We start from the raw sequence: 113859 nt of genomic DNA on the forward strand, positions 1-113859 counted from the left end.
CCACCGAACCGAAATTGGCATCTTCCTCAAGGTGCGCCGACAGCAGGCGGATCAGGCTGGGCAACCGCTCATGCAAGCCGATCAGGCAGGCACGGATGAGAAGTCCGACAGCATGATTGGCGGAACGGGCATGGCCACGGTCGGCCAGCAAGGTTTCCTCGCGCCGCAGCCTGGCCAGCGCCACATCGGCCAGGGTCGCCCCTTCGGAGGACAGCTCGATCAAGCGGGCTTCCACCAGTGGCGTCCATGCGTTGCGCCACTCCTCGATCATCAGATCGAGACGACTATTGCCCAGGAAATCCGGGCCGGACTGACACTTGGCAAGTCCGGTATCCAAGTAGGTCATCAGGTGGAAGAAACGGCTGCGTTCGCGGTGCGAAGGCTTGCGGTACAAATCGAGGTGGGACGTGCGCGGCTCGCTGTCATCCAGCCGCACGCCATTGCGGCTTGCCATACGCCGCGCGTCTTCCAGCAGGGGCGGCGAACCAGCCGATGGAGGGATGTTTCCGATGCGGGATCCGCCCAGCAGGCGCCGCAGATCGCTGGTCAGTCCCTGCGTGCCATCATGGATGGCGCCCTTGATGAAGCATGAACGCACGGCGTCGAGCAGATCCTGCCGGCCGGGACCGGCGTGGCCGCGCAGCTCGGCAAGCCGGACTGCCTGGATCACTGCAGACTGCACGTTGGCAGACGATATCTGATCGACAAGGCCACGTGCGCGGCTTTGCTGGGCGAAGCTGGTCAGGCAGTCGATCGTCACCTGCAGCAGGTGGTCTTGCCGCTCCCGCAGCTGGGCTTGCAGGCCTTGCTGACCTTGCTGACCTTCGGACATCCCGGCCTGCAATTTCTCCCAGACCCACTGGTAATAGGCCGGCGAAGGCATGCCGGCGCCATAGCCGTTGAGCGCATCAAGCTGGTCGAAGCTGTAGCGGATCAACCAGCTGTTCCCGTCGCCGTCGCTTGCGCCCGAAAGCGAATTCCGTTTGGTGCCCTTGCCCTTTGCCGGTGCCGGGTTCTGTTCGCGCCAAAGCCCTGTCAGCGCCAGCGTATGAAAGCCGCCGGTGACAACGACAATCGGGCCATCGAGCTGACGCCGCCACTGCGCGATGTGCGCTGCCATATGCCGTTCGCGGGGAAGGCTGCCTTCCGCCTCCAGCACTTCCGGCTCGTAGTCCGCCCTCGCCATGGCGCAATAGGAAAACACATCGGAGAACAGTTCACGCCAGTTCGCCATTTCCGTCACAGAACGCAACTCGAACAGGTGGTCCCACAATTCATCGTGGTCGCGGCAACCGGTACGTGCAGCAAGCGCATTCAGATAAGCGCTGTGCGCCAGATAGCGCTCGGCCATGAGACTTTGCGCCTCGGTGGATGCGTCATCGGCACGCTGCCTTGCCGAATTCCATGGCCGGTCAATGAATGCCAGCTGCGCGCCTAGCGCGGCGCCCTCGTGCAGCGCAACCCATTCCGGGCTGTAATCACAGAAAGGAAAAAACGCAGTGCCGCTACGGGGTTCTTCTTCGGCACTGTCCGCGTCCTCTTCCTTTGTTCTTTTCGCAGCGTGTGGCTGAATCTGGCACAGCACGGCAACCGGCGGTTTCGTCTTGTCGTCGAGCAGCAAGGGAATCAGCTTGCCGAACGTGTCGGGCCCTTCAATCAGCACCGCTGCGGGCCGCAGCTCGCGAATCATCGCCTGCAGAGCATAGGCGCAGGCGGGGCTGTGATGCCGCACCGGCGCGAAATACACCCCATCCGCAAACAGACGGTCCAGTCCGGCCCTGACCTCGTCCGGTAATGTGCCGGGATTGATTGCGCTTACGCCCACAGTTTGCGCGCTGCGTCGTGGAACGTTTTCCAGTGATCGTCGCGGCGCGCCCTTTCCCGCACAACGGTGTCGAAATAGTGGCGCACGCGCTTGAGGTCCTCTGCATTGTCCTTGAAGACGACACCCTGCAACTGGCTTGCGAGCTCCTGTGCGGTCAACCGCCCCTCGCCGAAGTATCGTGCCTCCAGCGCGGCCGCATACACCACGTTGACGGCCTCGGCAGTGGACATGACCGCATCGGGGGTCTTGATGGCCGTGCCTTCCCTGGTTTGCCCGGCGCGCAGTTCCTGGAAGGTCGTGACCAGCAGGGACACCACATCCCGCGGGACGATGACGTTGGCACCGACTGCTTCCAGCTCACGTTGCAGCTGTTGCAGGACAAGCTCCACCTCGAAGGCATGATCGCGGATCGGGCGCACGGTTTCGAAATTGAAGCGCCGCTTCAGCGCCGAGGACATTTCATGCACGCCGCGGTCGCGCAGGTTGGCGGTGGCGATGATATTGAAGCCGCGCCGCGCATGGACGCGCGCGTCATCACCGAGCTCGGGAATCATCATCTGCTTGTCCGACATGAGCGAGATCATCACGTCCTGGATCTCCGGCGGACAGCGCGTGATTTCTTCGAAGCGGACCAGCTTCCCGGATTGCATCGCCTGGTAGAGCGGGGACGGCACGAGCGCGCGCTTGCTTGGTCCCTCGGCCAGCAGCAGGGCATAGTTCCATGAATACTTGATGTGGTCTTCGGTCGTCCCCGCCGAGCCCTGGATCGTCAGGCCGGAGTCGCCGCTGATGGCGGCCGCCAGCAGCTCGGACAACAGCGACTTTGCGGTGCCGGGTTCGCCGACCAGCATCAATCCCTGATGCCCCATCAGTGTCACGATGGCACGGTCCACCAAGGGGTCGTCGCCATAAAACTTGCGGCTGACTTGCAGTGTTTCGTCACCCAGGATGAAACGCCGTACCGATCGTGGCGACAACTGCCAGCCCTCGGGACGCGGGCCTGAATCTGCGGCACGCAGCCGGTCGAGTTCGTCACGGTAGCGCGACTCGGGGCTTGCGCGGACAACCGTGTCCGACGTGGAGGCCAAAGCCGGATCATCTCTTTTCTGCATGGTCATGGATTCACTCACCAAGGTATTTTCTTTTCCCATCCGGCGTCATAGCCGGCACAGGCATCTGCTATCGCGTGATAGTCGGCGTAGGCTTCCGCCAGCAGCACCGGCGGCACATCCTTCAGTGCCATCGAACGCTCGCGGTAGCCACGCACTTTCAGGTTCTCGAACCCCACGGTCTTGAGTGCGGCCGGGACGTTCTCTTCCGGGAGGGTATTGCCAGAAAACTCGATGACAACGCGTACGCCGGCGCTAGTGAAGTCCTTGGTGTACAGGTAGAAGAAACCTCCGTCTTCCGCCTGCGCACGCTGGTAGCCGAGCTTGCTGAATGCGCCACGCAAGGTGAAGGTATCGCTGAACCAGCCGAGGCGATCCGCAATCGTGTTCCTTGCATCGCCGGCATGCGCCGAGGTCAATGCCCCCTTCTGCAGTGCGGCAAGGTCCGGGAGCAGGCGCGCCATCTGCGGGAAGAGCGGCGTCACCTTGTAGTCCTTGAAGTGCGCATGCCATGCCTTGGCTTCGTCGCTGCCGACAAGCGAGCCGTGTGCGAGTCGAAGCCGGCTGCCGGCTGCCGGCTCCACCTCGTTGTCTTCCACATCGATCAGGCTGCCGTCTTCGGTGGGACGCAGCAAGCGCAGGATCTGTCCATCTCCGGGCACTTCCTGCCATACAAGCCGTTGCACGAGACGGCCGACGATCGGATGCCGGTACAGATACTGATGCCACTCCTCTGCCGGCCACAGGCGGCCGGCGCACATCGCCTCATAAAGACGGGCGGTCTGCATCTCGATCACCTGCTTGAGCTCCTTCTTGCAGGTGGCAAACAGCGACTTGGCTTCCTTGATGCTTTCGGGTGCATCGTTCTGCCGCGCCTCGGGCAGCGCCTTGACGACCTTCCCTTCCGGGTTGTGCAGGACCGGCTTCATCGCCTCATCGAGCGTGACGTAAAACAGTCGTTCGCCGTATTGCAGGTCAAGGCGTCCGCTCTCATCGAAGCCGGCAGTGGGGATGGTGCGGTCTGCCAACTGGTCTTGCGTCCAGCCGTTGCGGTTCGCGATATCGGCAACCAGCGCGCGCGCCTTCTCCTGGACGGAGGCGGTGCGATAGCGACGCGACAGGCCGAGCAGCATCTGGATCACCACCGGGTCGTTGGCGACGGCTGCCGCCTCGATCATTGCCTCGATCTGTGCGCGCCGCTGGTAGTGGTCGCGCATGTAGCCTTGCAACAGGCTGACGATCTCATGGCCGGGCGTGCCATGGATCAGGGCGAGAATGCCTTTCTCGCCGATCGCACTGCCCAGGTATTCGCTCATCTTTTCCCGCTTGACCTGTTCGAATACCTGCTCCGGCGTCATCTTGCCCTGGGCTTCGTAGTATTCAGGCCATTTGCGCGCCCACTCCTGATACTGCTGGTAACGCTGCTGCGCGTTTGCCTGCGCATGCGCGATGCCCTCTTCCAGGCTCGGATGCAGGGTGTCACGCGTGATGAACTGGCGCAGGACGACACTGCCCAACGCTGCCCTGCTGCGCTCGTCCAGCAGTTGCAGATAGCGCTCCAGCAAGGCATTTCCTCCCGGCTCCTTGAGCTTGCAGGCAAGGATGACCCACCAGCGGATGATTTCCGGCTCCACCGCGCCGCCGTTCTGCCACGAACAGGCGGGCAAGCCATCGAACAGGAACCAGGCAAGGCCCGCCGGTGTCTTGGCTTTCAGCCCCTTCTGCGCTTCGGCGCGCAGCACCTCGGGAGCCAGCCGTGGAGAAATATCTTCGCCGAGGCGTTCCAGCGCCGTCAGCATCGCCGCGCGTGCCGTTTCACGCGATTCCTTGTCCAGCGCCTTGTATAGCGCCGGCACCGCATCGCGATAATCGAGGTCGGCGAGCCAGCGCGCTGCTTCGATACGAATTTCCTGCTTGCTGGACGCGAGCGACTCGATCACGCGCCGTCCGATATCCGGCAATCGTCCCAACACTTTCTGGGCCGCACCGCGATGCATTTTCCCCTCGCCCAGCGCAATTTCCATCAACCGGGGCAACCACCTCGCCGGGATGACGGGGAACGTCGCGAGGACGTCAAGCGTCTGTCCGAGCTCGAGATTGTCGTACTGCCCGCGCTGGGCAGCACGCAGGCCGAGCCCCTCATCGATGAATTCCGGATGCTCCGCAAAGAAGGGCCACACCCGTTCTGCCGGCAATGCATCCATGGGACGCATACTGTCGGTCCACCAGGCGCGCAGGCAAGCCAGGGCGATGCTGTCGACCGTATAGCCAGAGCGAGAAAGAAGGTCCGAGAGCATGCGCAAGTCGATGGCACTGGTATCCTGCCGCTGCAGCCACTTCTGAAAACGCTGGTCGTACCAGAAAAAACCGCCGCGGCGGTTGGTATTGCTGAGCCAGCGGATCAAATGAGCGATGCCGAATTCCGGCAGTGTTTCCAGCTTGTTGCCAAAGCCGATCGTTTCGTTGATGCCGTTGTGCTCGAAGACCTTGGTGTTGCCGCCCTTGCCGTTCAATACCTCGACGGCCTTTCTCAAATCGCCATCGGTGAGCTTGGCATAGTCCTTGTAGTGCTTCTGTCGCCAGGTGTACTTGTACTGGGCGGTCTTGTTCTGCTCGCTTTCTTCCTCGGCGGCCTTGCGATGCCGCTCCAGCAGCTCGATCCGGTTGGCCATCAACAGCTGTACTGCATCCTCTCCCAGCTGTTTTTCCTCCAGCTTCTGCCATGCCGGCGGCTCGGGGAGGTCCAGCGTGCTGGCATCGTCGGCTGCCTGCAATCGGGAAAGCGCCGCCCGGATCGCCTGCTGCACCGGCTTGCTGGTTTCTTCAGCGAGCGCCTTTTCCAGCAAGGAGGCGCTTTGCCCGCCTTGCGTGCGCGCCAGCAGTTCTGCCGCATGGGTGCGCGCCTCGGTCTCTCCCTTGGCCAGCATGTCGGCGAGTATGTCCGTGCACTGCTGCACCGGGACTTTCTCGAGATGCGCTGCCGCGACGGCGCGTACGGTCTTGCCGCTGTCAACAGCAAGACGCACGAGCAAGCGCGCAAACGGTGCAGTCAATCCTCTTCCGTTGCCGATCCTGCCGGCCAGCACGCATCGCCCGCTTGCGGAGAGCTGCCCGGTCAGCGACTCGACTGCATCACGGTGGGCAAGCATGTAATCGTCCAGGCCGTCAGCGGCCAACAATCGCGCAAATACTCGGTCCTGGTAATAGGCATCGATGCCCTTGCGCTCGAAGATCAACTGCAGCGCATGCGTGCCAGGCAGCCCTTCTGCCGCAAGCAGATCGTGAATGAGGTTGACGTTCCAGATCGGACGATTCTTCTCGGTAACGGTGGGATTGTAGGTATCAAACGACGCGCAGAGCGCATCGTTTGCAAGATACTGCAGCCAGTCAGGAACCTGGGCGCCGGTGCGCACAAGCGAACTGCCCTGATCGGCCGCTTCCAGTGCCTTCCCAAGGCGAACCAGGAGTTCGATATGCTCCGGATCGCGCTTGATCCCCTCATAGAAGAGATTCCTGCTTCTCAGGCTGCCTTCGATGGCACTGATCTCGGCCTTGTTGGGGGAATGAAAATAGAAACCTCCGCTTACCCGTCCCGGATTGCCCAACAGTCTCCCGGCATTGGGAGCAGCCCTGCGCAGGTCGAGCAATACATCCTCCCCTTCGCCGCTGACAATGAACTCGCCAGCGCGCTCCGGCAATGCCTTGTCGATGAAAGCGAGCCCTTGCAGGCCCTTCTTCAACAGAGAAGCATCGGATGAAAACGTGTGACGCGCCGCGTGCAGTACGTCCTTGAGCTTGTTGAGCATGAGATGATCCGTCCCCGAATTTATTGTGCTTGTCGAGTCCGTGAAGGCCACGCAGCGGGCTTTCACAGGCATGTGCTTCAATGCTGCCATCGGGAAACGATTTTACAAGCGGCTTATTGCTGCAACTGTATCTTTTTTGACAAAAGGTGTGCCACTTGCAACGTGGAAGCCCCCCATGAACATGGGATGCACGCGCTCTTGCACCGATCCGTATTCGGTCAGCATCGCGTGTGGCACCCTGCCGGGCATCGCCGCCTTGCACAAGCGCGCTTTCATCCTGACCGGATCAGGCGAGGATGGGGAAGGAAACGGGAAAGTGTGATGCCGGCGAATGGCCCGGGATTTCTCCCGTCGCCACCAGCCGGCGAGCAGGTCGGGTGCCGAACGGCACCCGGGGAGCACTGCGTTCCTGCACGGCAGGAACGCATGATCAGTCCATCAGTCGCGCGAGAACGACTTGCCGCTGAAATCGTAAGTGATCAGGTTGCCGTCGAGCTTGCCCATGCCGGGCGAGTTCATCGGCATGCCGGGCGCGGCCACACCTTTCACATTCGGGCGCGCGATCAGCTTGTTGATCGCTGCGGCGGGCACGTGGCCTTCGATCACCTGGCCGGTCTTGTCGACGACGGCGGTGTGGCAGGAGCCCATGGACTCCGGCACGTTGAATTTCTTCTTGATGGCGGACATGTCGTCGTGGTTGATGGCCTTGACCTTGAAGCCGGACTCGCGCAGGTGATCGACCCAGCCTTCGCAGCAGCCGCAGTTCTTGTCCTTGTAGACGGTGATCGTCTCGCCGGCGGCGTAAGTGACGCTGCAGGCAGCGGCAAGCAGGGTGGCGACAATTGACTTCTTCATCATGACGTTCCTTCACTTCGTATTTGATAACGCTCGACTCTCTCGCATCCGGGAATGGTGTTCCCAGTCGCAGGGCTGTCAGGGCAATGTGAGCTTGACCGACTTCTCGATCGGCGGGTAGCAGACGCCCAGTTTTTCATGGCAGCCCTGATAGGACGCCACAAGGGTGACGTTGTTCGCTTTGCCGGTGCGATTCAACGTGATCTCAGCCGGCGTGGCCTTGCGATAGACCTCTGTCTTGCCGAAGGTCTGGTCGACCTTCACCTCGCCCGCCGGCAGCCTGACCGCGCTGATCGTCACGCCGTTCGCATCTTTCAGCGAGAAGCGCATTCTTTCCCGGTAGGCGTAATAGCCTTTGGCAGGGGTGACGTTGGCGACGATGGTATTGGGTCCCTTCACCCTCACGTCCAGCTTGAAGGCGAGATCGGGCTCGATCAGTTCGTCTTCGCTGGGCGAGGAAAACAGGTTGCTCAAGGCACCCTTGGCGCCGCCCGGCGAACTCGATTGCTGTGCGGTGGCGGGTGCGACCTGCGCGAACGCCAGCAAGGCGAGAATGATTATCCCGACGCGATTCTTCATTTTGAGAACTCCGATCCTGGTTCCGACTTCACTACAAGAATAAGCAAGTTGCGTACCTCATGACAGGCTTGCAAGCGGCACGCGATGCCCGGCTTGCCCGCCCGTCTCCGCTGCGCAGCACGCGGCGGAGTGAGCGCATATAGCGAGGCTTGCTTCGCCGTTTACTTCGCTGCTTCAATCCTGGTAACGGTCAGCGCACCGTTGACCTTTTCCGCCGCAAAGCGGATCTTGTCGCCCGGCTTGACCTGATCGAGCATGGCCGGATCCTTGACGCGGAAGACCATGGTCATGTTGGACATGCCGAGGTTTTCGATCGGGCCGTGCTTGATAGTCATCTTGCCGGCGTCCTTGTCGACCTTTTTCACCTCGCCATCAGCCATAGCGGCTGCAGCGGCGGAGGTTTTCATCACCGTGCCGTGCCCATGGTGCGCATGCTGCGCGATCGCAAATGCCGGTGCGGAGAGTGCGGCGACCAGTGCGAGTGCGAGGGTGGTTTGCTTCTTCATGCTGCTTCCTTTCCTTGATTCCCAACGAAGTACGAAAAATCAGTTATCCCCATGCGGGGCGTGCTTATGAGCGGACGACGACCTTGATCTTGCCGATCATGCCGGCGTCGAAATGCCCCGGGATCAGGCAGGCGAAGTGAAAATCGCCGGGGCGGTTGAAGGTCCAGACGAGTTCCTGGCGCGTACCCGGCTTCACATGCGACATGTGCGGCTCGTCATGCTCCATTTCCGGAAACTTCTTCATCATCCTGTCATGTTCCTTCAAGTCTTCCATGGTGCCGATGACCATCTCGTGCATCATCCTGCCGCGATTGGCCACGACGAATTTTACTGTTTCGCCCTGCCTGACCGTGATGTTATCCGGTACGAAGCGCATGTTGTCAGTCATGGCGACCTTGATGGTGCGCGTCGCCTTTTGCGGATCGCCGGCAATGCCGAAGACCTTCTGTTCCGCGCTGGCAGGATCGAAAGCGGGCTTCGCGTGCTGCTTGTTGCCATGCGCGAGTGCCGGCGCCATTGTCATGCCACACGATAGCAGGACGAGCGTAGCGCCCAGCATGGCCTTGGCAGTGGAGGTGTATTTCATGTGCATCTTCTTTCGTGTTGCGTGATTCAAATGCCGGCGCCATGCGAACGGTTTAATGGTGTCCCTCATGGCCGTTCGGCTTGCGTGCCTTCATCTCCATATTGGCCGGTTTGTTTGCAGGCGGCATGGATTGACCGCCCGGTGATTTGCTGCGTGCGGGTTCCGGCAGCGCGCCCTGCCATTCATAGGCGACAGTGCCGGCCGGATGCCTGTACCAGCCTGGATCGCTGTAATCACCCGGCTTCTGGTCCTTGCGCACCTTCACGATAGTGAACATGCCGCCCATCTCGACGCTGCCGAACGGTCCCTGCCCGGTCATCATTGGCAGCGTATTTTCCGGCAGCGGCATTTCCATTTCGGCCATGTCCGCCATGCCGCGCTCACCCATCACCATATAGTCGGGCACCAGCTTGTTGATCTTCTGCGCGATGCCGCGATGGTCCACGCCGATCATGGTCGGCACATTGTGGCCCATCGCATTCATCGTATGGTGCGACTTGTGACAGTGAAAGGCCCAGTCGCCCGGGTCCGTCGCATCGAACTCGATGGCGCGCATCTGGCCGACACCGACATCGGTCGTGACTTCCGGCCAGCGCGCGGACGGCGGCACCCATCCGCCATCGGTGCCGGCCACCACGAATTCATGCCCGTGCAGGTGGATCGGATGGTTCGTCATCGTCAGGTTGCCGACGCGGATGCGCACGCGATCGCCCTGGCGCACGACCATCGGATCGATGCCGGGGAATACGCGGCTGTTGAAGGTGAACAGATTAAAGTCCAGCATCGTATTGACGCGCGGCGTGAAGCTGCCCGGGTCGATGTCGAAACTGCTCGTCAGGAACACGAAATCGCGGTCGACTTTCTGGAACCTCGGATCCTTCGGATGCGTGACCCAGAACCCCATCATGCCCATTGCCATCTGCGTCATCTCGTCCGCATGCGGGTGGTACATGAATGTGCCTGGGCGCTTCGCAATGAACTCGTACACAAACGTCTTCCCGGGCGGGATGCCGGGTTGCGTGAGGCCGGTGACGCCGTCCATGCCGTTCGGCAGCCGCTGCCCGTGCCAGTGGATGCTGGTGTGCTCCGGCAGCTTGTTGGTGACGAAGATGCGCACGCGGTCGCCTTCCACCACTTCAATCGTCGGGCCCGGCGACTGGCCGTTGTAGCCCCACAGGTTGGCCTTCATGCCCGGGGCGATTTCGCGCACGACCGGCTCGGCCACGAGGTGGAATTCCTTGACGCTGTTGTTCATGCGCCATGGCAGCGACCAGCCATTGAGCGTGACCACCGGGTTGTACGGGCGGCCGTTTGGCGGCGTCAGCGGCGGCTGCGTCGCGGCATTGGCCATCAGCTGCGCTTCCGGCAGTGATGCGGCACCGACGCGGCTGACCAGGCCGGCGCCGATCGCGACTGCGCCCGCCCCCATGAAAAAATCCCTGCGTGAAACCATTGTTGTTCCTCTCTTAATGCCCTTGTGCGGCAGCAGGTGCCGCAGACTGCACACGCAACGCCGTCGCCCCACCGCCACTGCCGTTGATCGCCATCTGCAGGTCGGTCTCGGTCAGCCAGTAATCGCGCTGCGCCTCGATCGCGGCATTGACGCTGCCGATCTGGTCGCGCGCATCGGCGAGCAGTTCGAACACGCCGATCAGCATGCCGTTGTAGCGCAGCAGCATTTCATCCGAGATTTTCTTCCGCAACGGCACGATCTCGTCACGGTAATGCCGCGCCAGATCGTAGGCGGTGCGATAGGCGGAATACGCCTCCCGTACTTCGGAGCGTGCGCGAATCGCGGTATCTGCGGTGCGCTGCACCGACTGCATGTAGATCGCTTCGGCCTTGGCCGTGCGCGCGCGGCCCCAGTCGAAGATCGGCAGTTCCAGCTCGATCTCGTAGCCGTTGGCGCGCGGCGCATCGGTCTCGCTCTTGTTCGCGTAGCCGGCATGCAGCACGTTGATGAAACCGGTCGCCTTCGTCAGGCCGAGCGCGCTTGCGGTCATTTCGGCATCGCGCTTTGCCATTTGCACATCCAGCCTTTGCCGCATGGCTTGGGACTCGATGTCGGCGACGGCTTTTGGTTCTTTCGGCAAAGCGGGCAGGCGCTCCGGCAACTTGATCGCCGCAACCTGCTCGCCCCAAACGCCCGTCAGGCGCGCCAACTGCTCGCGCGCCGCAGTGGCGTTGTGCCTTGCGCGCGCAACCTGCGCAGTGGCCTCGGCATAGAAAGCCTGCTCGCGTGCTTGGTCGAGCTTGCTCCAGTTGCCGACTCTGGCCATCTGCTGCGCCAGCTGTGCGCCGGCCTCGGCCGCACTGGCGACCTGTTCCATGTACTGCGCGGTCTGCCGCGCGGCGACGGCATGGAAATAGGCCTTGCGCGTGTCGGCTGCCAGCCGCACCGCCTGCGCTGCGGCCTGCAGCTTGGCCTGCTCGAAGCGTCGGGCTTCGATATTGCTGCGCATCGGAATGGTCAGCAGGCCGACCAGGTCGAACATGATGCTGCGCTCGATTTCCACATCGTCGCCGCCGCGCATGCGGGAAAAGGAAAAGCCGGGGTTGCGCATGCGGCCCGCCTGCACCAGGTCGGCCTCGGCAATGCCGAGTTCCGCAAACGATGCCTGCAAGCCTTTATTGTTCAGCAAGGCAAGCTGCACTGCGGTGTCCGGCGTGAGCGGCGTGCCCAGCAGCTGCCGCACCGGGCCGTCGACGTCGCTGGCAGACCTGGAGACCTGCACGGCCTGCCCGGTGCGCTCTTGCGCCATGCCGGAGACAGCATTCATTCCCCCGTCCTGCGAGAACGTCGCGCACCCCGCAAGGACGAGGGCAATTGCTGCCGCGACGGCTGGTTTCAGACGCAGTGATAAACGTCGGATATTCATTGTTGCAATCCCTCTTCCTGATGGTCCGCGTGGCCCACACCATGCCCCTCGCGCACCGGCATCGGGGAAGCCGCTTCAGTTGCCTCGGCCGGTGCAGCGGCGCCGTCGCTCTCGCCCGATGCGATATGCCCGGAATGACCGCCGAGCTTTCCGACCGTAGCGTTGGCCGACCGCCAGGTTTTATCGGGCGACTCCTGCTCCTCGAGTGCTGCCCGATAGGACTTGAAGACGGATTCGTAGGTAATGGGCGTTCCCGACGCACGCGCGTCCACCGGATCGGACAGTGTCTGTTGCCCGGCAATGGCGCCCGGCGGCAATGCGCTCAGCATCGCCACGGCGGCCCAATGGAAAAATGACATGATGACCTCTGCTTCGCTCGACTTGATGGCGCGGCGCGCAATTGCGCCGTTTCGTGAAAGCCGGGACGCGCGACAACGCGCGGCCACGGCGCTCGATTCAATCAAGCAGCGAAGCGAGGCGGACGTTCAGGCGCGGACGGAACATGGCCCGCGAGCAGGGAGGCAGGAGAAAGGATGATGGCTTTCGAAGCCGTCGGCTCCGGAGTCGGCAACGTGGCCGATGGTGGCGCAACCGCGCCAAAACAGCAGGCGGCACAAGCGGCGCAATACGCGCTGGCACTATCACTAGTCGGCGCGGCATCGCCGGCATCGTGGCTTGCAACGGTCGCTTCCGCGTGATGATGGCCGGCCATGTCGTGTTGATCGAAAGCACCCTCGTGCACATCGACATGCGCGTGCGCATGCTGCCCCGCCATCATGGCTGCCGACGACAGCGCATGGTGCGCGGGACCGCAAGCGGCCTTGGTTACCGCCGCCAGCCCCTGCAGGGGCAGCGCGGCGATCACTAGCCAGAGCAACAATGTCTTGAGGGCGCGGTGCATTCAAACAGTCTAGCAGAAGGTGCGGCAATACTTTGCCGCAGGATTGGACGGTACTTTAAACCTTCCCATCGCAGCAAGGTCAAGTGCTTTTCAATGGAAAAAACATGGGCAAGCTTGACGATGAACGCGACGCTGCCTGCACATCGGAGTCTTCAGCAAAACAGATATTGCCGAGCTACAAATCGTGGTGGCTTCACGCATAGCTTTTCGGACTGCGACTATTTGACAGCCACTTTTGATAGTCGCTTTTGACAGGCAATTGCGCGGGAAGTGCAGCGTCCATGCCTGTGCTTTTTGTGCGTGCAAAAATGAAAACGGCCCGCAAAGCGAGCCGTTGGAATTTGACCCTGTCGCACAGTGCCAGCACCCCAAGAACCCTGGGTCCATGGGGGTCGGAAGTGGCATGGCTTCGGGTTCATCGCATCGCGACAATCTCTCCCACCATGACGCATTTCCAACCAATGCGCGTCGATCGTCCAAAGGATGTTTGGGCACGTATTAGCGCGACAGGTGAAGCTCATACTACGCTCTTGTCCGTTTCTGTCAAGGCCGTTCGGACACCGATGCGCGATTATTTTTGCGGACCGTTTTTCGAGGTTTAGTGTGTGCCGGGCAAGAGCTTGAAAAGAAGTTAACGAATCATCCTGAACCTATTGCAACAACGAAGCGGATGGCTGCGACGAAATGCGATAACAACGCGTTCCTACAGCACGTAGAACAGAATGGCGAAATAATGAACCGCACTCCCGGCGATCACGAACAAGTGCCATATTCCATGCGCATGCCGCAAGCGTACGTCCAGTGCATAGAACACGATACCCAGCGTGTACACGAGCCCGCCGGCGGCTACCCATGCGAAGCCGGTCGCGCCTAGTGCTGCCTTCAACGGGACAAGCGCTGCCAGCGCTGCCCATCCCATCACAACATAGATCAGCATCGAGAGAATCCGCGCACCATTCCTCGGCCGCAGTTCCTGCAACATGCCCAGCAGTGCCAGCCCCCATACCGTGCCAAACAAGGACCAGCCCCATGTTCCGCGTAACGAGACGAGGCAGAACGGCGTGTAGCTTCCTGCGATGAGCAGGTAAATGCTGTGATGATCGAACTTGCGCAACAACGTTTTTGCTCGCCCTTTGACGCTGTGGTAGAGCGTGGATGCGCTGTAAAGAATGATCAGCGTGGCACCGTAGATCGATACGCTCACCACCTTCCATGGGTCGCCATCAAGTGACGCCATCACGATGATCAGCACTGTGCCGACAAGAGCCAGAACAGCGCCGACGAGATGCGTCCATGCATTGAGTTTTTCGCCGTAGTACATCGCTCCGCCCCCGTGATTTAGCCGCAACGGCATCGACTATGCCCCAGATGCCAGTCTGATGCAGCAATTTGCGCCCTGACGCCATGCTCCGCACCTTCGCATTGGCATCGTCTGCGCACTCAGCCGCATGGCGTTCTGTTACATTACCGGCAACTATTTCAAGGAAACAACATGGCGAGAATCAATAAAAAAGCCTTGGCAATACTTCTGGTCGCATCGATCGGCACCGTAGCGGCCGGTGCATGGTGGATGAAAAGCCAGCGCTCCATGCTCTCCGCAGGCGGCGATGCAGTATTATCCGACGTAAATACACCGTTTGCGGTCAGCAGTTGCCTCGCCCGGCTGCATGACGACAAGCCGGCCCTCGCCGTGGTGCTTTCCAATAGCGTCGCTAGCGACCAGGCACTGGACAAGCTGATCGAGGTCAGCGATCTGGGCGAGGCGAGGACAGCGGAAGCAAACACATCAACGCAAGGCAGCGTGGTGAAAGGCGGCTGGATCGTTGCCGACAACCCGCATGTGTTGCTTTTTCCCTTCGTAAAGCCAGGGCATCAGTACCGCGTCAACATGAGCGCGGCGCTGGCCGCATCCTCCGGTCGTCAACTCGATCAGGCGCATAGCTGTGTCATTCGCAGCGACGAGATGGCGCCATCCTACTTTTTCGCCAGCAAAGGCACGGTCCTGCCAGCCGGCCTGAATGGCGGCCTGCCCGTGGTCACCGTGAACATTCCTGAAGTGGATGTGGAGTTCCTGCGGGTGTCGCCGGAAAAGCTCCCGGCATTCATCGACATGGTCGTTGGCAAGCGGCGCGGTGATGACAGCACAGAAGACGAGGAAAGCAACGAGGGTTATGACGACCACTGGGCAACCCGCAACAAGCTGAAAGGCCAGACCTCCGGATGGCAATTGAATGCGCTGCAGGGCATCGCCGAGAGCGTCTACAGCAATCGCTTCATCACCACCGACGCGCCGAATACGCGCAAGGTCAGTTTCCTCCCGGTTGAGAAGATCACCGAACTCAAGGAGCCCGGCATCTATGTTGCGGTGATGCGACGTCCCGGCTTCTTCGACAATGATTACCAGGTCACGTATTTCTACGTCAGCGACATCGGCCTGCACGTGCGTCGCCAGGTCAAGCAAACCGACGTGTTTACCACATCGCTCTTGAGCGGCAAGGCGCAGGGCAGCGTCGAACTGGAAGTACTGGGCGAATCAGGCAAAGTGCTGTTGCGCGGCGCCACCGACAGCAATGGCCATGGTGTATTGCCGGGCTTGCCTGATGGCGCACGCCTGCTGCTGGCAAAACGCGGCAAGGAAACATCGATCATCGCGCTGCAGGAGCCGGGGCTTGATCTGGCGGAATTCGATATCGGCGGACATTTGCCGCGCGACGTCAAATTGTTCGCCTGGTCGGGCCGCGACCTGTATCGCCCCGGTGAAAAATTCACGGTATCGCTGATGGCGCGCAGCGCCGACGGCACTGCCCTGCCGCCAATGCCAGTCAAGGTAGAACTGAAAAAGCCGAGTGGCGACGTGGTCAACGCCAATATGTGGCAGCCCGACTCGAAGACGCCGGGTTACATGCAACACAACATCGACCTGCCCGCCGATGCCGCCACCGGAAAATGGACACTGGAATTCCGCGCCGATCCCTCGGCCAGGCGCGCCGATGCGATCTACGGTTTCCAGGTCGAGGAATTCCTGCCCGAGCGGATGAAGCTCACGCTCAAGAGCGATACCACGCCATTGTCCGCTGGCGACGACTTCCGTGTCGACGTACAGGGTGACTACCTGTACGGCGCCCCGGCAGCCGGCAATCGCTTGCTAGGCAGCGTGTCGCAGGAACGCGCGCGCGCTCCCTTCCCCAAAGAGTGGCCAGGATTTCTGTTTGGCGACGTCGGCGACGACAAGACGAAGAACCGTGCGGAATTGCCGGAAACCTCGCTGGACGACACCGGCAAGGCAACGCTGGACGTACCGTTCGACACCATGGCGACATCACCGATGCGCGTGCGTGCATCGCTGAGCCTGCTGGAATCCGGCGGACGTCCGGTGGTGCGTTCCATCGAGCGGTTGTGGTGGCCTGCTGATGCCATGATTGCGGTCCGCCCTGCGTTCGAAAGCGATGTTGCGCGCGAAGGCAGCATGGCCGAGTTCGAGCTGATTCGCACCACGCCCACCGGCAAGTTCGCGCCGCTGAAACAGGCACAGTTCCGCCTTGTGCGCGAAGACCGCCAATACTACTGGCGTTACGACGCCGGCCGCGGCTGGCATTCCGGCTATTCCGAAGCAGAAGAAACCATCTACGCCGGCGCGCTGGACTTGCAGAAGCGCGCAAAGCTGACCGTGCCGGTGAACTGGGGCACTTATCGCCTCGAAGTCACCGACCCCGAAACGAAAATGATCCTGCGCTACCGCTTCTATGCGGGCTGGAATGCGCAGGATGCAGAGAGCGTCGGCAACCGTCCCGACCGCGTGCGACTGCAACTGGAAGGCGCGCCTGCCAAGCCGGGAAGCGACGTGAAACTGAAGATCGTGCCTCCGCACGATGGCGAGGCGCTCGTCCTGGTCGAAGCCGACAAGGTGTTGTGGAGCACCCGTGTGGCAGTGCGCACGAGCGGCACCACCGTGACGATCCCGGTCGACAAGAGCTGGAACCGCTCGGACATGTATGTGTCGACGGTAGTCTTCCGCCCGGGCAGCCAGGGTGATCGCGTGACGCCCGCTCGCGCCGTCGGCATGACGTGGCTGCCGCTGGTACGAGAGTCGCGCAAGCTCAATGTGAAAGTGACCGCGCCCGCGCAGGTCGAACCGGAAAAGCGCATGGTCGCCAAGGTGAAGGTCGACGGCGCTGCCGGCAAGCAGGCGATGGTGACGGTATCGGCGGTGGACGTCGGCATCCTGAACATCACCAATTTCAAGACGCCGGATCCGTTTGACTTCTTCTTTGGCAAGCACCGCTTCGGCGCCGAGCTGACCGACATCTACGGCAAGCTGATCGAACGCATGGACGGCACGCCGGGCAAGATCAAGTGGGGCGGCGATGCCGGCAAGCGCGACACCAAGAGCATGCCGAAGAAGGTCAAGCTCGTCGACATCTTCTCGGGTCCGGTGCAACTCAATGCGCAGGGCGAAGCCGATGTGCCCCTGAACATTCCCGACTTCAACGGTACCCTGCGTTTAATGGTCGTGGCGTCGACGGCCGACGCATACGGCAATGCCGACCGCGAGGTGGTCGTGTCGGCGCCCATCGTGGCGGAGATCGCCATGCCGCGCTTCATCGGGCCTGGCGACAATTCCACGCTGGCGCTGGATGTGACCAACATGATGCAGGGCGAGCAAGACATCCAGATCAGGCTTAGCGCCGACAAACTGCTGCGCGTGACGGATGGTGAGCGCAACGTCAAGCTGGCGCCGCGCCAGCGCAACATCCTGCGCTTCAACGTGGAGCCGACCGAGGCGTTCGGTTTGTCGCGCGTGATGCTGGATGTGAAAACCGGCGGCGCGAAACCGGTGACGATCCACCGGGAATTCGCGCTGCAGATCCAGCCGCCAGTGCCGCGCGAGCAGGATGCACGGCGACTGCGTGTCGAGCCGGGCAGCAGCCAGCGGCTGGACGCGAATATGGTCGAGCGCTTCTTTCGCGGTTCGGCGACCCTCAGCGTCGCCATCGCCAGCCGGCCACCGCTGAATGTGCGCAGCATCGTCAAGGGACTGCTGGATTATCCCTACGGCTGCGTGGAGCAAACCACCAGCGCAGCCTATCCGCATGTGTTCATTGATGAAGAGAGTGCGAAAGCGGTCGGGCTGGAACCGCGCACACGCGAGCAGCGCGCAAAGTTTATCGAAGGCGCCATCGGCCGCATTGCTGGCATGCAGGGTGCAACCGGCGGCTTCCGCCTGTGGAACGGCGATACCGGCCCCTACGAAGGCTGGCTCACGCCGTATGTCACCAGCTTCCTGATGGATGCGCGCGACGCCGGCTTCAATGTGCCGGAAGACGTCACCAGGCGCGCGCAACAGTGGATGACAGAACGGCTCAACGGCGCAGCCAACCAGTTCTCGCCCCTGCCTGCATCGGTGAAGCCGGATGCAAACGATCGCTACCACTGGCGTGACTACGACCTGATCCGCAACAGCCATCAACGTTTTGCGGAGCTGGCGCACATCGGCTACATGCTGGCGCGCGAACAGAAGGCGTCCCTCGCGTCCTTGCGCCTGCTGCATGACCAGTACCGTGACCGTGCGCGCTCCCCACTGCCGCTAGTGCACCTGGGCATCGCCCTGCAGTTGATGGGGGACAGCAAGCGCAGCGAAGCCGCGATTGCCGAGGCGATGACCAGGCCCTATGGCATACATACAGACATGGGCTGGGACTGGCTGGGAGATTACGGAACCGACGTACGCGATCAGGCAATGTCCTATGCACTCCTGCTGCGTCACAAGGTCAATCATCCGCAGCGCGAAACCCTGCTGCTCAATCTGGCCGACCGGCTCGGCAAGCCGCGTGGTTATTTTTCCACGCAAGAGCGCATCGCGCTGTTCCTGGCGGCGAGAGCAGCTGGCGGCAGCACAGCCGATCCATGGGAAGCCGTGCTCAAGACGGCCGACGGCAGCATGACGTTGACGTCGAAGGACAGTGAAGTGCGCAGCTTCGACCCGGCGCTGGCGCTCAAGAGCATCTCCATCGAGAACAAAGGCAGCCATCCGCTGTGGATCGAGGTCGAGGCAAGCGGCTTCCCGCTGAAACTGCCGGTGCCGAGCACGGAGAAAATGTCGCTGGAGCGGAAGTGGTTCACCACCGACGGCAAGCCGTGGAAAGGCGGCAACCTGACAGTCGGCGACATGCTGCTGGTCCGCGTCACCGCAAAATCCAGGCAGGTGATCGAGGATGCGCTCATTGTCGACCATATCCCTGCCGGGCTGGAAGTGGAGAATCTCAACTTGTCGCAAGGGCCACAGGCCGGCGAATTCATGATCGATGGTGTGAACCTGGCGACCGCGATGAGCGATCCCCGCATCAAGCACAAGGAGTATCGCGACGACCGCTTTGTCGCCGCGCTCAGGCTTGATGGCAATCAGGCAAACCTGTTCTACATGCTGCGCGTTGTCACTCCCGGCCGCTTCCATGTACCCGGTCCGTACGCGGAAGACATGTATCGTCCCGACATCCGAGCATACGGGCCGTCGTCGGAACCGGTGACCGTGGTCGATCCACGCAACGGGACGAAGTAGAATCCATCGCCGTTTCCGCCAGTGCAGACAGCAGCATGCGGAAACGGCGGTGGTTCTGAACACTCACCATGAAACTTCATCCTGCGGCGACCGTCACTGCGCCCCTCGCTACGATCATCCGTGCGATCCGTGCATGGTTGCGCGGGCATCCCTACCGCGCCTGCCTGGCGGTGCTGCTGACTTGCCTGTTGTTGGCCGACCAGGTTTTCCCGCCGCCCATCCCGCGTGATACCGGCGGCCTGGTCGTGGTTGCACGTGACGGTTCCCCCCTGCGCGGCTGGCCGGATCGAGATGGCGTGTGGCGCTTTCCTGTGGCGCCCGACCAGGTCTCGCCACGTTACCTGGACGCGTTGCTGGCATATGAAGACCGATGGTTCTACTGGCATCCCGGCGTGAATCCGGTCGCGATGCTGCGCGCCGGCTGGCAATGGCTTACGCACGGGCGCATCGTCTCCGGCGGATCGACCCTGAGCATGCAAGTAGCACGCACGCTGGAGCCGGTACCACGCAGCATACCGGGCAAGTTGCGCCAGATCGCGCGTGCGTTGCAACTCGAACTGCGCCTGTCCAAACGCGACATCCTCACGCTCTATCTGAACCATGCGCCGATGGGCGGCATTATCGAGGGCGTCGAAATGGCGAGCCGCAGCTATCTCGGGAAAAGCGCGGTCCAGCTCTCATCCGCAGAAGCCGCCTTGCTGGTGGTGCTGCCGCAAGCACCGTCGCGCCTGCGCCCTGACCGCCATCCCGATCGCGCGCAGCAAGCGCGTGACAAGGTGCTGCGCCGCATGGCCGAGCTGGGCCATTGGCCGCAGGCGGAAGTCGACGATGCCATCATCGAAAGAGTCGGCGCCAATCCACCGCGCATGACCTGGCTGGCACCGCTCGCCGCCGAGCGCCTGCATCAGGCGGCCCAGCTGGATGGCCGGCACAACGGCGGCAGCCATGCCACCATCATCCGCTCGACATTGGACCGCGACATGCAGGTCACGCTGGAGCGCATGCTGGCGGACCGCGTTGCCCAGCTGCCGCGCTTTGTGTCGATGGCAGCCCTGGTGATGGACAGCCAGACGCTGGAGGTTCTTGCCTATGCCGGCTCGGCGGATTTTTCCGATCCTCGTCGCTTCAGCCACGTCGACATGGTGCGCGGCATCCGTTCGCCGGGTTCCACGCTCAAGCCGTTCCTGTACGCGATGGCATTGGACGACGGCATCATCCATTCGGAAAGCCTGCTCGCGGATACGCCGCAATCCTTTGGCGGTTACGATCCCGGCAATTTTCAAGCGAGTTTTTCCGGTCCTGTCAGTATGTCCGAGGCTTTGCAACGCTCGCTCAATGTGCCGGCAGTCGACCTGCTGGATCGCATCGCCCCCCCCCGCTTTGCCGCCCGCCTCTCCGGCGCAGGGTTGCGGCTACGCTTGCCACAGGATGCGCCACCGAACCTGAGCATCATCCTCGGCGGTGCCAGCACCAGCTTGGAAGAATTGGTCGGCGCCTATCGCTCGCTCGCTGCAGGCGGCATGGCAGGCACGCCGCGCATCACGCCGGATGCCCCGGTGCGCGAGGCGCGCATGATGAGCGCCGGTGCCGCCTTCATCATCCGCAGCATCCTGGACGGCGGCGGCCATCCCGACCAGCCCTTTATCGAGAACAATGCCAGCGGCGTGCGCCTGGCTTGGAAAACCGGCACCAGCTACGGTTTTCGCGATGCATGGGCGGTCGGTGTCAGCGGCCGCTATACCTTGGGTGTGTGGATCGGGCGTCCTGACGGCACGCCCAATCCCGGCTTCTTCGGCGCCAATATTGCGGCTCCGCTGTTGCAGCAGATTGCACTCGCCTTGCCGCGCAGCGACATGCCGGCACCGGCGCGTCCCAGGGAAGTATCGAGTGCACAAGTGTGCTGGCCCGTAGGGACCGCCGCCAGCACGACGCCTCCCGAGCATTGCCATGTCAAGCGCACTGCATGGGTCCTGAACGACACGATTCCGCCAACCTTGCCAGACCGGTTGCGTGCGCGGAGTTTGATCGAGAACATCTGGCTCGATCCGCAGACGAAGTTGCACACGACGCCCGCATGCCAGCCCGGAGCACAACGACGCGAAGTTGCGCGCTGGCCCGCCTTGCTGGAAGCCTGGCTTTCTCCCGCGCAACGGCAGCAGCTCGGCCTCGTCGCCTGGTCCCCGGATTGCCAGCAAGCGAATATCGTCGGCAGCGTCCGTCTCATGGGCCTGCGCAATGGCAGCCGGTTGCGCCCGGCACCCGGTGAAGACAAGGTGGCGTTGAACCTTGCTGCGGTCGGTGGCACCGGCCTGCATTACTGGTTGCTAGATGGGAGGCAGGTCGCCGACGCCAGCACGAGGAAAACGCGGACCTTCGTCCTCCGCGAGGCGGGCCGGCACAGCATCGTCGTCATGGACATGGCGGGGCATTACGACAGCCTGGAGTTTGAGGTGGATGGTTTGTGAGCCGGTCGCGGAAAGCTGGGGGATGCTGAGGAAGCCGAGCAAGGCTGATGGCAAAGGCGGCTCATCGGCAAAAGCACACGCCGGCATGCACTGGAGACCACCGATTACATTGAAGTCACCGGATACTGCGCCGTCTGCGGCGTGCCAGGGGCCGGGAAGCGCCTTCCACGATCTCAACCGCAGCTAGGCAGAGGGAATGTCCGTGCGAAGAGGCGGACGACTGCGCATCCAGCTCCCCGGCGCGCCGGAATACTTCCGCCAGCCTCCCCTTCGAAAGCTTCGCAACTTTTGTAGCGACAGCATCCTCGCCAAACGCAACAAGTTCAGCGCAGAGATCCTCACGGGTGGCGGCTACATAAAGCTGATTGGCCGGTGTTTTCGCAGCGATCTCTTGAAAGAACGCGCTTAGCACCTCCTTCAGCCCATCCTGATTTTTTCGCCTGGTCATGACCTTGCCCCGTTCCGTGAAAATGTGCGCATGACCAGATCCCTGTTTGTGGACGGGTCAGACATGGTCGCGCCATCGATGAAATCGGTGTCGCACTGTTTACTCATTGGGGGATTTAAAAAGATCATCGAGCTGCTGCGGCCGTCCCTTGGACCGGACGGTGCCGCGGCGCCCGGCAAACTCTTCCTCGATATTGTCGCGGTAGTAGCTCCATGCCGCACCGGACGTGGACAGCCGGCGCCACACCTCTTCGCCGACGCCTGAATAATCGATGGCGCTTCGGTCCTCGAATTCGACACGCAGGATGCGTTCCCGCGCGTCGTAGCCGATGGCGCGCAAGTTTTCCGGCATTGATCTTTTTCATTTCCATCATTCGCTCCGATATGTTGATGACGACCGATACCGCGACTCTTCATGCCGATTGCGGAGAGCCGGGCGCCGGCAGGTTGCCGCCTGCGCCTCCATGAGGGTTTTACCTGCGCCCCCGGGCTTTTCGCTCCTGCTTGCGCCAGTACTGAAACTCTTCTTCCTGTACTTCGATGTCAATCTCCGCCACGCGCTCCTGCAGCCGCGCCTGCGCGTCGGTGACGCCCTTGTTGTAGATCGTGGGACCGATCTCTTCGAGAAAGAAACCGAGGAGCCCTTCCGCACCAATATTACCAATCGGCTCATCCATATTCTCGCGGAAATATTTCTGAATCGAAGCTATCGCCTCGGCGCGCGCCTCTTTCGTCAGTTCGATTGTCATGCAAGCCCCCCCCCCTTTCGGCCGCGCTACGGATCATGGAAAGATGGACGATTCTAGTCGCATCCTGGCGGGCGAAGCGAGGCATCTGACCAACCATGGCGACTTGGAATTCCAGACGGCAATTTGCGTGATGCAAATCAAATGTGGTCAAAATATTGACTTGTTCAGACAAGCCAGCCAGCCTTTTCGGGGAACGAATCGCTTTATCATGTCGGCTCTTTTTTCGAGCCATAAGCTTCCCGATTACGCACTCAAACATGCTCCGTCTCAGGCGCAATGCGGTGATCGACCCGCTTTAGGATTGCGCTAACGTTCCCACAAACCTGTTTTCTTATGCTGACCCCTTGCAGTAATACGGCCGCGAACAAGAGCGGCGAAGTACGGATCATCACCCACGCCAGTTTCGATCTATCTTTCGTCGAGCACGGCAACTATATTCACGTTCAATGGAAAGGGAGCCAGACGCTGGCGACCATCCAGGAGGGATGCCAAGAGTTGTGCAATCTTCTGCGTGAGTCCGGGGCGGACAAGGTGCTCAACGACGGGCGTCGTGCAGTCGGATGCTGGATCAGCTCGGTGCCGTGGATTGTCTACTGCTTTCTCCCGCAGGCGCGACGGGCCGGCATGCGTGTCGCCGCCCATGTCCTGGCGAAGGAGCGCAAGAGCAGGATGTCGGCACACGCCTTCCGGCTCTTTTCGGATTTCTGCGAATGGAATCTCGCGTTCTTCCAGACGATAGAGGAAGCGCAGGACTGGCTGGCGTCCGAACGGCTCGCCATTGCCGCCTGACTCGCGGCCTCAGCCCGCCCGCCTCGTGTGCATGCGCGTACTGCCGCCCCGGGTCGACCACCACGACACCAGCGACCCGATCGTCACCATGGCCACGCCCATCCAGAATGCATAACCTGGCTTGACGCCCAGCCAAACGCTGGCAAGGAAGGCAGAGAGCACCGGTGTGAAGTACGACAATGCGGCGAGCAAACCGATGCTGCCGCGCTGTACGCCAAAATTCCATGCGCTGTAGGCAGTTGCAGTAAAGCTTCCCATCACCAGCACTTCCCCGATGACCCGCGGTGTGACCACCATCACTGGCTGCGCATTCCAGGAGTACTTCACCCACAACACACCTGCCGTGGCGAGCAGGAATAGTCCGACGCCGTTCTTCCCGTTGCCGAAGCGGCGTGACAGCACCGAGTACGCCGCCCACAGGAAGGCAGCGATGAATGCAAGGGAATAGGCAACCGGATTGGTGCGGAAATTCTCCGCCAGCTGGTTGAACGAAAAGTGCGACTCGCCCTTCATCACCCAGACGATGCCCACAAACGACAGGGCAATCCCCGGCACGAGTAGGATGGCCGACGCGCGTTGCTGGCGTGCGAGCACCGCAAACAGCATCGTCAGGCTCGGCCAGAGGTAGTTGATCATGCCCACCTCCATCGCCTGTCCCCGGTTGTGCGCATACCCGATGGCAAGCGCAAGGCAGATCTCATACGCGACAAACAGCGCGCCGGTGAGCAGCAGATACGTGCGGTTGAGTTGCCCCAGGCGGGGAATGCCGGTGAAGGCAACCACTAGCAAGCCGCTCACGGTAAAGATCATTGCGGGGCCGCCGACCGGGCCAAGCGATTCGCCGATGCTGCGGAACAGGCCGACCGTGGCGCTCCAGAGAAGAATCGCGAGAACGCCGGCAAGATTACCCATGCCGGCCTGGGGATGTGTGGTCAATGTTGTCACTGCGAGGAATGGTGTTGCATGTCGATGAAGGATGCGAGTGGCCGCATGTCGGGCGGACAGGGGCAACTGTGCGAGCGTCGGATCATACGCCGGACGGAAGCTTCCCTCAAATGATTCAGGTCACTACTGACCACGAGGCTCCTTCCGAGACCGGCAGCAACGCCACCGCATGGTATGAGGTGTCACGGCAAGGGTGTCAGGTCACGAGGCGCGACGGGATCACGCGGCCCGAAGGGACGAGCCACTGAGCCTGGTCCCGCAGGAGGGCTACCTCCTCCTGCGAACTCGCTCAGTCCTTGAAGCTCGGCACCTTCTTGGCCATGTTGGCCGTCATGGCCTCGGTGAGGTCCTGGCTCATGAGCATGGCGGCATTCCAGGTGGCGATGTAGTTGAGGCTGTCGGCCACCGAGTGGTCGCGGGCGTAGGTGATCATTTCCTTGGTGCCACGGATCGACAACGGTGACTTGGCGGCGATGGTGGCGGCGATTTCCTGCACGCCCGCATACAGCGCCTCGCGGCTCTCGAACACGCGGTTCACCAGGCCGATGTCTTTGGCCTCCTGCGCATCGAACTTGCGGCCGGTGTAGGCCAGCTCGCGGACGATGCCCTCGCCCACCAGCTTGGGCAGGCGCTGCAGCGTGCCGACGTCGGCGGTCATGCCAATGTCGATCTCCTTGATGGTGAAGTAGGCATCGGCGCTGCAGTAGCGCATGTCGGCGCAGGTGATGAGGTCGATGCCGCCACCAATGCAGCCGCCATGGATGGCCGCGAGCACGGGCTTGCGGCAGCGCTCCAGGCTGGTCAGCGTGTCCTGCAGGTCGAGGATGACACGGCGCAGCGCCTCGCGTGTGCGGCCGTCGCACTCGTTGCGGATCTGCGGACCCAGGCCCATCATCATTTGCAGGTCGATGCCGGCGGTGAAGTACTTGCCCTCGCCTTGCAGCACGGCGACGCGGGCTTCGGGCGTGGTGTCCACCCACTGGAAGGCCTGGCGGATTTCCTGCCACATGGTGGCGCTCATGGCGTTGGCCTTTTCCGGGCGGTTCAGGCGCACGGTGGCGATGTGGTTCTCCAGCGAGACGGACAGGGTTTCATACTGCATGGGTGACTCCTTTGAATGTTTTGGGGCTGCAGCGCCCGAGGGCCAAGCGCCGGCCGCTACAAATTAAATCAGGCCTTCACGCCCTTCATGGCGGCAAGGTACGGCGCCAGGCGCTTGCCCATCTCGTCGCCCAGCGCCTGCAGGCCGCTCATGGGGCGCACCATGACCTCGAAATCGACGATCTTGCCCTCGTCATCAAAACGCACCATGTCGATGCCCTTGAGCTCCTTGCCGTTGACCTTGGCCGAGAACTCCAGCACCACGCTGTGGCCATCGGCATCTGCGAACTGGCGATGGTAGGTGAAGTCCTCAAACACCTTGACCACCGTGCCCAGGATGAGCGCCACGGCCTGCGCGCTGGGGTACGGCGTGTGCGCCATGGGTGAGCGGAACACGGCCTTGGGGTGCAGGATGGAGGGCAGCTCGGCCAGGTTGGCCTCGGCCACCATGGCGTGCCATTTCTCCAGGCTCTCGGCCACGGCCGGAGCAAGGCGCGGACCCGTTGTGGCCACTTCTTCCTTGCGCGCCGTGGTGTCCAGCTTCAGTGCCAGTTCGGTGCCCTGCTTGATGGCGCGCTTGGCATCCAGTTCGACTGCCTTGTCGGCGCCGCCGATCAGGTGCACGCTGCAGCCCGCGGCCAGCAGCTCGGCCTGCAGTTCGCGTTGCGGATCCTGGCCGGCGCAGAGGATGACGTTGTCCACGGCGAGCACCATGTCCTTGCCATCCACGGTGATGTGCAGGCCGGCGTCGTCCACCTTGCGGTACTGCACGCCGGGGATCATCTCCACGTTGCGGTTCTTCAGCGAGGTGCGGTGGATCCAGCCGGTGGTCTTGCCCAAGCCTTCGCCGACCTTGCTGGTCTTGCGCTGCAACAGGTACACCTTGCGCGGGATGGCCCCGATGTGTGCCGGCCTGAGGCCGCCGCGCGCGCTGCCCGTGGTATCCACGCCCCATTCGGCGAAGAACTTGGCGGCATCCAGGCTGGGGCTGGTGCCCTCGTGCAGCAGGTATTCGGACACATCGAAGCCGATGCCGCCGGCGCCGATCACCGCCACGGTCTGGCCCACCGGCTTTTTGTCGCGCAGCACGTCGAGGTAGCCCAGCACCTTGGGATGGTGAACACCCTCGATCTCGGGCGTGCGCGGCACGATGCCGGTGGCCAGCACGACGTGCCGGTAGCCCTCTTTCACCAGATCCTGCGCGCTGACCTTGCGGCCCAGTTGCAGCTTCACGCCAGTGAGTTCGATCTGCTTGCCGAAGTAGCGCAGCGTCTCGGTGAACTCTTCCTTGCCCGGCACCTGCTTGGCGACGTTGAACTGGCCGCCGATTTCCTGGGCGGCATCGATCAGCGTGACGTCGAAGCCGCGCCGGGCCGCCGTGGTGGCAAAGGCCAGCCCTGCCGGCCCGGCGCCGACCACCGCGACGCGCTCCTTGCTGGCGGCAGGTTTCTCAATGAGGATGGTTTCGTGGCAGGCGCGCGGGTTGACCAGGCAGGAGGTGATCTTGCCGCCGAAGGTATGGTCCAGGCAGGCCTGGTTGCAGCCGATGCAGGTGTTGATCTGGTCGGCCAGGCCGGCGGCGGCCTTGTTCACAAAGTCGGGATCGGCCAGGAAGGGGCGCGCCATGCTCACCATGTCGGCGCAGCCCTCGGCCAGCACCTGCTCGGCCACCTCGGGCGTGTTGATGCGGTTGGTGGCCACCAACGGAATGCCCACCTTGCCCTTGAGCTGCCTGGTCACCCAGGCAAAGGCCGCGCGCGGCACCTTGGTGGCAATGGTGGGAATGCGCGCCTCGTGCCAGCCGATGCCGGTGTTGAGGATGGTGACGCCGGCCTTCTCCAGCGCCTGCGCGAGCTCGATCACTTCCTCGGTGGTGGAGCCACCTTCCACGAGGTCGAGCATGGACAGGCGGAAGATGATGATGAAGTTCGGCCCCACGCGCTCACGCGTGCGTCGCACGATCTCCAGCGGAAAGCGGATGCGGTTGGCGTAGGAGCCACCCCATTCGTCGTCGCGGTGGTTGGTGTGCGCGGCAATGAATTCGTTGATGAGATAGCCCTCGGAGCCCATGATCTCCACGCCGTCGTACCCGGCACTCTGCGCCAGGGCTGCGGCGTTGGCATAGTCCTCCACGGTCTGCGCCACTTCTTCGGTGGTCAGCGCATGCGGGCGGAACGGGCTGATCGGCGCCTTGATGGCGCTGGGCGCCACCAGCTCGGGGTGGTAGGCATAGCGGCCGAAGTGCAGGATCTGCATGCAGATCTTGCCGCCCGCCTCGTGCACGGCCTGGGTGACGACCTTGTGCTTGTCCGCCTCCGCCTGCGTGGTCATGGCGGCCCCGCCGGGCATGGGGCGCGCGCGGTCGTTGGGGGCAATGCCGCCGGTCACGATCAGGCCGACCCCGCCACGGGCGCGCTCGGCATAAAAGGCGGCCATGCGCTGGAAACCGTCCTTGGCCTCCTCCAGCCCCACATGCATGGAGCCCATGAGCACGCGGTTCTTGAGGGTGGTAAAGCCCAGATCGAGCGGGGCCAGCATGTGGGGGTAAGCGTTCATGGCGGGATCCTTGTATGAATGTGCGTAGGGGCAAGCGAACAAACTATGCAATTGGTTGCATAGTCTAGAACGCGGTTGAGATTTATGCAACCAGTTGCATAAATATTCGCGGACGCCTAGACTGGCGACCCATGTCGCTCGCCCACGCTGTTCTCACCTCTCTGCTCGAAAAAGCCACGTCGGGCTACGACCTGGCTCGTCGCTTCGACAAGTCCATCGGCTATTTCTGGCACGCCACTCACCAGCAGATTTACCGCGAGCTGGCGCGCATGGAGGCCGCAGGCTGGATCGAATCGAGTTCAGCGCCAGATGCCGGAAAGACCCGCAAGCGGGAATACCGTGTGCTTCCCGCAGGCCGCGCAGAACTGATCCGGTGGGCGAACGAACCCTCGCCGCCGATGGATTTGCGGGATGAATTCATGGTCAAGCTGCGAGCCGATGCCGCAATGAGTGAAGTTGATCTGCGCCCCGAAATCCGGCGCCAGATTGAACAGCACCAGGAGAAGCTGGCGCACTACCGGGCGATCGAAGAGCGGGATTTCCTGCATGGCGGCGCCCTCACGCGCGAAGCGCGCATCCAGCACATGATCCTCAAGAAAGGCATCCTGTACGAAGAGGCTTCCATCGCATGGTCACAGGAGATGCTGGACGTTCTGGCATAGAAATCTGCCTGATCCACGTACCAGAACAAGCGCCCTCAAGCCGAAGTGGCCAACTCTCGAGAGCGGCCACTCAAACCCGTTAGATTCCTCACTGATTCGGCACACTTCCCCTGATCACTTGGCTACGCGCCGTCGATGTCCTTGCGGAAGACGCGGGAGTTTAGTCGGGACAGCTATTCCGCGCGTCGTACGTATGTTTCGTAAGCGTCCGGTGATGTACGTCGTGACGGTCGAGTCGAGATGTGATTTTTAACGTCCGGCTTAGCCGTCACGCCGCAAGCAAATAGGTCTTGGTTTGCGCAGCCTTGGTGCTCTTGGGGACGCTTCCAGCGCTGCGAACTACGCTCAGAAAGGATTTGCCAGCTTCTTCTTGGAAGTGGAGTAGCGCGCGTCATAGAACGTTTGACCCGTGCCATGACACCAGCCGAAGGGGTACGACTTCCCCGGTGCCACACCATAGGTCGCTCTGCAGTCCCACTTCCCGGACTTTGTCGTCATGCACACCCTGACGTCCACGGGCCGGCCGCAAGTGTTGGTGACAGTGGCGGTGAGTTCACCCTTGCACATAGTGCCTTCACCCGGTGTCGGCTGGCCCACGCACAGCATTGCATCGTCGTCCGATGTGGTAGCCACCTCGCGAACTTTGTGTCCGTCGGCGCTAGTCTTCATCTCCGAGGTAGAGCTGCTTTTCCCCTCGCTCCCGGCTCTCTGGCCCGTCGCCACACGAACCGGAGTTGGGCTCGTCACAGCAGGCGTCTGGATCCCCGGGGACGCACCCTGTGTGCTCGCGGGACGTGGCGATGAGGCGGTCGAAGATTTGTTGAAGGCTCTGTCAAGGCGCTCGTTGCGGGCGCGAACATCAGCTTGGCTCGCCTGATACTCCCGAGATGTCTGCGCCGCGGCCTGCGCCAATCCACTAGCGGCTGCGTTCATGTTCTCCCAGAACTGGCGGTCCTTTGCTCGTTGCTTCGCTTTGTCCTCCGCAATGCGCTGATCCACGCGGGCATTAATCTCCGCCCAGATCTGTTTATCCTGGATGTCCATCTGCCGTTCCGCCGCCGCGAGTTCGTCACCCTTCACCTCGGTGAACATCTTGGCGGAGTCGGGCTCGCCCCAAAACCTCAACTTCGGAGGTGCAGCGTCCATCCTCCCGACGGCAGACTGATGCTCGTAGACGCCGGACGGATACAGGCGAACGGCCTCCAGCTTCCCCCATCCGCCGACGTTAGAGAGGTCAGAGGTTGCAGACATTCCATCGGGCGACAGGTGATAGAGCACTTTGGTCTGATTCCAGATTGCATAAGGCGAATCTGGCCGATACATGTCCCGGCACGCAGACAGCACCCCAGGCACCGAGGTAGGCCGGAACTCCGTGAAAGCGCCATCTTCGCGCGTCTTCGAGAATGTCTTACTGAACTCGGTAAACCGAATTGCCCGCTGGCCGTCGATCCATTCGTAGTAGTGGATAGCGGACACCCGCTTGTCGCCCACCCTCCATTGGCGGCCAGCGAGTTCTCCGAGCAAACCAAATTCCTGCTTCGGTGGCACGGGAGAGTTCATGTCAGTCACATCGCAAGGCACCGGGGGCGGATCAGGCATTGTTGCACACCCCGCGAGGGACAGAGCAGCAAGAAGAAAGGTCAAGGCGCGCATAGGGTTCAAGTTCATTGGAACATCATCTTTCAAAAGTTTGCACTACGCCGGAAGCAACAACTTGCGAATGCTAGTCGTCGACGTTCATCGCCAGGAGAATGGACTGCCCCTGGTACGGTAGACAAACTCAGGCTTCACAACGAGGCGCGTTCAAACGCCTCGGGACTCACGTGGCACAAATGGCTGTGGCGTCGGGTTCGATTGTAAAAGACTTCGATGTCATCGAACACATCCCGCCTGGCTTCTTCTCTGCTGCCATAGATCTTTCGCCGGATGCGCTGCTGTTTGTTCGGCGGACCAACTGATCTGCCCGGAGTTTATCGATGTCTCATGAAGGCACCGAGAGCGTGAAAATCCCACGCGATCTGCTACTGCTCCTCACACAAGCGCTCAGCTACGCGACGGTAGCGTTGAATATTGCCCGGCTCAGAACTTTCAAAGCTGCTACTGCTCTACCTTGCTCATTGATCGACTTACCGAGGACAAGCATGAACATACTCATGGTGTTGACTTCGCATGACCAGCTGGGCGATACCGGCAAGAAAACCGGCTTCTGGCTGGAGGAATTCGCGGCTCCTTACTACGTATTCAAGGATGCGGGCGCCAAGATCACGGTGGCCACGCCCAAGGGTGGCCAGCCGCCGCTCGACCCCAAGAGCGATGCGCCCGACGCGCAGACCTCGTCCACCGATCGATTCAAGAAGGACCAGGAAGCACAGCGCTTGCTCGGCGACACCGTGCTGCTGTCGAGCGTGTCGCATGAAGAATTCGACGCTGTGTTTTACCCCGGCGGGCATGGCCCCTTGTGGGATCTGGCAGCGGATCAGGATTCGCTCACGATGATCCAAAGCATGCATGCCGCCAACAAGCCGGTCGCTGCGGTCTGCCATGCGCCAGGCGTGCTGCGCGATGCCAAGCTGCCCAATGGCCGTCCGCTGGTCGAAGGCAAGCATGTGACCGGTTTTACCAATACCGAGGAAGAAGCGGTGCAGTTGACCAAGATCGTGCCTTTCCTCGTCGAGGATGCGTTAAAGAAAGCCGGGGGCATGTATTCCAAGGGACCGGACTGGGCGTCGTATGTGCAGATCGACGGCATGCTGGTCACTGGCCAGAATCCGGCGTCATCGGAAGAAGCCGCGAAAGCGGTATTGAAGCTGCTCGCCGAACGCCACTAAAGCCTGCGTGGTGGGCAAACTTGCTCACGGCATGGCAATCGGCCGGATGCCGACAATGGCCGTCAATGCCGCGCGGATATTGCACAGGGTTGCATAAGGAAAACCACTGCAGGCTGGCTTTTCCCTGTTCTTCCTCGTAACGCGACAGCACTTCCGTGATGAATTGATTGGTTTTTGATTACCATGGCACATCGAATTCACGGTGTCCTATGCACTTATTTCAAAGTACGGCTTCGCGGCAACCTTCGGAATCCTTTTTTGCGATCTTCTGGACTTTCCTGAAACTTGGCCTGTCCGCCTTCGGCGGGCCAATTGCTCACCTCGGCTATTTCCGAGATGAATTCGTGATACGCCGGCGCTGGCTAAGCGAGGAGAGCTATGGCGACCTGGTCTCGCTGTGCCAATTCATGCCGGGACCAGCGTCGAGCCAAGTCGGATTCTCACTAGGGGTGTTGCGCGGCAACGGCTTTATTGGCGGCTTCGCTGCCTGGCTGGGTTTTACCATGCCGTCCGCGCTTATTCTGTTTGCATTCGCTTTAGGCGCCGCAGCATTTACCGGCCCCTTAGCGGAAGGCTTCTTGCACGGGCTTAAGCTTGTTGCAGTCGCTGTCGTCGCTCAGGCTATCTGGGGCATGGCCCGCAACCTGACGCCTGATAGGCAACGTGCTGCCATTGCCTTGGGTGCCATCATGATGGTGGTCTTCGTCGGCGGCTCCATTGGTCAAATGGCTGCGATTGCGCTCGGTGCGCTGGCTGGCGTTTGGCTCTGTCGCGGCCAGCAGGCCGTTGTCCACGGGCACCTGACGTTCCCGATCACCCGCCGTGCTGGCATTGCCGCATTGGCCTTGTTCACCGTTCTGCTTCTTGGCATTCCAATGCTCGTTACGATCACGGGCAGCAAGCAACTGGCCCTCTTCGATTCCTTCTATCGGTCTGGCTCCCTCGTCTTTGGTGGAGGGCATGTTGTCCTGCCGCTGCTGCGGGCAGAAATGGTCGTGCCTGGATGGGTGACGAATGCGTCCTTCCTTGCCGGATACGGGCTGGCACAGGCGATTCCTGGTCCGCTGTTCACCTTTGCCGCCTATCTTGGTGCGGATGCCAGCTTAGGCGCCGATCCGGTTAGCGGTGCTGCTATTGCGCTGATCGCCATTTTCATTCCCGGTCTGCTGCTGGTATATGGCATGCTACCGTTCTGGGACCAATTTCGTACGCGACCGACTGCTCAGTACGCCATGCGCGGTGCCAATGCAGCGGTAGTTGGCATTCTTGGATCCGCACTATACGACCCGGTCTGGACCAGTGCCGTGCACGATGCGAGTGACTTCACGGTCGCGCTGACCGGCTTCTTGCTGCTGACAGTCTGGAAGACACCACCCTGGGTAGTAGTCGCTCTGCTCGCAATCGCCGGAATCTTGCTGAAAACGTTGTAGGTTCTTCCAAAGAGAAGTGCTGCTGTATGTCTCCTTTTGTCCGAACAAAGAGCGTCGTTCGGCGACTCCCACTGCCCGCTCTTCCGGCGCGGATCAACAGCTTTCCGGTGAAAGCCGAAGCGTGAAGCTGTCGAAGTCCCAGGCCGTCACCTGATACCGGAAGACGAAATCCACCGGAACCTGGTTTGACGGGAACAGCCCGCCCTTGTTCCCTTGACCGCAATACGAGTTCAGCATCGATGTTTTCATCCCCTCGATCATGCCGTCACCGATGATCAATCCCTTGCCCTGGATCGTGGCGTTATAACGCAGGACGTTATCGGCATATTCGACCTTGTCGAGACTCAGCGCGGAACCGAGCATGATGGGCGTTTGCGCGTCCATCTGCTCGGCATAGTTGCGCATGAAAGCTTCAGTCTGTCCGCCATGTTCATCATCATCCGATGCTCCTGCCGAGGCGCGCGAGAGAAGCTTCGCCGTGTATTTGTCGGACTGTTTCATTCCTACGATGCCCATTGCAGACATCCCAAGGAACAGCGCGGCCCCGATAATGACCCATTCGGTATTGGGGGCGGGCGGCGCTCCGTACTCGTTATCGTCTTCCGATCCAGGCCAGACCATCAAGAGGATCGACAAGATCCAGTACACCCCCGACGCCATCAGCACCAGCCGCGGCGATCCTGCCGCGCCGGCGGCCGCGCCCAGCAGTATTGGCAGCAGCACCCACTTTCCGGTTCTGTTCAGATCGTGCAGGCGCAGAACTGCAACGCGCAGGGACATCCAAAGCACGACGACTGCGAACAGAATGATCAACGCAACGGTGCCAAAGCCGGTTTTCCCACCCGCCATGGAAGGAAGGATCACCGCCGCGGCAATTCCTGCGGCGATCATCAGGCCTATGGCGGGCCAGAAATAGGCCATGTAGCGCAGCCGGCCTATCCTGCCCTGCGTCGACAAGCCGAACACCGGAACATCGGCATACACCGGTTCGCGCCCGTAGGTATCACCGGAGGCCACGGTCGTATTCTGTCTTCTTGTGCCCGAAGAGCTTACCTGCAGCGACTGGCCTGCGCCTACCGCTTGCTCGGCTCTCGCAGACGAAGCCGCTATGTGCGCAGTGTCTTCGCCGGGTTTCGACCAACCCGGCGCCAGGGACAATTCCTGTGGTGCTTGCTGATCCTGCCTGATTGCCGGCGTCACCGGCGTGGGGGCCGGAGTGGTGATTGGCTCGGACAGGACAGGGAAGGATGACTGCACGACCGGAGCCGTCGAACGTGCCACCGCACCGACCTTGTGGAGCGCCTGAATATAGCGATCGACATCACCGGGCGGAGCACTTCGCTTAATCAATGTTTCCCGTCCGCTCAGTAGCGCCGCAGCCTTGTGTTCGTCGATCTTGAGCAGGCGGGCAAGAGCAGGAATGACGTCCTCTTTTATGAACCCGGGAAGTACTTCGCCAGTGAGGAAAATGGATGCGGATTCAGACATGAGTTGTTTTCCCCCTGTAGTGAAGCGACTGCGATTGCTGCATGTCGAAATAAATGATGACCGTTTGTCAACGCGTAATCACATCCTATCTCGGCAAGTTGCGCCATCACATGAATATGGGAGGTCAACTCGGCGTACGGCTCGTCTAGTAGTCGGAAACGCAGGCGTTCTCGTCGAGGTCACACGCGGTAGAACGCGCACATCTTTGCTGCCCAAGATTAGCCGTTCGCCTTTGCGACATGACTGCAGCGCCTTGTTTGCTCTAATCGCTGCTCCCCCCTGCAAGCAGATTGCGCCTCGACCTGCCTCGAAGCCAAATCACAATCAGGAGCGACATCACCAGAATTAGAGGGCCGCCACCAAAAATCAGTGCTTTTTCGATCATGTCTTTCTGCGGTGTGAAGGGCGTGGGCGGCTTAAATCTCCGGCTTACTGTGGGCGAAACGAACAATAGGGCGGAGCCGACACCCAGTGTGAGCCCCACCCAAATTCGTGGCGGGATCTCGCCGATGTCGATCGAGCGAAGTCGAATAACAAGCCACCAAAGAGCAAACAGGCCAAATCCCGGCACCAGAAGCAGGCCGGCCAAGATCAAGAACGCTGGCGTCAGCCCCTCATTCGCTCCGAAGAACCCGAGGATCAGGATGAGCATGCCTGCCAAATAGAAAGGCGTTGTCGGAACAAGCAAGACAACAACCTGCAGCACAATAGCGACCAAGCCCAGCCTACGCGAAAGCTGCTTCAAGGTTGCACGAGCATCCTTCGAAAGGGTTAACGACATAAATAACCAGGGCCAAAGCCCTCACTGTTGATTGCAGCGCGCGGGTTTAGTTGACGAAGGAGGTTCAACCTACCGTGCTTACGCTCGAAGCATTCCAAGTGCATAAACCGCTCCTAGCCCAAACAAAAGCGAAGCTGCAAAAAATACGATGCCTCCCAGTGCAGTATGCTGTTTAAGCACCACGGTGCGCCAAGCGGTCCCCAATGCAACGGCTGCAACTAATACGAATGCACCCTCGATACCAGAGCCGAGCACTTCAGATGAAAAACCACCCCATAAGGCCCCGATAAAGGAAAGCCCCAAAAATGTGACTGGCTTTGAGATCGGCGGGGACGGGACTGAAGCCAAAAGCGGGATTCCACTCAGCCAACGGCCTTGCCAAATACATCCGAACCCCACGCCGAATAGCGCGAGCGAAAAACCGGCAACCGGCCCTAGCACATGGCCAACTGGAATGGCGATTGCAACCGCCGCGCTGAGACTGGCCAGAAACCGCCAGCCCCAAAGGGCTCCAATGATCGATAGAAGGATATCCATGTGCCTCGTAACTAAATTCATTCGTCACGATCCGACTGATGCACCGGATCTTTGATTGGTAAAACACTTCGCTGATTCTCGGCCGAAACCTGCTCCTTTTGGCTTGCGCAGGGCCTAATCTGTCGATATAGCCCGTAGGTTGAGTTGACGAAGGAAGCACAACATTTCCCGTACATTTTTTAACGAGGCGAGCCAGTGCAATTACAGTATCGTTGGATCATCAGGCCCCGAAGGCGTCGCTCGGCTAGCCACTACAAAGAACAAGGCCGAAAGAAACAAAAAACCACTTGGCACACCAATGTTTGAGTAAGTGCCCGTAAGTAGAATTTTTACCAGCAGTACAGCGGCTCCAATCAAAGAAAGTATCCCGAGCGCTTTCCATACAATGGGAGGCATGATGGAAGCGGTTCGATCCTTTCGAAGAAACATTAATCGCAAGCCGGCTACTATGCAAAATAGCGCGATTGACGAAAAAACAGTCACGTAAATGAACGGTTCACGGGGCAGCCTTCCATAAAAAACCAACTGCTTATACACAATCGCTGCAGATAACATGGTGAGCCCTGTACCGCCAACAAACGAAACCAGCCCTAAGATCGGTACCGACGCACGCAGCAGCCTCCGCCGAAAATCGCCAATTATCGGTATCTGCGATTGCATAAAATTCTCCGTTCGCTAATAGATCTACACACCCCAAATGAAAAACCGGATCTCTGCTTGATAAACACTTCGCTGATTCTCCGCGAGATCCATCAGGTCAGGGCGATAGCAAGATCCTGTTTTTTCATGCGGTGCGAATCAAGCGTGAAAGGCGTTACATCCGGTCTTGCTTCACCGAGGTAGCCAGTACGGTCAACCAGTTGGAGCGTTGCCTTCTCGCCAAGCACTATAACTCAAGGACCAAGCTCATCGTTGCTTGTTGGACAAGTCGGCTGATCCGCCCTCGTCTTCGCACCGTCCCACAGAAGTGGGAACTCAATAAGAAAGAGCACTACCGCATTCAGCTAAAACCTGCCGCAAAATAAAAAATGCCGCTCAGCGCAAACCGAACAGCATTCTCTCTTCCACTTGTTGTAGCGGGCGATGCGCCAGACGCGGCCGATTTCGCGCAAATAGAAATATGCAGCAAGGCCGTGGCGCACGCCGCCGCTGACTGCTTTCGCGCCTATCGACACGGCGTACACGACCAGCTTTTCCATCTTGGCAACGGCAGCTTCATTGATCAGCGGACCAATCACGACATTCAGTTCAAGGCCGTTGCCTACCTACATTGCGGCGTCTGCGGCAGCTCGGCATCAGCTAATTCCGTTCGGCCGTTGCAGCGCAACGCCTTGCAACATCAGCGCGAAGACATCTTGCTCCTGCGCATGGCGGCGTGAGCCTGGTTGGCGCTGTCGCATTTGAACAAGACGCAGCGCCTTGTCTTGTCTACATTCGCCCCCATAAATAAAAGATCGGGAGAGATGACAGTGAACGGCATTCCGCCACCTTTTCACCGCAGCACATCGTATACACCGCTTCGCCGTCCGCTGATTACGGGCTGCACTTGCTTCCGGTGACGCTACTCCACATCGACACTCCGCAACGCAAACACCATGGCCTTGCCATCATCGCATTACATTGAGAAAGAACAGACAGGCATGCATACCGACTACGACTTCATTGTGATCGGCTCGGGGTTCGGCGGCAGCGTCTCGGCACTGCGCCTCGTGGAAAAAGGCTACCGCGTTGTCGTGATCGAGCAGGGTCGGCGCTGGACGCCGGACAATCTGCCGAAAAGCACGTGGTCGCTGTCGCGCTGGATGTGGCGTCCGGCATTGGGCCTGCGCGGTTTCTTCAGCATGCAGTTCTTCAAGCATGTCGTTGTCCTGCATGGCAATGCGGTCGGCGGCGGCTCCATCACCTACGCGAACACCCTGCTGGTGCCGAAGGACAAAGTCTGGCGGGATGGCAGCTGGGCAGGCCTGAACGACTGGGAGCGCGTGATGCCGGCGCATTACGCCACCGCACAGCGCATGCTCGGCGTGACCACCAATCGCATCCTCGCCCCTGCCGACTTGCGCCTGAAGGAAATGGCAAAAGCGGTCGGCGTCGAGGACAGTTTCTACCCGACCCGGGTCGGCGTTTATTTCGGCCAGGAAGGCGACAAACCGGGCACGGTGCATCCCGATCCGTTCTTCGGCGGCGAAGGCCCGGCACGCACCGCTTGCGATGGCTGCGGCGGCTGCATGGTGGGCTGCAAGCTCGGTGCAAAAAACACGCTGGACAAGAACTACCTCTACCTCGCGGAGAAAAAAGGCGCTGCACTGCTTGCCGAGACCAAGGTGCTCGACGTGCGCCCGCTCAACGGCAAGGAGGATGGTGCCGATGGCTACGAGATCGACGTTGTGTCGCTTGCCAAAGGCGCGTCGAAACAGAAGCGGCGTCTCACCTGCCGCGGCGTCGTGTTTGCCGCATCGTCGCTCGGCACGCAGGAACTGCTGTTCCGTGCGAAAGAGCGCAAGTCGCTGCCGCGCATCTCGGACGCGCTCGGCACGCATGTGCGCACCAATGCGGAATCGCTGATCGGCATCCGCTTCCCCGGCTCGAAGGTGGACCTGTCCAAGGGCATCGCGATCGGTTCCGGCCTGTATATCGACGAGCATACGCACATCGAGGCAACGCGCTATCCGAACGGCTCGGACACGATGGGCCTGCTGAGCACGGTGATGACATTGGGCCGGCCGGGCCTGACCCGGCCGTTCACGTGGATCGCCACACTGGCCAAGCTGCTGCTCACACGCCCGGTGACGACATTACGCCTGCTGTCGCCCTTCGGCTTTGCGCGCGAGACCATGATCTTCCTGTGCATGCAGACGCTGGATGACCACCTGACGATGCAGCTGAAGCGCCGCTGGTTCTGGCCGTTCTCCAAACAGCTCACGACGCAGGGCAAGAAGATACCGACCTTTATTCCTGCGGCAAACGACTTCGCGATGAAGGCGGCCAAGGCCACCGGCGGTTTTCCGATGACCTCCGTCACCGAGATTCTGCTGGATGTGCCGACGACCGCACACTGCATGGGCGGCGCAGCGATTGCACGCACGCGCGCCGAGGGTGTCTGCGACGGCAGGAACCGCGTGTTCGGCTACCGCAACATGTACATCTGCGACGGCGCGATGCTGGGCGCGAATCTCGGCGTCAATCCCAGCCTGACCATTACCGCGCTGACCGAGCATGCGATGAGCCACATCCCGCCCGTGGACCAGCAGACGTGGGATGCCACCGGCGTCGAGCAGCCTCTTGCACCGGCCATCCCGACGCGGCCTGCGGTGCGCGACGCCGAACCGGCAAAGGTGTGACAAGCGTGACACCTGTTGCGTGGCCTGCGTCGATCATGGTGTCACCTTGCCTGCCCGGCTGAAATGACCGGCGCAGCGTTCCTGGCATAAAACAGCGACATCAGCAACTTGCGCATTTCCTCAAGCACGAGCACCGAGGAAGCCACGGCCGCAGCCAGCATCCACTCGATCAGCGAAAGATCGACCGTGTCGAAAATTGCCTGTGCCGGTTCCCAGTGCACCGCCACCGCCTGCAGCAGGACGACACCGCCCAGCGCCAGCCACAGCTTGCCGTTGGCGAAGAACTGGCGGTTGAAGGCGCTGCCCTGTTCGGCACGGGCATTGAAGATGTTGAAGAACTGGAAGAGGACGAAGGTGGTGAACGCGAGCGTCATCGCCTTTGCTTCGCCGGACGCCTCCATGGCCCACGCATACAAGCCGAGCGTGCCTGCCGCCATGGTCGCGCCATAGAGCGCAAGACGCCAGAAGCGCCGCATGGACAGGATTGCGGCATCCGCCTGGCGCGGCTTGTCGTCCATGATGCCCGGCCGCGCCGGCTCGACGCCGAGCGCCATCGCCGGAGGGCCGTCCATGATGATATTGACCCAAAGAATCTGGATCGCCGTAAAGGGCGTGGCCAGGCCAAGGAAGGGCGCTGTCAGGACAGTCAGGATCGCGCCGACGTTGGTTGAAAGCTGGAAGCGGACAAACTTGATGATGTTCTCGTAGATGGTGCGCCCCTCTTTTACCGCGCGCACGATCGACGCAAAATTGTCGTCGGTGAGCACCAGCGTCGCTGCCTCCTTGGTGACCTCCGTGCCGGTGATTCCCATTGCAATGCCGATGTCGGCGGTTTTCAGGGCCGGGGCGTCGTTGACGCCGTCACCGGTCATCGCCACCACATGCCCTTTGGCCTGCAGGGCTTCGACAATGCGCATCTTGTGCTCCGGCGCGACCCGCGCAAACACGACGCTCTTCTCGACCAGTCGCGCGATGTCAGCCTGGCTGAGCCCATCGAGGTCGCGCCCTTCATGCGCCTCGCCCTTCAAGCCGAGTTCGCGCGCAATGGCCGCTGCTGTCACGCGGTGATCACCGGTGATCATCTTGACCTGGATGCCGGCGGCGTGGCAGGTGGCGATCGCCTGCTTCGCCTCTGCGCGAGGCGGATCGATAATGCCGACCAGCGCATGCAGCGTGAGATCCTGCACCCACGGCATCAGGTCGCCCGCCGGATCGAAGTCCGCCGCTGGAATCACCCGGCCGGCCAGCGCCAGCACACGCATGGCCTGCCCTGCCAGCGCCTCGTTCTCTGCGGCGAAGGCAGACCGGGCCTGCTCATCCAGCGGCACAGCATGGACAGCGTCGCCCATATAAGCGGCGGCGCGCGCCATCAGCACGTCAGGCGCGCCCTTGACGCACAGCATGACCCGGTCGCCATCATGATGAAAGGTGGCCATGAATTTGGTGGCCGAGTCGAAGGGAATCTCGGCAATACGGGGCCAGTGTTCGATTGCGGTGTCGGCCGTCAGCCCTGCTTTCGACGCGATGGTCAGCAAGGCGCCCTCGGTCGGGTCGCCGATCAGTGCACCGTCCTTGATGCGCGCATCGACACACAATGCCGCCGGCAGCAGCGCATCACGCAGTGCTTCTGTTTCTCCGCCAAGCCCTTCGATGCGGCCTTCACTGCCATAGCCTTCACCGCTGACCGCATAACGCCGGCCGTGGCAATACAGGGCGCGGGCCGTCATCTGGTTCAGCGTCAGCGTGCCGGTCTTGTCGGAGCAAATCACTGTCGTGCATCCTAGCGTCTCGACCGCAGCCAGCTTTTTGACAATCGCGTTGCGCTTGGCCATGCGATGCATCCCGAGCGCCAGCGTCACCGTCACCACCGCCGGCAAGCCCTCGGGAATGGCGGCGACGGCCAATGCGATGGCTGTCATCGCGGTCGTGACAAGATCTTCGCCACGCATCAGTCCCATGATGAAGATCAGGCCGACGACCACGGTGGCAATGAGTGCCAGCCGCTTGCCGAGGCTGTCGAGCTGGACCTGCAAGGGTGTTTCGCCCTCGGCCGTTTCGGTCAGCAAACCTGCGAGGCGGCCCATCTCGGTGCGCATGCCGGTGGCGGTGACCACGGCTTCGAGACGGCCACGGGTCACCACCGTATTCATGAACACCATGTTGTGGCGCTCTGCGAGGGGCACCGGCTCCGGCACAGCTTCAGGCAGCTTGGCCACCGCATGGGACTCGCCGGTCAGCGCCGCTTCTGCGACTTCGGCACTGTGGGCGGACAAAACTCTTGCATCTGCCGGAATGCGGTCGCCGGCTTCGAGCAGCAGGATGTCGCCGGGCACCAGTTCGGGCGCCTTGATCTGTTGCACTTCCCCGCCACGCCGCACACGTGCGCTCGGCGCGAGCATGTTTTTCAGTGCAGCGAGCGCTGCTTCGGCGCGATGCTCCTGGAAAAAACCGAGGGTGGCATTGAGCAGCACGACAATACCGATCACGATGGCATCCTTGAAATCTCCAATCGCGCCGGCCAGCACCGCGGCACCGATCAGAATCAGCACCAGCAGGCTTTTGAACTGGTCGAGGAATTTCAGCCAGGCGGGGCGCGGTGTTTTTTCTGCGAGGCGATTCGGCCCGTATTCGACGAGGCGGCGAGCCGTCTCCTCGGGGCTAAGCCCGGCTTTCGGATCGCTGCTTAGCTGTTCAAGGCAGTCATCGGATGTTTGTGCATGCCAAGACGCTGTTTTGGCTGTAGTCACAGTTTTCTCCTTGGTGGGGGAAATGGTTGCCGTAAAGCGAAGTGAATTCATGGTGGACGTTACTTCACGTGATATGCATCCCCGATTGAGCGGTGCAACACGGGGAAAGCAACTTGCGAGTGAAACGCGTCAGGAACGGACGATGGAAGACGTTGCTGCCGATCAGCAGTTTTACAGCGACACTCTTATGGACATACATGCGCGGCAGAGCAACAGTTACCTGTTCTGCCGGGTGCGTGTCTTGAGCGTGGAGAGCGATCCGCATGTTTGTTCCGTTAACCGTCATTACGCGCCCACGATAAGCGCGAAGACAGTTTTAATGAATACGGATTTTCAGTACTAACACTTCGGCGAATAACGAATAATCGAGAATAATGAGTCGTGGACTCCACCCGGACGGGACTGTTTCCCGACTACATCCATTTGCTCACTTGCACCCGCTATTGCACCCGCTATCGGCAACCATCATGGAAACAAACAAATCACCGAATCAAACAACGCGCGACCCGGTGCTGTCTTTCCTGAACCGTGTCATTGCTCTCGTCGCCCGCATCCTTGCAGTGATCATGGTACTGATCATCATCTGGGGAATCGCGGATGTTATTTACGTGCTCTATCAGCGCCTGATGGCACCGCCGTTCCTGCTGCTGGAAATCAAAGATATTCTGGCGACCTTTGGTGCCTTCATGGCAGTACTGATCGCCATTGAGATCTATCACAACATCATTCTGTATGCGGAGGACACTCATAACCGGCATCTTGCGGTTGAGATTGTCCTCGGGACGGCGCTGATGGCCATTGCGCGAAAAGTGATTGTGCTCGACTTCAACGAAGTCAGTGCCGCACATATCTATGGGACGGCCGCCATCACGCTGGCGCTGGCGCTCGGTTACTACTTGATCGTTGTGCGGGAGAGAGGACCGAAATCCTGATCTCGTTCGTATTCGCGATCCTCGGCCTGCGGACAATGTACGCCCAGCAATAGGATGGCCCGAGAGGATGGCCCGACGTGCGGCCGCGCGTATTGCCATCGCGTTTCTTCCTCGGGGTGTGGCATTTTCCCTGCAATGCACCCTACGCAATATTGCATTGACAACAATCGGATGGCAGCATCGGGGCTGAATAAAGCGACGATCAGACGCGGAGGCACAGATGACAAAACCCGACTCGCTCAGGAACGGCGACTATGCCGCTTACCTGGAAGGGAAAACGGCGCAACAGACGAGCAGCCAGGATCTGAACGAGCTGTTTGCTGATCCTGCTACCGGGCGCGAGCAAACGCTCGAAGATATCGTTCTCCACGGAGAAGAGCCGAGCGAGGAATTCATCGAGGAGTGGAACGCTCTCCAGAATAGTCCTGACCTGTCTGATGAAGAGCTGGCACGACAGGCTCTCGGTGCACCCGGTGCAGATGGTGACGCAACGACACCCGAATAGTGCGGCGATACGTGACACCTGAAAGTCGCCGACACGGCATTTCGCTCTCGTACTACGCTGTCATACCACGGTAACTTTGCTCCTCCATACTGACTCCGCTTTTCATTGAATCCCAAGTTCTGGCCGCTGCCGCAAGGCAGTCGGCCATTTTTTTCATCACGATGATCGCTGCCCCATCGTCGTGTGAACTCGTCGTGTGAACTTGTCGCGCGGATGCCACGCCTGATGCGTTGTCATCAAGCGGTAACTTCCCTTGCTCATCATCCGTGCTGTCTCACTGAGCTTCCGCAGAACGGGGCATCACTGCCTTGGGGCGTTCGATCAAGGAAGCTTCCGGACACACGACGTTAAACACACCTCAATGGGAAACAAACAATGAAAAAATCGCTTCTCGCACTTGCTGTATTTTCCGCATTCGCCGGTACTGCTTCGGCGCAAACGAACGTGACGATCTACGGCGTCACTGATGCCGGCATCCGCTATGACGACAGCGACGCAGCTGTTGGCGACAGCAAGCTCTGGCGCCTCCAGAGCGGCCAGCAATCCGGCAGCCGGATCGGCTTCAAGGGTGCGGAAGACCTCGGTGGCGGCTTGTCCGCGATCTTCACCCTTGAAAACGGTTTCAGCATCGACACGGGCGCACTCGGCGTGGACAACACCCTGTTCAATCGCCAAGCGTTCGTTGGTCTCTCCAGTAATGGCGTAGGCGCGCTCAAACTGGGCCGCCAATATGCGCCGATCCGTGTTGCGCTGGAAAGCGTCGATCCGTTCGGCCTCGGTGGCGCAGGCAATGCAGCGAACTTCTTCAACGTGCACGGCGAGCGCACTGACAACACCCTCAACTTCACGAGTGCAAATTTTGGCGGCTTCTCCGGCCAGGTCGCGTACACCTTCGGCGAACAAGCGGGCAGCACGTCGTCCGGCCGCCACCTCGGCCTGTCGGGTGGCTATGCCAACGGCCCATTGAATATCGTTGCCGCATATCACAAAGAGAATCTGCTTGATGCCACCAATGCCGATGACGGCGATGAAAAGACTTTCCTCTTGGGCGGCGCCTACGATTTCGGCGTAGTAAAGCTGCATGCAGCTTACTCCCGCACCGAGGGTGAAGATGCCGCTGGCGTAACCAATCTTGACCGTGATGACGCGCTGCTCGGCGTCAGCGTCCCGGTCGGCTCGGGCACGATCCTGGCATCCTACAACCGCCGCAGCGATGATATCGAAGGCGCTGGTGGTGCGAGTCGCGATGCCAATCGTATCGCACTGGGCTATTCGCACAACCTGTCCAAGCGCACCAACCTGTACGCAATGTACGCACGTACCAGCAATGATGCCGGCGCGCGCCTGAACAGTGCTGGCAACAATGGTGCCGATCCCTCGACGCTGATGGTTGGTGTCCGCCACCGCTTCTGACGTCATCATCGCAGGCTCTGAGGCCTGCAATGGCAAAGGGCGCACAGTGCATCGCTGTGCGCCCTTTTTGTTTTCGGTCATTCCCGGCAAATGGTGCAAAAGACCCTGCTGAGTCCCCTGCTGACACCCTGGTTCGGGGCCTGCATGAAAACGATATGGAATGATCCGTGACTAGGCTACAAAGCAATGCCGGACAACCGGTATAACGCGCATTGCAGACGCGAGCACCCCGGTCATCATCACCCCGCTAGCAGGCTCGCCGACAGCGGTTTGCTGCCGGGGCCCTTGCTCGCTGCGGCCGGTCGAGCCGCTTATGGCGATTACCTCGATTGGGCAATCATGTAATCAACCGCGGCGTAGACGTCCGCGACCGACAGGCTGCTGTTGCCGCCCTTGGCCGGCATCACGCCCTTGCCCTTGATCGCCGATATCTTCAGCGCCGCGATGTTGGTCAGGCGTGGCGCCCAGGATGCCTTGTCACCCGGCCGGGGTGCACCTGCCGCGCCCGTGGCATGGCACACCGAACAAGTGGCGTTGTACACCGCCCTGCCGTCCGCGGCAGAAGCCTGGCTGGCGAGCGTGAACAAACTTGCGACAACCGCCGCACGGATCAATGTTGATTTCATCTCTCTTTCCGCTATTTCGGAATGCGTATAAAAAATGCCGCGTAGGCTGCAGAGTTGCGATGAAGCAATAGCCGTGCCCAGACTGCATTGAGGAAGAACATTGAAACTTGGTTTTCCTTTTGCTGGCCTTTTCAAAAAATTCCCGCAGGTGAGAAAAGCGCCAGATTGTTTTTGAGAAAAGAGAGAGGGGAAAATTTGTTTAATAAGACGCCGTGACGACGCTTCGAATGCAGCCGAAATTGGTACGACGCAATCGCTCACAAGCAGTAGAAGACGTCTCCGCACGAATAACCCGGCGTAATCCAATGAAGCCGATTTCTGTGAGCTTTGACCTGGGTCAATCATTTTTTGCAATGCGAAAATTAACCTATTGATCTGTTGAACGTCCCTGTTCGCTATCACCGTCTGCCCAACGCGCACAGGTTTTAGTCAAGCTGCATTGACAACATTCACCGCACACCATGGAGGACGGTTCGGCCTGCGTTCGGCACGGCGAACCGTATGACCGGAATGGATGCACTCATCACCTACGGCCTTCCGCTGCTGCACGGCGGACTCGGCAACCTCGCTGCCTATCTCGCGGCCCATGTACTGCTGTGCTTGCTGCCAGCGTTCTTCATCGCCGGTGCGATGGCGGCATTGATACCGAAGGAGACCATCACCCGCTTCCTCGGCCGCAACTCGAGCAAGACAGTGTCCTATCCGGCGGCTGCAGCGGCCGGCTCGCTGCTGGCTGTATGTTCCTGCACCATCGTGCCGCTGTTTGCCGGCATCTATAAGAAAGGTGCAGGCATTGGCCCCGCCATCACCTTCCTCTTCTTCGCGCCCGCCGCCAACATCCTCGCGCTGGTCTATACCGGTGGCGTGATCGGCCCGGACCTCGCCATTGCGCGTTTCCTGTTGTCGCTGGCCTTCGGCATCGGGATCGGCCTCATCATGGCGCTGATCTTCCATGCCGACGATCTTGCGCGCGAGCAGGCGGCCGACACGATGTTCGCCGGTGGCGGCGGCATGCAGCGCGCGCCGCTGCTTTTCCTCGTCGTCTGGATCGCACTGCTGCTGGCCGGAACGCTGAAGCTCGGTGTGCTGACCGGTTCCTACTTCCACATGGAGCTGCCGATCGCCGGCGCGGATACGATGCAGGCAACGCTCGACCACATCGTTCCCTACGATGCCGGCAAGGGGGAGGAAGGTGTGTCACTGCAAGGCGTGGTGCTGATCGGCTTGCTGGCGCTGATCGGTATTGCCGCATGGCGCGGCTTCGAGAACATCCAGGAAGGCGTGAACAACTGGACCCGCGCAGCCCTCGGGTTGATCGCGGCGACGCTGCTGTTTGCCGCACTTTCCGTGCAGGCAACGCCGGAAGGCGTGCACATCGGCGTCACCGGCAAGCTGTTCGGTGTCGCACTTGCGCTGATCGCGCTGCACCGGCTGGCGTGGAAGAAGCTGTCCGATGAGGAACTGCAGGACTGGCTGTGGGAGTCGTGGCGCTTCGTGAAGCAGATCTTCCCGCTGCTGGTGGCGGGCGTCTTCGTCGTCGGCATGATCCGCGTCATCATCCGGCCGGAGTGGATCGAGGCTGTCGCCGGCGCCAATACTCTTTTGGGCAACATGGCTGGCGTCGCCTTCGGCGTGTTCATGTACTTCCCGACGCTGGTGGAAGTGCCGATTGCAAAAATGTTCCTCGACCTCGGCATGCACCGCGGGCCGCTGCTCGCCTACCTGATGTCGGATCCCGAGCTGTCCTTGCAGAGCATCCTGATCATCGGCGCCATCATCGGGAAGGCGAAAACCGCTGTCTACGTCGGCCTGGTGGCGCTGTTCAGCGCGGTCGCCGGCATGACCTATGGCGCATGGATAGACGGCACGCCGTTCACCGTCCTTGCTGTCGGGATGACCGCATTCATCGCGCTGCTGGTCGTGTCGGTGAATTTCGCCGGCCGCCGCTCTTCCGCTTCATACAAGGGAGCCTGATCATGTTGAACATCAAGGTACTCGGCCCGGGTTGCGCCAACTGCAAGAAGCTCGAAGAAGTCGTGCACCAGGCGGTCGATTCGCTCCATGTCGATGCACAGGTGACGAAGGTCACCGACATGCAGCAGATCATTGCTTATGACGTGCTCAAGACGCCTGGCCTGGTCATCAACGACAAGCTGGTTTCTTCCGGCAGGATACCGACGGCAACCAGTGTGGCGGAGTGGATCAAGGCTGCGCAATAAACCAACAAGGCATACGCACTGTAGATGGCTGCAGCGCACATGCCCACATAAGCGCTTCGCTCAGAGGCCGCTCGCCGCTTTCGGCATCCAGCCGATTGCCTTTGCATGCAGGCTCTGGATGTAAAGGCGGTCCGCGGTTTCCGTCACGCCGGTCGTCTCCGGATACTGGCCGCTCGGGTCCTGCAGGCTGACGATGACCTTGCCGTTCTCGTCAATCGCGAATACATGCCCGTAGGCGGGCGGCACCGGCCAGAGCGATTTCGGCAGGCGCAGGGCCGCCTTGCGCAATGCCGGGCTGTCGGCGAGCTTGTCTGCGAACACGCTGCGCGGCTTGGCAAGCCCGACCCAGATGCGGCCATCCATGCCGCGCATCAGGTTGTCGGGATAGCCGGGGATGTTCTCGACCACGAGCGATGCTTGTGCATGGCCCTTGCTGCGATTCTGCGCAATGGTCTTCGCATCCAGCCCGCGCGCGGAAATCGCGATTTTCCAGATCCGGTATTCGCCGGTCTCGGCCACGAATATCCAGCGCTCATCCGCGGACAAGGCAATCCCGTTAGCGAACGACAAGCCGTCCGCCACGACCTGCGTGCTGCCGTCGGCCGGGTCATGGACAAGCACGCGCCCCGTTGCGGAATGTTCCATGATGTCGAGCACGCTCGCATTGAAGGTGCCGCCCCACTCTGCCGGTGCAAACCGCCGCGAAGCGTCGGTAAAGAAAATCCTGCCATCCTTCGCCACCACGACACCATCCGCATAGCGGATCGGATCGTCCACACCATTCATCTGCACCTCGTCCGCCAGGACCGTGATCTTCCTTTCGCCCGCCGCTGCGCCGGAGGCGCTGATCAACAGCAATCCGCGGATGGCATCGGCGGCGATCATGTTGCCGTGTCTGTCGAAATCGAATCCGAGCACCCGGCCGCCGGTCTGCGCCCATACCTGCGGCGAGGAGCCGTCCGCATGCATGCGCAGGATCCTGCCGCCATCGACCGCCGCATAGAGTGCGCCGTCTGGGCCGATCACGATGTGCTCCGGTCCGATTTCCGTCCCGATGTCGATCCGCTTCAGGTTGGCCAGACGCGTATTGACCTCATGCGACGCGACATACCCTGCATCCTTGGGCGCGGACCAGGATACTGGCTCGATCGGCACCGGCGCGAAGCTCAGGTAGGCCCCGAGTAGAAAAATGCAAACAATGAGGACTGCGGCAACTCTGCGCATCTTGGTGTCTCCTTTGTGTGTGTTTGTGTGTGTTATTGGGTTTTTCCCGTCTTGCTGCGGGATGTGCTGACAAGGCTATTCGATCACGAGCGGGCCGGAACCCGGCAGGTGCGTGATCAGGTCGGCGCCGACCAGCCTTGATGGCGTATACATGCCGCCCGCCGGACGGTTGGCAAGCAGATGCGCTACCACCGTCAGCGAGCCGGCCACCGTCAGGCTGTAGCCATTTGCCGTGCGGATGCGCGCGGTCTTTTTCTGCCCCTTGGCGTTGACGGCTTCGCCCCACACGTAAGTGGGCAAACGATTGCGCGCTTCTTCGTCTGGACCTTTCACCGATTTCTCGATGCGCCGCTTCAGCAAATTCTGCACAGCGTCAAACTGCACCAGCCAACGCAGGTAGTTTGCGCGCCGCGCATTCTTCACCATGCCTGGCGATGCGGGAATGTAGACGTCGATGTCGGGAATGCCGGTGGAGTAATAGGCGGTGGCGACGTCGCCCCAGGGGATTGTCATCGCCAGCTTTTCGCCGTCGCCAAAATCAATGCGTCGCGTCTGGTAAGCCAGCGGGACGGAAATGATTTTTCCTCCACGCCGCACCTTGCCTCCCTGCGCAAGGCCCTCCACCGACGTCTTTGCCGTGCCCGGCGAAAAACCGGAGCGCGAATCAAAACCGAGTGCCAGCTGCGTCGCATCCGGCAATGCCGCTTTCAAGGCGCTGGCCACGCAGTCGGTCGGAATCACATCGAAGCCGACACCGGGGCAGAGCACGACGCCGTCCTGCGCTGCGCGCGCATGCAGCGAATGCGCATGCTCGAAAACGCTGATCTCGCCAGTGATGTCGAGGTAATGCGCTTTCGCAGCCAGGCATGCCTCGATCATCGGCGCACTGGTGGCGGAAAACGGGCCGGCGCAATGCAGCACAAGATGCATGCCGCTGAGTTGTTGCGCTGCTTGTGCAGTGCTCTCCAGACCGAAGACGCGAAACGGCAATTGCAATTCGTGCGCCAGTTTTTCGATGCGTTCCCGATTACGCCCGGCAAGTACCGGCTGCATGCCGCGCCGCTTTGCCTCGCGTGCGATCAGCTCGCCGGTATAGCCATTGGCGCCGTAAATCATCCAGGCAGTCATCCTCTCCTCCTTCTCGCCGTTGTTCTTGTTCCTTGCGGCGCGCGCTGCGCCGGTTTCCGGCTATTGTGCATGCGCACCATGCCGGCTCATGAATCCTGCGCAATGATCTGGCAGTTGCCGGCGCGCCTTTCTAGTAACTGACGAGCACACCCAGCCCAAGCGTATTCTGCGCATGGTTGTAGTCGATCAGGCTGTGGCCATACCCGGAAAACAGCTGCACATAGCCCTTCACATGCTTTGTGAGCGGTATGGCCCAGCCCAGCTGCGCCGCACCCTTGTCGGTGCTGAAGTTGTATCGTGAAAGCAGCGAGAACTCATGCCCGCGCCAGCGGTAGGTTGCGGTCAGGTCGCCGTGCCCCATGTAATCGAGGATATCCGGATTGTCGTCCTCCTCGATGTCTTCCGGGCGGCGTTTCCATACCCGGCCGACCAACGTGAAGCCGCCACGCTCCAGTCCGACCTGGGCATAGACCCGGTCCCAGCTGCGCGACAGGGTGGACGCCTGGCCGTTGGACTGGTGGGCGATGCCGAGATTGAAGAAGCGGGCGCGCAAGCCTAGCAGGCTGAAGTTCAGCGGCACCACCGCCATCAGCTCCGGCTGGTAATTCGTTTCCCGGAACGGACTCGACGCTTCGCGGTTGCCCGCCTGCCAGAAGCTTTGCTGTGTATAGCCGCCCCACAGGTCGACCGGCGTGCCGCCGATGTTCTGCAAAAACTTCATCTTGAAGCCGAGCTGGAACACGAGCTCGCCATGCGACAGGTCGGCATCACTCAGCACAAAGCGCCGCAGCGGCTGGTATGGCGCGCTGTTGGGCGAGCTGCTGTAGGTAGCGAGCAGGTAGTTGGGCTGGTGCGACTGGAACTTGAACGTGCCGCGCTTGTACTCGGGGCCGAGTTCCCAGTGTTTCGCCAAAACGGAACCGGGCGGAGATTCCTCTTTCTCTTCATCTTCCTCTTCGACCGCCGCAGGCGACGCCTCTGCAGCTGCAGCAGACGGCAACACAGCTGCTGGCTGCCCGGCCGGCGCGCTTGCGCTTCCGGCTTGCTGCATGGCTGCGAGCTCGTCATAACATGCGAGGCGCTTGCTGTCTTCGGCGATCCCGGCACAATCGGCCAGTGAAGCCGGTGCAGCCGTTGCCACGCCAGGCTGTGCTGCCAGCAACAGGGCGCCTGCCAGATTTGCATACATGGCGACTCGCATCATTTTCTTGTTCCTTTCGCTTCGCACGCGCAGTTCAGGGACAGCTGCAGCCCTTCGCCACCTCGCATGTTTTTCAGCGAAAAAGCATGACGAGCAAGGGCGGCCTTGACGGCTATTCTTGATCGCCAATGGCTGGGAAGCAGAATGATAGAACAAGCAAGGAGAATGCGGCGCGCCGTTGCTACGGCGATTCGAGCAGATCCAGTGCCAGCCTGGCCATTACCTGCGACACATGGGTCAGCCCCTGAGGAAAGTTGCCGAGCATCTGCCCGTGTTCGACATCGAATTCCTCCGAAAACAGCCCGAGGTCGTTGGCACACGACAACGCGCGGCGATAGTACTTCCATGCCGGTTCGCGCTTCCCTTGGCGCGCCAGGCATGCAACAAGCCAGAAGGTGCATGGCAGGAAGATGCCTTCCGGCCCCGGCAGGCCGTCGCCCCCGCGGTAACGCAGCAGCAGGCCGCCCTCATCAAGCTCCTGGCAGATCGCATCGACCGTGGCAACCATGCGTGCATCGTCGTACTGCACGAAGTCGACACGCGGCAGGATGAGCAGTGCGGCATCCTGCTCGCTGCTGCCGAACGCCTTTACGAACACGCCGCGTCCGGCGTCAAAGCCTTCTCGCTCGATGGCAGCCCTGATCTGGTCCCGGACGGCAGACCAGCGCTCCAGGGGCGCCTCGAAACCATTGGCCTGCGCCAGCTGGATGCCGCGGTTCAACGCGGCCCAGCACATTGCCTTGGAATGAACGTAATGGCGCGGCTCGCCGCGAATCTCCCAAATACCGTGGTCGGGTTCGTGCCACCGGCGGCAGACGGTTTCGACCACGTCCGCCAGGAAGGTCCAGTAGTCAGGGTCGGTAGGATGGCCACTGGCATGCCACTCCCATGCCATCTCCAGCAATTCGCCATAGATGTCGAGCTGGGTCTGCTTGGCTGCGTGATTGCCGATGCGTACTGGACGCGATTGCCGATAGCCTTCCAGCCAGTCAAGCTCGATTTCCGGCAGGCGCCGTTTGCCATCGACACCGTACATGATCTGCAGCTGGGTGGCACTGCCCGCGGCGCTGCGCTGGATGAACTGATGGAAGCGGTCGGCCTCGGTCAGATATCCCAGTTCGTGCAATGCACGGATGGTGAAAACCGAATCCCGCACCCAGCTGAAGCGATAATCCCAGTTACGCTCGCCGCCGATCCATTCGGGCAGCGACGTGGTGGATGCCGCAACGATCGCGCCGGTCTGCTCGAAGGTCAGCGCTTTCAACGTAATCACCGAGCGTGCCGTCTGTTCGTCGATCTGTCGCGACCGATGCATGCGCGCCGACCATTGCGTCCACCATTGGCGGGTACTTTCGAGGGAAGGATCCAGGCCGTCGGCGCGCGCCGATCCCTGCGCAATCGCTTGCTCGAGCAGCTCCGGGAATTCGAACTGAATCGCCAAGCGTACGCGCTGTCCGGCCTGCATGCGGACGATGCCAAGCAATCCACTATGGCCTGCCACTTCGAGCGGGGCATCGGCGTGGATGATCAGGCCCTGGTTGCTGCCGGTGGCGGTGTACACGCCGCTCTCGTGTCGGCGCACGTGCGGAATGATCTCGCCGTAATCGAAGCGTGGCAGGACTTCCATCCGCATGTCGACTTCGCCGCTGACACCATCCAGCAGCCGCACCAGGTCATAGCGTGGATGTTCGGCATCGCCCTGCAGCGCAAAAAAGTCAGTCAGACGGACCTCGCCCTGCGGCGTGCGGAACAGCGTCTCCAGGATCATCGTGCCGTCCACATAGCGCCGGGTAGAAGTGAAGGCAGTATCGGCCGGTGCAATGGCGCAATATCCGCCCTTGTCCCAGTCCAGCAGGCGGCCGAAACAGCTGTCGTCGTCCACGCGCGGCATGCAGCACCAGTCCACCGAGCCATAGCGCGATATCAGCGCATTGCAGTGACAATCACTGATTAGTGCGTAATCGTGGATGGGCGGGTATCGCATCACCGGCATGGTCCTCCGCGTTCAGGCATGTGCATGGCGGTGCCGCCCTTCGAAATGCAGCCGGTACCGTGCGATCCGGTCCCAGGCACCGTAGTGTGCCGTGAAGGTGCCGGCAGGCAGCGACAGCCAGATCAGTGCAATACCGAACAGCACCGACATTGCGGCGGCTATGCCGGCATAGCCGCCGATCACCCACGGTGCGGCGATCAGCCAGGCGCCGAAACCGGCGTTCACGAAACGCAATGGACGCGCCACCTCACCCCAGGCCATGATCGAGAAGGTGATCACCAGCGAGCCGACGATGTGGTCACTGTCAGCCGCCAGTCCCGACGTGTCGAACAGCAGGCGGGTGCACATGAGCAGGATGCCGATCACGGTACTGGCCGCCAGCGTCCACGGCACGCCGACGCCGTTGCCCAGCATTTCCCGGATCACCGCACTGGGCGACGCCTCGAAATTGTCCGAATAGTCGGCGCTGCCGCCCGTCATCGTATCGCCGCGCAACAGCAGATACCACCAGGGCCGGCCCTGCTGGCGACGGTTCTTCAGGAACTGCAGCGTGGCCAGGATTTCGTCGAACGAGTATGGAATCTGCAGCAGCATCGCCAGCGCGCCCACCAGGCACAACGTGCACCAGGTACCGATCACGATCGGCTGGATGATGATGAAGAACACGCTGACAGCGCCGAGCGGCACGATCAGGATGCCGAACAGCAGGACCAGCCACGGCATCGTGCGCCAGCGGCGCTTGTCGCCGATGATGCCGGTAATGATTTCAAGCACATACACGGTGGCGCCCAGTCCGGCATCCGCCACCGGCCAGGCTTCGGAAACCGATGACGTGATGATGCGTTCGGTGCCGTCGCCGAAGAACGGGTCCCACGCCGCGTCGATATGTCCAAGCTGGAAAGCGGCGAGATAGCGGGAGATGAACAGCCCGACGAAGGCGAGGATGATGATGGGCAGGCGGTTGGTCCAGCCCGATGGCGTGTAATCCCAGCCGGGTGGCGCATCCGGCCCGGTCACACGCGCCACCGGGTTGATCCCGGGCGCGGATGGTATCGCCACCGCAAACGCAATCGCCAGCGCACCCACCAGCGTGTCGTTGGCGTAGGCAGCAGCGCTCGGCGTCCAGAACAGCAGCGGCGCAAACAGCAGCCACAAGCCGATCGACGCGGTTGCCCAGCGCGCCCAGCCGGCATCGCGCGACAGCGACATCAAACCAAACAGCACAAGCAGTGCACCGGAGACAATCTCGCTCAAGGTCATCCAGGTATCGGAATACACCAGGCCACGTCCGTTTGGTGTGACAAGCTCGCCGGGCACCAGCCAGTTCTGCGCCAGCCCGAATATAAAGGGGCTGGAGATCAACCAAAGGCCGAGCGCGACATTGACGAAGTGGCACCACAGCGTCTGCTGGTGCTCGAAACGGTCGAGCGCATGGTACTCGGCAATTGCGCTCGGGCTGGGCGAGCCCTCGTCCGGCGTTTCCTCCAGCCACAGCGGCAGCGGGATCTTGTTGCGCTTGTACCATTGCGCCGGATTCTGCCGCAGTTCGCCGACGATGGCAGGCAGGCTGCGGCGCAGCGCATGCTGCGGATGCCAGCCGAGCAGCCGTTCGGCACGGGAGATATCCAGCTCGTAATGGTCGTCCGCGAGGCGCACCATGAAGGGCTTGATGAACGGTTCGATGCCGCGGTCGATCGCATCGGGAACCACGTCCTCCATCTTGTCCTGCAGCCACGCGCCGGTGGCGGCGACGGTTTTGGAGATCTGGCGCGTATCCCACGGCTCGCCGTGCACCAGCCGGCCGATCAGGTTCTGCAGCGCTTCATAGCTTTCGGTGACCGGTTCCCCGATCAGCACTGCGGCTTCCTGCGGCAGCGACGCACGCCGGTCGACCGCAGCGCGCATCGCCCGCGCCAGGTCATCCTGGTGCACGAAGGACTGTCCGTGCGAGGCATCGCCGGGAAAGACATGGCTCAGCATCTGCCGCTCGTAGATGCGCTGGATCTGGTACGCCAGCGACGGCACTTCGCAGGCATCGGTATAGACACCGGCAATGCGCATGATCAGTGCCGGGATGCGCCCGTGCTCCTGCTGCACCACTTGCTCCGAGGCCAGCTTGGACTGCGGATAAGGCCAGGATGGCTGCAGTGGCCAGTCCTCGTTGATCGGCCGTCCCGGCTCGGTCGGTGCATGGACCAGCATGGTGCTGGCATACACAAACTGCTCCACCTCGAAGGACTGCAACGCGCGCAGCAAGCGACGCGTACCCTTCACGTTCACCTCTTCATACTGTGGATTCGGCTCGCCGGAAAAATCATAGAAGGCGGCGAGATGGATGACCGATGCAAGGCGGTTGCCGTAGCGCTCGCGCAATGCATTGCAGGCCTTTGCCAGCGCGTCGTCGGACGTGATGTCGGTGGAAATGCAGTCTTCGCCAGCACATTTGCGCTCGAAACCGACCACCGTATAGGCGTCGCGCAGTTCGGCGGTGATCGCCTTTCCGAGCCGTCCTTCCGATCCGGTAATCAATACGACGGGTTTCTGCAATGCCATACCTCTCTCCTTCCGATGCGAGTTTGTGGGGTGACGCAGGATGCGTGCCACCATGTTCCCCTGCTGCCCGCGCCCATGTGACGCGTGGCTGAGGAACATGCCGGCACATGCACAGTCTATTTTTGAGACAACAACAGGAACGCCCGTGAAAAATCCGCTGCTGACCCATCCGCCGAAGAGCACGCGCAGCTTCGTGGCGATTGCCGGGCATCCGATCCATCCGATGCTGGTCAACTTTCCGATCGCCTATCTGTTAGGCGCGTTCCTGAGCGATGTCGCTTTCTGGTGGACCGGCGACCCGTTCTGGGCGCGCGTATCAGTGTGGGTGATCGGCATCGGACTGCTGGTCGGTTCCGTTGCGGCGCTGGCCGGCATGCTGGACTTTCTGCTGGTGCGGGAAATCCGCCATCACGTCACCAGCTGGAGCCACTTCCTGGCGGCGGTCACGATGCTGGCAATCACCGCCGCCAACTGGTGGCAGCGGATACCCGACCCGATGCTCGGCGTGCTGCCTTGGGGCTTGTTCCTGTCCGGCGTCAGTGCAGTTGCGCTCAGCTTCGCGGGCTGGCTGGGCGGCAAGCTCGTCTTCGAGCACAACATCGGCACGGGTGAAGATATCTGAACCTGCCGGACACGAGCGCCAAGCTCGCCCTCACTGCATCGTGTCAGAACGGCTTGGCCACGACCAGCGTGATCACGCCCGTAATCAGCGCGCCCGGCACCACCGGCAGTACGCGATAGAACCATAGACGGCGGCGCACGCGTTCATGCCGGAAGTCATCCATCAATGCGCCGCAGAAAGCGTGAAAGAACACCATCAGCAGCACCAGCGTCAGCTTGACGTGCAGCCAGCCGCCGCTGAAGCCGCGTTCGAAGATCAGCCAGCTGCCGGCTGCCACCGCGAGCAGCGCGCTCGGCGTCATCACATAGGCGTATAGCGTGCGCTGCATGTGGTAGGCACGGTGCTGGGCGTCATCGTCATCGCTGGCCTGACGCACGAATAGCTGTGGGAAATACAGCAGCGCGGCCGACCAGACCAGCAGGAAGACGATGTGCAACGACAGCATTAGCGACATGGCGGTATGCGTGATGACGACGTTTTATTTGGACACAGCATCGATAGCGAAATCTTTCTGTCCGGCTTCCGCCAAGGTCGGCATTGCAGCAACCGGCATGCGCGTTGCTTGAAGCGACTCCAGTGAAGGATGCCGCTCGCCGGGGCGCGTCCCGTTTGCCTTGCACGTAAACAACAACCAAGCGCACGACATGCGGCCTTTGCCAACGCCAAGCAAGATACAAACCAATCCTCTGACCGCCGGCCCGCTGCAGTTGCTACTGCAGTTGCTACTGCAGCTGCTTCTGCTGTCGCTGCTGCCACTGCTCGGCGGCTGTGCGGGGGTGCAGTCTGCGCTCGACCCGCAAGGTCCGCAGGCACGAGCGATCGCCGACATCGGCTGGGTCATGTTCTGGGGCGCCGCGGTGGTATTGCTGCTGGTGATGGCGCTTGCGCTGTATGCGGTGTTCCGTAGGCCGGACAAGCGACGTCCGCTTTCCGCGACGCTGCTGATCGTGGCTGGCGGACTGGTGCTGCCGATCGTCACGCTGAGCGCCCTGCTGACCTATGGCATGGTGACAATGGGCGATCTCCGTACCCGGCTCTTTGCGACGCCGGTGCAGATCGACGTCGTCGGCAACCGCTGGTGGTGGGACGTGCACTACCTTTCCAAGGAAGGCGGCACGGTGTCCAGCGCCAATGAAATCCGAATTCCGGCCGGCATCCCTGTCACGGTGCGACTGCAGACCAGGGATGTGATCCACAGTTTCTGGGTACCGAACCTGACCGGGAAGATGGATCTGATCCCGGGGCGCAGCAACCATGTCGTGCTGCATGCCGATGCACCTGGCATCTATCGCGGCCAGTGCGCGGAATACTGCGGGCCGCAACATGCACGCATGGCGTTTTACGTCATTGCCCAGGCGCCCGACGTGCATGCCGCCTGGCTTGCCCGAGAGCGCGCCCCGGCCGGGGACGATCCGGCGTTGCGGGTCGGCAGACAGGCCTTCGTCACCCACTGCATTGCCTGCCACACGGTGCGCGGCGTCGGCCAGGCGCAATCGCGCGGCCCGGATCTCACGCATCTAGGCAGCCGGCAATTCCTTGCCGCTGGCTCGCTCGAAAACAACCGCGCCAACCTGATCGACTTCATCACGCGTAGCCAGGCGATCAAACCCGGCAGCAGCATGCCGTCGTATGCGCACCTGGAGCCCGCCACCGTGCAAGCCATCGCAACCTATCTCGAAAGCCTGCGCTAGTGGCCACCTTACCTCCTTCCCCCTCCACTTCACCGCCTTCGGCCACCGCAGTGCGCCTGCGGCGACTGCAAGTCATCTGGGCGAATCTGCCCGGCATCGGCACGTTGCAGGCTGTCAATCACACGACCATCGGCCTGCGCTTCATCGTGACCGGCTTCATCTTCTTCCTGATTGGCGGCGTGCTGGCCATGCTGATCCGCAGCCAGCTTGCCTTTCCCGGCAACGACCTGCTCGACCATCAGGCGTATGCGCAGGCATTCACCATGCACGGCACGACAATGATGTTCTTTTTCGCCGTGCCGATCATGGAAGGCTTCGCCGCCTACCTGATTCCGAAAATGATCGGCGCCCGCGACCTGATCTACCCGCGCCTGTCCGCCTTCGGTTACTGGTGCTACTTGTTCGGCGGCATCCTGCTGTACTCCAGCTTCCTCATCGGCGCGGTACCGGACGGTGGCTGGTTCATGTACGTGCCACTCAACAGCCGCGAGTTCACGCCGGGATCGCAGGCCGACTTCTGGCTGCTGGGGGTGACCTTTGCGGAAATTTCGGCGGTCGCCGCCGGCGTCGAACTGATCGTCGCCATCCTGAAGACCCGCACCCCGGGCATGGCGCTGCACAGGATGCCGCCGTATGCGTGGTACATCCTGGTCACTGCATTCATGATCGTGTTCGGATTCCCGCCGTTGATCCTCGGCAGCATCCTGCTGGAACTGGAGCGTGCGTTCGGCCTGCCGTTCTACGACGTGGCACGCGGCGGCGACCCGCTGCTGTGGCAGCACCTGTTCTGGATCTTCGGCCATCCGGAGGTCTACATTATTTTCCTGCCGGCAGCCGGGTTGGTGACGACGATCCTGCCGACCTTCGTGCAGCGGCCGATTGCCGGCTATCACTGGGTGGTGCTGGCGGTGATCGCCACCGGCTTCCTCAGCTTCGGCCTGTGGGTGCACCACATGTTCACGGTCGGCATCCCGCTGCTGTCAATCGCCTTCTTCTCCGCTGCCAGCATGGCGGTGTCGATTCCCACCGGCATACAGGTATTCGCATGGATCGCGACGCTCTGGAGCGGCAAGCCGGTGATGAAGACGCCGCTGCTGTTCATCCTCGGATTCCTGTTCATCTTCGTGCTGGGCGGCCTGACCGGCGTGATGGTCGCGATGGTGCCGTTTGACTGGCAGGTGCATGACACGCATTTCGTCGTGGCGCACCTGCATTACGTCTTGTTCGGCGGGATGGTGTTCCCGCTGTTTTCGGCGCTGTATTACTGGCTGCCGCTGTTCTCCGGGCGCGCACCGTCGGAACACCTGAGCCGCCTGGTGTTCTGGATGATCTTTCTCGGCTTTAACCTGACCTTCCTGCCGATGCACGTGACCGGCCTGCTCGGCATGCCGCGCCGCGTATACACCTACCTGCCGGGGCTCGGCTGGGAAATGCTGAACCTGGTATCGACGGTGGGCGGCTTCCTGTCGGCCGCCGGTGTCGGCATGTTTCTCATCGATTTCGTGCTGCACTTCCTGCATGGCCGCCAGGCGCCGGCGAACATGTGGAAGGCCAGTACGCTGGAGTGGGCGATCCGGTCGCCGGTCCCGCCATACAACTTCGTCATGCAGCCGGCGATTGCCGACCGCGACCCGCTGTGGCAAGACCCCACGCTCCCCGAACGCATGGAAGCAGGCGAGTTCTACCTGGGCCGGGCGGATGTCGACCGCCGCGAGACGATGGTCACCGGCATTGTGGATGCGGAGCCGGAGTATGTTGCGGTCCTGCCGGCCAACACCGCGACACCGCTGGTGGCGGCGCTGTTGACGGCCGTGTTTTTTGTCGGGTTCCTGGCAAAGGCTTATTGGCTTGCTGCGATCGGTGCCGCACTCTCGGTGGCCAGCCTGTTCTTCTGGGCGCAGCAGGGACGCCAGCAGGCTCCGCACGATACGGTCGAGGCCGCCCCGGGCCTGCATCTGCCTTATCACTATGCGAGCTTGCGCCCGCCCGGCTGGTGGGGCACGCTGATCGCGCTGATGGCCGACGGCGCCTTGTTCTTTTCGCTGCTGTTCGCGTACTTTTTCCTTTGGACAGTGTCTCCCGCATGGCCGCCCGCCGGAGTTCGCGGTGTCGGCCTCGTGTTGCCAACCGTCGCGCTGGCTGCACTGGCTGCGAGCAGCGCGGCCATTTTCCTCGGCACGAAGGCCGACGGCGGGCGCCGCTTTTACATCAGCTATGGCGTCGCGATCGTGCTGGCGCTGGTCTTCCTCGCCGTCGAGCTGATGGCCTTGCTGCAAAGCGGCGTGCAAGCCAAGGCGCACGCCTACGACGCATTGATCCATACCGTCGTCGGTTTCCAGGCCGTGCATGTGGCGATTGCGATAGGCATGGCCGGCTTTGTGATGCTGTCTCCGCGCGCCGGCCACACGCAAGCGCAATGTCATGGTGAACGGCAGGTCACGGCATTGTTCTGGTATTACACGATGCTGCAGTGGCTGGCCGGCTATGCCGTGATCCACGCCTTCCCTTTCCTGACAGGTGCCTGAATGCCTGGCTTCATTACGCGCAACCGCCTGACCACCCTGGTGATCGGTCCGACGATCTGGGCGGCACATTTTCTTGGTTGCTACATGATCGTGTCACTTGCCTGCGCCTCCGGGCACACCGATGTCATTCATCCCGGTATCGGCATCATCACGCTGGCGGCACTGGCGCTGCTCGGCTATGCGGTACTACAGAACTTTCGAAAATGGCGACAGGCGCAACAAGCACAACAGGCACATGCGCCCGGCGCTGACATTGCTGTCTTCTTCTCGTTCAATACCGTGCTGTTGTGTGCCCTGTCGGCAGTCGCGCTGATCTGGGTCGCCTTTCCCGCGACCTTGCTTCCGGTATGTATCGCCTGATTCCGCGTGAAGATGTTTGAGACGTTCGGATCGGTGAACCCATTTCGTTCTCCCTGCTCAACACTTGAACGAGGATGAAGTCATGCGCTTGGCTGCCCATGCGCGCCGGAAAAGCTGCATGCAATTCTTACGCCGCCTCTGTAATTTCTTCCAAGCGCTGTTACGTACCGTGCATACGCGTGTGCTGACACTGCTCCTCAAGTCGCGCTTCATTCGTCACACGCGCTTCGGTAGCATACGATCCGCGCCGTGTTCATTGAATGACAGCCAGCCTGGCTTTGAATACGGCGGGCGATATGGCAGCGACGGCGAGCAATTTCTTGTTGCAACAGCTATCCGACCGGGATGTGCGCCGCATCGACGGCTATCGCGGCGATGACGTCAACGGCATCATGTACGCGTTCCGCCGGATGGGCGGAGAAATGCAGTTCGTGCAGGCGCGGCATTCATTCAGCGAACGGCAACGACATGGCGTTGCTTGCCGCCCTGCGCCGGAAGAAAAAGATTGAGCTCGATACGTTGCTGCTGGACCTTGATGAGCACCGTTCCGATTTCGCCTTCAGCTGGAAGAATGTGGGCGGCATCCTCGCAAGCAGGTGCGGTATCCGCGCAGTTTCTTTCCAGGATGCCGAGCATGTCCTCTTCGGCAGGATGAGACGGCAATCCCGCCATCATGCGCCCCAATGCGAGGTATCGCTGATGGGATGCCTGCCATGCTGCGCCACCTTCCGCGCCGTCCTTCCGCACAAGGTGATTGGTGTGCCAGTGCTTGTTGGGGATGGGTTCGATCTGCCGCTCTTTGGGCGTCGCCGAAATGCCGAGCATGATGAACTCCTGGGCCGAGGCAAACACGTAATGCGCCGCGCCCAGGCTGTCCTCGCCCATGACGATGTCGATGGCATCCGCAAAGGAAGCCGCGTCGAGGACTGCTCGTCCGGTAATGAAGGTGGGCAGTCCCATCTGCGCTCTTTCACCGGCCATCGCGTTGACCACGTGCACCACCCCGGCACGGCTGACGGCAAACGTCGTCCCCGGCAGGCGGCCGGGCACATACAGGCTGAGGTAACCCGGCTTGCCATCCGGAAGGACATCGACCAGCACGCAGTCTCCCCCAAGCGGCGGACCGAGCCGGGGGCTGTACAGTACGAGCCGGTAACCAAGCCGGTTGATGGCCACCGTGCTGCTGGTTTCCTGCCCCTGCGCGGCAATGTCGGGCCAGCAATTCCAAAGAAAAACATCGCGCACAGGCAGGCCGAGCCCCGCGCTCAAGCCGCGCAGTTCCTCCCAGTAGTCGGGAAAGCGTTCCTGCACCCGCACCATCTGTTCCTCTGCCATGCTTTTTCCGTCCGGTACAACTCCGACGCCTTTGTCGAGCGTCTTCTGGATGAACCGTGCCGCCGGCTTTCCCAGCCGGCCAAGCGCCTCCCCGATCTCGAACGGCGCTCCCTTGAGGCTGATGCATTTCATGATGTTCTTGCGGACGGTGCGTTTCTCTGCCGAGCCAGTGCTGCATTAATTTGCCAGGTTCTTGCTGTGTTCCGGCTGCTGAACAATGTCAATGATGCTCACGACCAGCGGCGTGCCCGACGGGCTCGGCCACTCGATGCTGCTGCCGGTCGACAAGCCCAGGAGGGCGCTGCCGACAGGGGAAAGGACGGAGATCGTGGTCGAATCAACGACGTCGCGCGGATACACGAGCGTCCGGCAGAATTCCTCGCCTTCCGTACCGAGCGAGAAGCGCACTGTGGAATTCATCGTCACCACATCGTGCGGCACGTCGTCAGGCTCGACGATATCCGCCCGTTGCAGTTCTTCCAGCAGTGCCACGCCGGAGGGCGAGGACGCCGGCATGGAATCAATGATGGCCTCCAGTCTTTCGAGGTCTGTCGAAGTCACAATAATCTCTGGTTTCATAGTCGTTCCTCTCCAAATAACAATCAACGCAGGTTCATCAACGTACGTTCATCAACGCAGGTTCATCAACGTAGATTCAGAAGACAGCCGTTCTTCGGCTGCCCGTCTTTACTCCTAACTCTTTATTCCTCACTCCGCACTGCCGTCATGCGGCAGAAAGAGGGTCCATGTCCTGCTGCTGCGGCACGGTGGCGACAAGCAGATCGTGCCGCCCCTGTGCAGCGATGCGCTGCGTCACGCTACCTGACGGATGCCCTGCACGACGGGAAGTTCCATGCTTCCCCATCACGACCAGATCGCACTGCAAGTGCCTTGCCTGCGCCGCAATCACTGCGGCCGGCGCGCCGTAGTGTATGGAGCGCGATATCAGCTGCTTTCTCGGGCCAAGACTTTCGATGAACCGGTTCAACGCCAATCGGGCCAGTTCGCGTGCGCGCATGCGCTGGCTGTGAACGGTATCGCCCGAGACGCCGGCCTCCTGCTGCATGTGCTCGCCAGAATCACGGAACGCATGCAGGAACGTGAAATGTGCTGCAGGCGCAATGGCAAGTGCTGCGTGCGCCGCTTCCCGGCTCTCATCCGAAAAGTCGATGGCGACCAGCACGCGCCGGTAGGCCTCCTCCGGCTCGGCACTGACGAGAAGGAGCGGCCGGTCTGTCAGACGAAGCAGTTCGTCATTGCCTTGCCGCCTCAATACATTGAACGCATCGAATGCATCGAGTACGTTGAGCACATCGGCAAAAAGCCGCCTTCCCCTTCCTGCGGCAACGACCAGATCTGCATCGATTTCTGCCGCGCGCGCGATGATCTCTTCAGGCGCGCAGTGCATGCGCGGCAATCGGGGGCCGGCATCCGCTCTCCCCTGCCAACGGAGAGTCGAGCTTCCCGACCGTTCGCGCGCCGCACTCTTCCCGGCTGCATCTGCTTCGTTGCATGCAGCCGGGACGCACGCGTCCTGGCCTCGCGTCGCCGCTTCCGGTTTCTGCGATGTCGCCAGCTCGACGGCTTCTGCCCGCAGCCTGGTGCAGAGCATTGCGGCCCGGATTTCGGCGCGGCGTGCCTCCTCGGAATAGTCGGTAGCAACGAGAATTTTTCTTATGCTGCGCACAGCGTCCTCCCTATACGGAACGTCGATCCTGGCTACGCGCCCTGCGGCGGCATACGCGTGCCGTCGCAGAAGCGCACTGACCGACGCAAAAACGCGTCGGCATGTCATTCGAGATGGTTGGGACGGTTGGCTCGGAAGGGCGGAGAAAACCGGGTGGTTTTTCCTAGTCGCCCACCGAGCCTAGGAGAGCCGGGCGAGGTCTCGCGCGGACAGCAGTGCGCGGCGAGTCATGCCAGCGTATTGACGCGGCAGGCAAAACTGGAGGCGGCCGGAATCAATGGATGCGGCCACGGACACTTCTCCCTCGTTCAGGGATGAACAACTGCGCATCAGGGAAAGGCAGAGCATGTTCACAGTGTCATGGAAGAAAAGCCGGAATGCACGGTTGAGTATATACACTTGATTTGTTTCGTCAACTTGGTGAATTGGTGAAAAGCAACTGCACGGAAAAACGCCGAGCGCATGTCCCATCAATGCGCAGTTGTGAGGACCGGTCTGTGATGTCGACACACCGGCACGCGGCGCTACAGCGTTCTCCGGTGCAGCATGGCGGGCATTAAACTAGAATAGAGCCCCGCGAGCCCTCGACTCATCCCATCCTCTCAATTCACCCAATCGATTCTTGGATTCCACATCTCATTCTTCCACGCAGAGGAAGGAACAACTGTTCCTGCTGGTACTGGCCGGCATACAGTTCACGCACGTCCTCGATTTCATGATCATGATGCCGCTCGGGCCGCAACTGCTGCGGGCGCTGCAGATCAACACGCAGCAGTTCGGCCTGCTGCTGTCGTCATATACCTTCGCCGCTGCGGCGTCCGGCCTGCTCGCCGCGACCTATGTGGATCGCTTCGACCGTCGCAAGCTGATGCTGACGTTGTATGTACTGTTCATTGTCGCCACGCTCGCATGCGGACTGGCACCGAACTATGCGTCGCTGCTGGCCGCGCGTGCGCTGGCCGGCGCGTTCGGCGGCATTCTCGGCGCAATGGTGCAGACGATGGTGGCGGACGTGATTCCATTCGAGCGCCGCGGCCAGGCCATGGGCACGGTCATGTCGGCGTTTTCGCTGTCGACGGTCGCCGGCGTGCCGCTCGGCCTGTTCCTCGCCAACCATCTCGGTGCGCTCGGCTGGCGCGCCCCGTTCTTTTTCATTGTGGTGCTGGCAAGCGTCTTCCTGTTCATCGGCTACCGGTTCCTGCCTTCGCTGACGGCACACCTGGACAGCCCGCGGCGGGGCAATGTATTCCAGCGGATCTACGCCATCGCACGCGAGCCGGACCATCTCAGGGCATTCGCTTTCATGTCGCTGGTGATGCTGGGCGGTTTCAGTGTGATTCCGTACATCGCGCTGTATTACACAGCCAACGTCGGCATGACGGAGAGCTTCATCACGATCATCTACCTGTGCGGCGGCGCTGCGACCTTCTTCACGTCGCGTCTGATCGGTCGCCTTGCCGACCGGCACGGCAAGCCCCGCACCTTTCGCTGGGTGGCACTGGCGTCCTTCGTGCCACTGCTGGTGACGACACATCTGGTGCCGGTGCCCTGGTGGGCGGTGCTGATCAATTCGACCATCTTCTTCATCCTCGTGCCCGGCCGCATGATTCCCGGCATGGCAATGGTGTCGGCATCGGCGGTGCCGGCGGTACGCGGCACGTTCATGAGCCTCGTGTCCTCGGTGCAGATGATGTCATCGGGCCTGGCGTCGCTGGTCGCCGGCATGATCATTTCGCGCAACGCCGCGGGACAGATCGAGCACTACAACATCGTCGGCTACCTTGCCCTCGTCTGCGGCCTGGCGAGCCTGTGGCTGGTTCGGTATCTGAAGGTTGCTGCCCCAGGAGCGACAGCGGGCGCAGGACGGGCAGGCATCCCGGTGCGGGAGAAAGACAGGCCGAACGCCTGAAGCGGTGCCATGGATTGGTGGCCGCGTCAGGCGGACTGCTCCCTGATGTTACTTGCCAGTCTTGCGTTTGCGGGATGCGCTGGAGGAAGTGGCCGGCGCCGCCGCTTGCGACTTCGTTGATGCGGCTGTCTTTGCCTTGGGTTTCGCCTGCGACTTGGCTTTGCCAGAGGCAGCGGACGACTTTGAAACCGAGGCAGCGGCAGGCGGCTCGGCACTCATCGCACCGCTCACCGCCTGCTGGAACTGGTCCTGCAACATGTTCCACCACGCGGCGGCATTGACCAAGGGCGCGGTCAGGCTCGTGGCATCGGCCTGGTCCTTGCTGGTCGGCTCCGGCGCACCATGCAGCTTTTCCTCGGGGTGTGCGCCATTGCCGGTCTGCGTGCCGTTAGCAGTATGTGCGCCGTTACCGGAGGCGGGCGCTTGGGTTGCGCCGACTGCGGCCGCGGCTTGCTGGCCGGCGGCGCTCATGGTGGCCGAAAAGGTTTCGCCCATGGTCTGCAGCGTCGAGATCGTCGCGGACTGCACTTCCAGCGCCTGGATGGTGCTGCGAAGCATGTTCATGTTCAGGGTCAGCCAGGATTCCACCGCCCTCAGGTCGGCGATCTTCTTGTTGATTTCTTCTACCGACAGGCTTGGCATCACCATGCCGGGAATATTCATCGCAGACATCCCGGGCATATTCACGCCGGGAACACCCATGCCGCTCCACAGGTTCTTCACGAAATCGAGGGTATCCGTCATTGCGCCCATTCCGGGGAAGTTGGGCATATTCGGTATGTTCGGCTTGATCATGGCTGGTCTCCCGTTGGCATGCACGCGCGGCGCAATCGTTTGGTTGAATAGGTAAATTGGCAAAGGTTCCAGTATGCGCCTTGCGGTTTGCGCTGTCATATGCGCTGGGTCAACTTCGCCGCAAGCAATGTGCTGCAGGAAGCCGGCCTGGATGCCGGATTTGACCATGGCAATTTAACGATCAGAAACTTTCGCATCGGCGGGCAATCAGAATCGGATACGTTGTTAAACTAGCGGCATGGCGATGACTTATTCCTCAGCAGAAGACCGGCGTGTGCGCTCAGGGCGCCTGGTCGCGCTGCTGACCGCGTCCGTACTGCTGCATCTGCTGCTCTTCCAGTGGGCAGACGGGCACCTCAGCTTGCCATCATTGCAGGAAGACCAGCCTCCCGCTGTCACCGCTGTCCTGCTTCCGCCGCCCGCGGTAAAGCCGCCACCCATACCGAAAAAGCCCGCCGCGCCTAAGCCCAAGGTACAGCGCAAGCGTCCGCCCGCTCCCGCACCTGCCCCGACACCTGTCGTTGCACCATTGCCGGAACCGACTGTCGACACAGCAGCGCTATCGTCGGCTGCCGATGCCGAGAACAGCGCAGAGCCGGCCGCCGACATCATCGCCTCTGCGGCAGAAGAAGCGGCAGAAGCGGCGGCGGAGGTCAGCACGCGCTATACGGTCAGCCCGCCGCCATCGGCGGAATTGGAGTACGACGTGCAGGCAGTACGCAAGGGCCAGAACTGGTTCGGCAACGGCAGCTTCCGCTGGAATGCAAACGGGAACAACTACAGCCTGATTGCCAAGGCGAGCATATCGATTCTGTTCACCATCGATGTGCTGGACGTGAAGAGCGAAGGGATCCTCAACGAGCTCGGCGTCGCCCCCGTGCTGTACAGCGAGAAGCCGTGGCGCAAGCCGACGATCAATACCCATTTCCGGCACGAGGAACAGCTGATCAGCTTTTCCGCATCCGAAGTTACCTATCCCTACCAGGGCGGAGAACAGGACCGGGTCAGCGTGGTCTGGCAACTGGCGAGCGTGGGACGCGGGGACGCTACCCAGTTCACGCCGGGAACCGAAATCGATATCTTCGTCGCCGGAAAACGTAAGGGCGAGACATGGCGCATCCAGGTGCTCGGCGAAGAAGAGATCGAAACACCGTATGGCAAGCTGGCCACGTGGCATGTGGTCCGGGCACCGCAGGCCGGTTCGTATGACGAGCGCGTCGACATCTGGCTGGCGCCGCAACAGGAATGGTATCCGGCGCGCGTGCGCTATACCTATGTGAACGGCGACTATGTCGATCTGTCACTATCCGACATCGCGGCAAACGCCGCACAATAATTTTTCTTCTACGATGATGCAATCGCTTCTACGCGCCGTACCGCTTACCCTGCTGTCTTGGGCCCTCGTCGGCGTATCGGCTGCCACTGCGGCAACCAGGTACAAGGTCAACCTCCCGCCCTCGGCGGAGCTCACCTACACGATCAAGGCCAAGCAGAAAGGCGTGCCAGTCGAAGGCGAAGGGGTGATGCGCTGGAGCGCGTCTGGAGGCAGGTTCAGTGTCAGCAATGAAGCGCGCGCAATGCTGGTCGGGAAAATCCTCGATGCAAAAAGCGAAGGCACCGTCGATGCCTACGGACTGGCGCCGGTCACCTTTTCCGAAAAGCGCTTCCGCCGCGAGAAGGCAACCACCTCCTTCGATCGCACTGCCAATACCATTCGCTTCACCGCTTCGGAAGAAAGCTACCCGATCAAGGGCGGAGAACAGGACCGCAACAGCGCCGTCTGGCAGCTGATCTCGATTGCGCGCGCTGCACCTGCGAAGTTCAAGCCCGGTTCAAACTGGACATTCGTCGTGGCGGGCACGCGCCACGCGGAGCCGTGGACGTTCAAGGTCGTCAAGCGGGAGAAGGTCGCGACGCCGCTGGGAGAAATGCATGCGCTGCACATCGTGCGGATGCCGCAGGCGGACGGCAAGGATCAGCAGCTCGACATCTGGCTCGCGCCGTCGCTGGAGTGGTATCCGGTGCGGCTGCGCTTTTCCGATGACAACGGCGATTACATCGAGCAGACGCTGCAGAAAGTCGGCGGGAAAGCGTCCCAGAAAGCATCGTAAAATTCGGCTCAATCCACCCGCCACAGAATGCAACCAGAACATCCATGACTCTTTCCAATCGCGCCCTCGTCCTGTTCAGCGGCGGCCAAGACTCCACGACCTGCCTGGCGTGGGCACTGGCACGTTATGCCCATGTGGAGACCATCGGCTTCGACTACGGCCAGCGGCATGCGGTCGAACTGGAGGTGCGGCCTGCGCTGCTGCAGAAGATGCGAACGCTGTCTGCAGGCTGGAACGAACGACTCGGCGACGATCACATGATCGACCTGTCGCTGCTGTCGCAGATCTCCGATACCGCGCTGACGCGCGACGTCGCAATCGCGATGCAGGATAACGGCTTGCCGAATACTTTCGTGCCCGGCCGCAACCTGCTGTTCATGATGGTTGCCGCCACCGTGGCCTATCGGCGTGGACTCGATGTGCTGGTCGGCGGCATGTGCGAAACGGATTTTTCCGGCTATCCGGATTGCCGCGACGACACGATGAAAGCCTTGCAGGTCGCGCTCAATCTCGGCATGGCAACCCGCCTGAAGGTGGAAACACCGCTGATGTGGATCGACAAGGCACAAACCTGGCAGCTGGCACAGGACCTCGGCGGCACGGCGCTGGTCGACCTGATCCGCGCAGATACGCATACCTGCTATCTGGGCGAGCGTGGCGCATTGCATGACTGGGGCCACGGCTGCGGCACCTGCCCTGCCTGTGAACTGCGCGCGCGGGGCTACCAGCGATTCCGGCAGGCCGTACAACAGGCCACCTCAACAAAGCCTGTTTGACAACCGTTGCGCGATTCGGACCTCGCCCGGGCGCGCCAAGCCTGACCCGCAGTCGTACGCGATGGCAGTGCAGGGAATTCGGACAGCGACGGGCAGCATGCCCCCCCTGGCGCACATGCATCCTGCACGGCGGCGGGCATTGCAGAACCACAACCGGACCGCACAGCAGCCTTGCCGGCAGGCTTGTAAGCAAACTCAAAGGATCCGGTAGTACGATGGGGATTCCGGCATTCCCTGTATAAAAGTCATCACCCGAAGACACACTCAACCAGACACACTCAACCAGGCAGACTTCCATGCTGATCGCCATTCTCACCGACATCCATGCCAATCGCGAGGCTCTGTCCGCCTGCCTCGCCCATGCGCAAGAGCGCAAGGCGCAACGCTATGCCTTCCTTGGCGACCTGGTGGGCTACGGCGCCGATCCGGGATGGGTCGTCGATACGGTGATGGATTACGTCAGGCAAGGCGCCTTTGCCGTACAAGGCAACCATGATGTCGCCGTCGCACAGGCACCCAGCAAGCACATGAATCCGCAGGCAAAGCAGGTTGTGGAGTGGACTCGCGCGCAGCTCACCGAGAGCCAGATTCAGTTTCTCGCCAACCTGCCGCTGACGCAGGAATCGAACGACTGCCTGTTTGTGCATGCCAGCGCTGCCGAGCCGCGCAATTGGGAATACATCACCGGCACGCTGGAGGCGATCAAGAGCATGCATGCGACGCGCTGCCGCGTGACGTTCTGCGGCCATGTGCATGAACCGGGGCTGTACAACCTGTCGATGACCGGAAAGATTTCTTCCTTTGTGCCGACTGGCGACAGCAGCATTCCACTCAGCACGCAGCGCCGCTGGCTGGTTCTGCCCGGCTCTGTCGGCCAGCCACGCGACGGCAATCCTGCCGCCTGCTATGCGCTGTACGATGATGTGACGCACGAGCTGATCTATTTCCGCGTGCCCTACGATTACGACACCGCTGCGGCGAAGATCCGCGCGGCCGGTCTGCCGCAAAGCATCGGCAGCCGCCTCGAACTTGGCCGCTAGGAGCGCCGCATGAACCGCCTCGAAGTCGGGATGGTGATCGACGGCTTTCGCCTCGAGGAAAAGCTGCACAAGGGCGGCATGGCGATGCTGTGGCGCGTGTCGCGTGTCGACGCCAACGGTACTTCAGAGCCGCTGCTGATGAAGATCCCCATCCTCGGCGACAACAACGATCCGGCAGCGATCGTCGGCTTCGAAGTCGAGCAGATGATCATGCCGAAGCTGACCGGCATTCACGTGCCGCACTATGTGGCCGCCGGCGACTTTACCGGCCAGCCTTACATCGTGATGGAACTCATCGCCGGCAAGTCGCTGCGCGCACGTTTCGACGAAGCGCCGCTGCCGATCGACGAGGTGGTGGAGATCGGCATCAAGGTCGCCACCGCGCTGCACGACCTGCACCGGCAGCAGGTGATCCATCTCGACATCAAGCCAAGCAACATCATGTTCCGCCCGACCGGCGAGGCGATCCTGATCGACTACGGCCTGGCGCGACACGACAAGCTGCCCGATCTGCTGGCGGAAGAATTCCGCCTGCCGATGGGCACCGGCCCGTATATTTCGCCGGAGCAGGTGCTGCACATTCGCAATGACCCGCGCAGCGACCTGTTTGCACTCGGCGTGCTGCTGTACCACCTCGCCACCGGTGAACGGCCATACGGTTTCCCGACCTCGGTGTCTGGCCTGCGCCGCCGGCTGTATCGCGACGCCGTGCCGCCGCGCGCACTGAACCCGGCGATTCCGCCATGGCTGCAGGAGATCATCCTGCGCTGCCTCGAAGTCAACCCGAAGAAGCGCCATGACACCGCAGCACAGCTCGCCTTCGAATTGCAGAATCCCGATCAGGTCAAGCTGACGGAACGTGCCGCCAAGCGCGGACGCAACAGTCTCTTCACACTGGTGCGCCGCTGGTTCCGCGCGATGGGCATGGAGCCGGTTCCACAACAGTCGGCTGCGGAACAACTCACACGGGCGCCGATCATCATGGTTGCGATCGACCTTGCGTACGGCTCGGAAGCGCTGGCCGAAGCACTGCGCGTCGCGTCGCGCCGCATCCTGCAGACCGAGCCGGGCGCGCGGCTTGCCTGCGTGACGGTGCAGAAGACCAATCGCCTCGGCATGGATGAGTATGTCGACAAACAGGGCAACAATCTGCACGTGAAGCACCTGGTCGGACTCAAGCACTGGGCGCGGCCACTCTCGATACCACCCGAGAAGATCACCTACCATGTGCTGGAAGCGCCGGATCCCGCATCGGCCATTGTCGACTACGCCACGGTCAATGCGGTTGACCATATCGTGATCGGCTCGCGCGGCAGCTCGGCTTTTCGGCGTTACCTCGGCAGCGTGTCCTCGCAGGTTGTCGCGCAGGCAGACTGCACGGTGACCGTCGTCAAGAGCACCGGCAGCAGCGCCAATGTCCCATCTCCGGTCAGCGCAACGGAGGCGGCGCCGTCACCTCAAGCGCCCGCAGGCGTTTCAGCAGAGATAGCGCATTAGGCTGTGCGGCACCGCTGGCGGTATTGTCGAACACGCACCACACCTGCTTTCCGGCACGCGCATCGCGGCTGATTCGTTGTGCGATCTGGTCCAGACAGACATCAGAGTATGCCGAGTGGTACATCTCCGGCGAACCGTGCAGGCGGATATACACGGTCATTGCCGCCGCTGCGGACGGCGGCAAGGGCGCGACTTCCGGATCTGCATTGACGTAGGCGACATCAATTCCGTTGAGCATTGCGGCAGCCTCTCTGGCAAACCAGGTCGGGTGGCGCGGCTCGCAGACCGTTGCGACGTCAATCCATGACCGCATGCGACGGAAAAATTCCTCCACGACCGCGCCGTCATACCGCATGCTGGGCGGCAACTGCACCAGCAGGCAGGCCAGCTTCTCTCGCAGCTGCAAGACCTCACCGGCGAATCTCTCCAGTGCCGCATCCACATTCTGCAGACGCAGGGCGTGCGTGATCTCCTTCGGCACTTTCACAGCGAAACGAAATCCGGGCGGCACGGTATCGCGCCAGCGCGCATAGGTAGCAGGAAGGTGCGGCCGGTAAAAGGATGTATTGATTTCGACGGCAGGGAATACGGCAGCGTAGCGCTGCAGGTGGCTTCCACTGTGCGGAAACTCCTCCTTCATCACTGACGGCACGCTCCAGCCGGCGCAACCGATGAAGACAGGCATTGACGTGCCAAGTGTGATCGGCAACGTATCTTGCGCAGCGTAGCAATCCATCGCATCCTTTCATTCAGGCGGCGCCGCAGTGTGGGAGCGGCGCAGCAAGATGCACGTGCTTGCGCAGCGCACCAATTTCCTTTCTCTCAACGACGCCTAAAGTTTGTGCAGTGCGGATTGATATGGCGCAGACGAAGGCGCAAAATAAATAAACCGTCTACACAAACACAACACTAATACGGCAATCAGGGCGGAAGTGTCAGAACGAGAAGCCTGTCCGGAAGTTTGTTCATTCGGAACTTCGTAGTCAGAAGGCCATCAAATCGGGCCTGCCAATCCTGACTGCAACCGACATGATGTTACGACTTCCCCACACCCCTTCCCGTTCAGCGTACATGGTTGAGAGAGGAGTCGTGAATGAACGTGCATAGCGAAGAAATGCAACAGCGCCTCGGTTTCATCGACCGCACCATCTACCATGCGATGCGAGCCTGTTACTCGGACACCAGCGTGTCGAAAGAACTGAAAGACTATGTGCTGGAACTCGGGCAGCGCTCCAGCCAGGCACAGCGCGCGCTGCAGGAGCGCGACGAGCGCAGTGTGCGCGAAAGCGTGGACGATCTCGCGCGCATCAGTGACAAGGCACAGAACACCATTCACCCGGCGGATCCCACGAACTACGAAGTGAAGAGCGCCGTTATCCTCACGCATATCGAACTCTCCGCGCTGCGTACGCGCCTGGAGTAATCACACGCCAGCCTCTTGCCCGTCATTAAGGCAGTAAAAAAATGGTTGGCAATGCCTGAGAATGAGGCACTATCGATGTTCTATTGAGGTGCGCCTGTCAGTTCGGCATTGACAGCATGCACCTCCCCGGCGTCGGCGAGCACGACGCGGTTCCTGCCTGCATGCTTGGCGCGATAGAGCGCTTCATCTGCGCGTTTGGCCAACGCGTGCATGCTTTCACCCGGCACATAGCCGGCAAGCCCGGCCGAGAAGCTGACCATCAGGCCCGGCACCACGCTGTCCCATCCATGCTCGAATACCGCCTTGCGCAGTCTTTCCATCGTCTTCAAGCCATTCTCGGCTGCCGTTCCGGTCAGGACAATGCCAAACTCCTCGCCGCCGAGCCGCCCGATGACATCGGTCGAGCGCAGGGTGCCGAGGGCAATGCTGCAGGTGGTTTGCAGCACGGCATCGCCAACCGGATGACCATAGCGGTCATTGATGGTCTTGAACAGGTCAAGGTCCAGCATCACGAAGCAGAACGGGGTGTCGAAGCGCTCGCTGCGCTGCATTTCCGCCTCCAGCATTTCCATGAAGCGGCGGCGGTTCAGCACACCGGTCAGCGCATCATGGCTGGCGAGCTCTTCGATCTGCTTCAACGATTGCTGCAATTGCTTGTTCGTCTCGGACAGCTTGTCCCGCATGCGGCTGTAGCTGACGCCCGCCATCGACAGCTGCCGCAGTGTCAGGAAGAAGAATACCCAGACCAGCACAATCTCGAGGTCGGACACACCGGGATAAGCAAAACGATCCCGCACCAGCCAGAGCGCGGCCGCGGAAACAATACCGAAAGCCAGCCAGCTGATCGTGAATTCGCGCGGCGTGAATTCGATTGCCGCGTAGCCACTGAAAGCGATGATGACCAGCAGGAAGAAAATCGTGAGATTCGGAGCGAGAAAGATGCACAGCACCTGCACTGCGCCACACAGCAGCATCTGCGGCACCAGCATGCTCCTGTTCTTGTGCCCCAGGTTGTACCCGCGCCGGATATACAGGTGCACGCCACCCGAAGTCAGCATGGAGAGCACGAAGAACCAGCCGGCGACCGCGTAGGAAATCGTCCCGGCATAGGCAAACAACGCGAGCGTGGCCGACTCCAGCAGCATATTGACGACGACCAGCGCCGACATCTTAAGGCGGTATGCCTGGCGACGGATTTCCTTCTGTTCCGGATCGCTGGGGTTTTCCGGATTTTCATGTGCTTGGCTTGTGGCTGGGCGTGGATGCATGATGCGCTTATCACCTGTAGGCAACGAACGCACTGTATACCGCGAGTTGATAACGGCGCAATACTAAAAGTGAATTTTCATGAAGCATGCAACACCCGGTAACGATGCTGCGCCGCACAGTGCTTCGCTTGGAATTCACCTCGCTCAGTGTGTGCAGTGCGACATTTCTTCTTCGTGAAAGCGCAATAAAAAAACCGCCATCCCGGGCAGTCCGGAATGGCGGCGGAGACGGTGAAAAAGTTAGGCCGCGTGCTGCGATGAGGTTGCAGTATCGGGCGCGCCCGGCGTATCGAAGCCTTTCAGCAAGGCCGCTTCTTTCTCTTTCGCCGCGCGCAGGTGCTTTTCCTTCACATGGCCAAAGCCGCGGATCTCTTCCGGGATGCTCGCGATTGCGACGGCCTTGCCGAGGTTGTCCGGCGTCAGCCTGCCCAGCAAGTTGCCGACGGTTTCCTTGTACTGCGCAATCAATGCACGTTCAGTGCGGCGCTCTTCCGAATGGCCGAAGATATCGAAGGCCGTCCCGCGCAAAAATTTTAGCTTCGCAAGCATGCCGAATGCTTTGCCCATCCACGGCCCGTATTCGCGCTTGACCAGATGTCCCTCGGCATCGCGCTTGGCAAACAGCGGCGGCGCAAGATGGTACTTGACCTTGTATCCGCCCTCGAACATGCCGGCGATCTTGTCAGTAAAGCCCATCTGCGCATGCAAGCGCGCAACCTCATACTCGTCCTTGTACGCCATCAGCTTGAACAGGTAGCGCGCCACTGCTTCAGTCAGGCGCAGCGGCTTCCCGTCGCTCACCTTGCTTTCCGCTGCGCGCACCTGCTCCACGAAGGAGCGGTACTGCTCTGCATAAGCAGTGTTCTGGTAGCCGGTGAGGAAGTCCACGCGTTTTGCGATCAGCTCGTCAAGCGACGGCGCACGCTTGAATTCAACCACCTGCGCCGTCGTGTCATTGAGCCTGGCAAGCCGCTCAACTGCCGCCCAGTCATGCGCGGCGTTGCGCCCCCATACGAAGGACTGCTTGTTGAACTCGACCGATACGCCGTTGAGCTCGATCGCCTTCATGATGGCCGCCTCCGACAGCGGCACCCAGCCCTTCTGCCATACATACCCGAGCATGAACATGTTGGTGGCAATGCTGTCGCCCATCAATGCCGTAGCGACCTTGCCCGCATTGATAAAGTCGACGCGGTCGGCACCGCAGGCATTGCGGACATCGTTCTCCGCAGTCGACGCGGGGAACTGCCAGTCGGGATTTTTCACAAACGCAGCCGTCGGCGCGCCCGCCGTGTTGACCGCTGCATGCGTGCGACCTTCGCCCATGCGCGACAGCGCATCGCGGCTCGCGGTCACGATCTCATCGCAACCAATCACGAGGTCGGCCGCGCCGGTGCCAACGCGCGTGGAATGGATATCGTCCGGATGGTCAGCGAGGCGCACATGCGACATTACCGGCCCGCCCTTCTGTGCGAGGCCGCTCATGTCGAGCACCGAGCAGCCCTTGCCTTCCGCATGTGCTGCCATCGCCAGGATCTGGCCGACCGTCACCACGCCGGTACCGCCGATACCGGTGACAAGAATGCCAAACGGCTGTTCCGTGCCGGGCAGCTGCGGCTGCGGCAGGTTGCTGCCATCGAGGATCGGCAGTTTCTTTGCACCGGCATCCGCGCTGACGCCGGCCTTCTTCGGCTTCTTCAGCTGACCGCCTTCCACCGTGACGAAGCTCGGGCAGAAACCCTTCACGCAGGAATAGTCCTTGTTGCAGGACGACTGATTGATCTGCCGCTTTCGGCCGAACTCGGTTTCCAGTGGTTCCACCGACAGACAGTTGGACTGCACGCTGCAGTCGCCGCAGCCTTCGCAGACCAGCTCGTTGATCACGACGCGCTTGGCGGGATCGGGGTATTCGTTCCTCTTGCGGCGGCGGCGCTTTTCGGAGGCGCAGGTCTGGTCGTAGATAATCGCCGACACGCCCTTCACTTCACGCAGTTCCTTCTGCACTGCATCCAGCTCATCGCGATGGCGAATCGTCACGCCCGGCGCCCAGTTCACACCGGCCGGATATTTCTGCGGATCGTCGGTGACGACCACGATCGGGCTCACGCCCTCCGCCGCGATCTGGCGCGAGATCATCGCCGGATCGAGTGGACCATCGACATGCTGGCCACCGGTCATCGCGACCGCGTCGTTGTACAGGATCTTGTAGGTCATGTTGACCTTGCCCGCCACCGCGGCGCGGATCGCGAGCAGGCCGGAGTGGAAGTAGGTGCCATCGCCGAGGTTGGCGAACACATGCTGCTCTTTGGTGAACGGCGCATGCCCGACCCAGGTCACGCCTTCCGCCCCCATGTGCGTGAAGGTCGACGTCTTGCGGTCCATCCACAGCACCATGTAATGGCAGCCGATGCCTGCCAGCGCGCGACTGCCTTCCGGCACCTTGGTCGACGTGTTGTGCGGACAGCCGGAGCAGAAGAACGGGATACGGTCTTTTGTCGGATCCGGCTTGGTGTTGCCAACCTTGAGCACCGCTTCTTTTGCTTCCAGATACGCAATGCGTTCCTGCACGCGTTGTTCGATCGGATGACCGGCGAAATACTTGGAGATGCGCGCAGCAATGGCACGCGCAATCTGTGCGGGATTCAGTTCATAGGTCGCCGGCAAGAGCCAGTTGCCATGCCCCTCACGATGGTTGCCGCTCCACTCGCCGGTGTCGTCGAACTTGCCCACCACGCGCGGACGTACATCATCGCGCCAGTTGTACAGTTCTTCCTTCAGCTGGTATTCGAGGATCTGGCGTTTCTCTTCCACCACGATGATTTCGTCGAGTCCCTGCGCGAACGCGCGCACGCCTTCCGCCTCCAGCGGCCAGGTCATGCCGATCTTGTACAGGCGAATGCCAATGTCTTTTGCGACGTTTTCGTCGATGCCGAGGTCGGCCAGTGCCTGGCGTGTATCGAGATAGGACTTGCCGGCAGTGATGATGCCGATGCGCGCATGCGGGCTGTCCCAGATAATCTGGTTCAGCTTGTTGGCACGCACATAGGCGAGCGCTGCGTACCACTTGTAATTGTTCATCCGCGCTTCCTGCTCCAGCACGGCGTCCGGATAGCGGATGTTGAGACCACCGGGCGGCAGCACGAAGTCGGTCGGCAGCACGATCTGCACCCGCTCGGGATCAAGCTCCACCGATGCACCGGACTCGACGATGTCGGTCACGCATTTCATCGCCACCCACAAGCCGGTATAGCGGCTCATCGCCCAGCCGTGCAGGCCGTAATCGAGATACTCCTGCACCGACGACGGATACAGCACCGGGATACCGCAGGCCTTCAGGATGTGTTCGCTCTGGTGTGCGGTGGTTGATGATTTCGCCGCGTGGTCGTCACCGGCGAGCACCAGCACACCACCATGTTGCGAAGTGCCGGCCATGTTCGCATGCTTGAACACGTCGCCACAGCGATCCACGCCCGGCCCCTTGCCGTACCACATCGAGAACACGCCGTCGTAGTTGGCGTTCGGGAACAGGTTGACCTGCTGCGTGCCCCAGACGGCGGTTGCGGCCAGGTCTTCATTCATGCCGGGATGGAATTTGACGTGATGGGCGTCAAGGTGCTTTTTCGCCTTCATCGCCGTCATGTCGACATTGCCCAGTGGCGACCCACGGTAGCCAGTGATATAGCCGGCAGTATTGATGCCGGCGTGCACATCGCGCTGGCGTTGCATCATCGGCAAGCGGATCAATGCCTGCGTACCGGTGATGAAGGCACGGCCGCGCTCCAGCGTGAATTTGTCGTCGAGGGAAATGTTATCCAGCAGCAGGCGCTGACTGGAAGTCAGGGGTGCGTTCATTCAGTCTCCAGGCCAAAAATTTTGTCTTTGGGTGCGTAGAGCCTCGCAATGTCCCGGACGGGCTCTCTCGCTGTCAAAGTGACGCGCCTTGTGGGCTCGTCGTCTCGTAGTCTTGACATCCATGCACACTAACACACGAGGTGCGTTCTCTCAATGCACGCTGCAGCATGTGTCGCCGTGTAACAAGGCGTAAATGCCATAGTTGAATTTCAGGTGGCCACCTACAGTGAAAGCATGTCCGGATACTGTCTTATGGCATCGTATGCTCGCACTATTACCGTTCATGCTTGTTGGCGCCTTTCTCGGTACCGGCCTTGCCGTTGCCCAATCCGCGAATGACGAAACCCCGCAAAAAAAGCCCGCGGGTTATCTTGCCAGGTTCGATGAAAAGTTCAGGAATGCCGACAAGGACGGCGACGGGGCATTGACCAAGACCGAGGCCGAGAGTGCCGGCATGGGCCGCGTCGTCGAACACTTCGACAAACTCGATGCGGACCGCGACGGCAAGGTCACGCGCAGCGAAATCCGCGCGCTCGTCCGCCAGCGCCTGTCGAGCTAAACACCGACGCTCTCCGCCTGTCGATTCGGCGCGATATTCTCCTCACCCGGCAGCAAGCTGTTTGCCGGCAAATCTTCCTCCTCTTTCAGGCGAGCGTAGATCGGCGCGAAATCCGGCGCAGTCGCATCGAACAGCTCCTGGAAATCATCGATCACGAAATACGTCTCCTGATAGGAATCGATTTTGTAAAGCGTGCGCATCGTGCGTTCGATGTCCAGCGCAACGCGGCGCGGATGCGGGCTCGTCAGGCAATATTCGATTTCCCCGCCTGAAGACAGGATGCCTGCGCCATACACGCGCAAACCATCCTTCGTCCGGATCAAACCAAATTCCACCGTGTACCAATACAGCCGCGCGAGGTATTTGAGCGCATCGAGTTTCAACGCCTTCAGTCCGCCCTTGCCGTACTGCTGCAAGTAATCCGCAAACACCGGATTGAACAGCAGCGGCACATGCCCGAAGAAGTCATGGAAGATGTCCGGTTCGACGATGTAGTCGAATTCCTGCGGGTCGCGCAGCCACACCGTCACAGGGAAGTGCCGGTTTGCGAGGTGCTCGAAGAAAGTCAGGTCCGGCACCAGCCCCGGCACGGCGACCAGCTCCCAGCCAGTCGCCTTGTGCAGCGCATCGCTGGTGCGCTCCAGCAGCGGTATCCCATCCTCCGCGCCCATCTTCCCGAGACTGTCGATGAACACGTCGCAGGCGCGTCCTTGCAGCAACTTTGCCTGCCGCTGGTACAGCCTGCACCACAATGCGTGCTGCTCCGGCGTATAGGCCGCCCAGTCCTGCCGCACGACATAGTGCTCGTCGCAGTGGCTGTAATCGCCGCGCAGCTTGCCGCCGTCGGACTTCTCTTCGAGCGTTTTAAAGAAATCCGCCTGGTCGACGGTGGTATTCATACGTTGCTCCTTAAGATCGGCAGAATGCCGATGGACACTCGCCCACCTCGCCGCTTGCAAGCGGCTCGGATTCGCGTTGCGCTAAGCATTGCTTAGCGAAACCCCGCGCTCGCCCACCTCGCCGCTGGCAAGCGGCTCGGATTCGCGCTGCGCTAAGCATTGCTTAGCGAAACCCCGCGCTCATCCTTCAGCGGAGACCTTGTCGTCTTTGAGAACGCCACGCCGGATCTGGTCGAGCTCGATCGATTCGAACAGCGCACGGAAATTACCCTCGCCAAATCCCTGGTCGCCCTTGCGCTGGATGATCTCGAAGAAGATCGGTCCGATCACGGTCTGGGTAAATATCTGCAACAACAATTCAGGCTTGCTGGCATTGCTGTTGCCATCGATCAGGATGCGCAGGCGGCGCAGGTCATCAAGCCGCTCGCCATGTCCCGGCAGGCGCTTGTCGACGAGGTCGTAGTACGTGTCGATGGTGTCCTGGAAGGCGACCTTGTTCGCCTTCATGCCTTCCACCGTCGCGTAAATGTCGTCGGTGCCGAGCGCGATGTGCTGGATGCCTTCGCCGTGGTAAAGGTCGAGATACTCCGCGATCTGCGATTTATCATCGGACGACTCGTTGATCGGGATGCGGATCTTGCCGCACGGCGAAGTCATCGCCTTCGACTTCAGGCCGGTTAGCTTGCCCTCGATGTCGAAGTAGCGGATCTCGCGGAAGTTGAACAGGCGCTCGTAGAATTCCGCCCACTCCTTCATGCGGCCGCGGTGCACGTTGTGCGTCAGATGGTCGATGTAGGTGAGGCCGTTGCCTTTCGGATTTGCCTGCGCGCCGGGGAGCGCGACGAAGTCCACGTCATAGATGCTGATGTCGCCGATGCCACCCGAGCTCCCCTCCTTGCCGCGCCAGCGGTCGACGAAATAGATGAGGGAGTCGCCGATCCCCTTGATCGCGGGGATATTGAGCTCCATCGGGCCGGTCTTGTTGTCAAAGCCCCACGCGCCCAGTTCCAGCGCGCGTTTGTACGCATAAGCGGCGTCCTTCACGCGGAATGCAATCGCGCAGATCGATGGTCCATGCAGGCGCGCAAAGCGCTGCGCGAACGAGTCCTGTTCCGCATTGATGATGAAGTTGATCTCGCCCTGCCGGTACAGCGTCACATCCTTGTGGCGATGGCGCGCAATGGCAGTAAACCCCATCTCTTCGAACAATGCGCCCAGCGCTTTTGGATCAGGTGCGGCGTACTCGATGAACTCGAAGCCGTCGGTGCCCATGGGGTTGTCCCAAGGTTGAAAATCCATGCTGTCTCCAGTTTTTATAAATATCTGAAAAACAGTATAGGCAAAGGCTCCGGGCATTAAATTGCGATGTCTGCGCACACACCAATCAATTTGGCAATAATATTGCGCATTACTTTTTGAAATTGGTGATCCATGTCAAAAATAGACCTGGACAAGATCGATCGCAAGATCCTTGCGATCCTGCAACAGGATGGGCGACTGACGAACCAGGAAATTGCAGAGCGGGTTAACTTGTCACCGTCGCCTTGCCTGCGCCGCATCCGCCGTCTGGAAGAGGCTGGCGTGATACGTCAGTATGTGGCGCTGCTGGATCCGGACAAATTGGGCCTGGGTCTGCTCGCCTATGTGAATGTGCGCCTGGAAAAGCACAACGATGCGGCGCCTGCCGGATCCCGCGCGACACGTGCCGACTTTGCTGCATCGGTAGCACACTGGCCCGAAGTCGTGGCCTGTTATGCCATGACCGGCGAAATGGATTATCTACTGCGAGTGCACGTGGAAGACATGGAGCACTTCTCGCACTTCATGATGGAGACGCTGCTGAAGCATCCCGCGGTGCTCGATGTCAAATCAAGCTTTGCGCTGCAGCGGGTCAAGGACACGACGGCCCTGCCGCTGGTTTGAGGCTACGCTGGACAAGTCCACGATGGCACGCGCATGAATTCGGGATGGGGAGCAAGGCCGACGCCGGCCGCGCGCAGTCAGGATGCGAGGCGCGCGAGTACTTGTTCAGCGTAGCCTTAGGCTGTGTTTGACAAGTGTAGCGAGCGGTTCGGAGTGGTGTCGAGGAGCGCACGCGTACGACTGGTACGCCGAGCACCGCAGACATCAATCCGGGCCGCGCAGTAGCTTGTCAAACGGCCTAGCGCCTTACTTCCCCTTAATGCCCGGTAGCCGCTTCAACAGCTTCAGCGCGGCCTTCGTGTTGGCCTTCAGCGTGTAATCCAGTTGCGCGAACTGCTCCTCGACGGCCTCGGCCAGCATGGTGCCCGGACTGGCGGGCGTCAGTTTCAAATAAGCGTCTGCCTCGCCATAGTCACGGTGAATCTCCATGCCGGCCTTCTTTGCAATATGGATCATCGTCTGGTTGGATGACAGGCAATGCATGTACAGCGTGTCGACGTCTTCATTGCGGCAGTGGATCGCCGCACGCTCGAACAGCTTGGAGCCGATCCCCAGGCCGCGCGCGGTGGCCGACACCGACACGCCGAACTCCGCAATATGTTCCTTTAGCGTCGCATCGCTCAGGACCGGCATCGCTTCACGCGGAGCAAAGGCGAGGTGCCCGACACCGACCAGCCTGAGATTGTCGTCATACACGCCGAACAATTTATCCCGGGAAAAGTCGAGCATCTGCACGTAGCGCGTGATCAGCTCGTCCGGTAAAACGCTGCCAAATCGTAACAACCGGTCACTGTCATCCAGAGCGAGGAAATGCATCAGCAGCCGGCGGCGGTCACGCTCGGAGAGCTCTTTCACACGTACGGTCGGCTTGTCCGAATCGGGCGAGTGCTTGCTCGTCGTGGTCGGAGGCGTCAGCCCCCCAAGTTCGGTTGATTTCATGGTGTTTCCTATCTGTTGCCGCCACATTGTGCAGCGCACAATTCCATTCTAAGCGATATGAAGCGCGATTGAGAGCGGCGGCTTTTTATATGCGATTTGATTGACGCAACTCAATGCGTCTTTATAAATTATTTGGTTTGCGTTACGTAGAACCCACAATTGCCGCCCTCGTGCCGAGACCCAACAATTCACCGGCCCTTATCTCTTTCTAGGAATTTCATGGCAGTCATATTACGCAAGTTGCTGGCCTCGGTGTTGCTTGTTGGAATCATGCAACCGGTCGTCGCAGAAGTCGGCGTCAGCGATACAAGGATTTTGCTCGGGCAGACCGTTGGTGTGACCGGCACGGTTGCCGGTCCGGTCAAGGAAATGAATGAAGGCGCCAATGCCTACTTCAACAAGATCAACAAGGAAGGCGGCGTCCATGGCCGGAAGATCGAGATGCTCGTGCTCGACGACAAGTTCGATCCCGCGCTCACCCTCGCCAATGCGGAAACACTGATCAAGAAGGAAGGCGTCTTCGCGCTGTTCCAGGGACGGGGAACGCCGCACACCCAAGGCATCCTGCCACTGCTGGAGGAGCACAAGGTGCCGCTGGTGGCGCCCAGCACCGGTGCTGAGGAGTTCCACATACCGGTAAACCGCTACCTGTTCAACGTCCGTGCAAAATACCAGGACGAAGTGGTCAAGGCAGTCGATCATTTCGCGACGATCGGCATTACCGGGATCGGCATCCTGCACGTGGACGATGCCTTCGGCAAGGATGGCCTGCAAGGCTTCAACAAGGCAATGGCTGAGCGCAAGCTGACGCCGGTAACAATCACGAAATTCGCACGGGTGAACCCGGACTATGCTGCAGCCGCCGCCGAGGTGATCAAGGCACGCCCGGCAGCGCTGATTATTGTCAGCTCCGCCAAGAACACGTCGGAAGTGATCAAGGCCATCCGTGCGCAAGGCGGGAATATGCAGATCATGACGATGTCGAACAATTCATCGGCATCTTTTGTGAAGGATCTCGGCCCTGCAGGCAATGGCGTGATGGTCTCGCAGATCACGCCGGCACCGCACCTGCTGTCGACCCAGCTCGGTCAGGAATTCAAGGTCGCCGCCAAAGCGAGCGGCGCAACGATTTCCTATGCAGCGATGGAAGGCTTCATCAACGCGAAGGTGCTGGTTGAGGGATTGAAACGCGCCGGCCCGAAGCTGACCCGCGAAGGCTTCCTGCGTGCGATGGAATCGATGCGCCGTGTCGACTTCGGCGGCCTCATGGTCACCTACGGACCGGACGATCACACCGGCAGCGAGTTCGTCGAACTGACGATGATCGGCAAGGATGGGCGCTTCATGCGCTAAATGAGGCAAGCGATGCGGCGGCGTTGCGCCGTTGCATCACGCTCATCCAGCATCCTTTTCTCCGAGCGCCGCCTTCACCGCCGCCACGCGCGCGGCGTGGACGGCTTCCGGAATGCGCCGCGGCTGGTCCGCATGGCGCTTCGCAACTTCCCCGGCATTCACGTCCTGTGCAGCACGCAGGGCCTTCTCCAGATGTCCTGCCTGCGGAAACGGGCGATCCGCATAACCGGTACGGCCATGATGGTCGCATTCCGACGCGCGCAGCATGTCGGCAAAGCGCTGCGGCTTGCGGAAGGCATCGCAGCGTTCAAGCAGGGAAACAATCGTATTCGCCCGCAGTTCCAGCGCGCGGCTGACATTGCCATGCTCGCGCGCGGTCATCACGGCAAGGTCGCGACAGTCGTTCGGAATCTTCAGCCGCTTGCACACCTGGTCCACCAGCTTCACGCCGCGCTCCTCATGACCGTAGTGCCTTGGCCATTCTTCCTTCGGCGTCGCGCCCTTGCCGAGGTCGTGCATCAGGGCCGCACAGCGGATCGGCAGCGCGTGCTTCTTTTGCGCCGTATGGTCGATCACCATCATCACATGTACACCGGTATCGATCTCGGGATGGTGCTGTTCCGGCTGCGGAACGCCCCACAAGACGTCGAGTTCCGGCAGGACGCGCGCCAGCGCACCGCAGCCACGCAGCACCTCGAACATGCGTGACGGCTTCGCCTCCATCAGTCCGCGCGCCAGTTCCTGCCATACTCGTTCCGGCACCAGCGCGTCCACCTCGCCGGCTGCAACCATGTTGCGCATCAGCGCATTGGTCTCCGGCGCCACCGTGAAATCGGTAAAGCGCGCAGCAAAACGCGCCAGCCGCAAGATGCGCACCGGATCTTCCGCAAACGCGTCGGAGACATGACGGAATACGCGTGCCTGCAAGTCGTGCTGCCCGCCAAAGGGATCGATGATGCTGCCGTCCTCGCCCTGCGCCATCGCGTTGATGGTCAGGTCGCGCCGGATCAGGTCCTGTTCCAGCGTCACATCGGGTGCTGCGTGGAAATGGAAGCCTTTATAGCCCGGCGCAGTCTTGCGTTCGGTGCGCGCCAGCGCATATTCCTCATGCGTGACCGGATGCAGGAATACCGGAAAGTCCTTGCCAACGGGTGTGAATCCCTTTTCGACCATTTGCTGCGGCGTCGCACCAACCACCACGTGGTCGTGGTCCTGCACCGGCAGACCGAGCAGGGCATCCCGGACTGCACCGCCAACGACATAGGTCTTCATGGCGTGCAATCAGTCCGGATAGATGTCGTACTTGTCGAGGCGATCCTGTTCGTCCATCGCCTGGCGCATCCACTCCGCGACGGCCGGATGGGCGACCACGCGGTCGACGTAAGCCTGCAGCGCGGGCGCAAGCCACACGCCATATGTGCGGAAGCGCATCACGACCGGCGAGTAAAAGGCGTCCGCAATCGAGAAGTCGCCAAACAGGAACTGGTGCTGCCCGGAGCGGGCAAGGCAGTTTTCCCAGATCTCGCAGATGCGCGCAATGTCGCCTTGCGAGCCCGGCGTGCGCCCCTTGCCGGGAAAGCGCGCGCGGATGTTCATCCACATCGCGGTGCGCAACGCGCTGAAGCCGGAATGCATCTCTGCACAGATCGAGCGTGCCGTTGCACGCGCACCGGCGTCGCGCGGCCACAAGCCCTTGTCGGGAAACTGCTCGGCAAGGTACTCGCAGATCGACAACGAATCCCACACGACGGTTTGCCCATCAATCAGCACCGGCACCTTGCCCGCCGAGGAATACTGCCCGATACGCATCGACGTATCCGTCTGGCCGAGTGCGACGCGCACTTCTTCAAAGGGGATGCCGAATGCTTTCATGACCACCCATGGACGCATCGACCATGACGAATAATTCTTGTTGCCGATGACCAGCTTGAGGCCGGCGTTCTTGGCTCCGTTCAGGGCCTGGGAAAGCATGGGGTCGAGATCTGTGTTTTGCATACGTCCGGTCCAGGGTGGCGTTTATCGTGCTGATGTCATCCGCACTATTGATCGTGCGGAAACGTCCGAGGATAAAGCTTTTTGACCGGCTTTGCCAAACAGTGGCACCGAAGCGCCGTTCGTTGCGTTTAACAGCCTAGCGCTTGATGTGCACGGCAGCGACACCGGAATGAGGATGGCGCTGTCCCTGCAAGTAATACGGCGCTACGGACTCCAATGGCGTGGGTGTGATGCCGAGCTCATCCTCCATCGACGCCCGTGCGATGCTGTCAACCTGCATCGAATCGAGGTTGTCGCGGGTCATCATCGGCTCGCCCGGCATGTGTTCAAGGAAGAATGCCTGCACACGCGACAGTGTCTCCGGCAGGCCGATTACAGGCCGGCGGTGCCCCGAGAATTCGCCGGCCAGCTTGACCAGTTCGCGCAGTGTATAGACCTTCGGCCCGACCAGTTCAAATGCCTTGCCAATCGTCGTGTCGTCGTAAAGTGCGTTGACAAACGCCTGCGCCACATCCTCGACATAGACCGGCTGGAAGCGGGCATCCGGGCTCGCGAGCAACATGAATGGCAGGAACTTCTGCAACGAAGCAAACAGATTCAGGAAATGATCCTGGTCGCCAAAAACGACGGAGGGACGGAAAACGGTGGCGTGTACGTCGGGGTTGGAAAAGGCGGCAGCCTCGCCGTCCGCCTTGGACCTCAGGTACATCGACGGCGCATTGCGATCGGCGCCGAGCGCACTCATGTGCAGGTAGCGGCGGACGCCATGCCTGGCGCAGGCGGCCACGACGCGTCGAGGCAACTCGACATGCGCGCGGGCGAAATCCGAACCGTAGCGCTCGCCGTGCGCCGCACGTTTGCCGTGCAGGATCCCGACAAGATTGATCACCGCATCCTTGCCGCAAACCAGCCTGTCGAGCGTTTCGTCATCGTGGATATTTGCCTCGACCACGAGGTCGACATCCGGCAATGGCAGCAGGTGAACAGCGTGGGATTTCCGACGCGTCGGCACTTCGAGGAGGCATCCGCTGTCGGCCAGCTTGGCAATCACATGGCTTCCGATAAATCCGGTGCCGCCCAGGATAAGAATCTTGCGGTAAGACATGACATTGCTCCCGTTATTGCAGATTGACAGAAACGCCGCAGTCGCCCCCACGACAAGGTACGCGACGGCGGCATCCGTCAAGCTGTGTCAGGGTAATTCGCTTTCGGCAAACCCTTTCGGTGCCACGACGCCCAGGCGCTCCTTCAGGGATTGCGGCTTGCTCTCGAAAAGTGCTGCGTAGTAAGTCGCATTAGACAGCACTTTTTTCACATAGTCGCGTGTTTCGGTGAAGGGAATCGATTCGGCGAAAATCGCCCCTTCGACGGAGCGCGTCAATGTCGAGCGCCACGCACGCGGCCGGCCCGGCCCGGCGTTGTAGGCGGCCGTTGCCATCGCCTGCGAACCGTCGAGATCCTGCAACACCATGCTCAGGTAATTGGTACCGAGCAGGATGTTGGTATCGATGTCATTCATCCGGCCTTGGGAAAAGTTGCCCATCCCGATCTTGCGCGCAACAAACCTGGCCGTTGCCGGCATGATCTGCATCAGCCCCGACGCGCCGACATGCGAACGCGCATTTTGCACAAAACGCGATTCCTGGCGGATCAGGCCGTACACCCATGCCATGTCGAGGCCAAGCGGCTGCGTCGTGGCGTGCATGAGGTCGCGGAACGGCGACGGGAATCGCTGCGTGAAGTCATGCTCGGCCTTGGTCCGGTCGGACGTGTTGACCATCCGGTCCAGTACGTTTTTCTGCCGAGCGAATTCTGCCGCGGCCAGGTGCTGACGCTCGTTCATTTTCCGCAATTCCCAGTTCCATTCCCGATAGCCTTCAAAGCGCAGGTTCATGTCGAAGAACTTGAACGCACGCTGAAAGCCCTGGTTGCCGGCCATCGGTGCAAGTTCTTCTGCAGTCACCGGCTGGGCCAGTGGCGGAATCGTAATTTTCCTATCCAGCTCTTCCAGTGCCAGTTGGCCGTAGAAGTTGGTCTGATCGGCGATCGATTCGAACTTCTTCTTCGCCTCTTCCGTCTTGCCTTCCGCGAGATAGGCACGGCCAAGCCAGTAAATCCAGGCGGGGTCGTTGCGCAACGAGGCCGGCATATCGACAATCGTCGACTCGACCAGCTTCCACTCACCCGCGCGCAACGCGATACGTGCTTTCCACTGGTAGCCATCGTTTGACAACGGTGCGCCATTGGTGCGATGCCAGTAGACGACTGCGTCCGGCGCCAGCTTGTAGGACGCCTGCAGTGCAATCTGCGCCCAGGCGAGTTCGCGCTCACGATCCGAGAGGCGTTCGGCCGCACTCACCAATGCGTCGACTGCACGCGCCGGGTTGCTCTTTGCACTGCGGCCAAGCGCAAGAATGAAAACCTCATGTGCGGCGCGTCCATCTCCCGGGCCACGTGCAAGTACCGTGTCCGGCTTCTCCATCGCCTGCATCAGCGCGCTTTCGGCTGCGCCAGTCAGGTCCGCAATGCGGCGGATCGTGGCGGCAGTGCCCGACTCGGCAATCAGGCGCACCTGCGCCCAGATGTCGTCGGCGGTGAACTGGCCCTGCTGCGCCAGCGTCGACATCAGCGCGGGGCAAGCTTCACCATAGTTTTGCGGGGAAGTCAGCAAGGCGCGCGCCTCGTCTGCAACATGCTGCCCTTTCAACGCCTTGGACATCAGTGCGTAGCATTTGACCTGTGTATCGTCATTCAGCACAAACTGCGGGTATTGCTCATCGAACAGTGACCAGTTCCGCGCCCGTCCGAGTTCGAGCAGCCAGTCGTTGCGCAGGCGATCGGCAATCGCGCTTCCCTCGTAGCGGCTCAGGTAGTCGCGGATCTCCTGCTCGCTCGCCGTGAGGATGCGTGGGCGCAGGCGGTAGTAATCGACGTAGGATGGAATGGCATAATCAGCCAGGCGTGATGCCAGTTCCGTGGCGCGTGCGACATCATTGTTGCGCGAGGCCTCCCGAAGGGCGAGGAAGACTTCATCGTCATTGGCATAATGGACAGCCTTGACCGCCGGCTTTTTCGCCTGGGCCTCAGGAACGAGCGAAACCATCGAGGCGGCCACAAGCACAACACTGGCAATCAATTTCATCGGAAACATCAAACAAGACCTTTACGCACTGGATCGAGATAAAGCCCACGCATCTCCTTCAAGACAGCAGAGGGCCATTACTCTTCGATTTTTAGAATAGCATGTGAAGCAACAGATTTCCTGCCCCGATCATGCCTGAAACGATTTCAAACAAAAGTGAGTTGCGCCGCGCGCTACTTGCACAGAGACAAGCAACTGCGCCTGAAGTTCGCAGACAGTGGGACATGGAAATTGTCGCCCGTTTGATCGCATGGTGGAATGCGCATCAAGTGCTGACCATGGGTGTCTATTGGCCAATTCGCAGCGAGCCTGATCTGCATCAAGCCTATGCCGAACTTACCTCACGTGGCATTCAGCTGGCCTTGCCGGTCGTCGTCGACAATAACGCCCCGCTGAAATTCATTGCATGGAAACCAGGTGATCCGACGACAAAAGATGCCTTCGGCGTGGCGATCCCCATCAGCGGCGAGGAAATCCGGCCCGAAGCGCTCCTGATTCCCTGTGTCGGGTTCAACGCCTTGTGTTATCGGCTCGGATACGGCGGCGGCTTCTATGACCGCACGCTCGCGCAGTCGCCGCGCCCGCTCACGATCGGGGTCGGCTATTCATGTGGATTTGCCGCATTCGACGCGGACGCGCACGATGTGGCGCTCGATGCCGTCATCACGGAGAACAGCTCCATCGCGCTTGAATAGGAAAATGGCATCTCCGCTTGGTGCCGGAAATGCCATGCCATCTTCATCAGCTTGGCAGGTTCAGGCGCTTCCATAGCGTCGTGGTGGCTGCCGCCTGGTTCAGCGTATAAAAATGCAGCCCCGGGACACCGCCAGCAAGCAGGCGCTCACACAAGCCGGTGACCACGTCCAGCCCGAACGCCCGGATCGACTCCGTATCATCGCCGAAGCTCGCCAGCTTCAGGCGTATCCAGCGCGGGATCTCCGCACCGCACATCTCCGAGAAGCGCATGAGCTGGGAATAGTTCGTAATCGGCATGATGCCGGCCACGATCGGTACCTCGACACCCGCCTTGCGCGCCTCATCGACAAAGCGGAAATACGCATCCGCGTTGTAAAAGTACTGCGTGATCGCCGCATTGGCTCCGGCCCGCACCTTGCGGACGAAACTTTGCAGGTCGTCCTGCGGTGACCTCGCCTGCGGATGCATTTCCGGATAGGCCGCAACTTCAATATGGAACCAGTCGCCGGTTTCGGCTCGGATGAACTCGACCAGTTCATTGGCATAGCGGAGTTCGCCGGAAGCACCGTAACCGCTTGGCAGGTCGCCGCGAAGCGCCACCAGACGGCGAATGCCGTTTGCCTTGTACTCGCCGAGAATCGTGCGCAGGCTCTCACGCGAACTGCCGATGCACGACAGGTGCGGCGCCGCCTCGTGTCCTTCGCGCTGGATGTCCAGCACGGTTTCGAGGGTGCCTTTCTGCGTCGAACCGCCGGCGCCGAAGGTGACCGAAAAATACTTCGGCCGCAGCTCCGCCAGTTTTGCACGGGTAGCACGCAGCTTCTCCGCGCCTTCAGGCGTCTTCGGCGGGAAAAACTCGATACTGAAATTTTTCTGAGTCATGTTTACTTTAGAAATAAGGCGGACAACGCCCAGGAGATCAGGCTGTACAGCAGCGCGCCACCGACCGCGGACCAGAACCCGGCAACCTGAAAGCCGCCGATGAAGCTGGCCACCGCCCAGAACAGCAGACCGTTGATGACGAAAATGAACAGCCCGAGTGTGAGCAATGTCACCGGCAGGGTGAGCAACACCAGGAGCGGCTTGATCAGCACGTTGACCAGCCCAAGCACCAGTGCAGCAATCAGTGCAGTCGAAAAATTTTCGACCCTAATCGAGCTCATGATGTAAGGCAGGGCGAACAATGAAGCTGCGTTGATCAGCCAGGTAACAAGTAAACGCATGATTCCGCTCCCTTTGCAGACAGTGATTGAATCCGCGGGCGCCTGACCCGGGCGACACGGGCAGCAGTAACATGCTGCCCGTGTCGCCCGGACATGCCCATTTTAGTAACGGTAGTGCTCCGGCTTGTACGGGCCGGTCTTCTTCACACCAATATAGGCTGCCTGCTCATCGGTCAATTCAGTGAGCTGTGCGTTCAGCTTCTTCAGCTGCAGGCGCGCCACCTTCTCATCGAGATGCTTCGGCAGCGTATAAACGCCAACCGGATAGGCCTCGGTATTGGTGTACAGCTCGATCTGCGCGATCGTCTGGTTGGCAAACGACGAGCTCATCACATACGACGGATGGCCGGTCGCGCAACCGAGGTTGACCAGGCGACCTTCGGCCAGCAGGATGATGCGCTTGCCAGGTTTTCCGTCAACTGCGGGGAAGATGACGTGATCGACCTGCGGCTTGATGTTCTCCCAGGTGTACTGGCGCAGTGCTGCAACTTCGATTTCATTGTCGAAGTGACCGATGTTGCAAACGATAGCCTGGTCCTTCATCTTCTTCATGTGTTCATGCGTGATCACATGGTAGTTGCCGGTACAGGTAACGAAGATGTCGCCATGCTCGGCCGCGTATTCCATCGTCACGACACGATAGCCTTCCATGGCTGCCTGCAGTGCGCAGATCGGATCGATTTCGGTGACCCACACTTGCGCCGACAACGCACGCAACGCCTGCGCGGAACCCTTGCCCACGTCGCCATAGCCGCATACGACCGCAATCTTGCCTGCGATCATGACGTCGGTGGCGCGCTTGATGCCGTCGACCAGCGATTCACGGCAACCATACAGGTTGTCGAATTTGGATTTGGTCACAGAATCATTGACGTTGATCGCCGGGAAGGCCAGCTTGCCTTCCTTGTGCATCTGGTACAGGCGATGTACGCCGGTCGTGGTTTCTTCGGTGACGCCCTTGATCTGCGCAAGGCGGGTCGAGTACCAGGTCGGGTCGGTTTCGAGCTTCTTGCGAATCGCGTTGAACAGGCAGGTCGCTTCGTCGGAATCCGGATTGGCGAGGACGCTCAGGTCCTTTTCCGCGCGCGCACCAAGATGCAGCAGCAGGGTGGCGTCGCCGCCGTCGTCGAGGATCATGTTGGAATAACCGCCATCCGTCCATTCAAAGATGCGGTGCGTGAAGTCCCAGTACTCGTCCAGCGACTCGCCCTTGAAGGCGAACACCGGCGTGCCGTTGGCGGCAATCGCGGCGGCGGCATGGTCCTGCGTGGAGTAGATGTTGCACGATGCCCAGCGCACCTGCGCACCCAGCGCTTCCAGCGTCTGGATCAGCACGGCGGTCTGGATGGTCATGTGCAGAGAACCGGTGATGCGCGCACCTTTCAGCGGCTGCGAAGCAGCAAATTCTTCGCGGATGGCCATCAGGCCCGGCATTTCGGTTTCGGCGATCTTGATCTCTTTGCGGCCCCAATCGGCCAGGCTGAGATCGGCGACGAAATAGTCTTGGGAATTGGTTTGAGAGATAACGGCGTTCATCACGCCCTCCTTTCCTGAAAGATAGAAAAAAGTAACGTGAGCGCCGTTGCGAAAAATGTCCAAGCCTGACACGGTCATGGGAAAACCGTGCTGCAACGCTCCTTGGAACCGGGATTATAACCCGGTAAAACTGCAAACCTTCTAATGCTCGCGCAAGGCTGCCGGCGCGGATGTCCGCTGCACCAGGGATGACGGCTTTTCGTCGGGCAGACTGCGTTCGATCCACGTCAGCATGTCCAGCCAGATACGCCGGATTTCGTCCTTTGGCGGCATTGCCAGCGCATTCGGCAATTCGATCGTGATCACCGGCACGTTCTTGTGCATGCCGCCGTAATTGCCAAGCGATCCGGGATAAACGCCGACCCGGCTGAAATACAGCCGGCCGAAACGGCGTGGCGCCTTTTTGGCCGGGCCATCGAAGTCAAGGACACCAAATGGCGCATGCACAGAAATGATCGCATGCGGCCGGAAACGCTCCATTTCCTCATTCAGCCAGCGGCTTTCCGGTTCCGAAAGCGGCGATTGCCCGGGAAAGCGGCGCGGATCGCTGCCGGTCCTCTTGACCCAATAGCGCTTGGCATCATGCTCCCAGCCCGGCGTCGGGAAATTGCGGTTCAAGTCCACACCGTTCGCATTCACCCGCTGCGGCTTGAGGGCGAGCAGCCCGTCCGGATTGACGACCGGCGCCACGTGCCAGTGGTACGCCTGCGCCGCCGGCGTGTGCAGCCACTCCATCCAGTGGAACACAATGGCACCGGCAGTCAGTTCATCGCCGTGAATGCCACCCAATAGCAGGATGCGCATCGGCTCGGCATGCTTGCCTGGCCTAGCGGCCGGAATCGACCGCATCAGGATCGGAAAGCCCTTGCGGGACTCCGCGCCGGTCGGAATCAGTCCGCTGCGCTGACAGGTGGCCACCGAAACGCCAGGAAGGCGTGACGTCAGCCGTTTGCACCAATCAGCCTGCTGCACCGGCGTTGCCGTTGAGGCAATTACCGGCAGGCATGCCACCGAAAAAAGCAAGGCGGCGGCATGGTGAATCATTTTCATGATGAAGAAATCCCGGCAATTCCACCACGGGCAGAAAGCGCTTTACAGCCCGGCGGCAGCGCGCAGCGCCTGGGCTTTGTCCGTACGCTCCCACGAGAATTCCGGCTCCTCACGGCCGAAGTGGCCGTAGGCTGCGGTTTTCGCATAGATCGGGCGCAGCAAGTCCAGCATCTGCACGATGCCCTTCGGGCGCAGGTCGAACAACTCCTGCACCAGTTCGGCCAGCTTTTCATCGCTGATGCGGCCGGTGCCGAAAGTGGTCACCATGACGGATGTCGGCTTGGCGATACCGATCGCGTATGAAACCTGGATCTGGCAGCGCTGTGCCAATCCGGCGGCGACGATGTTCTTCGCCACATAGCGGCCGGCATAGGCAGCCGAACGGTCTACCTTGGATGGATCCTTGCCCGAGAAGGCGCCACCACCGTGCGGCGCTGCGCCGCCATAGGTATCGACAATGATCTTGCGACCGGTCAGGCCGCAGTCGCCCTGCGGGCCACCGATCACGAAACGACCGGTCGGGTTGATCAGATAACGGGTGTTCTTGAGCCAAGTATGCGGCACCACCGGCTTGATGATTTCCTCGATGGCAGCCTCCTCGATCGCCTTGTGCGACATCTCGGGGCTGTGCTGCGTGGAAAGTACAATCGTGTCGATCGCAACAGGCTGGCCGTCGACATAACGCAGCGTTACCTGCGACTTCGCATCGGGGCGCAGCCATGGCAGGCGGCCATCCTTGCGCAGTTGCGACTGGCGCTCGACGATACGGTGCGAGTAATAGATTGCAGCCGGCATCAGTTCCGGCGTTTCGTCGCATGCGTAGCCAAACATCAGGCCCTGGTCACCGGCGCCCTGATCCAGATCAAGCCCGGAACCCTCGTTCACGCCTTGGGCAATGTCGGGAGACTGCTTGTCATAGCAGACCATTACGGCACAGCTCTTGTAATCGATGCCGAAATCGGCATTGTCGTAACCGATGCGCTTCAGGGTGTCCCGGGCGACGTTGATGTAGTCAACATTGGCGTTCGCGGTGATTTCACCCGCCAGAACCACCAAGCCGGTATTGCAAAGCGTTTCGGCAGCAACGCGCGCCTTCGCGTCTTGCGTCAGGATTGCGTCGAGGATCGCGTCGGAAATCTGATCGGCGACCTTGTCGGGGTGGCCTTCGGAGACGGATTCCGAGGTAAAGAGGTATTCATGTGCCATCGCAGGCTCCGTATTAGAGAAGTTATTGACCATGTCGCGGCCAATCATGAGCCTGCGACGCTTTAGCGAAATTTATAGGCCGCCTCGCAAGTTGTCTGTTAACTCGGCGGATAAAACATCTATGTTATTTTACGCGTCTGGAAAAAAATCACAAAGTTTCTCAAACTAAATTTGATGCTCGTCACTCTTTTTCGCTTGCTGTCCCGCCTGCCATTGCCAGTCTTGCATGCAGCGGGGTCCGCACTGGGCTGGCTGGTATATCTTGCATCCCCATCGTATCGCCGTAGATTGAAGGAAAATATCCGCCGCGCGGGCTTTGGTTCGTCCCTGCGCGCCGCGATTCAGGAGGCCGGCAAGAACATCCTTGAACTGCCCTTTATCTGGTGTGCTTCGCCGGAACGCGTACTCGCCACTGCCCGTATCGAGAACTGGGAGTTGGTGCAATCTGCACTCGATGCGAGACGTGGCGTCATTTTCCTGACGCCCCACCTCGGCTGCTTCGAGATCATTGCCCAGGTTATCGCCAACAAGACACCAATCACCGTGATGTATCGCCCTCCCAGAAAGGCTGCGCTCAAGCCGCTCATCGAGGGCGCCCGCGCACGCGGCGAACTGCGACTGGCGCCGGCCAACCTGTCCGGCGTACGGACCCTCCTAAAAACCCTGCGCAGTGGAGTGCCAATCGGCATCCTGCCCGACCAGGTGCCGCAGGATGGTGAGGGCGTATGGGCCGATTTTTTCGGCAAACCGGCCTACACCATGACCCTGCCCTGCAAGATGCATCAGATGTCCGGGTCCCCCATCATTCTCACGTATGCGGAAAGGCTGCCTTTTGGAAAAGGCTACCTCGTGCGTTTCGTACCATTCGAGCAAGCGCTCGAAGGAACGCCAGAGCAGCAGGCGCGCGCCATCAATGCTGCCATGGAGCAATTGATTGCACGCTGCCCGGCTCAATACTTCTGGAGCTACCACCGCTACAAGACTCCGCCGGGCGTCACCCGCCCCGCTGCGCAGGAGGCAACGCAATGAGACTGCTCCTGGGCGTCATGTGGGTGCTGCACTGGCTGCCGCTGCCGGTGCTCGGCCGGCTCGGTGAAGCGGTTGGCTCGCTTTTATATATGTTGGTCGGCTCGCGGCGCCAGATCACGCTGACTAACCTGCGCCTGTGCCTTCCCCACCTGTCGGAAAAGGAGCGGGCCGCCATTGCGAAAAAGCACTTCCAGGCGTATGCCCGCAGCGTACTCGAGCGTGGCGTACTGTGGTGGGCACCGCAGGAGCGCCTGAAGCGCCTGATCGTTGTCGAGCCCAGCCTGCCGCTGCAGGAAATGCAGTCCAGTCCGACGATCCTGCTATGCCCGCACTTCGTCAGCCTGGACGTTGCCGGCGTCGCAATCGCCATGGAAGCGAGCGCATGCTCCATTTACACTCGCCAGCGCAACCGGGTTTTCGATGCGGCGCTGCGCAAGGGGCGGTCACGCTTTCACCCGGTCAGACTGTTCTCGCGCGGTGAAGGTGTCAAGCCGATCATTCGCGCCATGCGCGAAGGCCTGCCCTTCTTCATGCTTCCGGACATGGACTTCGGCGCAAAGGATTCGGAGTTCGTGCCCTTCTTCGGCATACCTGCCGCGACACTGACTGCACCGGCACGGATTGCTGCGGCGACGCGTGCAAAAATCATCCCGGTCATTGCCACTTTCCTGCCCGACTACAAAGGCTGGAAAATCACCTTCTACCCGGCCTGGGAAGATTATCCGGACGGCGATATCGTGGCAGCCACGCGCCGCATGAACGCATTTATCGAGGAACGCGTGCTGGAGACGCCGGCAGAATACTTCTGGGCGCACAAACGCTTCAAGACCCGCCCTCCAGGCATGCCGAACGTGTACGCCCGCAAGCCGGTAAACGAACCCCCGCAATAACTCCCATACGAAGTTGCAGCATGAAACTCAAATTCACCAAGATGCACGGCGCCGGTAATGATTTCGTCGTGATCGATGCCATCAATCAGAAAATCGCCTTCTCACCAGAACAATGGAAGAAGCTGGCCGACCGGCGCTTCGGCGTCGGTGCCGACCAGATGCTGGTCGTCGAAAAACCGCAGTTGCCAGACGTTGATTTCCGTTATCGCATCTTTAACGCCGACGGCGGCGAAGTCGAGCAATGCGGCAATGGCGCCCGCGCCTTCGTGAAGTTCGTCACCGACAAGGGCCTGACCAGCAAACACACGATCAAGGTGGAAACCATGGCGGGCGTGATCGAACCGACGCTGGAAGCGGACGGCCGCATTACCGTCGACATGGGGGCACCTGTCCTCGAACCGGAGAAGGTTCCGTTCGATGCCGACGGATTGCAGGGCAAGCAGGAAGGCCATGACATGCTTTGGCCGCTGGATATCAATGGCCGAACCATTTGGGTGTCGGTCGTTTCGATGGGTAATCCGCATGCCGTGCAAATTGTCCCGGATGCGCAGACCGCACCGGTGCAGTCTGACGGTCCGCTGATCGAACACCATCCGCGCTTCCCCAGGCGCGTAAACGCCGGCTTCATGCAGATTGTGAACCGCCAGCAAATCAAGCTGCGCGTCTTCGAGCGCGGTGCGGGCGAAACGCTGGCATGCGGGACGGGCGCCTGCGCCGCCGTCGTGGCAGGCATTCGCCGCGGCCTGCTTGATTCGCCGGTGAAGGTGTCCACACTGGGCGGCGAACTGAGCATTGCCTGGGACGGCATCGGCACGCCGGTGCTGCTGACTGGTCCGGCGGTCAGCGTATTCGAAGGCGAGATCGAGATCTGAACTTCACGCGCCGGCGAGCGTCTTGGTCCGGCAAAGGCACTGCCGCCAATTTCCTTTCTGACTCCTCAGTCCATATGCGGTGTTCTCAAGGGCGCCGTGGGCAAGCGATATCGGGCCTGCGAAGCGACACGAATCATCCTTACTGATGGCGACGCGGCAGAGTGACGGTCAAGCCTATTACGGCTCCACGGTTATCCGTCGATAGCACGGCAGACTTGCGAGCACATACGATCGGCAGCACCCAGCCCTGACTGTCGAGCTCCAATACATTCAGCGTGCCTGCCGCTGCCAGCTCATACGTCACAGCCGTTTTCCGCACCGCACAATTCCCGTCGTTTCCCAAGCGTTGTCGGTTAAAATTCCAGCTTCTTCTCCGGTTGCCGCTGGTACAGCGCGCCCATTACAAAATCTTGCTTATGACTTATCAACTGGATTCCGCTGCCGTCGCAGAATTTTTGTCAGACAACCCGCATTTCTTTGAAGAGCACAGCGAATTGCTTGCCAAGGTGAAGCTGACGAGCCCGCTGGCGGGCCGCACCGTTTCACTTCAAGAGCGGCAGATGGAAGTACTGCGCGAGAAAATCAAATCGTTCGAACTTCGCCTCGCGGACCTGCTGCGCATTGCGCAGGAAAACGATGCAATCACGGACAAGTTCTCGGCGTGGACGCGCTCGCTGCTGATGGCGCGCAACGATGTGGACCTGCCGCACGTCCTGATCAATGGCCTGAACACGATTTTCGGCGTACCGTATGCCACCTTGCGCATCTGGGGTGTCGCCGAAGAGTTCTCGCATACCTGGTTTGCCACGGAAGTGTCTGCCGATGCAAAAATCTTCTGTAACGGGTTGACCGCCCCCTACTGCGGACCGAACCAGGATTTTGAAGCAGCATCGTGGATCGATGAAGCCGATGCCATCCAGTCAATTGCCATGTTGCCGCTGCGCGTCGAAGGCGCGCCGGAAGCCTTCGGTTTGCTGGTACTCGGCTCGCCCGACCCGCGCCGATTCACGTCCGACATGGCAACAGACTTTCTATCGAAGATCGGCGAAACGGCCAGCGCCGCAATGGCCTGCCTGCTGGACTGAAACGCCGCTGAAAACGCCGCTGAATGTGAGTGCCGCAACCGACCAGGCCCATAGCAAGGACCATCTTCAGGGCAATCATCAGGACCGCATTGCCGGTTACCTTGATTGCCTGGAAAAGCAGCGCAAGCTGTCTCCGCACACCGTCAGCAACTACCGCCGCGATTTGATCGAAATGGCAGCGCTGGTTGAACGGCTGCCCGGCAGTCCGGCACTTAATGCCGTCAGCCATTTCCATATCCGCAAGTTCGCCGCGCAGCTGCATGCAGACGGGCTGAATGCCCGTTCTATCGCACGCAAGTTGTCGGCTTGGCGCGGCTTTTTCGACTGGCTGTCGGAAAACGACACACTGGCAGCTAACCCGGTCGACGGCGTGAAAGCCCCCAAGCGCAACAAGCCGCTGCCGAAAGCACTATCCGCCGACGATGCGGTACGCGTGGTAGCAGAATCGCGGCCTGACAAGGGCGCCAACTCGGCCAGTCAGCTATGCAACCGTGCCATGTTCGAACTGCTCTACTCCAGCGGCCTGCGGGTATCCGAACTGGCGGCGCTCGACGTACGCTTCACGAAGGAAGGCGGCCACGAATCTGCGGGCTGGATCGACTTTGATGAATGCGAAGTCACGGTCACCGGCAAGGGCAGCAAGCAGCGCAGGGTCCCGGTAGGCCAGCCGGCAATGCAGGCGATCGCTGCATGGCTCGCGGTGCGCAACACGCTGGTCAAGGCGGATCCACACCCGCTGTTCCTGACCGAGCGCGGCACCCGCATGTCGCCGCGCGTGCTGCAGCTACGCCTGAAGGCCCACGCACAGGCGCTCGGCATTCCGGCCAATGTGCATCCGCATGTGCTGCGGCATTCCTTTGCGTCGCATGTGCTGCAGTCGTCAGGCGACCTGCGCGCGGTACAGGAGATGCTCGGACATGCATCGATTGCTGCGACACAGGTCTACACCTCGCTGGATTTCCAGCGGCTGGCGCAGGTGTATGACGCCGCGCATCCGCGCGCCAAGAAAGTTGAAAAGTAAGCGCTGCTCCCAGCGCATCCATCGTTCACCATCAGATTTACAAATGCTCACCATTACCCTCAAGCCCGGCAAGGAAAAAAGCCTGCTGCGCCGTCACCCCTGGATCTTCCCGACGGCCATCGACCGCATCGACGGCAAGCCGGAAGAAAAGAACAAGCCAGGCGCCACTGCGCTGGTGCAATCGTCCACCGGACAGTTTCTGGCGCGTGCCGCATTCAGCCCGGCATCGCAAATCCGTGCCCGCGTCTGGAGCTTCAACGAGAACGAGCCGATCGACCATGCACTGATCAAGCGCCGTATCAAGAAGGCCTTCGCCTACCGCGCCACAGCCGTGCGCGACACCGATGCGATTCGCGTCATTTTCGGCGAGGCGGATGGTTTCCCCGGTCTGGTGGTGGACTGGTACGGCGGCAAGGAAGGGCATCTGGTCTGCCAGTTCCAGTCGGCCGGAGTCGAAGCATGGAAGGTACCGATCGTACAGGCGCTGATCGCCGAGTCCGGCTGTCCGAATGTCTATGAACGCTCCGATGCGTCGGTGCGCGAACGGGAAGGCCTGCCCGTGGTAACCGGCACGCTCGCCGGCAAGGAGCCCGCCGATGAAACATTAGTGACTGAAAACGGCGTCCGCTACGCGGTGGACATCAGGAGCGGCCACAAGACCGGCTTTTACATCGACCAGCGCGACAACCGCAAGCTGGTGATGGATCATGCGGCCGGACGCGATGTGCTGAATTGCTTCTGCTATACCGGTGGTTTCTCGCTCGCGGCACTCAAGGGCAGTGCAAAGAGCGTGATTTCGATCGACTCTTCCGGCGAGGCGCTCGCCGTCGGCCAGCGCAACATGGCGCTCAACGGGTTCGATGCCGCGCGCGCGGAATGGTGGGATGCCGACGTATTCAAGACCTTGCGCAGCCTGCGTGAACAGGGCAAATCGTTTGACCTGATCGTCCTCGATCCGCCGAAGTTCGCTTCCTCGCCCGGCCAGGTAGAGCGCGCCGCACGTGCCTACAAGGACATCAACCTGCTCGGCTTCCAGTTGCTGCGTGAGGGCGGGCTGCTGTTCACCTATTCCTGCTCGGGAGCGATCAGTGCCGACCTGTTCCAGAAGATCGTCGCCGGCGCAGCCAATGATGCGAAGGTGGATGCCCGCATCCTGCGGCGCCTGTCGGCTGGGGTCGACCATCCGATGACGACAAATTTCCCGGAAGGCGAGTATCTGAAAGGCTTGATGCTGCACAAGCCTTGATGGCTTTTTCGTTGCACGACGAGCAACTCCCGCGGGTTGTTGACAGAATTGCGTCATAATTTTCCCCTCACGTTTTTCGTTGCACTAGATCAATGAGCATCAAAGCCAAACCGGCTGCTGCAAAACCACAGGCACCACGCCAGCCATCCGCCCCTTCGGCCATGGTTCTCGCAGAGGCGCAACTGCGCGGTGCGTCGGTACGTATCACGGCCGCACGCGTGAAGGTGCTGGCTGCACTGCTGAGCGCCCGGCGTGCGATTACGCACCAGGACGTACAGGACACTTTCGCAGACATGGACCGCGTGACGCTGTACCGGGCGCTTGATTGCCTGACCGACGCAGGCCTTGCGCACAAGATTGCCGGCGACGACCGCGTGTTCCGCTACAGCGCCGGCACGGACCACGGCGACATTCCGCACCACCAGCACGGCCACTTCAAGTGTACGCGCTGCTCCAAGATGTTTTGCCTGGACAGCATCGGCGACGCCGGCATGCTGCAGGAAGCATTGCAGGAAAGCCTGGGAAAAGGTTTCCAGAGCCACGACATCGAATTCACGATCAAAGGATGGTGCGCCGACTGCGCACATTGATATGAAGCTTGTACCCGCAACCATACTGACCGGCTTTCTCGGCGCCGGTAAAACAACCCTTCTCAACCGCATCCTCCGCGAGCCGCATGGCCACAAGATTGCGGTGATCGAAAACGAATTCGGCCAGGAGAACATTGACAACGAAATCCTGGTTCAGGACAGCAACGAGCAGATCGTCGAGATGAACAATGGCTGCATCTGCTGCACGGTACGGGGCGACCTCATCCTCGCGCTCGGCGCACTTGCGCAGAAACGGGATGCGGGCGAACTGCAGTTCGATCATGTGGTCATCGAAACCACCGGACTGGCCAATCCCGGCCCGGTCGCACAAACCTTTTTCATGGACGACGAAGTTGCGACCCATTACATGCTCGATGCGGTAATCACCGTGGTCGACGCAAAGCACGGCATGCAGCAGCTGGACGAACACGAAGAGGCGCAGCGGCAAGTGGGCTTCGCCGACAGGCTGTTGTTATCGAAGACTGATCTGGCAGGCAGCGAAGATACCGAGGCGCTAACGGCGCGGCTCAAGCGCATCAATCCGCGCGCTCCGATCGGCAAGGTGGATTTCGGCCAGGTCCCGATCAGCGCAGTGCTCGACCTGCGCGGCTTCAACCTGAACGACAAGCTGGAGATCGACCCCGACTTTCTCGCGGAAGAAGAGCACGCGCACGAGCATCACGAGTGCGGCACGCACTGCAATCACGGCGAGCACGGCCACGCACATCACAACCATCATGCAGCGCACCATTCGGACGACATCGCCGCTTTCGTGTTTAAAAGCGACCGCCCGTTCGACACGGCAAAACTGGACGAATTCCTCGGCGGTCTGGTGCAGGCATTCGGCCCGCGCATGCTGCGCTACAAAGGCGTGCTGTGGATGCAGGGTGCCGACCGCAAGGTCGTTTTTCAAGGGGTGCACCAGACAATGGGCACTGATATCGGGGCGAAATGGCCCGAAGGCGAAGCACGCGAAAGCAAAATAGTGTTTATCGGAAAGAATCTTCCGAAAGACATTTTTATTCGCGGATTGGAACAGTGTTTGGTATAAACTATTCCGGTTTTACTGGAGTTCAAGCAGCGGAGGTAGTCGTTTGGCAGAAAGCGTGGTGACATCCACGCGGCGCCCGATTGAAGCTGGTGTGATCGGGCAGTTCAAATAATGGAGACGCACCGTGAACGCAACCGTTACAAGATCCGCCACCAAGAGCACAGCGGCCAGGAATAGCACCAAGGTACCGGCGAAAACCGCCGCGGCGACAAAGGTGAAAGCCGCCAGCCAACCGGCCAAGAAATCGATTCTTAAAACCGTGGCGAGCAAGCTGGCGAAGAGTGTCGGCAGCGCGATCAAACCCGTTTCCAAGACCGCCGCCAGCGCAGCAAAACCGATTGCCAAAGTCTCCAAAACGACGGTAAAAAGTAGTGTAAACTCCGCGGCCAAAACCACGAAAACGACGACTAGGACAGGAACCGGAAATAAGGCAGCGTCTGAAGCGTCCCGCGTCGTCACAGTGAGCAAGGCTGACTCGAAAACAAGCAAGGCAGGAAACGATCCGAAGCAGACGTCTGTTAATTCCGCCCCAAGTCAAAGTTCAAAGGAGATATCCCGTACTTCACTGAGCAGTGACAAGGCAAGCAACGGATTAACAGATAAAATGAAAAAACCCGAAGTTTCGAAAGTAAGCGAAGTGGCTACCAAAACAACCAAATCGACCCCCGCCGTCCCGGCTGACGGAACCTTGTTGACTGAAGAGCAGATTCTCAAGATGAGCGACAAGGATTACATGAACGAGGCTCAATTGGCCTTCTTCAAAGCGCGCTTGCAGCAACTTGAACGCGATCTGTTGAAGAATGCTGACGAAACTACCGAGCATTTGCGCGAAACCGTGCTGGTGCCGGACCCCGCCGACCGCGCCACGATCGAGGAAGAGCATGCGCTCGAGCTGCGTACCCGTGACCGCGAGCGCAAGCTGCTGAAGAAGGTGCAGCAAGCGATCGCCAGCATCGACGCCGGCGAGTACGGCTGGTGCGAAGAAACCGGCGAGCCGATCGGCATCCCGCGCCTCCTGGCACGTCCGACAGCGACGCTATCTTTGGAAGCGCAGCAACGCCGCGAGCTCAAGCAGAAGCTGTACGGCGACTAAGGTCGACACAATCCGGACGGGCCTTGGCCCAATCTACAAGCGCACGGTGCCTGCACCCTGCGCTTGTTTGCTTTTGTGTGTCCGGTTTTTTCCCTCTCGGCTGTGCTCGCTCAGTTATCCGAGCCGGTCATTCCTCCCCGCTTGACTGACCTCCCGGTCATCGGTTCCGTCGCCATGACTTGCATTCGAGTGGGATGGCGACGCAGCCGCCACGCTATAATGCAACCATGTTGCAAATATCCGACCTCCGCTACCGCTATCCTTCTGCGACCTCACCGCAGCTGTCGGTACAGGCGTTTTCGCTCGCCAAGGGGCAACACGCGATCATTCTCGGCCCGTCAGGCTGCGGCAAGTCCACGCTGCTGCACCTTCTTGCCGGGATCCTCACGCCACAGCAAGGGACATTGATTGTCGCCGGCACCGATGTCGCGTCCCTGTCCGCACGTGCGGCAGATGCGTGGCGCGGCAAGACCGTCGGCTTCCTGCCGCAACGACTGGCACTGGTGCCAAGCCTGTCGGTTCGCGAAAACCTGCTGTTGTCAGCCTATGCCAACGGGGGACACGCTGATGTTGCACGTGCCGATGCACTGCTTGAAGCACTGGGACTGTCCGATGAGGCCGGTAGAAAGCCGCATCAACTCAGCCAAGGTCAGCAGCAGCGCGTTGCCATTGCACGCGCCCTGTCCAATCATCCGATGCTGCTGCTGGCCGACGAACCGACTGCGAACCTCGACGACTCTGCGTGCGCCGCTGCAATCAACCTGCTTGCATCCCAAGCGTCGGCAAGCGGGGCATCGCTTGTCATCGCAACTCACGATGCACGTGTTATGGCAGCGCTTCCGGCTGCGAAACTCCTGCGCCTGAGTGCCCCAGCGAAGGAGCTGGCATGACGCGAATGAACGCCTTCACCCTTGCGCTCAGATCGCTGCTGCACAAGCCCCTGTCCACCTCCATCAACCTGCTATTGATGGGCGTCGGTATCGCCATGATGACTTTCGTCCTGTCCGCCTCCCGGCAGATTGAAGACAAGGCGCTGCGCGATGCGCGCGGGATTGACCTTGTGGTGGGTGCGAAGGGCTCGCCACTGCAGCTGATCCTGTCTTCCGTCTATCACATCGATATCCCGACCGGGAATATCCCGCTGGCGGCGCAGGCACAGATTGCCCAGAACCGCATGGTCAAGAAGGTCATCCCACTGGCCCTGGGTGACAGCTACAGCGGTTTTCGTATCGTCGGCACGACACCGGACTACATTGCGCATTACGGCGGCACGCTTGCACAGGGAAGAATGTTCGATGCGCCGTTGCAGGCCGTGTTTGGCGCAGAAGCAGCGAAAAAGACAGGTGCCCGGATCGATGCCTCATTTACCGGTTCGCATGGACTCACACGTGGCGGTGGCGACAGGCACGGGGATGCGCCCTTTACAGTGGTCGGGATTCTGAAGCCGACAGGCACCGTGCTTGACCGCCTCGTGCTGACTTCGGTCGAATCCGTGTGGCGGGTACACGAAATTGCCCATGGGATCGATGTCGATGACGAGGAAGAAAAGGCGGCGATGGATGAAGAACGCGAGCTGACCGCACTGCTGGCGCAATATGCGTCGCCACTGGCTGCTGTGATGCTGCCGCGCGCCATCAACAGCCAGGGCGAACTGCAGGCGGCGCAGCCTGCTTTTGAATCCGCCAAGCTGTTCCGCATGCTCGGTGTTGGCGTCGACGTCCTGCGCGGCATTGCCGGCATCATGCTGCTATCGGCAGCCCTGTCGATGTTCGCTGCACTCTACAACGCGCTGGAGGAACGCAAGACGGATCTTGCCATCCTGCGCGCACTCGGCGCCCCGCCGGCAAAGTTGTTGCGGCTGTTGCTGGTCGAAGGCATGTTGCTCTCGCTGACTGGAGCAGCGATCGGCTGGTTAACCGGGCATGCGGCACTCGAGCTCCTTGGTTGACTATTGGCAAGCGACCAGAACCTCGCACTTTCCGGTTTTGTGGTCGTGCCTGAAGAAGCATGGCTTGCCGCCGTCGCGGTCGGCGTCGGCTTTGCGGCGGCGCTACTGCCGGCGCTGCGGGCCTATCGCACCGACATTGCAGCCACGCTTGCGCATTGATTACAACAAGGAAAACCGCATGAAATTCTTGATCAGTATCCTGCTCGCGGCGGCAGCCGTCACCGCCCAGGCCAAGGAAGACCAGGAACATCTGAAGGCCATTATCGACCAGCACAAGACAATCGCCGTTGCGCACCAGGCCGCCGCCGAGTGCCTCGCCTCCGGCCGGGGCGAAGAAGCCTGCCATGCCGAATTGGCAAAGACATGCAAAGGGCTGGCGATTGGCAAACTCTGCGGCATGAAGCACAAGCACTGACCACATCGCTCCCGGCACAACGCTCAATGCATCAATTGTTCAAGCCCCTTCACAAAAAGCTCATGCCCGCCTTTCTGCGCCCCCTGCTTTTCGCCCTGCTAGCTGCACCTGCGCTGGCTTTTTCTGCACCAAAGGCTCCGCCCGCACAGGTTGCACCTAGTGAGCATGTTCCACCACCGAATTCCCCTCCGCCAATGATGCAAACACTGCCTGAAATCAAGGGAGTCGTCTCGTGGGACACGCTGGCGAACGTCAAGCAGATCAAGACCAAGGACCGCATACTTCCGGAGTTCTCCAAGGAGATCAGCGCCTTGAATGGCAAGGAGGTCAAGGTGCAAGGCTTTATGATGCCGCTGGAGCCGGGCGAGAAGCAGAAGCACTTCCTGCTGTCGCTCATGCCGCAGAGCTGCAACTTCTGCCTTCCTGCTGGGCCGGAAGGTGTGGTCGAGGTCAAGTCTAAAGCACCGGTCAAGTACACATTCGAGCCGGTCGTGGTCAGCGGCAAGATGAGCATTCTGAGAGATGATCCGATGGGACTGTACTACCGCCTGACAGATGCCGTTCCTGTATCGGCAAAATGAGTTCTTGATGCCTGCTGCGCGCCACATCGCACGATATCGATCTTTCATCGCCATGCTGCTGGCGATGGCGTTGCTGTTCGCGCAATGGTCCGGCTTTGCTCACAGGATCGACCACGCAACCTGGCAGCAGGAGCATGTATATATCGGCCCGGTGGAGGCCGAAGGTTTAGGCGACACCGAATCGCGCCACTCCTGCGTCGCATTCGACGCGGCAGCGGTAGCCGATGCCATCACTCTTCCGCACTTTATCGCACCGCTGCTTGCCAGCACTGAAGTCCTCGCCTTATGGGCGGCATTTTCCTCCTGGGACGCGCCACCGTCCCGTCCGTTCTGCCCGCGCGCTCCACCACGCGCCTGACGCATTCCATTGCTTGCCCGGCATTGCGCCGGTTAAACACATCGTGCAAATCCTGTCGCAATCGCGACGAGGCTTGCACCGCATTCTCTTTTATTCAGGAATCGTCATGGCCAATCACAATCCATTCATGACGAGCGCCGTACTGTGTGCGCTCGCATCAACCTCAATTGCCGTCCACGCCCAAACCGAGGAAAAGACCCTTCCTGCCGTGGTCGTCACGGCGACTCCCTTCAACAGCGAAGAAACGATGCAGATCCTGACCCCGGCCAAGGTTCTCGCTGGCGAAGAGCTGCGCAACAAACTTGGCTCGTCACTGGGCGAGACGCTGTCGCATGAGCTGGGCGTATCGGCGTCCAGCTTTGGCGCTGGCGCTTCGCGCCCTGTCATCCGCGGTCTGGAAGGACCGCGCGTCAAAATTCTGCAGGACGGCATGGCCGTGTCCGACCTCTCCGCACTTTCCAACGACCACGCGGTCGCAACCGAGGCTGCAACCGCGCGCCAGATCGAGGTACTGCGCGGGCCAGCCTCACTGCTGTACGGTTCGGGCGCCATCGGAGGATTGATCAACATCGTCAATGAGCGTATCCCGACGTCAGTCGTACCGCACGCAACGGGAGAGACAGAACTTCGTCTCGGCACCGCGGACAGGGAGCGAAGCCTGGCTTTCTCCGCCGACGGCAACGCCGGCGGTCTCGCCCTGCATGTTGACGGTAATGCGCGCAACGCCGACAACTACAAGATTCCCGGTTACGCGACGCGGCATGACCCGGATTCGGCCTCCGGCCGGCTGCCATCATCGTTCGCACGGGCGCGCAATCTCGGCTTTGGCGCAGCGCATATTGCCGACTGGGGACATATCGGCGCCTCGGTAGGCAATATGGACAACCGGTATGGCATCCCGACAGAAGAGCAAGCCTTCATCGAGCAGTCGCAGGTACGGGCCGATGTGGATGGTCTCGTCAAGCGGCCATTCTCAGGAGTCGAATCGTTCCGTTTCAGGCTCGGCAATACGGATTACCGCCATACGGAGAACGAGGCAGACGGCACGCCCGCGATGAGGTTCAAGAACAAAGCGCTGGAGACACGCGCGGAAATTACCCACCAGTCGATCGCCGACTGGGAGGGTACATTCGGCGTGCAAACCGAGCACAGCAGGTTCTCCGCCCTTTCCGCGGAAACTGGAAGGCCTGATGCAGTGCCGGTCACGAAGTCCTCGTCGGCGGCGGCCTTCCTGGTAGAGCAGCGCGATTTCGGCCCGATACGCGCCAGTGCAGGCGTGCGCACCGAGTCGGTCCGCCGCCGTCCGGACGATGACAGCTTGCCCAACCGGGATTTCAGCCTGAATTCCTATTCGGTCGGCGGTTTGTGGTCTTTTGTACCCGGCTACGGCTTGGGCGCGACGTTCTCGTCCGCACAACGGGCGCCGGCCATTGAAGAGTTGTATGCCAATGGCCCGCACGAAGCGACCGCGACGTTCGACATCGGCGACCCGACGCTGAAAAAGGAAACCTCTCGCAACATCGAACTGACACTGCAGAAAACCGCCGGAAAACTGCGCTGGAAAGCGAACCTGTTCGAAAACCGCGTGCGCCACTTCGTTTATGGACGTGCCGACGGCAGTGCTGTCGACGAGGCTGGCAACGATGATCCGGCCGGCGAATTCATCCGGCGCTTCTGGTCTCAGGCGAGAGCAAAGATCCGCGGCGCAGAGGCGGAAGCAAGTTACAACCTGCGCGGTGAAGGTTTATCGCTCCGGACGTTTGCCGACACCTCCCGCGGCACGCTCGAGGATGGCAGCAACCTGCCCCTGCAGCCGGCAACGCGTTTCGGCGTTGAAGCGGGCTATCGGCAAGGTGGATGGCGCAGCGGCCTCTCTGCCGTCCATGCGCGGCGCCAGGATCGGCTTGCCAGTTTCGAAACTTTTGCGACGCCGGCATACACGCTCATCGATGCACATGTCTCTTTCACGACACGCAGCAGCGATACGCAATGGACCTGGTTTGCGCTCGTGAAGAACCTGCTCGATGAAGACGTACGTCTCTCAACCTCCGTTCTGCGCAGTGTGGCACCGCAGCCTGGCAGGAATTTCGTGCTTGGCGTACGGACAACTTTCTGAGGAAGATAACGAATCGACAAGGTTTGACAAACACTTCCTGTGCCGTTGTAATGACAAGTCTGCACGTGAATCGTGTTACCTTTAAGGGACTAGATTTTTTCCCTTCCGCCAGACCATCGGCAAAGGGGGATGGCAATACTCAAGTCAGGGGCAACGTGGGGATTTTTTCGCTTTTCGGCAAAAAGCCGCAGGAAGATACGGTCGACAAGGACGCTTCTCGTGCAAAACGCCCGTCGAGCACGTCGAGTAGTACGTCACGACAGGAATCGAGCAAGAGCAGCGTCCGTCCCCAGCCCGCGAAGCGTGATGCACAGGCCGCGCGTGCGACGGCAATGAAGATCGATGCCATCGAATCTGAAATGTCGTCCGAATTCACCGTGACGACACAACCTGGCAATAACGGATTACGCGCGAATACCGTGCCTGCAGCGGCACCCAAGGCGCGTCCCGCTGCGCCCCCCACATCGTCAACCGCCTCTGCAAAACCCCGTGCCGAGGCCGCAAAACCCGCTCAACCAGCGCCAGCCCCCCAGGAGCCGCAGACGCTGGCACCGGAAATGGGCAACACCACCGAATTCCTGCTGGGTGGCCAGAGCACCATCAACGACATGGCGCTCCCCGCCTCCGAAGCGGCAGCCGTCATTGAAGAAGCGGCAGTCATGTACGCCAACGGCCAGACGGAAGTGGCAGAGGCGATGCTCGCGGCAGCAGTTGCGGAAGACAACCTTGGCCTCGTCACCTCCCGCGCATGGTGGATGCTGTTCGACCTGTACCAGATTGGCGAGAAGCGGCAGGCCTTCGAAAATCTTGCGGTCGCCTACGCCAGCAAGTTCGAAAGCTCGCCACCGGCATGGCGCGAGTCCGAGCAGAGTGCAGCGCAAAGCGCGCAGGCAAAACCATCGACAACGCCGATGGTGCCCTTCACCGGCAAGCTCGATGCCAGCAGCCAGAAGCTGGTCGAGCGCATGCAAAAGCTCGCCGAGAGCTATCGCACGCTGCGGCTTGAATTCGCCAAAGTGACCGAAGTTCACCCCGCCGGTTGCAGCCTGTTGCACACCGAACTGAAGAAACTGCAGAAATCCGGCCACGACCTGATCCTCGTCGGCGCACCGGAACTGGCGGACAAGATCCGCGCGATCCTGGAAGTCGGCCGCCGTGACGACACGGAAGACGCTTGGCTGCTGCTGCTGGAAATCCTGCGCCTGCTGAATCGCGAGAAAGAGTTCGAGGAAACCAGCATCGATTACTGCGTGACCTTCGAAGTGTCGCCGCCAGCATTCGTTGCGCCGAAAAACAAGGTGACGACCGCAGCCGCCGAGGCGCCGGTCCAGAACGAGCCGCAGGAAGCGTTCATGATGCCGGTCAAGATCGAAGGACGCATCGACGACCTGATTGTCGCCATCGCAGCCTATTCCGACGAACATACTCCTGCGATCGTGGATTGCTCGCAACTGGTCCGTGTCGACTTCAATGCTGCCGGCCGGTTGTTGTCCGGACTGACGCCGTTCTGCGTCAGCGGCAAGCAGATCGAATTCCATCAGGTCAACCATCTGGTCGCGGAACTCTTCATCATGATGGGCCTTGCGGATATCCTGGCCATTCATCCGCGCAAGACCTGACGCTTTCTCTCGCTTCACTTCCTTGCCGGCAGATCGAAATCTGCCGTCTACACTACTTGTAATCCCGCGGCCTGCCCCTATCTGGATTGAATGTTTTCACTTCAGAGGCCAGCATGGAACAATTTCACGGTACAACCATCCTGTCAGTACGCCGCGGCAATGTCGTTGCCTTGGGCGGTGACGGCCAGGTGACCTTGGGCAACGTTGTCATGAAAGGCAGCGCGCGCAAGGTGCGCAAGCTGTATCAAGGCAAGGTGCTGGCAGGATTTGCCGGCGGCACAGCCGATGCATTCACCCTGATCGAACGTTTCGAGGCCAAGCTGGAAAAGCATCAGGGCAACCTGATGCGCGCCTCAGTGGAGCTGGCGAAGGACTGGCGAACCGACCGCATCCTGCGCCGCCTGGAAGCGATGCTGCTGGTTGCAGACCGTGAAGCGACGCTGATCATCACCGGCAACGGCGACGTGCTGGAGCCGGAATCGGGAATTGGCGCGATCGGCTCCGGCGGCGTCTATGCCCAGTCCGCAGCAAAAGCCTTGCAGGAAAACACGGACCTGCCTCCGGTCGAGATCGTGAAGAAGGCGCTCACCATCGCCGGCGAGCTCTGCATCTACACCAACCTGTCGCACACCATCGAAACCCTGGACTAACGCGATCGCTTCGCGCACATCATCATGAACATGACCCCTCAAGAGATCGTTTCCGAACTGGACAAGCATGTGGTCGGCCAAGGCCGCGCCAAGCGCGCCGTCGCCATTGCACTGCGCAACCGCTGGCGCCGCCAGCAGGTCGCAGAACCGCTGCGCCATGAGATCACGCCAAAGAACATCCTGATGATCGGCCCGACCGGTGTCGGCAAAACCGAGATCGCGCGCCGCCTCGCCAAGCTGGCCGATGCGCCGTTCATCAAGATCGAAGCGACCAAGTTCACCGAGGTGGGCTATGTCGGCCGTGACGTGGATACCATCATCCGCGACCTGATCGATATCGGCATCAAGCAGACGCGCGAATCCGAAATGCGCAAGGTGCGCGCCCGCGCCGAGGACGCAGCGGAAGACCGCGTGCTCGATATCCTGCTGCCGCCGGCCCGGGATTTCGGCTTCAGCGCGACACCTAACGCCACCTCCGAAAGCGACGCGCAAGCCGGCAATGCAACACGCCAGACTTTCCGCAAGCGCCTGCGCGAGGGCGCGCTGGACGACCGGGAAGTCGAGATCGAAGTCGCCGAGACCGGCCCGCACATGGAAATCATGGCGCCGCCCGGCATGGAAGAAATGACCGAGCAGATCAAGTCGATGTTCTCGGGACTCGGGGCAGCGCGCAAGAAGAAGCGCAAGATGAAGATCAAGGAAGCGATGAAGCTGCTGGTCGAGGAAGAAGCCGCCAAGCTGGTCAACGACGACGAACTCAAGCAGAAGGCGATCGCGAATGTCGAACAGAACGGCATCGTATTCCTCGACGAGATCGACAAGATCGCGAGCCGGTCCGAAACCGGCGGCGCCGATGTGTCGCGCGCCGGCGTGCAACGCGACCTGCTGCCGCTGGTGGAAGGTACGACGGTCAATACCAAGTACGGCATGATCAAGACCGACCACATCCTGTTCATCGCGTCCGGCGCCTTCCACTTGGCCAAGCCGTCCGATTTGATCCCTGAATTGCAGGGGCGCTTTCCGATCCGAGTCGAACTCGAGTCGTTGTCGATCGCCGATTTCGAGCGCATCCTGACCAGCACCGACGCCTGCCTGACACGCCAGTACGAAGCGCTGCTCGCGACCGAAGGGGTGAAGGTCGAGTTCACCAAGGAAGGCATCCAGCGCATGGCCGAAATCGCATTCTCGGTGAATGAGAAGACCGAAAACATTGGCGCACGCCGCCTGTATACGGTGATGGAAAAGCTGCTGGAGGAAGTATCGTTCACTGCAAGCGAAGTGTCAGGCCGGACGATTGCGATCGACGCGGCCTACGTTGACGACAAACTCGGCGCACTGGCCGTCAACGAAGACCTCTCCCGTTACGTGCTGTAACGCTGCAACCTGAATGGCGCGCACCTCGCACGAGGCTGCGCGCCGGATCGATTGTCATGGCAAACAAGGCCCTCGCCAAACGGCAGAAAATGACCATCCGTGTCGAGCCGTCGCAGAAACCGCTGAAAGCGCGCAATCCCATCGCGCTTGCCGCCAAACAGCGCGCGGCTGGCTCCCATCGCAAAACCGCTTCGACAGAGCGTCAGCTGCAAGAGCGGCTACTCAAGAAGGTGCTCGGCGAATCCGA

General features: G+C 60.8%; 103 protein-coding genes, 2 pseudogenes and 1 riboswitch (2 of these 106 cut by a window edge). Of the genes and pseudogenes, 55 read left to right on the forward strand and 50 right to left on the reverse strand.

The genetic code is table 11. The features are described from left to right. The 3 genes in view from ACYVIA_RS04830 to ACYVIA_RS04840 are tightly spaced (at most 14 nt apart) and all read right to left on the reverse strand, a layout consistent with a single transcriptional unit that may run on beyond the window. On the reverse strand, positions 1 to 1825 hold the 5' portion of the coding sequence (locus ACYVIA_RS04830; RefSeq protein WP_460838411.1) for a DUF5682 family protein. It extends 782 nt beyond the left edge of the window; 1825 of the gene's 2607 nt are visible here — the first part of the coding sequence; it begins with the start codon at positions 1823 to 1825; the stop codon falls past the left edge of the window. Beyond that, positions 1816 to 2937 carry an ATP-binding protein gene (locus ACYVIA_RS04835; protein ID WP_460838414.1) on the reverse strand — a complete coding sequence of 374 codons (1122 nt, stop codon included), beginning with the start codon at positions 2935 to 2937 and terminating at the stop codon, positions 1816 to 1818. Before ACYVIA_RS04835 ends, ACYVIA_RS04830 begins: the two co-directional genes overlap by 10 nt. A 14-nt stretch (positions 2938 to 2951) precedes the next feature. Further along, a complete protein-coding gene (locus ACYVIA_RS04840) occupies positions 2952 to 6740 on the reverse strand; it encodes a DUF4132 domain-containing protein (protein ID WP_460838416.1) in 3789 nt (1262 codons plus the stop codon). A gap of 175 nt (positions 6741 to 6915) precedes the next feature. On the opposite strand from ACYVIA_RS04840, the gene ACYVIA_RS04845 reads away from it, so the two are divergent. Further along, positions 6916 to 7062 carry a hypothetical protein gene (locus tag ACYVIA_RS04845; protein ID WP_460838419.1) on the forward strand — a complete coding sequence of 49 codons (147 nt, stop codon included), beginning with the start codon at positions 6916 to 6918 and terminating at the stop codon, positions 7060 to 7062. Between the two features lie 116 nt (positions 7063 to 7178). Here ACYVIA_RS04845 and ACYVIA_RS04850 read toward each other — a convergent pair whose 3' ends face one another. The 7 genes from ACYVIA_RS04850 to ACYVIA_RS04880 form a co-directional block, all read right to left on the reverse strand. Continuing rightward, the gene (locus ACYVIA_RS04850; RefSeq protein ID WP_460838421.1) at positions 7179 to 7598 is read right to left on the reverse strand and encodes a DUF411 domain-containing protein; all 420 of its coding nucleotides are present in this window, start codon (positions 7596 to 7598) and stop codon (positions 7179 to 7181) included. Between the two features lie 75 nt (positions 7599 to 7673). Next, positions 7674 to 8174, reverse strand: a complete 501-nt coding sequence (locus ACYVIA_RS04855) for a protein-disulfide reductase DsbD N-terminal domain-containing protein (RefSeq protein ID WP_460838423.1) — start codon at positions 8172 to 8174, stop codon at positions 7674 to 7676. A gap of 161 nt (positions 8175 to 8335) precedes the next feature. Then, a complete protein-coding gene (locus ACYVIA_RS04860) occupies positions 8336 to 8680 on the reverse strand; it encodes a copper-binding protein (protein WP_460838425.1) in 345 nt (114 codons plus the stop codon). A 64-nt stretch (positions 8681 to 8744) separates the two neighbouring features. Then, a complete protein-coding gene (locus ACYVIA_RS04865; RefSeq protein WP_460838429.1) occupies positions 8745 to 9266 on the reverse strand; it encodes a cupredoxin domain-containing protein in 522 nt (173 codons plus the stop codon). Positions 9267 to 9318: 52 nt separating this feature from the next. Then, positions 9319 to 10719, reverse strand: a complete 1401-nt coding sequence (locus ACYVIA_RS04870; protein WP_460838431.1) for a multicopper oxidase family protein — start codon at positions 10717 to 10719, stop codon at positions 9319 to 9321. Positions 10720 to 10732: 13 nt separating this feature from the next. Next, positions 10733 to 12145, reverse strand: coding sequence for a TolC family protein (locus tag ACYVIA_RS04875; protein ID WP_460838434.1), 1413 nt, complete (start codon positions 12143 to 12145; stop codon positions 10733 to 10735). After that, positions 12142 to 12504 (reverse strand): hypothetical protein, encoded by a 363-nt coding sequence (locus ACYVIA_RS04880; protein ID WP_460838436.1) that lies wholly within the window; start codon positions 12502 to 12504, stop codon positions 12142 to 12144. Before ACYVIA_RS04880 ends, ACYVIA_RS04875 begins: the two co-directional genes overlap by 4 nt. Between ACYVIA_RS04880 and ACYVIA_RS04885 the strand changes: the two genes are divergently transcribed. Genes ACYVIA_RS04885 through ACYVIA_RS04895 form a run of 3 tightly spaced genes read left to right on the forward strand, consistent with a single transcriptional unit; the run spans position 12503 to position 13013 of the window. Next, complete coding sequence (locus ACYVIA_RS04885) at positions 12503 to 12682, forward strand: hypothetical protein (protein WP_460838438.1); 180 nt, start codon at positions 12503 to 12505, stop codon at positions 12680 to 12682. The two genes, ACYVIA_RS04880 and ACYVIA_RS04885, sit on opposite strands and share 2 nt — an antisense overlap. After that, positions 12679 to 12843 carry a hypothetical protein gene (locus tag ACYVIA_RS04890; protein ID WP_460838439.1) on the forward strand — a complete coding sequence of 55 codons (165 nt, stop codon included), beginning with the start codon at positions 12679 to 12681 and terminating at the stop codon, positions 12841 to 12843. The genes ACYVIA_RS04885 and ACYVIA_RS04890 overlap by 4 nt, the downstream gene beginning before the upstream one ends. Continuing rightward, complete coding sequence (locus ACYVIA_RS04895; RefSeq protein WP_460838441.1) at positions 12816 to 13013, forward strand: hypothetical protein; 198 nt, start codon at positions 12816 to 12818, stop codon at positions 13011 to 13013. The genes ACYVIA_RS04890 and ACYVIA_RS04895 overlap by 28 nt, the downstream gene beginning before the upstream one ends. Before the next feature lie 736 nt (positions 13014 to 13749). Here the strand turns inward: ACYVIA_RS04895 and trhA are convergent. After that, positions 13750 to 14367, reverse strand: coding sequence for a PAQR family membrane homeostasis protein TrhA (trhA, locus tag ACYVIA_RS04900; protein ID WP_460838444.1), 618 nt, complete (start codon positions 14365 to 14367; stop codon positions 13750 to 13752). A 171-nt stretch (positions 14368 to 14538) separates the two neighbouring features. Between trhA and ACYVIA_RS04905 the strand changes: the two genes are divergently transcribed. Both ACYVIA_RS04905 and pbpC read left to right on the forward strand, forming a co-directional pair. Further along, complete coding sequence (locus tag ACYVIA_RS04905; protein WP_460838446.1) at positions 14539 to 19602, forward strand: alpha-2-macroglobulin family protein; 5064 nt, start codon at positions 14539 to 14541, stop codon at positions 19600 to 19602. A gap of 68 nt (positions 19603 to 19670) precedes the next feature. Beyond that, the gene (gene pbpC / locus ACYVIA_RS04910; protein WP_460838449.1) at positions 19671 to 22067 is read left to right on the forward strand and encodes a penicillin-binding protein 1C; all 2397 of its coding nucleotides are present in this window, start codon (positions 19671 to 19673) and stop codon (positions 22065 to 22067) included. A gap of 547 nt (positions 22068 to 22614) precedes the next feature. Here pbpC and ACYVIA_RS04915 read toward each other — a convergent pair. Together ACYVIA_RS04915 and ACYVIA_RS04920 are read right to left on the reverse strand one after the other, a co-directional pair. Continuing rightward, positions 22615 to 22866: a KTSC domain-containing protein gene (locus tag ACYVIA_RS04915; RefSeq protein WP_460838451.1), complete on the reverse strand. Its 252-nt coding sequence runs from the start codon at positions 22864 to 22866 to the stop codon at positions 22615 to 22617. A gap of 121 nt (positions 22867 to 22987) precedes the next feature. Next, positions 22988 to 23263 (reverse strand): DUF2164 domain-containing protein, encoded by a 276-nt coding sequence (locus ACYVIA_RS04920; RefSeq protein ID WP_460838453.1) that lies wholly within the window; start codon positions 23261 to 23263, stop codon positions 22988 to 22990. A 43-nt stretch (positions 23264 to 23306) separates the two neighbouring features. On the opposite strand from ACYVIA_RS04920, the gene ACYVIA_RS04925 reads away from it, so the two are divergent. After that, positions 23307 to 23573, forward strand: a complete 267-nt coding sequence (locus tag ACYVIA_RS04925; RefSeq protein ID WP_460838455.1) for a hypothetical protein — start codon at positions 23307 to 23309, stop codon at positions 23571 to 23573. Between the two features lie 23 nt (positions 23574 to 23596). Further along, on the forward strand, positions 23597 to 24052 hold the full coding sequence (locus ACYVIA_RS04930; protein WP_460838457.1) for a hypothetical protein: 456 nt from the start codon (positions 23597 to 23599) through the stop codon (positions 24050 to 24052). Between the two features lie 9 nt (positions 24053 to 24061). On the opposite strand, the gene yddG is transcribed toward ACYVIA_RS04930, so the two are convergent. The 4 genes and pseudogenes from yddG to ACYVIA_RS04950 form a co-directional block, all read right to left on the reverse strand. Next, positions 24062 to 24988, reverse strand: coding sequence for an aromatic amino acid DMT transporter YddG (gene yddG, locus ACYVIA_RS04935; protein WP_460838459.1), 927 nt, complete (start codon positions 24986 to 24988; stop codon positions 24062 to 24064). A gap of 298 nt (positions 24989 to 25286) precedes the next feature. Continuing rightward, entirely contained in the window at positions 25287 to 26099 is an 813-nt protein-coding gene (locus ACYVIA_RS04940; RefSeq protein ID WP_460838461.1) for a crotonase/enoyl-CoA hydratase family protein, read from the reverse strand. Between the two features lie 68 nt (positions 26100 to 26167). Continuing rightward, on the reverse strand, positions 26168 to 26611 hold the full coding sequence (locus ACYVIA_RS04945) for a nuclear transport factor 2 family protein (protein ID WP_460838724.1): 444 nt from the start codon (positions 26609 to 26611) through the stop codon (positions 26168 to 26170). Between the two features lie 24 nt (positions 26612 to 26635). Next, positions 26636 to 28654: pseudogene (locus ACYVIA_RS04950) on the reverse strand (oxidoreductase); the annotation flags it as partial. A 131-nt stretch (positions 28655 to 28785) separates the two neighbouring features. Between ACYVIA_RS04950 and ACYVIA_RS04955 the strand changes: the two are divergent. After that, complete coding sequence (locus ACYVIA_RS04955) at positions 28786 to 29316, forward strand: PadR family transcriptional regulator (RefSeq protein ID WP_460838462.1); 531 nt, start codon at positions 28786 to 28788, stop codon at positions 29314 to 29316. Between the two features lie 345 nt (positions 29317 to 29661). On the opposite strand, the gene ACYVIA_RS04960 is transcribed toward ACYVIA_RS04955, so the two are convergent. Beyond that, positions 29662 to 30876, reverse strand: a complete 1215-nt coding sequence (locus ACYVIA_RS04960; RefSeq protein WP_460838463.1) for a hypothetical protein — start codon at positions 30874 to 30876, stop codon at positions 29662 to 29664. Between the two features lie 227 nt (positions 30877 to 31103). Then, a pseudogene (locus tag ACYVIA_RS04965) lies at positions 31104 to 31256 on the reverse strand (IS3 family transposase); the annotation flags it as partial. A gap of 201 nt (positions 31257 to 31457) precedes the next feature. On the opposite strand from ACYVIA_RS04965, the gene ACYVIA_RS04970 reads away from it, so the two are divergent. Then, positions 31458 to 32144, forward strand: coding sequence for a type 1 glutamine amidotransferase domain-containing protein (locus ACYVIA_RS04970; protein WP_460838465.1), 687 nt, complete (start codon positions 31458 to 31460; stop codon positions 32142 to 32144). 209 nt (positions 32145 to 32353) lie between these two features. Then, the gene (gene chrA, locus ACYVIA_RS04975) at positions 32354 to 33574 is read left to right on the forward strand and encodes a chromate efflux transporter (RefSeq protein ID WP_460838466.1); all 1221 of its coding nucleotides are present in this window, start codon (positions 32354 to 32356) and stop codon (positions 33572 to 33574) included. A gap of 93 nt (positions 33575 to 33667) precedes the next feature. Here the strand turns inward: chrA and ACYVIA_RS04980 are convergent, their stop codons facing one another. The 4 genes from ACYVIA_RS04980 to ACYVIA_RS04995 form a co-directional block, all read right to left on the reverse strand. After that, positions 33668 to 35062 carry a DUF805 domain-containing protein gene (locus ACYVIA_RS04980; protein ID WP_460838468.1) on the reverse strand — a complete coding sequence of 465 codons (1395 nt, stop codon included), beginning with the start codon at positions 35060 to 35062 and terminating at the stop codon, positions 33668 to 33670. A gap of 262 nt (positions 35063 to 35324) precedes the next feature. Continuing rightward, positions 35325 to 35843 carry a hypothetical protein gene (locus tag ACYVIA_RS04985; protein WP_460838470.1) on the reverse strand — a complete coding sequence of 173 codons (519 nt, stop codon included), beginning with the start codon at positions 35841 to 35843 and terminating at the stop codon, positions 35325 to 35327. 78 nt (positions 35844 to 35921) lie between these two features. Continuing rightward, positions 35922 to 36380, reverse strand: coding sequence for a hypothetical protein (locus ACYVIA_RS04990; protein WP_460838471.1), 459 nt, complete (start codon positions 36378 to 36380; stop codon positions 35922 to 35924). A gap of 201 nt (positions 36381 to 36581) precedes the next feature. Then, a complete protein-coding gene (locus tag ACYVIA_RS04995) occupies positions 36582 to 37040 on the reverse strand; it encodes a hypothetical protein (protein ID WP_460838472.1) in 459 nt (152 codons plus the stop codon). 368 nt (positions 37041 to 37408) lie between these two features. Between ACYVIA_RS04995 and ACYVIA_RS05000 the strand changes: the two genes are divergently transcribed. Further along, positions 37409 to 37759 (forward strand): hypothetical protein, encoded by a 351-nt coding sequence (locus tag ACYVIA_RS05000; protein ID WP_460838474.1) that lies wholly within the window; start codon positions 37409 to 37411, stop codon positions 37757 to 37759. A gap of 261 nt (positions 37760 to 38020) precedes the next feature. Further along, positions 38021 to 39721, forward strand: coding sequence for a GMC oxidoreductase (locus ACYVIA_RS05005; protein ID WP_460838476.1), 1701 nt, complete (start codon positions 38021 to 38023; stop codon positions 39719 to 39721). 41 nt (positions 39722 to 39762) lie between these two features. Here the strand turns inward: ACYVIA_RS05005 and ACYVIA_RS05010 are convergent, their stop codons facing one another. Next, positions 39763 to 42468, reverse strand: a complete 2706-nt coding sequence (locus ACYVIA_RS05010) for a cation-translocating P-type ATPase (RefSeq protein ID WP_460838478.1) — start codon at positions 42466 to 42468, stop codon at positions 39763 to 39765. Positions 42469 to 42517: 49 nt separating this feature from the next. Here ACYVIA_RS05010 and ACYVIA_RS05015 point away from each other — a divergent pair, with 49 nt between their 5' ends. The 4 genes from ACYVIA_RS05015 to ACYVIA_RS05030 all read left to right on the forward strand — a co-directional run bounded on the left by ACYVIA_RS05015 (position 42518) and on the right by ACYVIA_RS05030 (position 45318). Next, entirely contained in the window at positions 42518 to 42811 is a 294-nt protein-coding gene (locus ACYVIA_RS05015; RefSeq protein ID WP_460838480.1) for a hypothetical protein, read from the forward strand. A 124-nt stretch (positions 42812 to 42935) separates the two neighbouring features. Next, positions 42936 to 43400: a phosphate-starvation-inducible PsiE family protein gene (locus ACYVIA_RS05020; protein WP_460838481.1), complete on the forward strand. Its 465-nt coding sequence runs from the start codon at positions 42936 to 42938 to the stop codon at positions 43398 to 43400. A 220-nt stretch (positions 43401 to 43620) separates the two neighbouring features. Beyond that, complete coding sequence (locus ACYVIA_RS05025; RefSeq protein ID WP_460838484.1) at positions 43621 to 43905, forward strand: hypothetical protein; 285 nt, start codon at positions 43621 to 43623, stop codon at positions 43903 to 43905. A gap of 375 nt (positions 43906 to 44280) precedes the next feature. Then, positions 44281 to 45318, forward strand: a complete 1038-nt coding sequence (locus tag ACYVIA_RS05030) for a porin (RefSeq protein WP_460838486.1) — start codon at positions 44281 to 44283, stop codon at positions 45316 to 45318. Positions 45319 to 45638: 320 nt separating this feature from the next. Here ACYVIA_RS05030 and ACYVIA_RS05035 read toward each other — a convergent pair whose 3' ends face one another. Then, complete coding sequence (locus tag ACYVIA_RS05035; RefSeq protein ID WP_460838488.1) at positions 45639 to 45944, reverse strand: c-type cytochrome; 306 nt, start codon at positions 45942 to 45944, stop codon at positions 45639 to 45641. A gap of 501 nt (positions 45945 to 46445) precedes the next feature. Between ACYVIA_RS05035 and ACYVIA_RS05040 the strand changes: the two genes are divergently transcribed. Then, positions 46446 to 47918 carry a permease gene (locus ACYVIA_RS05040; protein WP_460838492.1) on the forward strand — a complete coding sequence of 491 codons (1473 nt, stop codon included), beginning with the start codon at positions 46446 to 46448 and terminating at the stop codon, positions 47916 to 47918. Between the two features lie 2 nt (positions 47919 to 47920). After that, positions 47921 to 48163: a thioredoxin family protein gene (locus tag ACYVIA_RS05045; RefSeq protein ID WP_460838495.1), complete on the forward strand. Its 243-nt coding sequence runs from the start codon at positions 47921 to 47923 to the stop codon at positions 48161 to 48163. Positions 48164 to 48223: 60 nt separating this feature from the next. Here ACYVIA_RS05045 and ACYVIA_RS05050 read toward each other — a convergent pair whose 3' ends face one another. From ACYVIA_RS05050 to ACYVIA_RS05070, 5 genes are all read right to left on the reverse strand, one after another. Then, a complete protein-coding gene (locus ACYVIA_RS05050) occupies positions 48224 to 49387 on the reverse strand; it encodes an SMP-30/gluconolactonase/LRE family protein (RefSeq protein WP_460838497.1) in 1164 nt (387 codons plus the stop codon). Positions 49388 to 49462: 75 nt separating this feature from the next. Beyond that, entirely contained in the window at positions 49463 to 50515 is a 1053-nt protein-coding gene (locus ACYVIA_RS05055; RefSeq protein WP_460838499.1) for a saccharopine dehydrogenase family protein, read from the reverse strand. Positions 50516 to 50645: 130 nt separating this feature from the next. Further along, positions 50646 to 51719: a phospholipase A gene (locus ACYVIA_RS05060; RefSeq protein WP_460838502.1), complete on the reverse strand. Its 1074-nt coding sequence runs from the start codon at positions 51717 to 51719 to the stop codon at positions 50646 to 50648. Between the two features lie 178 nt (positions 51720 to 51897). Next, the gene (locus ACYVIA_RS05065; protein ID WP_460838504.1) at positions 51898 to 53709 is read right to left on the reverse strand and encodes a glycoside hydrolase family 15 protein; all 1812 of its coding nucleotides are present in this window, start codon (positions 53707 to 53709) and stop codon (positions 51898 to 51900) included. Positions 53710 to 53721: 12 nt separating this feature from the next. After that, positions 53722 to 56262, reverse strand: coding sequence for an NAD-dependent epimerase/dehydratase family protein (locus ACYVIA_RS05070; protein WP_460838505.1), 2541 nt, complete (start codon positions 56260 to 56262; stop codon positions 53722 to 53724). Positions 56263 to 56407: 145 nt separating this feature from the next. Here ACYVIA_RS05070 and ACYVIA_RS05075 point away from each other — a divergent pair, with 145 nt between their 5' ends. Continuing rightward, a complete protein-coding gene (locus tag ACYVIA_RS05075) occupies positions 56408 to 56884 on the forward strand; it encodes a DUF2231 domain-containing protein (RefSeq protein ID WP_460838506.1) in 477 nt (158 codons plus the stop codon). A 43-nt stretch (positions 56885 to 56927) separates the two neighbouring features. Here the strand turns inward: ACYVIA_RS05075 and ACYVIA_RS05080 are convergent, their stop codons facing one another. Further along, complete coding sequence (locus tag ACYVIA_RS05080) at positions 56928 to 57338, reverse strand: CopD family protein (RefSeq protein ID WP_460838508.1); 411 nt, start codon at positions 57336 to 57338, stop codon at positions 56928 to 56930. Positions 57339 to 57528: 190 nt separating this feature from the next. On the opposite strand from ACYVIA_RS05080, the gene coxB reads away from it, so the two are divergent. From coxB to ACYVIA_RS05095, 3 genes are read left to right on the forward strand one after another with little or no spacing between them, the layout of a single operon-like run. Continuing rightward, positions 57529 to 58575 (forward strand): cytochrome c oxidase subunit II, encoded by a 1047-nt coding sequence (gene coxB / locus ACYVIA_RS05085; RefSeq protein ID WP_460838511.1) that lies wholly within the window; start codon positions 57529 to 57531, stop codon positions 58573 to 58575. After that, positions 58575 to 61100 (forward strand): cytochrome c oxidase subunit I, encoded by a 2526-nt coding sequence (ctaD, locus tag ACYVIA_RS05090; RefSeq protein WP_460838513.1) that lies wholly within the window; start codon positions 58575 to 58577, stop codon positions 61098 to 61100. Before coxB ends, ctaD begins: the two co-directional genes overlap by 1 nt. Then, a complete protein-coding gene (locus ACYVIA_RS05095; RefSeq protein ID WP_460838515.1) occupies positions 61101 to 61460 on the forward strand; it encodes a hypothetical protein in 360 nt (119 codons plus the stop codon). Between the two features lie 450 nt (positions 61461 to 61910). On the opposite strand, the gene ACYVIA_RS05100 is transcribed toward ACYVIA_RS05095, so the two are convergent. The 3 genes from ACYVIA_RS05100 to ACYVIA_RS05110 all read right to left on the reverse strand — a co-directional run bounded on the left by ACYVIA_RS05100 (position 61911) and on the right by ACYVIA_RS05110 (position 64482). Further along, positions 61911 to 62927 (reverse strand): C45 family autoproteolytic acyltransferase/hydolase, encoded by a 1017-nt coding sequence (locus tag ACYVIA_RS05100; protein WP_460838518.1) that lies wholly within the window; start codon positions 62925 to 62927, stop codon positions 61911 to 61913. 45 nt (positions 62928 to 62972) lie between these two features. Next, a complete protein-coding gene (gene rnk, locus ACYVIA_RS05105) occupies positions 62973 to 63374 on the reverse strand; it encodes a nucleoside diphosphate kinase regulator (RefSeq protein ID WP_460838522.1) in 402 nt (133 codons plus the stop codon). Between the two features lie 145 nt (positions 63375 to 63519). Beyond that, the gene (locus ACYVIA_RS05110) at positions 63520 to 64482 is read right to left on the reverse strand and encodes a universal stress protein (RefSeq protein ID WP_460838523.1); all 963 of its coding nucleotides are present in this window, start codon (positions 64480 to 64482) and stop codon (positions 63520 to 63522) included. 622 nt (positions 64483 to 65104) lie between these two features. Between ACYVIA_RS05110 and ACYVIA_RS05115 the strand changes: the two genes are divergently transcribed. Next, a complete protein-coding gene (locus tag ACYVIA_RS05115) occupies positions 65105 to 66391 on the forward strand; it encodes an MFS transporter (protein WP_460838525.1) in 1287 nt (428 codons plus the stop codon). Between the two features lie 48 nt (positions 66392 to 66439). Here the strand turns inward: ACYVIA_RS05115 and ACYVIA_RS05120 are convergent, their stop codons facing one another. Further along, entirely contained in the window at positions 66440 to 67186 is a 747-nt protein-coding gene (locus ACYVIA_RS05120) for a PhaM family polyhydroxyalkanoate granule multifunctional regulatory protein (RefSeq protein WP_460838526.1), read from the reverse strand. Positions 67187 to 67285: 99 nt separating this feature from the next. Between ACYVIA_RS05120 and ACYVIA_RS05125 the strand changes: the two genes are divergently transcribed. From ACYVIA_RS05125 to ACYVIA_RS05150, 6 genes are all read left to right on the forward strand, one after another. Next, positions 67286 to 67420, forward strand: coding sequence for a hypothetical protein (locus ACYVIA_RS05125; RefSeq protein ID WP_460838528.1), 135 nt, complete (start codon positions 67286 to 67288; stop codon positions 67418 to 67420). Between the two features lie 10 nt (positions 67421 to 67430). Next, positions 67431 to 68522 carry a DUF3108 domain-containing protein gene (locus ACYVIA_RS05130; protein ID WP_460838530.1) on the forward strand — a complete coding sequence of 364 codons (1092 nt, stop codon included), beginning with the start codon at positions 67431 to 67433 and terminating at the stop codon, positions 68520 to 68522. A gap of 13 nt (positions 68523 to 68535) precedes the next feature. After that, the gene (locus ACYVIA_RS05135) at positions 68536 to 69297 is read left to right on the forward strand and encodes a DUF3108 domain-containing protein (RefSeq protein WP_460838532.1); all 762 of its coding nucleotides are present in this window, start codon (positions 68536 to 68538) and stop codon (positions 69295 to 69297) included. Positions 69298 to 69341: 44 nt separating this feature from the next. After that, positions 69342 to 70073, forward strand: coding sequence for a 7-cyano-7-deazaguanine synthase QueC (queC, locus tag ACYVIA_RS05140; protein WP_460838534.1), 732 nt, complete (start codon positions 69342 to 69344; stop codon positions 70071 to 70073). Positions 70074 to 70369: 296 nt separating this feature from the next. After that, positions 70370 to 71113, forward strand: coding sequence for a metallophosphoesterase family protein (locus ACYVIA_RS05145; RefSeq protein WP_460838535.1), 744 nt, complete (start codon positions 70370 to 70372; stop codon positions 71111 to 71113). 9 nt (positions 71114 to 71122) lie between these two features. Further along, a complete protein-coding gene (locus ACYVIA_RS05150; protein ID WP_460838538.1) occupies positions 71123 to 72610 on the forward strand; it encodes a serine/threonine protein kinase in 1488 nt (495 codons plus the stop codon). Here the strand turns inward: ACYVIA_RS05150 and ACYVIA_RS05155 are convergent. Continuing rightward, entirely contained in the window at positions 72543 to 73295 is a 753-nt protein-coding gene (locus ACYVIA_RS05155; protein ID WP_460838541.1) for a DUF72 domain-containing protein, read from the reverse strand. The genes ACYVIA_RS05150 and ACYVIA_RS05155 overlap by 68 nt on opposite strands. A 408-nt stretch (positions 73296 to 73703) precedes the next feature. Here ACYVIA_RS05155 and ACYVIA_RS05160 point away from each other — a divergent pair, with 408 nt between their 5' ends. Further along, a complete protein-coding gene (locus ACYVIA_RS05160) occupies positions 73704 to 74033 on the forward strand; it encodes a hypothetical protein (RefSeq protein ID WP_460838542.1) in 330 nt (109 codons plus the stop codon). Positions 74034 to 74113: 80 nt separating this feature from the next. Here the strand turns inward: ACYVIA_RS05160 and ACYVIA_RS05165 are convergent, their stop codons facing one another. Both ACYVIA_RS05165 and ACYVIA_RS05170 read right to left on the reverse strand, forming a co-directional pair. Continuing rightward, entirely contained in the window at positions 74114 to 75301 is a 1188-nt protein-coding gene (locus ACYVIA_RS05165; RefSeq protein WP_460838546.1) for a GGDEF domain-containing protein, read from the reverse strand. A gap of 240 nt (positions 75302 to 75541) precedes the next feature. Beyond that, positions 75542 to 79153, reverse strand: a complete 3612-nt coding sequence (locus ACYVIA_RS05170; protein ID WP_460838548.1) for an indolepyruvate ferredoxin oxidoreductase family protein — start codon at positions 79151 to 79153, stop codon at positions 75542 to 75544. A gap of 262 nt (positions 79154 to 79415) precedes the next feature. Between ACYVIA_RS05170 and ACYVIA_RS05175 the strand changes: the two genes are divergently transcribed. After that, the gene (locus tag ACYVIA_RS05175) at positions 79416 to 79712 is read left to right on the forward strand and encodes an EF-hand domain-containing protein (RefSeq protein WP_460838550.1); all 297 of its coding nucleotides are present in this window, start codon (positions 79416 to 79418) and stop codon (positions 79710 to 79712) included. Here ACYVIA_RS05175 and phhA read toward each other — a convergent pair. Together phhA and hppD are read right to left on the reverse strand one after the other, a co-directional pair. After that, positions 79709 to 80611: a phenylalanine 4-monooxygenase gene (phhA, locus tag ACYVIA_RS05180; protein WP_460838553.1), complete on the reverse strand. Its 903-nt coding sequence runs from the start codon at positions 80609 to 80611 to the stop codon at positions 79709 to 79711. The two genes, ACYVIA_RS05175 and phhA, sit on opposite strands and share 4 nt — an antisense overlap. A gap of 180 nt (positions 80612 to 80791) precedes the next feature. Beyond that, positions 80792 to 81910 carry a 4-hydroxyphenylpyruvate dioxygenase gene (gene hppD, locus ACYVIA_RS05185; RefSeq protein WP_460838554.1) on the reverse strand — a complete coding sequence of 373 codons (1119 nt, stop codon included), beginning with the start codon at positions 81908 to 81910 and terminating at the stop codon, positions 80792 to 80794. Between the two features lie 132 nt (positions 81911 to 82042). Here hppD and ACYVIA_RS05190 point away from each other — a divergent pair, with 132 nt between their 5' ends. Then, the gene (locus tag ACYVIA_RS05190; RefSeq protein WP_460838556.1) at positions 82043 to 82534 is read left to right on the forward strand and encodes an Lrp/AsnC family transcriptional regulator; all 492 of its coding nucleotides are present in this window, start codon (positions 82043 to 82045) and stop codon (positions 82532 to 82534) included. A gap of 246 nt (positions 82535 to 82780) precedes the next feature. Here ACYVIA_RS05190 and ACYVIA_RS05195 read toward each other — a convergent pair whose 3' ends face one another. Continuing rightward, positions 82781 to 83473, reverse strand: coding sequence for a GNAT family N-acetyltransferase (locus ACYVIA_RS05195; protein WP_460838558.1), 693 nt, complete (start codon positions 83471 to 83473; stop codon positions 82781 to 82783). 219 nt (positions 83474 to 83692) lie between these two features. Between ACYVIA_RS05195 and ACYVIA_RS05200 the strand changes: the two genes are divergently transcribed. Further along, on the forward strand, positions 83693 to 84826 hold the full coding sequence (locus ACYVIA_RS05200) for an ABC transporter substrate-binding protein (RefSeq protein ID WP_460838560.1): 1134 nt from the start codon (positions 83693 to 83695) through the stop codon (positions 84824 to 84826). 42 nt (positions 84827 to 84868) lie between these two features. On the opposite strand, the gene ACYVIA_RS05205 is transcribed toward ACYVIA_RS05200, so the two are convergent. From ACYVIA_RS05205 to ACYVIA_RS05220, 4 genes are all read right to left on the reverse strand, one after another. Next, positions 84869 to 86098 (reverse strand): multifunctional CCA addition/repair protein, encoded by a 1230-nt coding sequence (locus ACYVIA_RS05205; RefSeq protein WP_460838562.1) that lies wholly within the window; start codon positions 86096 to 86098, stop codon positions 84869 to 84871. Positions 86099 to 86107: 9 nt separating this feature from the next. Continuing rightward, complete coding sequence (locus tag ACYVIA_RS05210) at positions 86108 to 86821, reverse strand: glutathione S-transferase family protein (protein WP_460838564.1); 714 nt, start codon at positions 86819 to 86821, stop codon at positions 86108 to 86110. Positions 86822 to 86957: 136 nt separating this feature from the next. Further along, complete coding sequence (locus ACYVIA_RS05215; protein WP_460838565.1) at positions 86958 to 87926, reverse strand: complex I NDUFA9 subunit family protein; 969 nt, start codon at positions 87924 to 87926, stop codon at positions 86958 to 86960. 87 nt (positions 87927 to 88013) lie between these two features. Then, entirely contained in the window at positions 88014 to 89972 is a 1959-nt protein-coding gene (locus ACYVIA_RS05220; RefSeq protein WP_460838567.1) for a lytic transglycosylase domain-containing protein, read from the reverse strand. Between the two features lie 122 nt (positions 89973 to 90094). Here ACYVIA_RS05220 and ACYVIA_RS05225 point away from each other — a divergent pair, with 122 nt between their 5' ends. After that, complete coding sequence (locus ACYVIA_RS05225) at positions 90095 to 90658, forward strand: 5-formyltetrahydrofolate cyclo-ligase (protein ID WP_460838570.1); 564 nt, start codon at positions 90095 to 90097, stop codon at positions 90656 to 90658. Positions 90659 to 90704: 46 nt separating this feature from the next. Here the strand turns inward: ACYVIA_RS05225 and metF are convergent, their stop codons facing one another. The 5 genes from metF to metK all read right to left on the reverse strand — a co-directional run bounded on the left by metF (position 90705) and on the right by metK (position 95674). After that, positions 90705 to 91541: a methylenetetrahydrofolate reductase [NAD(P)H] gene (gene metF / locus ACYVIA_RS05230; protein WP_460838572.1), complete on the reverse strand. Its 837-nt coding sequence runs from the start codon at positions 91539 to 91541 to the stop codon at positions 90705 to 90707. 2 nt (positions 91542 to 91543) lie between these two features. Beyond that, on the reverse strand, positions 91544 to 91882 hold the full coding sequence (locus tag ACYVIA_RS05235) for a phage holin family protein (RefSeq protein ID WP_460838574.1): 339 nt from the start codon (positions 91880 to 91882) through the stop codon (positions 91544 to 91546). 102 nt (positions 91883 to 91984) lie between these two features. Then, entirely contained in the window at positions 91985 to 93418 is a 1434-nt protein-coding gene (gene ahcY / locus ACYVIA_RS05240) for an adenosylhomocysteinase (RefSeq protein WP_460838576.1), read from the reverse strand. A gap of 31 nt (positions 93419 to 93449) precedes the next feature. Then, positions 93450 to 93528, reverse strand: a riboswitch (S-adenosyl-L-homocysteine riboswitch). A gap of 31 nt (positions 93529 to 93559) precedes the next feature. Then, a complete protein-coding gene (locus tag ACYVIA_RS05245) occupies positions 93560 to 94468 on the reverse strand; it encodes a M14 family zinc carboxypeptidase (RefSeq protein WP_460838578.1) in 909 nt (302 codons plus the stop codon). 42 nt (positions 94469 to 94510) lie between these two features. Continuing rightward, entirely contained in the window at positions 94511 to 95674 is a 1164-nt protein-coding gene (metK, locus tag ACYVIA_RS05250) for a methionine adenosyltransferase (RefSeq protein WP_460838580.1), read from the reverse strand. A 174-nt stretch (positions 95675 to 95848) separates the two neighbouring features. On the opposite strand from metK, the gene ACYVIA_RS05255 reads away from it, so the two are divergent. The 20 genes from ACYVIA_RS05255 to ACYVIA_RS05350 form a co-directional block, all read left to right on the forward strand. Beyond that, on the forward strand, positions 95849 to 96703 hold the full coding sequence (locus tag ACYVIA_RS05255) for a lysophospholipid acyltransferase family protein (RefSeq protein WP_460838582.1): 855 nt from the start codon (positions 95849 to 95851) through the stop codon (positions 96701 to 96703). Beyond that, positions 96700 to 97593 carry an LpxL/LpxP family acyltransferase gene (locus ACYVIA_RS05260; protein ID WP_460838585.1) on the forward strand — a complete coding sequence of 298 codons (894 nt, stop codon included), beginning with the start codon at positions 96700 to 96702 and terminating at the stop codon, positions 97591 to 97593. Before ACYVIA_RS05255 ends, ACYVIA_RS05260 begins: the two co-directional genes overlap by 4 nt. A 20-nt stretch (positions 97594 to 97613) precedes the next feature. Beyond that, on the forward strand, positions 97614 to 98465 hold the full coding sequence (dapF, locus tag ACYVIA_RS05265) for a diaminopimelate epimerase (RefSeq protein WP_460838587.1): 852 nt from the start codon (positions 97614 to 97616) through the stop codon (positions 98463 to 98465). Between the two features lie 416 nt (positions 98466 to 98881). Continuing rightward, complete coding sequence (locus ACYVIA_RS05270) at positions 98882 to 99550, forward strand: DUF484 family protein (RefSeq protein ID WP_460838589.1); 669 nt, start codon at positions 98882 to 98884, stop codon at positions 99548 to 99550. 88 nt (positions 99551 to 99638) lie between these two features. Beyond that, positions 99639 to 100571: a tyrosine recombinase XerC gene (xerC, locus tag ACYVIA_RS05275; RefSeq protein ID WP_460838726.1), complete on the forward strand. Its 933-nt coding sequence runs from the start codon at positions 99639 to 99641 to the stop codon at positions 100569 to 100571. Between the two features lie 43 nt (positions 100572 to 100614). Next, entirely contained in the window at positions 100615 to 101817 is a 1203-nt protein-coding gene (locus ACYVIA_RS05280; protein ID WP_460838591.1) for a class I SAM-dependent rRNA methyltransferase, read from the forward strand. A 92-nt stretch (positions 101818 to 101909) separates the two neighbouring features. Next, positions 101910 to 102407, forward strand: a complete 498-nt coding sequence (locus ACYVIA_RS05285) for a Fur family transcriptional regulator (RefSeq protein WP_460838593.1) — start codon at positions 101910 to 101912, stop codon at positions 102405 to 102407. A gap of 1 nt (position 102408) precedes the next feature. Further along, positions 102409 to 103458, forward strand: coding sequence for a CobW family GTP-binding protein (locus ACYVIA_RS05290; protein ID WP_460838595.1), 1050 nt, complete (start codon positions 102409 to 102411; stop codon positions 103456 to 103458). A 688-nt stretch (positions 103459 to 104146) separates the two neighbouring features. Continuing rightward, entirely contained in the window at positions 104147 to 104551 is a 405-nt protein-coding gene (gene dksA / locus ACYVIA_RS05295; protein ID WP_460838728.1) for an RNA polymerase-binding protein DksA, read from the forward strand. A gap of 227 nt (positions 104552 to 104778) precedes the next feature. Further along, entirely contained in the window at positions 104779 to 105441 is a 663-nt protein-coding gene (locus ACYVIA_RS05300; RefSeq protein ID WP_460838598.1) for an ABC transporter ATP-binding protein, read from the forward strand. Beyond that, on the forward strand, positions 105438 to 106499 hold the full coding sequence (locus ACYVIA_RS05305) for an ABC transporter permease (RefSeq protein ID WP_460838601.1): 1062 nt from the start codon (positions 105438 to 105440) through the stop codon (positions 106497 to 106499). The genes ACYVIA_RS05300 and ACYVIA_RS05305 overlap by 4 nt, the downstream gene beginning before the upstream one ends. 3 nt (positions 106500 to 106502) lie before the next feature. Beyond that, positions 106503 to 106658 (forward strand): hypothetical protein, encoded by a 156-nt coding sequence (locus ACYVIA_RS05310; RefSeq protein ID WP_460838603.1) that lies wholly within the window; start codon positions 106503 to 106505, stop codon positions 106656 to 106658. 19 nt (positions 106659 to 106677) lie between these two features. Continuing rightward, positions 106678 to 106914 (forward strand): hypothetical protein, encoded by a 237-nt coding sequence (locus ACYVIA_RS05315; RefSeq protein WP_460838605.1) that lies wholly within the window; start codon positions 106678 to 106680, stop codon positions 106912 to 106914. A gap of 194 nt (positions 106915 to 107108) precedes the next feature. Beyond that, positions 107109 to 107495 (forward strand): DUF3299 domain-containing protein, encoded by a 387-nt coding sequence (locus ACYVIA_RS05320; RefSeq protein ID WP_460838607.1) that lies wholly within the window; start codon positions 107109 to 107111, stop codon positions 107493 to 107495. Between the two features lie 7 nt (positions 107496 to 107502). After that, a complete protein-coding gene (locus ACYVIA_RS05325; RefSeq protein WP_460838609.1) occupies positions 107503 to 107853 on the forward strand; it encodes a hypothetical protein in 351 nt (116 codons plus the stop codon). A gap of 106 nt (positions 107854 to 107959) precedes the next feature. After that, positions 107960 to 109969: a TonB-dependent receptor gene (locus ACYVIA_RS05330; RefSeq protein WP_460838611.1), complete on the forward strand. Its 2010-nt coding sequence runs from the start codon at positions 107960 to 107962 to the stop codon at positions 109967 to 109969. Between the two features lie 155 nt (positions 109970 to 110124). Further along, entirely contained in the window at positions 110125 to 111588 is a 1464-nt protein-coding gene (locus ACYVIA_RS05335; RefSeq protein ID WP_460838615.1) for a hypothetical protein, read from the forward strand. A gap of 113 nt (positions 111589 to 111701) precedes the next feature. Then, the gene (gene hslV, locus ACYVIA_RS05340; protein ID WP_460838617.1) at positions 111702 to 112238 is read left to right on the forward strand and encodes an ATP-dependent protease subunit HslV; all 537 of its coding nucleotides are present in this window, start codon (positions 111702 to 111704) and stop codon (positions 112236 to 112238) included. Positions 112239 to 112262: 24 nt separating this feature from the next. Continuing rightward, positions 112263 to 113612 carry an ATP-dependent protease ATPase subunit HslU gene (hslU, locus tag ACYVIA_RS05345; RefSeq protein WP_460838618.1) on the forward strand — a complete coding sequence of 450 codons (1350 nt, stop codon included), beginning with the start codon at positions 112263 to 112265 and terminating at the stop codon, positions 113610 to 113612. 56 nt (positions 113613 to 113668) lie between these two features. Next, a protein-coding gene (locus tag ACYVIA_RS05350; protein WP_460838620.1) for a hypothetical protein crosses the window boundary here: on the forward strand, positions 113669 to 113859 show its 5' portion. 10 nt of this gene lie beyond the right edge of the window; 191 of the gene's 201 nt are visible here — the first part of the coding sequence; its start codon is at positions 113669 to 113671; its stop codon lies off the right edge, out of view.

The organism is Noviherbaspirillum agri, assembly GCF_054780595.1.

Excerpts from the sequence above, each read along its gene's own strand:
- ACYVIA_RS04835 (WP_460838414.1), bottom strand. The coding sequence starts at position 2,937 with ATGCAGAAAAGAGATGATCCGGCTTTGGCCTCCACGTCGGACACGGTT.
- ACYVIA_RS04840 (WP_460838416.1), bottom strand. The coding sequence starts at position 6,740 with ATGCTCAACAAGCTCAAGGACGTACTGCACGCGGCGCGTCACACGTTT.
- ACYVIA_RS04845 (WP_460838419.1), top strand. The coding sequence starts at position 6,916 with ATGAACATGGGATGCACGCGCTCTTGCACCGATCCGTATTCGGTCAGC.
- ACYVIA_RS04850 (WP_460838421.1), bottom strand. The coding sequence starts at position 7,598 with ATGATGAAGAAGTCAATTGTCGCCACCCTGCTTGCCGCTGCCTGCAGC.
- ACYVIA_RS04855 (WP_460838423.1), bottom strand. The coding sequence starts at position 8,174 with ATGAAGAATCGCGTCGGGATAATCATTCTCGCCTTGCTGGCGTTCGCG.
- ACYVIA_RS04860 (WP_460838425.1), bottom strand. The coding sequence starts at position 8,680 with ATGAAGAAGCAAACCACCCTCGCACTCGCACTGGTCGCCGCACTCTCC.
- ACYVIA_RS04865 (WP_460838429.1), bottom strand. The coding sequence starts at position 9,266 with ATGAAATACACCTCCACTGCCAAGGCCATGCTGGGCGCTACGCTCGTC.
- ACYVIA_RS04870 (WP_460838431.1), bottom strand. The coding sequence starts at position 10,719 with ATGGTTTCACGCAGGGATTTTTTCATGGGGGCGGGCGCAGTCGCGATC.
- ACYVIA_RS04875 (WP_460838434.1), bottom strand. The coding sequence starts at position 12,145 with ATGAATATCCGACGTTTATCACTGCGTCTGAAACCAGCCGTCGCGGCA.
- ACYVIA_RS04885 (WP_460838438.1), top strand. The coding sequence starts at position 12,503 with ATGATGACCTCTGCTTCGCTCGACTTGATGGCGCGGCGCGCAATTGCG.
- ACYVIA_RS04880 (WP_460838436.1), bottom strand. The coding sequence starts at position 12,504 with ATGTCATTTTTCCATTGGGCCGCCGTGGCGATGCTGAGCGCATTGCCG.
- ACYVIA_RS04890 (WP_460838439.1), top strand. The coding sequence starts at position 12,679 with ATGATGGCTTTCGAAGCCGTCGGCTCCGGAGTCGGCAACGTGGCCGAT.
- trhA (WP_460838444.1), bottom strand. The coding sequence starts at position 14,367 with ATGTACTACGGCGAAAAACTCAATGCATGGACGCATCTCGTCGGCGCT.
- ACYVIA_RS04905 (WP_460838446.1), top strand. The coding sequence starts at position 14,539 with ATGGCGAGAATCAATAAAAAAGCCTTGGCAATACTTCTGGTCGCATCG.
- pbpC (WP_460838449.1), top strand. The coding sequence starts at position 19,671 with ATGAAACTTCATCCTGCGGCGACCGTCACTGCGCCCCTCGCTACGATC.
- ACYVIA_RS04915 (WP_460838451.1), bottom strand. The coding sequence starts at position 22,866 with ATGCCGGAAAACTTGCGCGCCATCGGCTACGACGCGCGGGAACGCATC.
- ACYVIA_RS04920 (WP_460838453.1), bottom strand. The coding sequence starts at position 23,263 with ATGACAATCGAACTGACGAAAGAGGCGCGCGCCGAGGCGATAGCTTCG.
- ACYVIA_RS04925 (WP_460838455.1), top strand. The coding sequence starts at position 23,307 with ATGGACGATTCTAGTCGCATCCTGGCGGGCGAAGCGAGGCATCTGACC.
- ACYVIA_RS04930 (WP_460838457.1), top strand. The coding sequence starts at position 23,597 with ATGCTGACCCCTTGCAGTAATACGGCCGCGAACAAGAGCGGCGAAGTA.
- ACYVIA_RS04940 (WP_460838461.1), bottom strand. The coding sequence starts at position 26,099 with ATGCAGTATGAAACCCTGTCCGTCTCGCTGGAGAACCACATCGCCACC.
- ACYVIA_RS04955 (WP_460838462.1), top strand. The coding sequence starts at position 28,786 with ATGTCGCTCGCCCACGCTGTTCTCACCTCTCTGCTCGAAAAAGCCACG.
- ACYVIA_RS04960 (WP_460838463.1), bottom strand. The coding sequence starts at position 30,876 with ATGAACTCTCCCGTGCCACCGAAGCAGGAATTTGGTTTGCTCGGAGAA.
- ACYVIA_RS04970 (WP_460838465.1), top strand. The coding sequence starts at position 31,458 with ATGAACATACTCATGGTGTTGACTTCGCATGACCAGCTGGGCGATACC.
- chrA (WP_460838466.1), top strand. The coding sequence starts at position 32,354 with ATGCACTTATTTCAAAGTACGGCTTCGCGGCAACCTTCGGAATCCTTT.
- ACYVIA_RS04980 (WP_460838468.1), bottom strand. The coding sequence starts at position 35,062 with ATGTCTGAATCCGCATCCATTTTCCTCACTGGCGAAGTACTTCCCGGG.
- ACYVIA_RS04985 (WP_460838470.1), bottom strand. The coding sequence starts at position 35,843 with ATGTCGTTAACCCTTTCGAAGGATGCTCGTGCAACCTTGAAGCAGCTT.
- ACYVIA_RS04990 (WP_460838471.1), bottom strand. The coding sequence starts at position 36,380 with ATGGATATCCTTCTATCGATCATTGGAGCCCTTTGGGGCTGGCGGTTT.
- ACYVIA_RS04995 (WP_460838472.1), bottom strand. The coding sequence starts at position 37,040 with ATGCAATCGCAGATACCGATAATTGGCGATTTTCGGCGGAGGCTGCTG.
- ACYVIA_RS05000 (WP_460838474.1), top strand. The coding sequence starts at position 37,409 with ATGCCGCTCAGCGCAAACCGAACAGCATTCTCTCTTCCACTTGTTGTA.
- ACYVIA_RS05005 (WP_460838476.1), top strand. The coding sequence starts at position 38,021 with ATGCATACCGACTACGACTTCATTGTGATCGGCTCGGGGTTCGGCGGC.
- ACYVIA_RS05015 (WP_460838480.1), top strand. The coding sequence starts at position 42,518 with ATGGTGGACGTTACTTCACGTGATATGCATCCCCGATTGAGCGGTGCA.
- ACYVIA_RS05020 (WP_460838481.1), top strand. The coding sequence starts at position 42,936 with ATGGAAACAAACAAATCACCGAATCAAACAACGCGCGACCCGGTGCTG.
- ACYVIA_RS05025 (WP_460838484.1), top strand. The coding sequence starts at position 43,621 with ATGACAAAACCCGACTCGCTCAGGAACGGCGACTATGCCGCTTACCTG.
- ACYVIA_RS05030 (WP_460838486.1), top strand. The coding sequence starts at position 44,281 with ATGAAAAAATCGCTTCTCGCACTTGCTGTATTTTCCGCATTCGCCGGT.
- ACYVIA_RS05035 (WP_460838488.1), bottom strand. The coding sequence starts at position 45,944 with ATGAAATCAACATTGATCCGTGCGGCGGTTGTCGCAAGTTTGTTCACG.
- ACYVIA_RS05040 (WP_460838492.1), top strand. The coding sequence starts at position 46,446 with ATGACCGGAATGGATGCACTCATCACCTACGGCCTTCCGCTGCTGCAC.
- ACYVIA_RS05045 (WP_460838495.1), top strand. The coding sequence starts at position 47,921 with ATGTTGAACATCAAGGTACTCGGCCCGGGTTGCGCCAACTGCAAGAAG.
- ACYVIA_RS05050 (WP_460838497.1), bottom strand. The coding sequence starts at position 49,387 with ATGCGCAGAGTTGCCGCAGTCCTCATTGTTTGCATTTTTCTACTCGGG.
- ACYVIA_RS05055 (WP_460838499.1), bottom strand. The coding sequence starts at position 50,515 with ATGACTGCCTGGATGATTTACGGCGCCAATGGCTATACCGGCGAGCTG.
- ACYVIA_RS05060 (WP_460838502.1), bottom strand. The coding sequence starts at position 51,719 with ATGATGCGAGTCGCCATGTATGCAAATCTGGCAGGCGCCCTGTTGCTG.
- ACYVIA_RS05065 (WP_460838504.1), bottom strand. The coding sequence starts at position 53,709 with ATGCCGGTGATGCGATACCCGCCCATCCACGATTACGCACTAATCAGT.
- ACYVIA_RS05070 (WP_460838505.1), bottom strand. The coding sequence starts at position 56,262 with ATGGCATTGCAGAAACCCGTCGTATTGATTACCGGATCGGAAGGACGG.
- ACYVIA_RS05080 (WP_460838508.1), bottom strand. The coding sequence starts at position 57,338 with ATGTCGCTAATGCTGTCGTTGCACATCGTCTTCCTGCTGGTCTGGTCG.
- coxB (WP_460838511.1), top strand. The coding sequence starts at position 57,529 with ATGCGGCCTTTGCCAACGCCAAGCAAGATACAAACCAATCCTCTGACC.
- ACYVIA_RS05095 (WP_460838515.1), top strand. The coding sequence starts at position 61,101 with ATGCCTGGCTTCATTACGCGCAACCGCCTGACCACCCTGGTGATCGGT.
- ACYVIA_RS05100 (WP_460838518.1), bottom strand. The coding sequence starts at position 62,927 with ATGAAATGCATCAGCCTCAAGGGAGCGCCGTTCGAGATCGGGGAGGCG.
- rnk (WP_460838522.1), bottom strand. The coding sequence starts at position 63,374 with ATGAAACCAGAGATTATTGTGACTTCGACAGACCTCGAAAGACTGGAG.
- ACYVIA_RS05120 (WP_460838526.1), bottom strand. The coding sequence starts at position 67,186 with ATGATCAAGCCGAACATACCGAATATGCCCAACTTCCCCGGAATGGGC.
- ACYVIA_RS05125 (WP_460838528.1), top strand. The coding sequence starts at position 67,286 with ATGCGCTGGGTCAACTTCGCCGCAAGCAATGTGCTGCAGGAAGCCGGC.
- ACYVIA_RS05130 (WP_460838530.1), top strand. The coding sequence starts at position 67,431 with ATGACTTATTCCTCAGCAGAAGACCGGCGTGTGCGCTCAGGGCGCCTG.
- ACYVIA_RS05135 (WP_460838532.1), top strand. The coding sequence starts at position 68,536 with ATGATGCAATCGCTTCTACGCGCCGTACCGCTTACCCTGCTGTCTTGG.
- queC (WP_460838534.1), top strand. The coding sequence starts at position 69,342 with ATGACTCTTTCCAATCGCGCCCTCGTCCTGTTCAGCGGCGGCCAAGAC.
- ACYVIA_RS05145 (WP_460838535.1), top strand. The coding sequence starts at position 70,370 with ATGCTGATCGCCATTCTCACCGACATCCATGCCAATCGCGAGGCTCTG.
- ACYVIA_RS05150 (WP_460838538.1), top strand. The coding sequence starts at position 71,123 with ATGAACCGCCTCGAAGTCGGGATGGTGATCGACGGCTTTCGCCTCGAG.
- ACYVIA_RS05155 (WP_460838541.1), bottom strand. The coding sequence starts at position 73,295 with ATGCCTGTCTTCATCGGTTGCGCCGGCTGGAGCGTGCCGTCAGTGATG.
- ACYVIA_RS05160 (WP_460838542.1), top strand. The coding sequence starts at position 73,704 with ATGAACGTGCATAGCGAAGAAATGCAACAGCGCCTCGGTTTCATCGAC.
- ACYVIA_RS05165 (WP_460838546.1), bottom strand. The coding sequence starts at position 75,301 with ATGCATCCACGCCCAGCCACAAGCCAAGCACATGAAAATCCGGAAAAC.
- ACYVIA_RS05170 (WP_460838548.1), bottom strand. The coding sequence starts at position 79,153 with ATGAACGCACCCCTGACTTCCAGTCAGCGCCTGCTGCTGGATAACATT.
- ACYVIA_RS05175 (WP_460838550.1), top strand. The coding sequence starts at position 79,416 with ATGCTCGCACTATTACCGTTCATGCTTGTTGGCGCCTTTCTCGGTACC.
- phhA (WP_460838553.1), bottom strand. The coding sequence starts at position 80,611 with ATGAATACCACCGTCGACCAGGCGGATTTCTTTAAAACGCTCGAAGAG.
- hppD (WP_460838554.1), bottom strand. The coding sequence starts at position 81,910 with ATGGATTTTCAACCTTGGGACAACCCCATGGGCACCGACGGCTTCGAG.
- ACYVIA_RS05190 (WP_460838556.1), top strand. The coding sequence starts at position 82,043 with ATGTCAAAAATAGACCTGGACAAGATCGATCGCAAGATCCTTGCGATC.
- ACYVIA_RS05195 (WP_460838558.1), bottom strand. The coding sequence starts at position 83,473 with ATGAAATCAACCGAACTTGGGGGGCTGACGCCTCCGACCACGACGAGC.
- ACYVIA_RS05200 (WP_460838560.1), top strand. The coding sequence starts at position 83,693 with ATGGCAGTCATATTACGCAAGTTGCTGGCCTCGGTGTTGCTTGTTGGA.
- ACYVIA_RS05205 (WP_460838562.1), bottom strand. The coding sequence starts at position 86,098 with ATGAAGACCTATGTCGTTGGCGGTGCAGTCCGGGATGCCCTGCTCGGT.
- ACYVIA_RS05210 (WP_460838564.1), bottom strand. The coding sequence starts at position 86,821 with ATGCAAAACACAGATCTCGACCCCATGCTTTCCCAGGCCCTGAACGGA.
- ACYVIA_RS05215 (WP_460838565.1), bottom strand. The coding sequence starts at position 87,926 with ATGTCTTACCGCAAGATTCTTATCCTGGGCGGCACCGGATTTATCGGA.
- ACYVIA_RS05220 (WP_460838567.1), bottom strand. The coding sequence starts at position 89,972 with ATGTTTCCGATGAAATTGATTGCCAGTGTTGTGCTTGTGGCCGCCTCG.
- ACYVIA_RS05225 (WP_460838570.1), top strand. The coding sequence starts at position 90,095 with ATGCCTGAAACGATTTCAAACAAAAGTGAGTTGCGCCGCGCGCTACTT.
- metF (WP_460838572.1), bottom strand. The coding sequence starts at position 91,541 with ATGACTCAGAAAAATTTCAGTATCGAGTTTTTCCCGCCGAAGACGCCT.
- ACYVIA_RS05235 (WP_460838574.1), bottom strand. The coding sequence starts at position 91,882 with ATGCGTTTACTTGTTACCTGGCTGATCAACGCAGCTTCATTGTTCGCC.
- ahcY (WP_460838576.1), bottom strand. The coding sequence starts at position 93,418 with ATGAACGCCGTTATCTCTCAAACCAATTCCCAAGACTATTTCGTCGCC.
- ACYVIA_RS05245 (WP_460838578.1), bottom strand. The coding sequence starts at position 94,468 with ATGAAAATGATTCACCATGCCGCCGCCTTGCTTTTTTCGGTGGCATGC.
- metK (WP_460838580.1), bottom strand. The coding sequence starts at position 95,674 with ATGGCACATGAATACCTCTTTACCTCGGAATCCGTCTCCGAAGGCCAC.
- ACYVIA_RS05255 (WP_460838582.1), top strand. The coding sequence starts at position 95,849 with ATGCTCGTCACTCTTTTTCGCTTGCTGTCCCGCCTGCCATTGCCAGTC.
- ACYVIA_RS05260 (WP_460838585.1), top strand. The coding sequence starts at position 96,700 with ATGAGACTGCTCCTGGGCGTCATGTGGGTGCTGCACTGGCTGCCGCTG.
- dapF (WP_460838587.1), top strand. The coding sequence starts at position 97,614 with ATGAAACTCAAATTCACCAAGATGCACGGCGCCGGTAATGATTTCGTC.
- ACYVIA_RS05270 (WP_460838589.1), top strand. The coding sequence starts at position 98,882 with ATGACTTATCAACTGGATTCCGCTGCCGTCGCAGAATTTTTGTCAGAC.
- ACYVIA_RS05280 (WP_460838591.1), top strand. The coding sequence starts at position 100,615 with ATGCTCACCATTACCCTCAAGCCCGGCAAGGAAAAAAGCCTGCTGCGC.
- ACYVIA_RS05285 (WP_460838593.1), top strand. The coding sequence starts at position 101,910 with ATGAGCATCAAAGCCAAACCGGCTGCTGCAAAACCACAGGCACCACGC.
- ACYVIA_RS05290 (WP_460838595.1), top strand. The coding sequence starts at position 102,409 with ATGAAGCTTGTACCCGCAACCATACTGACCGGCTTTCTCGGCGCCGGT.
- ACYVIA_RS05300 (WP_460838598.1), top strand. The coding sequence starts at position 104,779 with ATGTTGCAAATATCCGACCTCCGCTACCGCTATCCTTCTGCGACCTCA.
- ACYVIA_RS05305 (WP_460838601.1), top strand. The coding sequence starts at position 105,438 with ATGACGCGAATGAACGCCTTCACCCTTGCGCTCAGATCGCTGCTGCAC.
- ACYVIA_RS05315 (WP_460838605.1), top strand. The coding sequence starts at position 106,678 with ATGAAATTCTTGATCAGTATCCTGCTCGCGGCGGCAGCCGTCACCGCC.
- ACYVIA_RS05320 (WP_460838607.1), top strand. The coding sequence starts at position 107,109 with ATGATGCAAACACTGCCTGAAATCAAGGGAGTCGTCTCGTGGGACACG.
- ACYVIA_RS05325 (WP_460838609.1), top strand. The coding sequence starts at position 107,503 with ATGCCTGCTGCGCGCCACATCGCACGATATCGATCTTTCATCGCCATG.
- ACYVIA_RS05330 (WP_460838611.1), top strand. The coding sequence starts at position 107,960 with ATGGCCAATCACAATCCATTCATGACGAGCGCCGTACTGTGTGCGCTC.
- hslV (WP_460838617.1), top strand. The coding sequence starts at position 111,702 with ATGGAACAATTTCACGGTACAACCATCCTGTCAGTACGCCGCGGCAAT.
- hslU (WP_460838618.1), top strand. The coding sequence starts at position 112,263 with ATGAACATGACCCCTCAAGAGATCGTTTCCGAACTGGACAAGCATGTG.